Below are 112,479 nucleotides of genomic sequence, written 5' to 3'. Positions count from 1 at the left end.
GCCCATCTCGGCCAGCTGCGCCCACACGCGCCGCACGCGCGCGGCGTCGGCCTCCTCCGCGCCGGGCCAGCCGGCGCGCACGACGGCCGGCGGGCATTCCGCTCTCAACAGGTCGCGCACCGCCTCGCGCAGCGCGGCCTGGTCGCTCGTCAACGCAAAGCGCATGCGAGGCTCCTCACTTCCGGGGCAGGCCGAGCACGCGCTCGGCGACGATGTTGCGCTGGATCTCGTTGGTGCCGGCGTAGATCGGCCCGGCGAGCGCGAACAGGAAGCCGCGCGACCAGGCGTCGTCCAGCTCCGCCTCCGGCCCGAGCAGGTCGAGCGCCGCCTCGTGCAGGCGCACGTCCAGCTCCGACCAGAACAGCTTGTTGAGGCTGGAGCGGGCGCCGGTCGCCGCGCCGGCGGCGATCTCGGTCACCTGCTGCAACGTGAACAGCTGGTAGGCCTCGGCGTCGATCCAGGCGCGCACGACGCGGTCGCGCGCGAGCGCGTCGTCGCCGACCCCTTGCGAGCGCGCCAGCTCGACGAGCCGCTGCGCGGCCGACAGGAAGCGGCCCGGCGAGCGCAGCGTCAGGCCGCGCTCGGAGCCGGTCGTGGCCATCGCGACGCTCCAGCCTCTGTCGACGCCGCCGAGGACGGCGTCGTCGGGCACAAAGGCGTCCTCGAGGAAGACCTCGGCGAAGCCCTCGTCGCCGTCGAGGCGGCCGAAGCCGCGGACGGTCACGCCGGGCGTGTCGAGCGGGACCATGAAGTACGTCAGGCCGCGGTGGCGCTCGCTCTCGGGGTCGGTGCGGAAGAGGCCGAACATGTGCGTGCAGAAGGCGCCGCGCGTCGTCCACGTCTTCTGGCCGGTCAGCCGCCAGCCGCCGCGCTGCTCGTCGCGCACGGCGCGCGCCTTCGTCGCGGCGAGGTCGCTGCCGGCGCCCGGCTCCGACCAGCCCTGGCACCAGAGGTCCTGCGCCGCCGCCATCCGCGGCAGCACGCGCGCCTGCTGCTCGGGCGTGCCGAACTCGAAGATCGTCGGCGCCAGCAGGAAGATGCCGTTCTGCGTCACGCGCATCGGCGCGCCGGCGCGGTAGTACTCCTCCTCGAAGATCAGCCACTCCCACAGCGACGCGTCGCGGCCGCCGTAGTCGCGCGGCCACGAGACGACCGCCCACCCGGCCTCGAACAGCAGCCGCTCCCACTCCAGGTGCTGGGCGAAGCCGACTGCCGTGTCGCCCGACTCGAGGCCGCGCGGCACGTTCGCCTCCAGCCATGCGCGCGCCTCGGCGCGGAAGGCCTCTTCGCCTGCGCTGTAGGTCAGGTCCATCGCTCAGCCGTCCTTGCGCCCGAAGCTGTCGCGCACCTCGTCGGCGACGCCGTCGAGGTTCAGCTCGAAGGTGAAGCCCTGCTCGAAGCGGTAGCTGCGCTTGACATCGACCGGGTCGATCCCGTTCAGCGCCTCCTTCGCGGCACGGATCACGAGCGGGTTCTTCGCCGCGATCTGTGCGGCGACGGCGCGCGCCGCGGCGCGCAGGCCGGCTCTCGGCACGACCTCCAGGACGGAGCCGAAGGCGTGCAGCTCGGCGGCCGTGGCGGTCGCCGACGTGTACATCATCGCCCGCATCTTGTGCTGCGGCACGAGCCGCGCGAGGTGCGTCGCGGCGCCGAGCGCGCCGCGGTCGACCTCCGGCAGGCCGAAGGTCGCGTCGTCGGCGGCGACGATCACGTCGGCGTTGCCGACGAGGCCGATCCCGCCGCCGAGGCAGAAGCCGTGGACGGCCGCGATCACCGGCACCGCGCACTCGTAGACGGCGGCGAACGCGGCGAAGCAGCCGCGGTTGGCGCCGATCAGCGCGCGGTGGCCGCCGCCCTCGGCCTGGATCTCCTTGATGTCGACGCCGGCGTTGAAGCCGCGCCCCTCGGCGCGCAGCACGACGACGCGGACGGCCGCGTCCTCGCCCAGCTCGCGCAGCACGCGCGCCAGCTCGAACCAGCCGGCGACGGGCAGCGCGTTGACGGGCGGGGCGTCGACGACGACCTCGGCGATCCCGTCGTCGTCGACGGTCGCGGTGACGAGCGGTGGCGACATGAGGCAGGCCCTCCTACGGGTGCTGGCTGCTGACGGAGACGACCTCGCCGGTCATGTACGACGCGTAGTCGCTGGCGAGGAAGACGATCACGTTGGCGACCTCCCACGGCTCGGCCGCGCGGCCGAACGCCTCGCGCTCGGCCAGCTCGGCGAGCAGCTGCTCGGAGGAGACCTTCGCGAGGTGGGGATGGATCGCGATGCTGGGGGCGACGGCGTTGACGCGCACGCCGCTGTCGGCGACGTCGAGCGCGGCGCTGCGCGTCAGCGCCATCACACCGGCCTTCGCGGCGGCGTAGTGGGCCTGGCCGGCCTGCGCGCGCCAGCCGATCACGGAGGCGTTGTTGACGATCGCGCCGCTGCCGCGCGCGACCATGTGGCGCAGCGCGGCGCGGGTGCAGCGGAAGGTGCCGTTGAGCGTCACGTCGAGCACCGCCGACCACTGCGCGTCGGTCATCTCGACGATCGACGCCTCGCCGCCGAGCCCGGCGTTGTTGACGAGCACGTCGAGCGCGCCGTAGTCGGCGACGACGGTGTCGACCATCCGCTGCACGTCGGCCTCGACGGTGACGTCGCAGGGAATCGCCAGAGGCCGCTCACCGGCAAGCTCGGCGAGCCGGTCGGCCGCCTCCTGCAGCCGCCGCTCGTGGCGGTCGGAGAGCGCGACGCGCGCGCCTTCGAGCACGCAGCGCTCGGCCGCGGCGTAGCCGATCCCGGTGCCCGCGGCGGCGGTGACGAGCACCGTTCTGCCGGCCAGCAGCGAACGGCCGGCGGGCGGTTGTGGCGTGGTTGCGGTCAAGCGACCCATCTCCTTGTGCGACGCGGCGGCGCCGGCAGGCGCGCCTCTCGGCGGGCATCGTCCCACCGCTGTCGCACCCTAGCGTACCGACCAAGCGCTTGCTAGTTTCGGCCGATGAGAGAGACGGAGAGAACCCCTGCGCGGGACGGCGCGGACGCGGGCGCGTCGCTCGCCGGCCGCACCGCCCTCGTCACCGGCGCCGCCAGCGACATCGGGCGCGCGGTCTGCCGCGAGCTGCACGGCGCCGGTGCGCGCGTCGTCGCGACCGACCTGCGCGCCGAGCCGCTCGACGCGCTCGCCGCCGAGCTGCCCGGCCTCGTCGCGGAGCCGCTCGACCTGCTCGACGCCGCCGCGCCCGCGCGGCTGGCGCGCCACCCCGTCGACGTGCTCGCCGCGGTCGCCGGGCTGCCGGTCGTGGCGCGCTTCGCCGAGCACGACGCCGGCGAGTGGGATCAGCTGTGGGCCGTCAACCTGCGCGCGCCGATGGCGGTCACGCAGGCGCTGATCGCGGGGATGGCGGAGCGCGGCTGGGGGCGGCTCGTCTACGTCTCCTCCGACAGCGCGCGCGCCGGCGCCGGCGGCGAGGCCGTCTACGCCGCGACGAAGGCCGGGCTGCTCGGCTTCGCGAAGTCGGTTGCGCGCGAGCTGGCGCGCGCCGGCGTGACGGCGAACGTCGTCTGCCCCGGGCCGGTCGACACCGCCACCTCGCGCGCGATCCTCGACGAGCGCCCGCGCCTGCTGGAAGGGCTGCTGCGCGCGACGCCGGCCGGCCGCCTCGGCACGCCGGAGGAGGTCGCCGCGGCGATCGGCTACCTCGCCTCGCCCGCGGCCGGCTTCGTCACCGGCCAGGTGCTGAGCGTCAACGGCGGGATCGCGATGGCGTGACGGCGCCGGGCGACGGCCCTCGCGAGGACGCCCACCGTGCCTCGCTTGACGCCACCGCCTCGCCGTGCGTACGCTACCAAGCAAGCATTTGGTCTAGTCGGAGGAGGAGAGACGGTGCGCATGAGAGGAACGGCACGCCTGATCGCGGCACTGATCGCCGCGCTGGCGATCGTGCTGACGGTCGCCGCGTGCGGCAGCAGCGACGACGACGGCGGTGGCAGCACCACCAGCAGCGACGGCGGGGCGGCGACCGCCGCGGCCGACTCGTCGCTGCCGGCGGAGGTCACCGACGCCGTCAGAGAGTTCACGACGCGGCCGACGAGCATCGGCATCGACGCGCCGGTCGAGAGAGAGATCCCGGCCGGCAAGGAGATCTACTACATCCAGTGCGGCTCGCCGGTCTGCGCGACCAACGGCGAGTACCTGAAGGAAGCCGCCGAGGCGGTCGGCTGGACGATAAGACCGGTCAACGCCGGCGTCACGCCCGAGTCGGTCAAGGCGGCGTGGGCGCAGGCGGTCCGCGCGAAGCCCGACGGCGTCGTCGCCTCCGGCTTCCCGCGCACGATGATGAACCCGGAGCTGGAGGAGCTGGAGGCCGCGAGAGTGCCGGTCGTCGACATCTCCGTCACCGACCCGCCCGGCAGAGGCATCTCGGCCGTCTTCGCCGGCACGCCCGACTACGTCGCCGCGGGCGAGCGGCTCGCGAAGTACGCGCTCGTCGAGGCCGGCGGCAAGGACATCAACGCGATGATCGTCGGCGTCGCCGCCTACCCGACGGTGCAGCTGATCGGCAGATCGTTCGGCGAGACGCTGGAGAGATACTGCGACTCCTGCTCGGTCGACGAGCTCGACGTCCCCGCCACGTCGATCGGCAACGACCTGCCGACCCGCATCTCGACCTACCTGCAGGGCCATCCGGACGTCAACTGGGTCGTCAACGGCTTCGCCGACATGTCGGTCGGCGTCCCGGCGGCGCTGCAGTCGGCCGGCGTCGGCGAGGACGTCAAGTTCGTCGGCATCAACAACAACCCGACGACCGCCGGCTACCTGAAGGCCGGGCAGTCGCTCGTCGCCGAGCACATCTACGGCTACCCCGAGCTGATGTGGCGCTCGATCGACTTCCTGATCCGCTCGGTCAACGGCGAGTCGACCGACCCCTCGACGGCGCAGACCTACCCCCACTGGGTCGTCACGAAGGACACGATCCCGAGCACGACCGACGAGTTCCCGACGGTCGTCGACTACAGAGAGCAGTACGAGAGACTGTGGGGCGTCGGCTAGCCCCGGGTCCTACCGCCAGCCGGTCGCCTCGACCGGCTCGTGGCCGCCGATCGCGCCGGTGACGCGGCGCGCGGCGGCCACCAGCGCGGCCGCGTAGCGCGGCACCTCGCGCGGGCCGAAGCGGCTCGGCCGTCCGAACAGCGTCAAGCTCAAGACGACCCGGCCGCCCGGTCCGAAGACCGGCGCCAGCAGCAGCTGCGCGCCGCGCCCGGCGGCGTCGTCGACGACGTGCGCCGGATCCTCGTGCTCGCGCCGCACCAGCTCGGCCAGCTCCATCGCGATGGCGACCCGCTGCGCCGGCTCCTCGGCCTGCGCGAGCCGGTCGAGCACCGCGTCGAGCGGCAGTTGCAGCTCGACGCGGCTGCCGAGTGACCAGCCGCGCAGGCGCACGGCGTGCAGCGCCCGCCGCAGCCGCTCGCGCTCCGCGGCCGGCTCGTCGCCCTGCGCCAGCCATCGCTCGACCGCGTCGTCGGGCGCCCAGGCGAAGAAGATCGTCCCCAGCGGCGGCCGCAGCGGCGCGCGCAGGCCGATCGGGATCGTCGCCGCGAGGTCGGCGAGCGCCGGCTCGGCGCTGCGGTCGAGCACGACCATCTCCTCGCCCAGCGGCGCCGTCACGAAGCAGCCCAGCTTCAGCTCGCGCGCAAGCGCCTGCATCTCGTGGCGCGCCTCGGCGAAGCCGCGGTGCTGGCCGGCGCTGGCGGCGCCGAGCGCGACCAGGCGCGGGCCGAGCGACCAGCTCGGCCCGTCGGCGTGGCGGCTGACCAGCTCGGCCGCGGCCAGCTCGGCGAGGATCGCCGCGCACGTCGCCTTGTGGATCTCGAGCCGCTGGGCGATCGCCGACAGGCGGTGACGCGCGGCCGGCTCAGCGGCGAGCAGGTCGAGGATGCGGCTGGCGCGCTCGACAGCGGGGACGGGGGTGGCCATCGCGGCGAGTGTAGTCGCGCACGGGGTCGGCGCGAGCGACTTGACCAAGCGGGCGCTTGGTTCTATCGTCGTCTCTCAAGCCGAACGCTCGTCTTGTGGACAAGACGAGATCGGCCCGACAGAGGAGAGATGTCGTGTTCAAGTTCGACCTGCTGTTCGAGCTGGAGGTCCCGCGGCCGTGGACGCCCGGGAAGGAGCGGGACCGCTTCCACGAGGCGCTGGAGCAGGCCGTCTTCGCCGAGCAGATGGGCTTCTCGACGATCTGGCTCGTCGAGCACCACTTCCTGACCGAGGTCGCGCACTCGTCGGCGCCCGACGCGATGCTGGGGGCGCTGACGCAGCGCACCTCCGACATCCGCCTCGGCTTCGGCGTCGCGCTGATGCCGGGCCGCGTCAACCACCCGATCCGCGTCGCCGAGCGCGCCGCGACGCTCGACATCCTCAGCGACGGCCGCGTCGAGATGGGTACCGGCCGCTCCTCCAGCCCTTACCAGCTGAGAGCGTTCGGCGTGAACGTCGCCGACACGCGCGAGGAGTGGGAGGAGGCGACGAAGCTGCTGCCGGAGCTGTGGACGCGCGAGCAGTTCTCCTACCACGGCAGATTCTTCGACTGGGACGACGAGATCACCGTCGTGCCGCGCGTCGTGCAGCAGCCGCACCCGCCGCTGTGGGTCGCCTCGACCCAGCCTGACACCTGTCAGATGGCCGGCGAGAAGGGGCTCGGGCTGCTGATGCCGTCGCTGACGGCGCCGGAGAACCTCGCGCCGCGGATCGCCGCCTACAAGGAGGCCGTCGCCGCCCCGACCGACCAGATCGGCCACTTCGCCAACGACCAGTGCGCGCTCTTCACCGTCGCCTTCGCGCATGACGACGACGATCGCGCGCGCGTGCTCGGCGGCCAGGCGGGCAAGTGGTACATCGACGTGCTCGGCGAGATCTACGCCAACGACTGGAAGGGCACGCCGCTGGACCAGGTGCCGGACTCCTACCGCTACCACGCCGAGCTGCGGCGCAGACACGGCGCCTCGGGCAACTGGGCGGCCGGGCTCGACATCGGCGGCGGCGGCGACGACGGCTACTCCAACCTGATCGACAGCGGCGCCTTCTGCATCGGCGACCCGGCCAGCGTGACGCGCAAGGTCGAGGCCTTCCGCGCCGTCGGCGGCGACCGCCTCGTCTGCTGCATGCAGCTCGCCGACCTCAAGCACGACGACCTGATGCGCTCGCTCGAGCTGTTCGGCAGAGAGGTGATCCCGGCGGTGCGCGCGGCCGAGGCGGCGGCGGGCGCGCCGGCCGCGAGCTGAGCGATGGCGCCCCGGCCTGAGGTCGCCGCCTTCCTCGACGGGCCGGGGCGGGCGCTCGCGTTCCCGGATCCCCCTCCGGAGATCGGAACCGCCGAGTGCGCGGAGCTGCTGACGCGCCTCCGCGCGCCGCGGCCGGCGCTCCCGCCGACGCGGTCGTTGTGGCAGGTCCGCGACAAGGCGATCGAGGGGCCCGGCGGGGCGCTGACGCTGCGGATCTACGCGTCGGGGCCGCCCGGCGGCGTGGGCGCGGCGCCGGGTCACGGCGGCGGCCGCCCGCTGCTCGTCTACCTGCACGGCGGCGGCTGGGTGATGGGCGACCTCGCGATGCACGACGCGACCTGCCGCGCGCTCGCCGCGCTTGCCGACTGCGTCGTGCTGTCGGTCGACTACCGGCTGGCGCCGGAGCATCCGCACCCGGCGGCGCTCGACGACACCCTCGCCGCGCTCGCCTGGGCGCGTGCCAATGCAGCCGCGCTCGGCGTCGACGCGACGCGGATCGCGGTCGGCGGCAGCAGCGCCGGCGGCAACCTCGCGGCGGCGGTCGCATTGCGGATGCGGGACGAGGCGGCGCGCGCGCCCGCGCGGGCGACCGCCGCGCCGGCGCCGCCCCCGCTCGCCGCCCAGCTGCTGCTCTACCCCGTGCTCGACAGCCGCATGGCGACCGCCTCGATCACCGAGTTCGGCGCCGGCCACCTGCTCGACCGCGCCCAGCTCGCCTTCTACTGGGACGCCTACGCGCCGCTCGCGACCGTCGACCGCACAGCGCCGCAGCTCTCCCCGGCGCACGCCGCGACGCTCGCCGGGCTGCCGCCGGCGGTCGTGCTCAGCGCCGAGCACGACCCGCTGCGCGACGAGGCCGAGCAGTACGCCGCGCGGCTGCGCGGCGACGGCGTGCGCGTCGAGCTGCGCCGCGCGCGCGGCCAGATCCACGGCTTCCTCGCGCTCTTCCAAGGCGACCCGGAGGTCGAGCGGCTGCTCGCTCGTGTCGCGGCCGACCTGGTGCGGCTCCTGGGCTGAGTGATAGGCTTACCAAGCAAGTGCTTGGTCAGTGGTGAGGAGGGCCGATGAGTCAGGGCTTCGACATGGCCTACAAGGTCGTGCTGGTGACCGGTGGGACGAAGGGGATCGGGCGCGCGATCGCCGAGCGGTTCCTCGACGCGGGCGCGACGGTCGTCGTCTGCGGTCGCAGGGCGCCGGAGCGGCTGCCGCGCGGTGAGCGCGGCGAGGCCGTCTTCCTCGCCGCGGACGTGCGCGATCCCGAGCAGGCGGCGGGCGTCGTCGAGCGGACGCTGGAGCGCTTCGGGCAGCTCGACCTGCTCGTCAACAACGCCGGCGGCACGGCCGCCGTCTCGGCGGCGGAGACCTCGCCGGGGCTGGCGCAGTCGATCGTCGCGCTCAACCTGCTGGCGCCGCTGTGGGTCGCCCAGCGCGCCAACGCGGCGATGCAGCAGCAGCCGGGCGGCGGCGCGATCGTCAACATCGGCTCCGTCGCCGGCGAGCGCCCTGCCCACGGCACCGTCCTCTACGCCGCCGCGAAGGCCGGGCTCGCCAACCTCACGCGCGGCCTCGCGCTCGAGTGGGGGCCGAAGGTGCGCGTCAACCAGATCACCGTCGGGCTCGTCGAGACCGACGGTTCGGCCGCCCACTACGGCGGCGAGGCCGGCCTGGCGGCGGTGCGCGGGACGATCCCGCTCGGCCGCATGGCGGTCGCCGACGACGTCGCGGCGGTCTGCATGCTGCTCGCCTCGCCGCTGGCCGCCTACGTCAGCGGCGCCGAGCTGCGCGCCGACGGCGGCGGTGAGAAGCCCGGCTGGCTGGTCGCCGTCGAGGCGGCGACGCGATGATCCACGCGCTCGGCGAGCACGTCCCGCGGATCGACCCGACCGCGTGGGTCCATCCCGACGCGACCGTGATCGGCGACGTCGAGATCGGGCCGCAGAGCAGCGTCTGGCCCGGTGCGGTGCTGCGCGGCGACTTCGGCGCGATCCGCATCGGGGCGCGCACGAGCGTGCAGGACAACGCCGTCCTGCACAGCGGTCCGGCGACCGCGACCGTTGTCGGGGACGACTGCATCGTCGCCCACCTCGCCTTCATCGAGATGGCAGTCGTAGAGGACGCCTGCCTCGTCGGGGTCGGCGCGCACGTGCTGCCCGGCGCCTGCCTGCGCGCGGGCTCGGTCGCCGCCGCGGGCGCGGTGCTGGCGCGCAGCCTGGAGGTCCCAGCCGGCCACCGCGCGCAGGGCGTCCCCGCGGTCGCCGTGCCCTCCGACCACCCCGACCGCGCCTACGTGATGCGCGGCGCGCAGAACTACGTCCTGATGATGCGGCGCTACGTCGAGGCCGGGATCGGCTCGACCGGCGTAGACATTCGACCAAGCGCTTGCTAGGTTCACTCGCGCATCGCATCGAAGGGGAGGAGCAGGGAAGGTGTCCAACAAGCTGATGAGCGAGGAGCAGGTCGTCGCCGAGCTGCGCTCAGGCATGACGATCGGGATCGGTGGCTGGGGCTCGCGCCGCAAGCCGATGTCGCTCGTGCGCGCGATCGCGCGCAGCGAGCTGCGCGACCTGACGGTCGTCGCCTACGGCGGCCCCGACGTCGGTCTGCTGTGCGCGGCCGGCAAGGTCAGACGGCTCGTCTACGGCTTCGTCTCGCTCGACACGATCGCGCTGGAGCCGCATTTCCGCGCCGCCCGCCAGTCGGGCGCGATCGAGTCGGTCGAGTACGACGAGGGCATGCTCTACTGGGGCCTCTACGCGGCCGCCAACCGGCTGCCGTTCCTGCCGACCCGCGCGGGGCTCGGCTCCGGCGTGATGAGCACAAACCCCGATCTCAGAACGGTCGTCTCGCCCTACGGCGACGGCGAGGAGCTGATCGCGATGCCGGCGCTGCGGCTCGACGCCGCGCTCGTGCACCTCAACCGCGCCGACGCCGCCGGCAACGGGCAGTTCCTCGGCCCCGACCCCTACTTCGACGACCTCTTCTGCATGGCGGCCGAGCGTGCCTACCTCTCCTGCGAGCGGGTCGTGCCGACCGAGGAGCTGGCCGCCGCGGCGCCGCTCTCGACGCTGCGGGTCGCGCGCTGGATGGTCCACGGCGTCGTCGAGGCGCCGGGCGGCGCCCACTTCACCTCGTGCGTGCCCGACTACGAGCGCGACGAGGCATTCCAGCGCGCCTACGTCGAGGCGGCCGGCGACCCAGAGCGCTGGCAGCGCTTCGCCGCCCGCTTCCTCGCCGGCGACGAGGCCGGCTACCAGCGCGCGGTCGCTGAGTGGCAGCGAGACGAGGTGGCGGCATGAGCATCGTGACGGCGACCCGCGCGGAGATCTGCGCCGCCGCCTGCGCCGACGCCTGGCGCGGCGACGGCGAGTTGCTCGCCAGCCCCTTCGGCACGATCCCGACGATCGGCGCGCGACTGGCGCGCGCGACCTTCGAGCCCGAGCTGCTGCTGACCGACGGCGAGGCCGCCTTCGCCGCAGGCACGTGGCCGGTCGGCGAGCAGCCGCGCTGGCGCGAGGGCTACGTCCCCTTCCGCACGATCTTCGAGCTGGTCTGGAGCGGCCGGCGGCACGTGATGATGATCCCGTCGCAGCTCGACCGCGCCGGGAACGCGAACATCTCCTGCATCGGCGAGGACTACGACAGACCGACGGTGCAGCTGCTCGGCGTGCGCGGCGCGCCCGGCAACACCGTCAGCCACCCGACCAGCTACTGGATCCCGCGCCACAGCCCGCGCGCGCTCGTCGAGCGGGTCGACATGGTCGCCGGCGTCGGTCCGGCCGCAGCGGCCGCCGCCGGTCCCGCGGCCGCGCGCTTCCTCGACCTGCGCCGCGTCGTCACCGACCTCGCGGTGCTCGACTTCGGCGGTCCCGACGGCACGCTGCAGGTGCGCTCGCTGCATCCCGGCGTGACGCTGGAGCAGGTGCAGGCGGCGACCGGCTTCGAGCTGGCGGCCGACGGCGAGCCGGCGACGACGCGGCTGCCGAGCGACGAGGAGCTGCGGCTGATCCGCGATGTGATCGACCCGCGCGGGCTGCGCGAGCGCGAGGTGCCCAGCCCGTGAGCACCACGCCGCACCCCGCGCTGCACACGCGCCTCTGCGAGCTGACCGGGATCCGCGTCCCGATCGTTCAGACCGGGATGGGCTACGTCTCCGATCCGCGCCTGACGGCCGCGACCGCCAACGCCGGCGGCCTCGGGATCCTCGCCGGCGGCACGATGAGCAGCGCCGAGCTGGCGAGCGCGATCGCGCAGACGAAGGCGCTGACGAGCGCGCCGTTCGGCGTCAACCTGCGCGCCGACCGCCCCGACGCCGCCGCCCAGGTCGACCTGCTGATCCGCGAGCGCGTCAAGGTCGCCTCCTTCGCGCTGGCGCCGAAGCCCGAGCTGATCGCCCGCTGCAAGGAGGCGGGCCTTGTCGTGATCCCGTCGATCGGCGCCCGCCGCCATGCCGAGAAGGTCGCCGCGTGGGGCGCCGACGCGGTCGTCGTGCAGGGCGGCGAGGGCGGCGGCCACACCGGCCCGGTGCCGACGAGCGTGCTGCTGCCGCAGGTCTGCGAGGCGGTCGACATCCCCGTGATCGCCGCCGGCGGCTTCTGCGACGGCCGCGGCCTCGTCGCCGCGCTCGCCTACGGCGCCGCCGGGGTCGCGATGGGCACGCGCTTCCTGCTGACGCAGGAGAGCCCGGTCGCGCAGGCGGTGAAGGAGTCGTACCTCGGCCGCGCCGTCACCGACACGGTCGTCACGAGCGAGGTCGACGGCGTCCCCAACCGCGTGCTGCGGACCGAGGTCGTCGAGCGGATCGAGCAGACGAAGCCGTGGCAGCGGATGACGCGCGCGGCCCGCAACGCGATCGCGTTCCAGCGGCTCTCGGGCACGTCGTGGCCCGACCTCGTGCGCGAGGCGGTCGCGACGAAGCGCGCGCGCGAGCTGAGCTGGAGCCAGGTCGTGATGTCGGCGAACGCGCCGATGCTCTACCGCGCCGGCCTGCACGACGGCCGCGAGGACGTCGGCGTGCTGGCGAGCGGGCAGGTCGTCGGCCGCATCGACGACCTGCCGACCTGCGCCGAGCTGATCGAGCGGATCGTCGCGGAGGCCGGCGCGGTGCTGAGCGCCTTCGAGCAGCAGAAGCAGTGAGCGAGGAGAGGCAGTTGAGCGGATTCGTGGAGGGCCGTGTCGCGATCGTGACCGGCGCAGGCCAGGGACTGGGGCGCGCGCACGCGCACGCCTACGCGCAGGCGGGCGCGCACGTCGTCGTCAACGACGTCGGCGAGGCGGCCGAGCGGGTCGCGGCCGAGATCGCGGCGGTCGGCGGCTCGGCGCTGGCGCATCCCGCCGACGTCGCCGACTGGGAGGCGGCGGCGGGGCTCGTGAACGCCGCCGTCGAGACCTTCGGCAGACTGGACGTGCTCGTCAACAACGCCGGGATCGTGCGCGACCGCATGCTCGTCTCGATGAGCGAGGCCGAGTGGGACGCCGTCCTGCGCGTCAACCTCAAGGGCCACTTCCTGCCGCTGCGCCATGCCGCCGCGCACTGGCGCGAGCTGGCGAAGGCCGGCGGCGATCCGCAGGCGCGCGTGATCAACACCTCCTCCGGCGCCGGCCTGCTCGGCGCCGTCGGCCAGGGCAACTACGCCGCCGCGAAGGCCGGCGTCGCGGCGCTGACGCAGGTCGCGGCGGCCGAGCTGGGCCGCTACGGGATCGCCGTCAACGCGATCGCGCCGAGCGCGCGCACGCCGATGACCGAGGTCGTCTTCGCGGCGTCGATGAGAAGACCGGACGAGGGCTTCGACGCGATGGACCCCGCCAACGTCTCGGCGCTCGTCGTCTGGCTCGGCTCGCTCGAGGCCGGCGCGGTCAGCGGCCGCGTCTTCGAGGTCGAGGGCTCGAAGGTCAGCGTCGCCGACGGCTGGCGCTACACCGAGCCGGCCGACAAGGGCGCGCGCTGGGAGCCGGCCGAGCTGGGCCCCGTGATCGCCGGCCTGATCGAGCGGGCGCCGGTGCCGCCGCCGGTCTACGGAGCGGCCTGATGGACCTTCGCCACCGACCCGAGGACGAGGCCTTCCGCGCCGAGGTGCGCGCGTGGCTGCACGACCACCTCGTCGGCGACTACGCCGCGCTCGACGGCGCCGGCGGCCCCGGCCGCGAGCACGAGGGGATCGAGGTCCGCCGCGCGTGGGAGCGCGAGCTGGGCGCCGCCGGCTGGATCGGCCTCGGCTGGCCGGCCGAGCACGGCGGCCGCGGCGCGACGCTGCTGCAGCAGGTGATCTTCCACGAGGAGTACGCCGCCGCCGGCGCGCCCGGCCGCGTCAACCACATGGGCGAGCAGCTCTTGGCGCCGACGCTGCTGGCCTTCGGCACCGACGCGCAGAAGGCCCGCTTCCTGCCGGGGATCCTCAGCGGTGAGGAGCTGTGGTGCCAGGGCTACTCCGAGCCCGACGCCGGCTCCGACCTCGCCGCCGTGCGCACCCACGCGCGGCTGCGCGACGGGCAGTGGCGGATCGACGGGCAGAAGGTCTGGACCTCGCTGGCCGAGCACGCCGACTGGTCGTTCGTCGTGACCCGCTGCGAGCCCGGCTCCGAGCGCCACAAGGGGCTCGCCTACCTGCTCGTGCCGATGCGCCAGCCGGGCATCGAGATCCGTCCGATCGTGCAGATCACCGGCACCGCCGAGTTCAGCGAGGTCTTCTTCCAGGACGCCGTCACCGACGGCGACCTCTGCGTCGGCGCGCCCGGCGAGGGCTGGAAGGTCGCGCTCGGGACGCTCGCTTTCGAGCGCGGCGTCGCGACGCTCGGCCAGCAGATCGGCTTCGAGCGCGAGCTGCGGCGCGTGATCGCGACCGCGCATGAGACCGGCGCGATCGAGGAGCCGGCCCTGCGCGACCGGCTCGCCGACGCCTGGGTCGAGCTGCGCGTGCTGCGCTACAACGCGCTGCGCACGCTCGCCGGCGACCCGACCGCGGCGGCCGGCTCGGCCTCGGTCGCGAAGCTGCTGTGGGGTCCGTGGCACCGCCGCCTCGGCGAGCTGGCCGTCGACGTGCGCGGCGTCGCCGCGACGGTCGCGGCGGGCGCGCCGTACGACCTGTCCGAGGATCAGGCGCTGTTCCTCTACACGCGCGCCGACACGATCTACGCCGGGTCCGACGAGATCCAGCGCAACATCATCGCCGAGCGGATGCTCGGCCTGCCGCGGGGGTGAGGGAATGGAGTTCGCGTTCACCGAGGAGCAGGAGGAGCTGCGAGCGGTCGTGCGCGCCTTCCTCGCGCAGCGGTCGAGATCGGAGCAGGTGCGGGCCGGCTTCGCGCCCGCGACCTGGGCGCAGCTGATCGAGCAGATGGAGCTGACGGCGGTCGCGCTCCCGGAGGCGGTCGGCGGCGCCGGCGCCTCGTTCGTCGAGGCCGGCGTGGCGCTGGAGGAGACCGGCCGCGCGCTGCTGCCGGCGCCGTACCTGCCGACGGTCGTCGGCGCGACCGCGCTGGCGAGCGCGCCGCTGTTGCAGGAGCGCGTCGTCGGCGGGGCGGTCGTCGCGCTCGCGCTCGACGCGCGCGAGCCGGCGCGGCCGGTGGCGGTCGCGCGGGCAGGCGCGGGTGACGCGCCCGCCGCCCCGACCCACCTGCTCGACGGCACCGTCCCGCACGTGCTCGACGGCGCGCTCGCGCAGCTGCTCGTCGTCTCTGCGACCGTCGACGGCGAGCCGGCGCTCTTCGCCGTCGAGGCCGACGCGGCCGGCGTAACGATCGCCGCGCAGCCGACGCTCGACGGGACGCGCGGGCAGGCGACCGTCACGCTCGACGGCGCCCCCGCGCTGCGGTTGAGCGCGCCCGGCGAAGGCGCCGCGGCGCTGGAGCGGCTCGCCGGCGTGCTGTGGGTCGCGCTCGCGATCGAGGCGGTCGGCAGCGCCGACCGCTGCCTCGCGATGACGGTCGACTACCTCAGAGAGCGGGTCCAGTTCGGGCGCGTGCTCGGCACCTTCCAGGCGCTGCGTCACCGCTGCGCCGACCTCGCCGCCGAGCTGGAGGGCGCCCGCGCGACCGCCCACTACGCCGCCTGGGCGGTCGACGGCGCACCGGCGGAGCTGGCCGTCGTCGCGCCGCTGGCGAACGCCGTCTGCACGCGGATGCTGCTGCACGTCGCGGGCGAGACGATCCAGCTGCACGGCGGGATCGGCTTCACCTGGGAGCACGACGCCCACCTCTACTTCAAGCGCGCGAAGGCGAGCGAGCTGCTCTACGGCACGCCGCTGGAGCTGCGCCGGCTGGCGGCGCGGCGCTCAGGGATCCTGGAGCCGGCGGTGCAGGCGGCCGCTTAGACGGCCGCCTGCACCGGCACCGCGAGCGCCTGACGGAAGAAGGCGAAGCAGTCCTCCGCCAGGTCGTCGGTGTCGTAGGCGGCGCTGGCGCGGAACCACTCGACGGTGCGCCAGAGGCCGTCGCGGATGATCGGGTAGAGGATCTTCGGTCTGATGTCGCTGCGGAAGGCGCCCTCGGCGACGCCGTCCTCGATCACCGTCAGCCAGGTGCGCCGCATCGAGGCGACCGCCTCTCTGACGTAGTCGAAGCGCGCCGTCTCGCGCAGGTGGTTGCGGTCGCGCTGGTACAGCTCCGAGGCGTGCGGATGGTTCTCGGCGCAGTGCAGCGAGGTGCGGATCAGGCCGTGCAGCCGCTCGGTCGCGTCGGCGTCGGAGCGCAGCACCTCGTCGTAGCCGGCGAGCATCTCGTCGAAGTAGCTCGACACGATCGCGTCGATGATCGTGTCCTTGGAGTCGAAGTGGTGGTAGATCGAGCCGGAGAGGATCCCCGCGGCGTCGCCGATCTCGCGCACGGTCGTGGCGGAGATCCCCTTGCGCGCGAACAGCTCGGCAGCCTTGTCGAGGATGATCGCGCGGCGGTCTGGTGCTGTGGCCACTCCCGTTCCCTTCCGATTGGACGGGAGGATCATAGACCAAGCAAGCGATTGGTTGTATCGTCTGGCGCGAGCGGCACGCAAGGCCGCATCCCGGAGGAAGAGGAGCAGGCAGATGCCAGAGGCGTACATCGTCGACGCAGTCCGCACCCCGGTCGGCCGCCGCGGCGGCGGGCTCGCGCAGGTCCACCCGGCCGACCTCGGCGCCCACGCGCTGCAGGCGCTGATGGCTCGCGTGGACGTCGACCCCGCCGCGATCGACGACGTCGTCTTCGGCTGCGTCGACACGATCGGCCCGCAGGCCGGCGACATTGCCCGCACCGCGTGGCTCGCCGCCGGGTTCGACGAGGCCGTCCCCGGCACCACGATCGACCGCCAGTGCGGCTCCTCGCAGCAGGCGCTCCACTTCGCCGCCCAGGGCGTGATGAGCGGCACGCAGGATCTCGTCGTCGCCGGCGGCGTGCAGAACATGAGCGCGATCCCGATCTCCGCCGCGATGACCGTCGCCGAGCAGTTCGGCTTCAGCGACCCCTTCTCCGGCTCGAGCGGGTGGCGCGCCCGCTACGGCGATCAGGAGATCTCGCAGTTCCGCGCCGCCGAGCTGATCGCCGCCAGATGGGAGCTGGAGCGCGACGCGATGGAGGCGTTCGCGCTGGAGAGCCACCGCCGCGCGATCGAGGCGATCGACGGCGGCCGCTTCGCGCGTGAGATCGCGCCGCTCGCCGGCGTCGAGCACGACGAGGGCCCACGCCGCGACACGACCCTCGAGAAGATGGCGGGGCTGAGAACGCTCAGCGAGGGCGGCCGCGTCACCGCCGCGCTCGCCAGCCAGATCTCCGACGGCGCCGCCGCGCTGCTGGTCGCCTCCGAACACGCGGTGAAGGAGCACGGGCTGACGCCGCGCGCCCGCGTCCACCACCTCAGCGTCCGCGGCGACGACCCGATCTACATGCTGACCGCGCCGATCCCGGCGACCCGGCGCGCGCTCGCGAAGGCCGGCATGACGCTCGACGAGATCGACCTCGTCGAGATCAACGAGGCGTTCGCGCCGGTCGTGCTGGCGTGGGCGAAGGAGCTCGACGCCGACCTCTCGAAGGTCAACGTCAACGGCGGCGGGATCGCGCTCGGTCACCCGCTCGGCGCGACCGGCGCGCGGCTGATGACCTCGCTGCTGCACGAGCTGGAGCGCAGCGGCGGCCGCTACGGCCTGCAGACGATGTGCGAGGGCGGCGGCCAGGCGAACGTGACGATCGTCGAGCGGCTCGGATGAGCGGCGCGCCGGCGGCCGGCGCCGAGCCGGCGCCGACCGGCGACACGGCCGCCCCCGCGCCAGCGCGCGAGCCGCTCGACTTCGCCGGCCGCGCCGGCGTCGCGCTCGTCAGCGGCGGCAGCGGCGGGCTCGGCGCCGAGATCTGCCGCCTGCTGGCCGCGCGCGGCAGCGACGTCGTGCTGACCTACCGCGGCAACGCCGACCGCGCCGAGCAGGTCGCCGGCCAGGTGCGCGCCGCCGGCCGCCGCGCCGAGGCGATCCAGCTCGACCTGACCGACGCCGACGCGGCCGCGGCCGCCGTCGCGGGCGTGCGCGAACGCCACGGCGCGCTGCACACGCTCGTCCACGCCGCCGGGCCGCACATCCCGCAGCTGCACCTCAGCCGGATCGCGCCGGCGCAGTTCGCCGCGGCGGTCGACGGCGAGGTCAACGCCTGCTTCAACCTGGTCGCCGCGGCATTGCCGGCGCTGCGCGAATCCGGCGGCTCGATCGTTGCCGTGACGACCGCCGCGACTCGCCGCTACCCCGCCCGCGACGGCCTCAGCGCGGCGCCCAAGGCCGCCGTCGAGATGCTCGTCAGAGCGGTCGCGGCGGAGGAGGGGCGCTACGGCGTGCGCGCGAACTGCGTCGGTCCCGGGATGCTGACCGACGGGATGGCGGAGCGGTTGATCGCCAGCGGCGACCTCGACGAGCAGGCGCTCGCGATCACCCGCCGCAACATCGCGCTGCGCCGCTTCGGCAGTGCGCGCGACATCGCCGAGGCGGCCTGCTTCCTCGCCTCCGACCGCGCCGGCTTCGTCTCCGGGCAGCTGCTCGACGTCGACGGCGGCTATGGGATCTGACGGCGGCGGCCGGCTCGCCGGCCGCGTCGCGCTGATCACCGGGGCCGCGCGCGGGCAGGGCGCCGCCGAGGCGCGCCTGTTCGCGCGTGAAGGCGCGCGCGTCGTGCTGTGCGACCTGCTGGAGGCGGAGGGCGCGGCGGTCGCGCGCGAGCTGGGCGCCGAGCGCGCCGAGTTCGTCGCGCTCGACGTCACCGACGAGCGCGGCTGGGAGCGCGCCGTCGCCCGCGCGGTCGCCCGCTTCGGCCGCCTCGACGTGCTCGTCAACAACGCCGCCGTGCACTGGAGATCCCCGCTGGAGCAGGAGACCAGCGACGGCTTCGAGCGGATGCTGAGCGTCAACGTGCGCGGCGCCTTCCTCGGCATCCGCAGCGCGACGCCGGCACTGCGCGAGGCCGGAGGCGGCGCGATCGTCAACGTCTCCTCGACCGCCGGCATGACCGGCTACCCGGAGCTGGGCGCCTACGCCGCCTCGAAGTGGGCGCTGCGCGGGCTGACGCGCGTCGCCGCGCTGGAGCTGGCCGCCGACGGGATCCGCGTCAACGCGCTGCTGCCCGGCGGCATCCGCACCGCGATGGTCCCCGACCCCGACGCGCCCGGCCGCTGGGACGGACTGCCCGCCGGCCGCGTCGGCGAGGTCGAGGAGATCGCGGAGGCGGCTCTGTTCCTCGCCTCGCCGGCCTCCTCCTACATGACCGGCAGCGACCTCGTCATCGACGGCGGTGCGCTCGCCGGCTGACGTATCTGCTTCGATTCCGAGATGCACGACGACGGCCACGCGATCGCGTACAAGGCGCTCAAGCGCGGGACGCTGGTGCGCGACAGCGCCGGCGCGGAGATCGGCAGAGTCGCGCGCGTGCAGGACAACGTGCGCGAGAACATCTTCGACGGGATCGTCGTAGAGACGCGCGACGGCAAGCGCTTCGTCGACGCGCCCGAGGTCGGCCACATCGCCGAGCGGGCGGTGACGCTGACGATCACCGCCGCCGAGGTCGCCGCGCTGCCGGTCCCGAGACCGGGCTTCGTGCAGCGGCTGGAGCACGCGCGCGTGGTGCGCCGCGCCAGACGCGCCGCGCGCGACCTGCGCGACCGCTAGGAGCGGCCGCGCACGGCAGCGGGCGCCGCGGGCGTCAGGCCGTCGCCGGCCGCGGTCTGCCGCCGCTCGGTCTTCTGCGGCCGCCCGGCTCCTCCGCCGCCTCCTGCTCGGCATCCTGCGCCGTCAGCGGCTTGGCGATGTTCTCGAGGCTCTGCCGCTCCGCTCTGACGGCGAGGAAGGCGGCGACGAGGCCGGCCGCGATCATCAGCACCGCGCCGATCACGAACGCGAGCGCGACGTCGTTGACCTCGCCGGTCTCGGTCAGGCGCGAGAAGACCTGCGGGCCGGTGATGCCGCCGACCGCGGTGCCGACCGCATAGAAGAAGGCGATCGCCATCGCGCGCGTCTCCATCGGGAAGATCTCGCTGACGGTCAGGTAGGCCGAGCTGGCGCCGGTCGAGGCGAAGAACAGCACGACGCACCAGCAGAGCGTCATCGTCGTCGCGGTCAGCGCCTCCTGCTGGAAGAGGAAGGCGGTCACCAGCAGCAGCACGCCGGAGACGATGTACGTGCCCGAGATCATCACCTTGCGCCCGACCGAGTCGAACAGCGGCCCCAGCAGCAGCGGGCCGACGAAGTTGCCGACGGCGATCGCGGCGAAGTAGTAGCCGGTGTGGCCGGAGGGGACGTCGAAGAAGGTGATCAGGATCGTCGCGTAGCCGAACGTGATCGCGTTGTAGAGGAAGGCCTGGCCGATGAACAGCGAGAGGCCGAGCGTCGTGCGCTTCGGGTAGAGCTTGAAGACGGTCTTCGCGATCGTGCCGAAGCCGATCGAGTGACGCTGGCGGATCGTGATCGAGTCGTCGGGCTCCGGCAGCTCTCTGCCGGTCTCCTCACGGGCGATCCGCTCGGCCTCGGCGACGATCTCCTCCGCCTCCTCCTCGCGGCCGTGGATCATCAGCCAGCGTGGGCTCTCCGGCACGTGCCGGCGGACCAGCAGGATCACGACGGCGAGGACCGCGCCGAGCGCGAACGTCAGGCGCCAGCCGACGTCGGCGGCGAATATCGCCTCGTCGAGGAAGAAGACCGACAGGAACGAGCCGATGAAGGCGCCGATCCAGAAGCTGCCGTTGATGACGAGGTCGACGCGGCCGCGGACGCGGCTGGGGATCAGCTCGTCGATCGCGGAGTTGATCGCCGCGTACTCGCCGCCGATGCCGAAGCCGGTCAGGAAGCGGCAGGCGAAGAACCACCACGAGTCGAACGACAGCGCCGTCAGCGCGGTCGCGACGAGGTAGACGGCGAGCGAGACGAGGAACAGCTTCTTGCGGCCCATCCGATCGGTCAGCCAACCGAAGAAGAGGGCGCCGAGACAGGCGCCGGCGACGTACAGCGAGGCGGCAAGACCGCTGATCTGCGCGGCGCTGATGTCGAGGCCGGAGCCGGGCTCGGCGATGCGGCCGGCGACGTTGCCGACGACCGTCACCTCGAGCCCATCGAGGATCCAGACGGTCCCCAGTCCGATCACGATCATCCAGTGCCAACGGCACCATGGCAGGCGATCGAGCCGTGCCGGGATCTCGCTTCTGATCGTGCCTGTCTGCACGCTGCTGCTCATTGCGGCCTCCTCTGACTTCTGGCCGAGAAAGGTGTCCGCAATCGCGGAGCGGAAAACGGTGGGCGCGCCAGGCTGACCGTCGCGGCCTTGACCGCGGCGCTCCACTCTGGGCGCAATCGCGGTTCCACATTTCCGAGTATCGGGGGCGGGCAGATGGCCGCGGACGAGCTGGACCTCACGACGCACGGCGGCATCACGCCGCGCGGCCTCGAAGCGGTGCCGAAGTCGCCGCTGTTCGAGGGCCGCTTCGGACGCATGTTCCGCGCGCTCCCGATCCCGTCGCACGCGGACGCGGCACTGAGAGCGCTCGGCGAGGCGCTGCCAGAGGAGAGCAACGTCGGCGCCGCCGCCGACAACCCGGCGATCCCGTCGGCCTACACCTACTTCGGCCAGTTCGTCGACCACGACATCACGTTCGACCCGGTCTCCCAGCTGCAGCGGGTCAACGACCCCGACGCGCTCGTCGACTTCCGCACGCCGCGCTTCGACCTCGACTCGGTCTACGGTGCCGGGCCGTCCGCGAGCCCGTTTCTGTACGAGTCGCGCGACCCCGTCTTCGGCGGGGTCAAGCTGCTCGTCGGCAGAAACCCGCCGAACGACCCGCTGCAGGGCGGCGATCCGCTCGACCCGCAGGACCTGCCACGCAACGAGCAGGGCCGGGCGCTGATCGGCGACCCGCGCAACGACGAGAACATCATCGTCTCGCAGCTCCAACTCGCCTTCCTGAAGTTCCACGATCGCGCCGCCGACCGCGTTCGCAGAGCGACGAGACTGAACGGCGCGGCGCTGTTCCAGGAGACGCGCCGGCTCGTCACCTGGCACTACCAGTGGGTCGTGATCCACGACTTCCTCGAACGGGTCGTAGGGCCGGAGCTGGTCAGAGACGTGCTCGTGAGAGGGCGCAGATTCTTCGACTGGGAGAACACGCCGTTCATGCCCGTCGAGTTCTCCGCCGCCGCCTACCGCTTCGGCCACTCGATGGTGCGGCCCGACTACGACCTCAACGAGACCGTCACCGGTGTGCAGATCTTCGCCAGAGCGGCGAGACCGGGGACGTTCGAGAGCCTGCACGGCTTCCGCCGCCTGCCGTCGCTGTGGACGATCGACTGGTCGCACTTCGCGCCGCTGACCAGACGCAGACCGCAGCCGTCGCGCAAGATCAACATCCGCCTCGCGCCGCCGCTGATGAGACTGCCGACGAGCGTCGACGCCGGTCGCAACCCGCTCGCGGTGCTGAACCTGCTGCGCGGCAGAGCGCTGCAGCTGCCGTCGGGCCAGGCGGTCGCCGGCGCGATGAGACTCAGACCGCTGACGACGGCGCAGCTCGCGTTCGGCAGATTGAGACTGGCGGCCGCCCACCGCAGAGCGTTCGAGTTGGAGACGCCGCTGTGGTTCTACGTGCTGCGCGAGGCGGAGGTCTTCGGCAGATCGCAGCGCCTCGGGCCGGTCGGAGGGCGGATCGTCGCGGAGGTCCTGATCGGCCTGCTGGAGGGCGACCCGAGCGGCTTCCTGAAGGCCGAGCCCGACTGGCGTCCGGGCAGAGGCGCGGTCGCCTTCCCCGCCGCCAGAAGAGGCGACTTCACGCTCTCGGACCTGCTCAGATTCGCGACGACCTAGGGGAGGGGCGGCGGCGCGCCGTCGGCCCGCCGCCGCTCGATCAGCAGCTCGATCCCGTCGAGCACGATCGCGAGGCCGTGCTCGAAGCGGTCGCTCCAGCCGGCTGAGACGTCGGCCCAGGCGGCGCGGCGGTCGCCGTCGCCGAGCAGGCGGCGCATCGCGGGGAAGTCGCCGCCGTCGATCATCCCCTCGAGGTAGTCGAACGCCGCCTCCTCGTCCCACTCCGTGCCCTCAGCGGTCGTGCGCTCCGATCTCTCGCCGACCTCGCGCGTGACGAAGCCGAAGACGTAGTCGTCGAGGATCGCCACCAGCGCGAGCCGCTCGCGCGGCGGCAGGCCGGTCGCCTCGATCGCGACGAGCGACTGCTCGAAGTGGCGCATGCCGTTCGGCCCGAAGCGGGCGCCGCGCAGCCCCTCCAGCGCCCACGGGTGGCGGAAGAAGGCGTCGCGCGAGCTGCGCGCGATCAGGCTCGTCGCGGCGCGCCAGTCGTCGCGCGGCAGCGCCTCGTCGGGCAGCAGCACCTCGGCCATGATCGCGTCGTCCATCAGCGCCAGCAGGTCGTCCTTGGTGCTGACGTAGTGGTAGAGCGTCATCGTGCCGGCGCCCAGCTCGGCCGCGACGCGCCGCATCGAGACGGCCTCGAAGCCGTCGGCGTCGGCGATCGCGAGCGCGGTCGCCGCGATCTGGTCGCGCGTGAAGCGCGGTCTGCGCGTGCCCGGCTCGGGCCGCATCCAGATCGGCAGTCTTGCCTCCGTTGCCATTCGTACAGCGTACTGCTAACGTTGATCGTACGATGTACGAAATTCATGTACGCAGTACTACCAACACCGCCGCGCCGCCCGCTCCGGGCCGCGCCGGCGCCGCGCCGCCGGCTTCCGCAGGCGCCGCCGCGGCATCCGAGATCGCCGCCAGGCGATCTCGCAAGGCGACGGAGTCGCCCGGTGTCGTCGCCGAAGGGCTCGGCAAGCGCTACGGCGACCTGTGGGCGCTGCGCGAGCTCGACCTGCACGTCCCCGCCGGCAGCGTCCTCGGACTGCTCGGCCACAACGGCGCCGGCAAGACGACGGCGATCCGGATCCTCACGACGCTCGCCGCGCCGACGACCGGGACGGCGCGCGTCGGCGGCCACGACGTCGTCGCCGCGCCGGCCGCGGTGCGCGCGAGCATCGGGGTCGCCGCGCAGGACGCGACCGTCGACGGGCTGCTGTCGGCGCGCGCCAACCTCGAGCTGATCGGCCGCCTCTACCACCTGCCGCGCGCCCACGTCCGCCGCCGCGCCGACGAGCTGCTGGAGCGGGTCGGGCTGGCGGCCGAGGCCGACCGCCTCGTCAGAACCTTCTCCGGCGGGATGCGCCGCCGCATCGACCTCGCCGCGACGCTCGTCGCCGCGCCGCCGGTGCTGTTCCTCGACGAGCCGACGACCGGTCTCGACCCCGCCAGCCGCAACGACCTGTGGGAGCTGCTGCGCGAGCTGGTGCGCGACGGCACGACGCTGCTGCTGACGACGCAGTACCTGGAGGAGGCCGACCGGCTCGCCGACCAGATCGTCGTGCTCGACCACGGGCGCGCCGTCGCCGGCGGCTCGCCGGCCGAGCTGAAGGCGCGCGTCGGCGGCGAGCGGATCGCCGTCTCGCTGCCGAACGCCGCCGACCTCGGTCGCGCCGCGCAGGCGCTGGCGCCGTTCGCCGACGGGCCGATCGCGCAGAGCGGCGGCGAGACGACCGCCGCGCCCGTCGCGACGGACGCGCCCGGTGACGGCGACGAGGACCAAGGCCCCCTCGTGACCGCCCCCGTGCTCGCCGGCACGCGCCTGATCGAGGTCGTGCGCGCGCTCGACGCGGCCGGCGTCGACGCGACCGACGTCCACCGTCGCGCCGCGACGCTCGACGACGTCTTCCTGACCCTGACCGGAACCGGAGCGGCAGCATGAGCACCACCGCACTCCCGACCGCGCCGAGCGCCGCGCAGCGCGCCCGCTGGCTGGTCGCCGACAGCGCCGCGCTCGCGCGCCGCAACCTCTCGCACGTCCGCCAGATCCCCGAGAAGCTGCTCGACGTCACGCTGCAGCCGATCATGTTCGTGCTGCTGTTCGCGTTCGTCTTCGGCGGCGTGATCGCGATCCCCGACGGCAACTACCGCGAATACCTGATCGGCGGCATCCTCGTGCAGTCGCTGGCGTTCGGGATGATGGGCCCCGGCGTCGCGATCGCGACCGATCTCGGCGAGGGCTTCGTCGACCGCGTCCGCTCGCTGCCGACCTCCCGCAGCGCCTACCTCGGCGGCCACATGATCGCCGAGCTGGCCGCGATGACGCTCGCGATCACGATCCTCTCGCTGACGGGACTCGTCGTCGGCTGGCGGATCCACGCGGACGTCGCGCATGCCGTCGCGGGATACGGCCTGCTGCTGCTGTTCGCGCTCACGATGCTGTGGTTCGGGACGCTGATCGGCGTGCTCGTGCGCTCCCCGGACGCGGTCGCCGGCTTCGCCTTCATGGCGATCTTCCCGCTGACCTTCGTCTCGAACGCCTTCATCCCGGTGGCCGGCCTCCCCGACGGCCTGCAGCAGGTCGCCGAGTGGAACCCGATCTCGGCGCTCGTCGCCGCCGTGCGGACGCTGTTCGGCAATCCGACCGGGCTGCCGGCCGACCCGCCCTGGCCGCTCGCGCATCCGGTGGTCGCCGCCTTGCTGTGGTGCGTGCTGCTGCTGGTCGTGATGGTCCCGCTGACGGTGCGGCGATTCCGCGTCCGCGCGACGGGGTAGTCAGAGGGCCGAGCGCCCCACCGGAAACCGGACCCGCGGGCAGGAATCGCGTCCGCGGGTCTGGTCTTCCCTCAGTAGCGGCCGCTGATCCAGTCCCAGGCGCGTCTCAGGCGGTCCGACAGCTCCGGCTTGTCGACGTCGTCGGGATCCGCGTCGAGCGCCGCCGGGCCGGGCTCGGGATCGTGCAGCTCGTCGGAGGTGACGTTCAGCACGACGCCGCGTTCGAACAGCTCCTCGATCTGCTCGGCGTCGGCGAAGCGGTGGCCGCCGGGACCGAGGCGGGTGTCGATGACGATCCCGTCGAAGATGTCGATGTTCGCGTCGGCGAGCACGTGGTCGACGGTGCCGACGCGCTCGCCGGCGGCGTCGTAGACCTCCGTGCCCGGCTCCAGCACGAGGTAGGAGATCGCTGCTCCGAGATCGGGCATGGCGCGAGCATACCCACGACGGGAAGGTTCGCTCGTGGCTGTCAGCCGGCGTGCGCCAGCACGGCCTGCGCGAGCGCCAGCGCGACCTCGGCGCGTGGTCGCAGCGACGCCTCCAGCACGAACTCGCCGGGGGCGTGCGCGCGGCCGCCGCGCGGGCCGAGGCCGTCGACGGTGAAGGGGATCGCGGGCGCCATGTGGCTGGCGTCGCTGGCGCCGCCGCGCCCGGCCGCCGCCAGCGGCCGGCCCAGCAGCGCGCTTGCCGCCTCCAGCAGCGGCGCGGTCGCGGCGCGGCTGTCCATCGCCGGCCAGACGCGCGCGAGCTGCGCGTCGAGCGTGACGCCGCCGACCACGGCCGGCACCGCGGCGCGCACCTCCTCGAACGCCGCCGTGCGGTCGGAGCGGAGGTCGCAGATCAGCTCGCCGGCGTCGGGCACGACGTTGAAGGCGTCGCCGCTGTGCAGCGTCGTCGGCACGGCCGTGAGGCGATCGTCGCCGGTCGGTGTGTGCTGCGCGGCGACCGCCTGCGCGGCGACGCCGAGCGCCAGCAGCGCGTTGCGGCCCCTGTCGGGCGCGGCGCCCGCGTGCGCGGCGACGCCGCGGGCGCGGACCCGCAGCGTCCCAGCGGCCTTGCGTCTGACGATCACCGCGTCGCTGCCGTCGGGCGCCAGCTCGCCGGCCTCGAAGCAGAGGCAGCCGTCCCAGCCGGCGAAGCGCTCGACGTGGACCATCGGGCCGGTGCGCCACTCCTCGTCGACGACGAGCAGCAGCGCCACCTCGGCGAACCCCGGTGCGTCCGGGCCGCCATCGGCGAGCGCCCGCAGCAGCCCGAGCGCGAGCACGTCGCCGCCCTTCATGTCGATCGAGCCGGAGCCAGTCAGCTGCTCGCCGGCGCGGCGCAGCGGCGCGTGACGCTCGTGCGGGACGACGGTGTCGAGGTGGCCGAGCAGCAGCAGCCGGCCGCTGCCGTCGCCGCGCAGCCGCACGACGACGTCGTCGGCGTGGTCCGGCGAGGAGCAGGGGATGCGCTCGACCGTCGCGGCGGCCGGCGCGAGCGCGCGCACGACCGCGACGCAGTCCTCCGCGCCGTGCCTGTCACCCGACGGCGAGGAGACGGCGACGAGCGCCTCGAGGTCCCGCTCGGCCCGTTCGGCGATCTGCTCGGCAGCCCGCTGCACCCACGCATCCATGGCGACTCACCCTACCCGTCGCAGGATGCGGCGGGCGGGCGCCGAAGACCGCGCGGTGAGCTTCGCCGCGGTCTACACCGTCGACCTGATCCAGACGCACGCCGAGCCGGGCCGCGAATCGGCCTTCCTCGTGCTGCTGTCGTTCCTGCTGTCGTTCGGCTTCATCCGCACGAGCGCGCGCCTGACGCGCAGCGTCTCGTGGTGGCCGGGCGGCGTCGAGACCGAGGGCGGCGTCCACCTCCATCACCTCGTGTGGGGGATCGTGCTGCTGCTCGTCTCCGGCTTCGCCGCCTTCGCGACGGAGCTCGACGCGCCGTGGTGGCAGATCCTCTCGGTCAGCTTCGGCGTCGGCGCCGGCTTCACGCTCGACGAGTTCGCGCTGTGGGTCCGCCTGCAGGACGTCTACTGGTCCGAGGAGGGGCGGGCGTCGCTCGACGCGGTCGTGCTCGCGACCGTCTTCGCCGGTCTCGTCGTGCTCGGCGTCAACCCTTACGGCCTCGACGAGGCCGGCTCGATCCTCGGCACCGCGGCATGGTTCGCCTTCACGCTCGCGTTCGCGGGGATCGCCTTCTTCAAGGGCCGGATCCTGCTCGGGATGGTCGCGATCTTCATCCCCTTCATCGCCGGCGCATGGGCCGCGATACGGCTGGCGAAGCCGAACTCGCCGTGGGCGCGCAGCAGATACGACGAGGCGAAGCTGGCTCGCGCCCGCGCCCGCTACGGCCCCGACACGCGCGGGGCGCGCTTCAGCCGCGCCTTCCTCAACGCGATAGGCGGCAAGCCGAGCGAGCCCGACCCGCCGCCCCCGGGAGCGTCCTAGAGCCCGGCGGGGTGAACGGCGACGTAGCCGGCGCTGGAGCGGTCGTTCGGCTGCCAGCGGGTGCCGGCGGCGCTCGCGCCGCTGGTGTCGAACCGTCTGCCGTCGATCACCATGTAGGCGTGGCCGGCGTTGGCGTAGATCGTCACGCGCTTGCCGGGACCGGGCTCGCCCCAGCTTGTGAAGCCGCCCGATGCCAGCGGCGAGTCGAGCAGGCCGGCGCCGTGCAGCACGTAGGAGACCGAGCCGGAGCAGTCGTAGCCGCTGTCCTCGAAGGAGCCGTGGCCGCCGCCGTAGATGTAGGGCGTCGACTGTATGCGGTTGCCGGCCGCGATCATCGCGGAGATCTTCTGGTCGGCCCATGAGCCGCCGCGGTCGCCGCCGCCGTCGTCGCCGCCGCGCTTGAGCACGGGGCCGTCGCCGAGGCCGAGCGCCGAGCGCGTCGCCGGACCGGCGACCCCGTCGGCCTCGAGGCCGCGGCTCGCCTGCCAGCGCTTGAGCGCCTTCTCGGTGCCGGGGCCGAAGTCGCCGTCCGCGCTGATGCCGAGCGCGCGCTGCAGCGCCTGCACGCCGGACCCTTCGCCCTGGACCGCGGAGCGCGCGGTCTGCTTGTGGCTGCGGGTCGAACCGCCGCCGCCGTCGTTGGCGAGCGCGCGCCAGGTCGCGGGGCCGACGACGCCGTCGGCGGCGAGACCGTGGTCGCGCTGGAAGCGCTTGAGCGCCTTCAGCGACTGCGGGCCGAAGATGCCGTCGGCGGGGATCCCCAGCTCGTGCTGGACCGCGCGCACGCTGTGGCCGATGATGCGCGCCTTGCCGTTGACCTTGACGGTCTTGCCGGTCGAGCGCGACTGCGAGGTGTTCGCCTGCGAGCGCTTCAGCGCCGACCAGGTCGCCGGGCCGGCGACGCCGTCGACGTGCAGGTGGTGGCGCGCCTGGAACTTGCGCAGCGCCTTCTTCGTGCCGGGGCCGAAGATGCCGTCGGCGTGCAGACCGAGCGCGCGCTGAAGCTTCTTCACGTCGCCGCCCTCGTCGCCCTTCTCGACGACGGTGGCGGCGGAGGCGGTGCCGGTGAAGGCGGCGGTCGCGCCGACGGCGGGGCCTGCGGTGACGGCGAGCAACGCGGTCAGCGAGAGCCCGCGGGCGGCGGGCGCCGGCAGCTTCGTCTGCGACGCGGCCGCCTCGCGACGACGCTGCGCGACCGAGAGCGAATCGAGGAAGTGCTCGGCGTCGGAGAGGTCACGCGGGCGCAGACGCGCCAGCTCCACCGACGTGCGCGTGCGCGCGCCGCGACGCGCGAGCGACCGCTCGAGCGAATCCGCCCACAGATCATCGAGCGCGAGATCGCGCTGCTCCTGGTTCACAGCTGGGTGCTCCTGTCTCAGTGAGCCTGCGAGGTAAGCTGACGGGCTCGCAGGGCCGCTTGCGCAGCCGCGCTACGTCGCTGACGCGACGATTCGCCCCCGGTCATGTCAGACCAATGGGTCCCCCGCTCGCAGACCGCAGTGGGTCCGCAATTCGGCTCGTATGTAACGGCGTCGGAACCTACCAGGCGAATTCCTGCACGTTGCAAGCGACGTTGCAAGCGTCATGTTGCTGGCATCACGGCCATCGCGCTGAGAAGATGAGTGACATGACCGATGCGCGGCAGGTGTGGGCGCTCGGGGACTTCCCCCGGATCGCTCGTGAGACGATCTCCGGAACCGGCGATCTGCTCGTCGCGGAGTGCGGTGTGCAGGCCGGTCAGCGCGTGCTCGACGTCGCCGCCGGATCGGGCAACGTGGCGCTGCCGGCGGCGCGCGCCGGCGCCCGCGTGATCGCCAGCGACATCACCCCGGAGCTGCTCGCCGCCGGGCGCGCCGACGCCGAGGCGGAGGGGCTGAGACTGCACTGGGTCGAAGCGGACGCGCAGGCGCTGCCGTTCGACGACGACGCCTTCGACGTCGTGCTGTCGTCGTTCGGCGCGATGTTCGCGCCCGACCACGTGCGCACCGCCGGTGAGCTGACGCGCGTCTGCCGGCCAGGCGGCACGATCGGGATGGTCAACTGGACGCCGCAGGGCTGGGCCGGCCGCTTCTTCGCGACGGTCAGCGCGTTCGCGGCGCCGCCTCCTCCGGGTGCGCAGCCGCCGGTGCTGTGGGGCGACGAGGCGCACGTGCGCGGGCTGTTCGGCGCGCGCGTCTCCACGCTGAGAGCCGAGCCGCGCACGCTCGCGATCGAGCACTTCGAGGCGCCGATCGACCTGGTCACCTACTACAGAGCGAACTTCGGCCCGGTGATCGCGACCTACGCCGCGCTCGGCGACGACCCCGAGCGGGTCGCCGCGCTCGACGCGGCGCTGCTCGACTTCGCGACGCAGACCAACCTCGACCCCGACGGCGCGCGCTGGGAGCTGGAGTTCCTGCTCGTCGTCGCTCAGGCGGCGCCGTCGGCGTAGCGGCGGACGGCATCGGCCGTCGCCGCGTCGGCGGGGAAGAACGACTCGATCGACAGCTCCGCGACGGTGATGTCGACGGCCGTCCCGAAGGTCGCGACGATCGAGATGAAGGCCAGCTCCCCGGCGCCGTGGCGCAGCCGCAGCGGCACCGCGATCTGTCCGGCGAGGTCGTGGGCGGGAGCGGGTGCGATCGTAGCGGCCTCTTCTGCCGCCGCCGGCGCGGGGTAGGCGGCGACCTCGTCGCGCAGCGCGCTCAGCTCACGATCGCCGGTGACCGCGACTTGCCGCTCCAGCCGCTCCAGCAGGTGCGCGCGCCACTGCGCGAGGTTGACGATCCGCGGCGCGAGGCCGTCGGGGTGGAGCGCGAGGCGCATCGCGTTGGTCGGCGGCCGCAGCAGCTCCGGCGCGGCGCCGACGGTCAGCAGCGAGAGGCTGTGGTTGGCCGCGACGACGTTCCAGCGGCGGTCGACGACGAGCGCCGGATAGGGATCGTGGCCATCGAGCACGCGCTGGATCGCGTCGTGCACCGGCGCCATCTCGGGCGCGTCCAGCTCGTGCTCGGGGAAGGCCGGGGCGTAGCCGCCGGCGAGCAGCAGCTGGTTGCGCGCGCGCAGCGGGACGTCGAGCTGCTCGGCCAGCCGCAACAGCATCTCCGCGCTCGGCTTCGAACGGCCGGTCTCCACGAAGCTGAGGTGGCGCGCCGAGATGCCGGCCTCCAGCGCCAGGTCGAGCTGACTGAGGCGCCGCCGTCGGCGCCAGTCGCGCAGCAGCGGGCCGGCGCCCGCCGGGGTGGCCGTGGTCGTCGTTGTCGTCGCGGTCGTTGCCATGCGGCGAGGCTAGCTCGCCGCGTGCGCGGCGTCGCCTACCTCGCAGGTAATGGCTGCGCCGCGCGGCCGAGCACCATGTCGCAGAAGCCGGTCGCGATCTGCGCGGTCGAGAGGCGGCCGCGCGGCCGGTACCACTGCGGCAGGTGGTTGACCATCCCCAGCAGCGCGAACGTCGTCAGGCGACGGTCGGCGATCGGCGTCTCGCCCTCCTCCTGGACGCGCTCGAGCGTGCGCTCCAGCAGCCGTTCGAAGCGCTTGCGGCTGCCCGCGACGTGTCTCCACTGCGGTTCGCGCTCGATCACATGCCGCTCCTGCAGGAAGACGACCATGTGCTGCCGGTGCGTCGCGACCTGCTCGACCCACGCGCCGACCAGCGCCCGCAGCGCCGGCTCGGGCTCCAGCGCCTCGATCCCGAGCGCCTGCGCCTTCTCCAGCAGCGGCTCCATCAGCGCGTCGCAGATCGCGATCAGCAGCTGCTCCTTGGAGCCGATGTAGTGGTACAGCCCGCCGGCGGTCAGCCCCGTCGCCTCGGTCAGGTCCTGCATCGTCGTGGCGTGGTAGCCGCGCTCGGCGAACAGCGCCGCCGCCGCCTCCACGACCCCCTCGCGCTTGGCGTCGTAGCGCTGGCGCAGCGCGGGACGTGTCGGAGGAGTCGCCATCGGAGCCGGCCACGATAGCGCGCCGCCCGCAGAAAACCGAATGGCTCCTCGGTGGAAGTGGAGGACTCTGGAACCGAGGGCACGCTCGAAATCCGAGCGGTCATTCGGTATCGTGCCGGCCATGGACTTCGACCTCTCAGACGACCATCGGCTGCTGCGCAGCACGGTGCGCGAGTTCGCCGAGCAGGAGATCGCGCCCGTCGCGGAGGAGCTGGACCGCACGAAGGCGTTCCCGTACGAGCTGGTGAAGCGGCTCGGCGAGCTGAACCTGATGGGGATCCCGTTCCCGGAGGAGGTCGGCGGCGCCGGCGCCGACACGCTCGCGTACGCGATCGCGGTCGAGGAGCTGGCGCGGATCGACTCATCGGTCGCGATCACGCTGTGCGCGCACACGTCGCTCGGCACGCAGCCGATCTACCTCTTCGGCACCGACGAGCAGAAGCGCGACTGGCTGCCGAGACTGACCGCGGGCGAGCGGCTCGGCGCCTTCGGGCTGACCGAGCCCGAGGCCGGCTCCGACGCCGGCAACGTGCAGACGCGCGCGACGCTCGACGGCGGCGACTGGGTCATCAACGGCGCCAAGCAGTTCATCACAAACGCCGGCACCGACATCTCCGGCTGCGTCGTGATCACCGCCGTCACCGACGTCGACGCGCGCGGGCGCAAGGAGATCTCGAACATCCTCGTCCCGAACGGCACGCCCGGCTACGAGCAGGGCACGCCGTACCGCAAGATGGGCTGGAACGCGTCGGACACCCGGCCGCTCACGTTCACCGACTGCCGCGTCCCCGGCGACCACCTCGTCGGCCCGCGCGGCGCCGGTTTCAAGCAGTTCCTGCGCGTGCTCGACATCGGCCGCATCGGCGTCGCCGCGATGGGCGTCGGCCTCGCCCAGGGCGCGCTCGACGAGGCGCTCAAGTACGCGAAGGAGCGCAAGGCGTTCGGCCAGCCGATCTCCAGATACCAGGCGATCCAGGCGAAGCTCGCCGACGTCGCGACCGAGATCGCCGCCGCGCGGCTGCTGACCTACAACGCCGCCTACCTGAAGGACCAGGGCCGCGACTTCTCGCTGACCGCCGCGCAGGCGAAGCTGAAGACCGGCCGCCTCGCCGTGCGCGCCTCCGAGGAGGCGGTCCAGATCCACGGCGGCTACGGCTACATCGAGGAGTACCCCGTCTGCCGCTTCTACCGCGACGCGAAGATCCTCACGATCGGCGAGGGCACCGACGAGGTGCAGCAGATGGTGATCGCCCGCGCGCTCGGGGCGTAGGGCTCGGCGATGACGGCGAGCGGTGCGACGAGCGGCCTCCCCGACCGCGTGCATGTCCGCGAGGTCGGTCCTCGCGACGGCTTCCAGAACGAGCCGGAGACGATCCCGACCGCGGTCAAGGTCGAGCTTGTGCAGCGCCTGGTGAAGGCCGGCGTCACGCGCCTGGAGCTGACCTCGTTCGTGCGCGCCGACGTGATCCCGCAGCTCGCCGACGCCGCCGAGCTGCTGCGCGCGGTCGAGCTGCCCGACGCCGTCTCGGTCTCGGTCCTGATCCCGAACGAGCGCGGACTCGATGTGGCGCTGGAGCTGCGCGACCGCTTCGACGAGGTCAACGTCTTCCTCTCCGCCAGCGAGACGCACAACCGCAAGAACGTCAACCGCTCGGTCGCCGACTCGCTCGCCGGCGTCGAACGCGTGATCGGCCGGGCGCGCGCTGCGGGGCTGCGCTGCCAGGGGACGATCGCGACCGCCTTCGGCTGCCCCTACGAGGGGCGCGTCGAGCCCGCGCGCGTGGCCGAGATCGCCCGCGCGCTGCAGGCCGCGGGCTGCGAGGAGGTCGCCTTCGGCGACACTACCGGCATGGCCAACCCGGCGCAGGTGCGCTCGCTCTTCCCGCGCTGGGCCGAGGCCCTGCCCGGCGCCGAGCTGACCGCCCACTTCCACAACACGCGCGGACAGGGGCTGGCGAACGTGCTCGCCGCGCTCGACGCCGGCGTCAGCTCGTTCGAGTCGAGCTTCGGCGAGCTGGGCGGCTGTCCCGTTCCTGTCGGCGCGACCGGCAACGTCGCGAGCGAGGACATGGTCTCGATGCTGCACGAGATGGGCGTCGAGACGGGGATCGACCTCGACGGGCTGCTCGACGCGGCGCGCGCCGCGCAGGCCCACCTCGGGCGGCCGCTCAGCTCGCACGTGCTGACGTCTGGACCGATCGAGTGGAGCACCGCGCATGCCTGAGCTGGACGTCCTGAGCCCCGTCCTCGTCGCCAACCGCGGCGAGATCGCGGTGCGCCTCTGCGCGACGCTGAAGCGCCTCGGGCTGCGCTCGGTCGCCGTCTACAGCGACGCCGATGCGGAGGCGCCGCACGTGCGCGCCGCCGACACGGCCGTGCGGATCGGCCCCGCCGACGCGCGCCGCTCCTACCTCTCGATCGAGGCGCTGCTGGACGCCGCGCGCGCGAGCGCGGCGCGCTCGGTCCACCCCGGCTACGGCTTCCTCGCCGAGAGCGCGGCCTTCGCGCAGGCGGTCGCCGACGCCGGGCTGACGTGGATCGGTCCGCCGCCGTCGGCGATCGAGCTGATGGGCGACAAGGCGCGCGCCAAGCAGCTCGCGCGCGAGGCCGGCGTACCGGTCGTGCCGGGGCTCGACGGAGCCGACCTCACCCCTGGTCAGATCGAGGCGTTCGCCGCCGAGCACGGCTTTCCGATCGTCGTGAAGGCGGTCGCGGGCGGCGGCGGCAAGGGGATGCGCGTCGTGCGCGCCGCCGGCGAGCTGAGCGGCGCCGTCGACGCCGCGCGGCGCGAGGCGAAAGCCGCCTTCGGCGACGATCGCGTGCTGGTCGAGCGCTACCTCGAACGGCCGCGCCACATCGAGGTGCAGGTGCTCGCCGACGCCCACGGCGCCGTCGTCCACCTCGGCGAGCGCGAGTGCTCGCTGCAGCGCCGTCACCAGAAGGTCGTCGAGGAGGCGCCATCCCCGGTCGTCGACCCCGACTGGCGCGAGGAGATGGGTGCCGCCGCGGTCAGACTGGCACGCGCCTGCGGCTACGTCGGCGCCGGCACCGTCGAGCTGATCGTCCCCGGCGCGAGAAACGGCGTGCTGCCAGACGACTTCTTCTTCCTGGAGATGAACACGCGCCTCCAGGTCGAGCATCCGGTCACCGAGCTGGTCTACGGGATCGACCTCGTCGAGCAGCAGCTGCGCGTCGCGGCCGGCGCGTCGCTGGGGCTGCGCCAGTCCGACCTGACGCCCAGCGGCCACGCCGTCGAGGCGCGCCTCTACGCCGAGGACCCGGCCGCCGGCTTCCTGCCCTCGACCGGCGTCGTGCGGCGCTGGCGCCCGCCGACCGGCGAGGGGATCCGCGTCGACGGCGCGCTCGTCGACGGGCTCGCGGTCGAGACCCACTACGACCCGATGGTCGCGAAGGTGATCGCCCACGGGCCCGACCGCGCGACCGCGCTCGGCCGCCTGGAGCGGGCGCTCGGCGAGCTGGAGCTGCTCGGCGTCACGACCAACGCCGCCTTCACGCGCAGCCTGCTCGGCCGCTCCGACGTGCGCGCCGGGGAGCTCGACACCGGGCTGCTGGAGCGGCTGCTGGCCGCCGGGGACGGCGCCGCGGTCGCGCCACCGGCCGAGCTGCTGCCGGCTGCGGCGCTGACGCTCGCGCTGCTCGACGCCGAGGCGCTGGCGCAGCGCACGAGCGTTCCGCTCGGCTGGCGCTCAGACGGCTCGCCGGGAACCTGGCGGCGACGCGTCACGGTCGGCGACGACGTCGTCGAGCTGGTCGTCCGCGGCGCAACGGTGAGCGTGCGCAGATGGAGCTGGCAGGGGCGCGCGCGGCGGCTCGGCGAGGGCTCGGTCGAGGTCGAGCTGGACGGCGTCGCGAGCCGCTGCAGCTTCGCCGTCGACCCGCTCGACGGCCGCCTCTGGATCGGCCGCGACGGCCATCAGCTCGAGCTGACGCCGGCGCGCGCCGGCGGCGGCGACCTCAGCGCGACCGGCGACTCGCTCGCCGCGCCGATGCCGGGAACGGTCCTGTTCGTGCACGTCAGCGACGGCGATCAGGTCAGCGCGGGCGACGTGCTGGTCGTGTTGGAGTCGATGAAGATGGAGCTGTCGGTGAGCGCGCCGCACGACGGCACGGTCGGCGGGCTGAGCGTCAAGCCGGGCGACAAGGTGCGCCTGAGAGAGATCCTCCTGGAGGTCCACGCATGAGCTTCCGCGACGGTCATCTCGCGCTGATCGCCGACCTCGAGGCGCGGCTGGAGCGCGTCCGCCAGGGCGGCGGCGAGCAGGCGATGGAGCGCCATGTCGCGCGCGGCAAGCTGCCGGCGCGCGAGCGGATCGAGCGGCTCTGCGACCCCGGCGCGCCGTTCCTGGAGCTGGCGCCGCTGGCCGCCGAGGAGCTGTACGACGGCGCGGCGCCGAGCGCCGGCGTCGTCGCCGGGGTCGGGATCGTCCACGGCCGCCACTGCATGATCGTCGCCAACGACGCGACGGTGAAGGGCGGGACCTACTTCCCGCTGACGGTCAAGAAGCACCTGCGCGCGCAGGAGGTGGCGGCCGAGAACGCGCTGCCGTGCGTCTATCTCGTCGACTCGGGCGGCGCCTTCCTGCCGATGCAGGACGAGGTCTTCCCCGACCGCGAGCACTTCGGCCGCATCTTCTTCAACCAGGCGAACATGTCCAAGCGGGGGATCGCGCAGATCTCCGCCGTGATGGGCTCGTGCACCGCCGGCGGCGCCTACGTGCCGGCGATGAGCGACGAGACGGTGATCGTGCGCGAGCAGGGGACGATCTTCCTCGGCGGCCCGCCGCTGGTGAAGGCCGCGACCGGCGAAGAGGTGACGGCCGAGGAGCTGGGCGGCGGCGACGTGCACGCGCGCACCTCCGGCGTCGTCGACCACCTCGCCCACGACGACGCGGACGCGCTCGAGCGGCTGCGCGAGATCGTGCGCACGCTGCCGGCGTCGCCGCAGCTCCCGTGGGAGCGGATCGCGCCGCGCCCGCCAGCGCACGCCGACGACCCCGACGGCCTGCTCGACGTCGTCCCGCTCGACACGCGCACCCCCTACGACGTGCGCGAGCTGCTGCGCCGCGTCGTCGACGGCGGCGAGCTGCAGGAGTTCAAGGCGCTCTACGGCGAGACGCTCGTCTGCGCCTTCGCGCATGTCGACGGCCACCCTGTCGGGATCGTCGCCAACAACGGCGTGCTGTTCAGCGAGTCGTCGCTGAAGGGCGCGCACTTCGTCGAGCTGTGCGACCGCCGCGGGATCCCGCTGCTGTTCGTGCAGAACGTCGCCGGCTTCATGGTCGGCCGCGACTACGAGGCCGGCGGGATCGCGAAGGACGGGGCCAAGCTCGTCACCGCCGTCTCCTGCGCGCGCGTGCCGAAGCTGACCGTGATCGTCGGCGGCTCCTACGGCGCCGGCAACTACGGCATGTGCGGCCGCGCCTACTCGCCCCGCTTCCTGTGGATGTGGCCGAACGCGCGCATCTCGGTGATGGGCGGCGAGCAGGCCGGCGCGGTGATGACCGAGGTCGGCCAGCCGGAGGTCGGCGCCCAGCTGCGCGAGCAGTACGAGCGCCAGGGCAACCCGATCTACGCGACGGCCCGCCTCTGGGACGACGGCGTGATCGACCCGCGACAGACGCGCAACGTGCTCGCGGCCGCGCTCGCCGCCTGTGCCAACGCGCCGCTGGAGCCGGTCGGCTACGGCGTCTTCCGGATGTAGGGCGATCCGTCCAGGCGTGCCGCCTCGGCTGCGTCGGCCGCCTACGATCGCCTGCCGTGCAGCACGTCCGCCGTCTTTCACTCCTGCTCGCCGTCGTCGTCGCCGGGCTGCTCTGCCCGACAGCGCCGGTGGGCGCGCGGCAGGACCCGGGAGCCGTCCTGCACCAGTTCGTCGCGGCGATGAACGCGCCCAGCTCCGGCGCGCCGAAATGCGCGCTGCTCGCCGCCGACGTGCTGGAGCTGGCGGCGGCGCCGGAGTGGGCGGGACTCGACGCGCGGCTGCCGACGTCGCACACGCGTGACGCGGCGATTCGCGGCTGCGATGCGGTCGCGAAGATGTGGAAGACGATCCGTCTCGGGGGCGCCGACTGGCGGCGGGCGAAGGTCGGCGTGACCGTGCTCCGCGCACCGGGTGGCGATGCCGCTCATCTGTCGGCGCGCGTCCGCTTCGCACGGGGGCCGCGGCCGCGCCTGCGCGGGATCGACGTGCTGCTCGTGCGCGAGCAGGGGAGCTGGCGGATCATCAGCGCGCCCGACCTGCTCGACCTGTGGGCAGGCCCGGCGGGTGCTCCCCGGACGTTGGCGCAGCTGCCGCGCCACCGCCGCTGGCTCGCGCGCGCGGCGAGGGAGCACCGGGAGCGTGCGCAGCGGCGAGTGCGCCGCTACCTCGCCACCCGTGCGCCGGCGCTCGCCGTTCCGTTGCCGTGGAGCGGCACTGCGAGTCGGGTCGCCGACGCCGTCGGCGACCCGCGGACCGAGCTGGGCGACGGCATGGAGCGTGCGCCGGGGGCGGTCGCAGACCTCGTCGAGGCGGCGCTCGCGACCGACGGCGGGACGACGACGCTCGATCTGCGCTTCGCCGCGCCATTGCTGCCCAACCTTGCTTTCGAGCTGCGTCTGGGACAGCAATCGGGCCGGCAGCGCGCGGAGGAGCGGCTGGTCGGCGACCTCAGCGACGGCTGGGTCAGCGTCGCCCGCCGTGATGGCGCCGGCCGCGAGACGATGCTCGGCGGGGTGACCGCGTCGGCAGCCGGCGACCTGCTGCGCGTCGCGTTCGCGCCCGGCGTGGTGCGGCGCGGGTTCGCCGACGGCGAGGAGCTGCGCTGGTCGGTCGTCGTAACGACGCCGCCCACTCCGCCGAGGCTGCTCGCCGAGGTGTGGAGCGACTGGGCGCCGGAGCCGTCACCGAACGGCGCCCCGGACGGCGTTTCGCACCGACCCTGACACATCCGCATGCCGCGGTCGACGAACGGGACCCGCGCGCACGCGTCTGTCCCCTGCTCAGTCGCCGGCTGCGAGACCTGCTCGACTCGCCGCTCTATGCCGGCACCGACCCGCGCTTTCCCGACTCGTACACCGCGATGAAGCAGCGGCGCGCGTGCAACGCCGCCGTCGCGATCTTCGCCGCCTTCATGGCGTTGGACGAGGACGGCTGGCGCGGGACGGACGTGCGACGTGTGCGCTTCGTCGCGCGACGCGGTGATCGGGTTCACCTGCGTGCCGACGTAGCGCGGCGGTTCCGCACAGCGCCGCGGACGCGCGCCGGAGTCGCCGACGTCTTCCTGCTGCGCGAGCGCGGCGCATGGCGGATCGTCTCGCCAGATCTGCTGTGGGAGCTGGACCTCGACGACGGTGTGCCGCGGACGCTCGTGCAGCTGCCGTTCACCTGCGCTGGCTCGACCGGATCGCGCAACGCCTGCGGCTGTACGAACGGCGGGCGATCGACGGCTACCTGCGCACGCGCGCGCCGATCGGGCCGGAGCCGCTGCCGTTCGACGGCGGCGTCGTCAGCGGCGCCGGCGATGCGCTGCTCGACGTGCGTGGCTGGAGGGATCCGGGCGCGGTCGACCAGGAGCGCCTGCCCATCGACCTGCGCGGTGCCGCGTTGCGCACGCAAGCGGGATCGCTCACGTTCGAGCTGCGCTTCCGTGAGCGGTGCCGGCCGAGGCCAACATCCGAGTTCACCGTCCGTCAGGGGCGGATCGTCCCCGGAACATTGCGCGACCGCGTCTAGGCCGAGATGGCGTGGCGAGCTTCCCTGCACGATGGCTGGGCGAGCGCGTGGCGCGGCGAGCTCGAGCAGCCGACGCCGCTGCGCGACCTGCGCGCCTCCGCGGCCGGCGACACGCTGCGGCTCTCGCTGCCGGTGGCGCAGGTGCGCGGAAGCGTGCGGCTCGCGCGGCCGTTTCGCTGGGGCGTGCGGGTCACCGCGCCGATTCCCGGTGACCGTCTGCCGTTCGATGTGTGGAGCGACGAGCTGACGGAGAGACAGAGCCTCGACGCGCGTCTCGGCGTGCTCCACCGCCCCTGAATCGCCTTCCTGAGCGAGTCGAACAGCAAAAACTTCGACTCGATCATCAAAAGATCACCTTGCTTTCATGGTGAATGTGGTCATTACAGCGCGAAAACGGGCGATTTTCCCTTGACTCGCGCGATGTTTTGCTGTGTAATCTCCCGAACTCGATCACGAATCGCACAGGTCGCGCGGGTCGAGTCGCTCATCAAGAGGAGAGACGGAGGAGAGCATGCGCTGGATGCTGCGCGCGATCGTCGCGATCGCGTTGCTGGTCGCTGCCGCGTTCACGGTGACGGCCTGCGGAAGTAGTGACGACTCGTCTGACACCAATTCGACCGCCGGTTCGGTGGCGACGGTGGATACGGAGCCGACGGGCGCCAAGCCGGGCACGAAGATCACGCTGTGGCACAACAGCGCCGATCCGCCCGCGCTGAGACAGCTCTACAGAGACTTCGAGGCCGACACCGGCATCGAGCTGGAAACGGTCGCCAACCCCTCGGCCGGCTTCGAGGACACGACGCTGACGAGATGGGCCTCGGGCTCGCGTCCGGACGTGCTCGAGTACCACCCGACGGTCACCAACCTGCTCGCGCTCAACCCGAGAGCGAACTTGCGCGACCTCTCTGGCGAGGCGTACATCGCCAAGTCCGGCGACCTCTACAGAAGCGCCGCGACGGTCGACGGCGCGACCTACGGCGCCGTGATCGGCTTCCCGCAGGTCTTCGGGATGTTCTACAACAAGACCGTCTTCGAGAGAGCGGGCGTCGAGCCGCCGCAGAACGCGGCCGAGCTGGTCGCCGCCTGCGAGGCGATCCTCGCGAGAGCGCCCGGCGTCACGCCGATCGCCGAGTCCGGCGGCTCGCAGTGGCCCGTCCAGGTGCTGCCGACGCTGCTGATGGGCGACGCCAACCCCGACAACACGTGGGGCCAGGAGCTGCGCGCCAACAGAGCGCACCTCGACGACGACGGCTCGCCGTTCACGAGAGCGATGGAGACGTACAAGCAGCTCAAGGACGACGGCTGCTTCAACAGAGACGCCGCCAGCGCGACGGTCGAGAACTCCGTCAGAGGGCTCGTCGAGGGCAAGGTCGCGATGGTCGCCCTGCACTCCGACATGATCCCCGCGATGGTCGCGGCGGCCGGCGGCGACGCGGCCAGAGTCGACAGAGAGATCGGCTTCTTCGCGATCGGCGGCGAGGCCGCGGCGGCGACCTACATCCCCAGCCCGATCGGCTCCTACTACCTGCCGAGAACGGGCGACGGCGATCGTGAGGCGGCGGCGCTGGAGTTCATCCGCTACGTCACCGACAGAGGCTATGGCAGATACATCGAGGCCGCCAGAGCGTTCCCCGTGATCGAGGGCACGCCCGAGCCGGCCGGCATCTCCGCGCTCGCGAGAGAGGTCAAGGCCGCCTACGACAGAGGCCCGGCGAACATCGCCTACGCGGCCGACGTGCCCGGTGTCGGCGGCGTGATGGTCCTGATCAACAAGCTCCTGATCGGCGAGGTCGAACCGGCCGAGATCTCGGAGCAGACGCAGAAGTCGATCGAGCAGGCGGCCAAGGCCGCGAAGCTCGAAGGCTGGTAGGCGAGAGGCTCGACGGTCGTGGCGAGCAGCACGCTGACACCAGCGGCGGGCGCACCGGAGCAGACCGCGGTGCGCGCGTCGGAGCCCAACCCGCGGCGACGCAAGTCGCCGCGGGAGGGCGGCCACTGGAAGTGGTTCGCGCTTCCGGCCGTCCTGCTCGTGGCGATCTTCTTCGCGCTCCCCTTCGTGCTGAACGCGGGCTTCGCGTTCTCCGACTGGAGCGGCTACTCGGAGGAGATCGGCTTCAACGGGATCGACAACTTCCGCACGCTGATCGACCAGGAGATCTTCTGGCCGGCCGTCCGCACGACGCTGCTCTACGCCGTCCTCGTGCTCGTCTTCCAGATGGCCGTCAGCCTGCCGCTGGCGCTGGCGCTGGAGGACACCAACCGCCTCAACACCGTCTACCGCTCGCTGTTCTTCGTGCCGGTGCTGATCTCGCCGCTGGCGGCCGGCTACATCTGGAAGGGGATGCTGGCCGGCAACGGCCCGATCAACGGGCTGCTGTCATTCTTCCTCCCCGGCACGGTCGACACCGCCTGGCTCGGCGACCCGACGACCGCGCTGCCGGCCGTCGCGCTGATCGAGGCGTGGAAGTGGAGCGGGCTGATCACGCTCGTCTACATCGCCGGCCTCAAGTCGATCCCGAAGGAGCTGCTGGAAGCCGCGACGATCGACGGCGCCAACGCCTGGACGCGCTTCTGGAAGATCAAGCTGCGGATGCTGGCGCCGGCGCTGACCTTCAACGTCGCCGTCACGCTCGCGGTCGCGCTGATGGCCTACGACGTCGTCGCCGCGACGACCGCCGGCGGCCCGGGCGACACGACGACCGTGCTGAACGTCGCGATGCGCCTGCAGTGGGGCCAGTCGTTCTTCGGCCCGGCCAGCGCGCTCAGCCTCACCGTCGCCACGCTCGTGGTGATCACGGCCGTGCCGCTGGTGATGTGGCTGCGCAAGAAGGAAGTGAATTGATGGCCATCTCGGTCCCCACCATCCGCAGCCCGCGCCGCATGCCGCCGCGCGGCCGCCTGATCAAGTACGCCGCGCTGACCCTCTTCGCGATCCCGTGGGTCGTGCTGCCGCTGTGGATGGTGCTCGTCAACGCGATGAAGCCGCTCGGCGAGGCGCAGGCGCTGTCGCTGAAGCTGCCCGAGCAGTGGGCGATCGGCGACAACCTCAGCACCGTCGTCGACGATGGCCACTACTTCACCGGCCTGCTCAACTCGCTGTTGGTGACCGTGCCGGCGATCGCCGTCGTGCTGCTGCTCGGCGCGATGGCGGCGTGGGCCTTCGCGCGCACCAGAAAGCGCTGGCTGAGAGCGGCCTACTACCTGACGACGCTCTCGGTCCTGCTGCCGCCGGCGATCATCCCGTCGATCTACCTGCTGAGAGAGCTGTCGCTCGACGGCACGCGCCTCGGTTACGCGCTCGTGACGATCTCGGCGCGCCTCGGCCTCGTGATCTTCCTGACGACCGGCTTCGTGCGGGCGCTGCCGGAGGAGCTGGAGGACGCCGCGCAGGTCGACGGCGCCAGCCCCGTGCAGACCTTCCGCCACGTGCTGCTGCCGCTGCTGCGGCCGATCCTGCTCGTCGGCGGCGTGATCCTGATGATCACCGTCTGGAACGACTTCTTCTTCGCCCTCTTCCTGATCCAGGGCGAGGGCAGCGCGACCCTGCCGCTGACGCTCTTCCAGTTCGCGTCGAGCACCGTCGACACGTTGAGCTGGAACCTCGTCTTCGCGCACGTCGTGCTCACCAGCCTGCCGCTGGTGATCGTCTACCTGTTCGTCCAACGCCGCGTGCTCAGCGGCCTCACCGAAGGAGCGGTCAAGGGATGACCCAGGCCCCCGGCAACTTCGACCTCGTGCTCGACCTGATCCGCCGCGAGGTCGACAGCGGGCGCCTGCCGACGGCCGTCTTCGGCGTCGCCACCTCGCAGGGGATCCAGGTCCTGGAGGCGTTCGGCTCGACCGGCAGGCGGCCGATCGTCACCGACGACACCTTCCTGCTCTTCTCGGCCTCCAAGCCGCTCGTCGCGCTGACCGCGCTGCGGCTGGTCGAGCAGGGCAAGCTGGCGCTGCGCACGGCGCTCTCAGAGGCGCTGCCGCAGTTCGGCGTCGCGCGGATCGGCGACGAGGTCTCGCTCTGGCACCTGCTGACGCACACCGCCGGGATCGTCGAGGCGACCGTGACGCCCGAGACGAGCGTGCGCGAGCAGCTGCTGACCGCGCCGCAGATGTTCCGCGCGGGCGAGTACGCGCTCTACTGCAACGTCGCGTTCGAGGGGATCGCGGCGCTCGTCGAGTTCGCCGCCGGCGGCTCCTTCCACGACCACCTCGTCAACGACCTCAACGCGCTGACGGGCGTCGGCGGGCTGACGTACGACCCGACCGTCGAGGTCGTGCCGGTCGCCGGCCTCGACCGCGTCCTCTTCGACGTGCAGCGCTTCCGCGATCTCAAGCACCCGGCCGGCGCGCTCAACGCACGCGCCGAGGACCTGCTGTCGCTCGGCTCGATGCTGCTGCGCGGCGACCGCTCGCTGGTCCATCCGACGACGCTCGCCGCGATGCTGACGCCGCAGACGGCGGGGATCCCGCGGCTGCTGCCCGACCCGCTCCACATCGGCCCCGGCACCGGCCAGGAGTGGGGCATGGTCTGGAACATGCGGATGGGCTCGCCGACGCTGCTGGAACAGCGGTTGTACGGACATGGCGGCCTCTCCGGATGTCAATGGTGGATGTATCCGGACCACGACGCCTGCTTCGTCCTGTTGACTGGGCTGATGAACCCGCTCGACGTCGGCGTCGACCTCGACAACGTCCACAACGCCTTCACGACGTGCCTGTCGCCGGCGGGAGCCCTCGACGCACCCCCGGAGGAGGTACCTGCATGAGCGCCCCGTCATACGCCAGCGGCGTCTCCGACGTGCCGCTGATCGGCGAGACGATCGGCGAGAACCTGCGCGGCACCGCGCGCCGCTGCGGCGACCGCGACGCGCTCGTCGCCTGCGAGCAGGGTCTGCGCTGGACCTACGCCGAGCTCGACGCCGCCGTCGACCGGCTCGCCAGCGGTCTGCTCGCGCTCGGCGTCGCGAAGGGCGACCGCGTCGGCCTGTGGTCGCCCAACCGCTGGGAGTGGGTGCTGGTCCAGTACGCGACCGCGCGGATCGGCGCCGTGCTCGTCAACGTCAACCCCGCCTACCGCACGCACGAGCTGTCCTACGCCTTGAGACAGTCGGGCACGAGCGTGCTGTTCGCCGCACGCGCCTTCAAGAGCAGCGACTACGCCGCGATGGTCGCGCAGGTCCGCGACGGGCTGAGCGAGCTGCGCGAGGTCGTCCTCTTCGACGACGACCCGGCCTGGGAGCGCCTCGTCGCGACGCCGGCCGACGACGCCGCGCTGGCCGAGCGGGCGGCGACGCTGAGCTTCGACGACCCGATCGACATCCAGTACACGAGCGGGACGACCGGCGCGCCGAAGGGCGCGACGCTCAGCCACCACAACCTGCTCAACAACGGCTTCTTCGTCGGCGAGCTGATCGACTACACCGAGCAGGACCGCGTCTGCATCCCGGTCCCCTTCTACCACTGCTTCGGCATGGTGATGGGCAACCTCGCGGCCACGTCGCACGGCGCCTGCATGGTGATCCCGGCCGCCGGCTTCGATCCGGCAGCGACCTTGCGCGCCGTCGCGCAGGAGCGCTGCACCTCGCTCTACGGCGTGCCGACGATGTTCATCGCGATGCTCGCCGACCCGACCTTCGCCGAGCACGACCTCAGCTCGCTGCGGACCGGCATCATGGCCGGCTCCCCGTGCCCGATCGAGGTGATGAAGCAGGTGATCGACAGGATGCACATGGGCGAGGTGTCGATCTGTTACGGCATGACCGAGACCTCTCCCGTCTCGACGCAGACGCGCACCGACGACCCGCTCGAGCTGCGCGTCGGCTCGGTCGGCCGCGTCGGCCCGCACGTCGAGGTGAAGGTCGTCGACCCCGAGACCGGCCTCGTCGTCGAGCGCGGTCAGACCGGCGAGCTGTGCACGCGCGGCTACAGCGTGATGCTCGGATACTGGGGCGAGCCGGAGAAGACGTCGGAGGCGATCGACGCCGCCGGCTGGATGCACACCGGCGACCTCGCGACGATGGACGACGGCGGCTACCTCGCGATCGTCGGGCGGATCAAGGACATGGTCATCCGCGGCGGCGAGAACGTCTACCCGCGTGAGGTCGAGGAGCTGCTCTACCTGCACGAGGACGTGATCGACGTCCAGGTCGTCGGCGTCCCCGACGAGAAGTACGGCGAGGAGCTGTGCGCGTGGGTGCGGCTGCGCGAGGGCGCCAGCCTGGAGGCCGACGACGTGCGCGCCTTCTGCCGCGAGCGCGTCGCGCACTTCAAGGTCCCCAGGCACGTGCTGTTCGTCGAGGAGTTCCCGATGACGGTCACCGGGAAGGTGCAGAAGTACAAGATGCGCGAGACGACGATCGAGCAGCTCGGCCTCGTCGCCGAGGAGGCGACGCGATGACGAGCGGGATGTACCGCCGCTTCGTCCCGGCCGAGCGCCGCAGACGGATGGCCGCGCTGCTGCAGAGACGCGGCTCGGTCTCGATCGCGGAGCTTGAGGAGGCGTTCGGGATCTCCGCGATGACGGCGCGGCGCGACCTCGCGGCGCTGGAGGAGCGCGGGCTGGTGACGCGCACCTGGGGCGGCGCGAGCACGCTCGCGCCGGTCGCCCACGAGGCGTCGTTCGCCGATCGTCTCCAGCGCGACGTCGAGCGCAAGCGCAGGCTCGCGGACGAGGCCTACAAGCTCGTCAAGCCGAACGAGACGCTGCTCGTCGACTCGTCGAGCACCGCCTGGTACTTCGTCGAGCGGCTGCTGGAGGAGCCGCTGCCGTGCACGGTCATCACCAACTCGCTGGCGGTGATGGACCTCGCCGAGCAGACGCCGCCCGGGATGCAGTTCGTCGTCGTCGGCGGGATCCTGCGCTCGCTGTCGCGCTCGACCGTCGGGCCGGCGGCGACGAAGGCGATCCGCGGCTACTACGCCGACCGCGCGGTCGTCTCCGTCTACGGCGTCGGCACCGACGGCTCGCTGACCGACCCCGACGCCTACGAGTCGGAGGTGAAGGCGGCGATCGTCTCGCGAGCGCGCGAGCCGATGCTGCTGGTCGACGCGTCGAAGTTCGGCACCTTGGCGCAGAACCGCATCGGCGACGTGGAGGAGTTCGGCCACGCGATCACCGCCGACGTCGGCCAGGACGCGATCGACATGCTCGCCGCGGCCGGCGTGGAGCTCCACGAAGCCTGAGCCATGGGCACATACGGGGATGGAAATTGCGTGGGCGAGCTGCGAGGGGAGCGGCTGCGCTGCGAGCGGCTCGTCGACCCGCTCGCGATCGCCGCGGCGGCGCCGCGGCTGAGCTGGATCGCGGCGCCCGCGGGCGAGGGCGGCGGCGCCGGCCGTGGCGCGCGGCAGACGTCCTACCGCGTCCGCGCGGCGGCGACGCGCGCTGCGCTGCTCGCCGGCGAGCAGCTGATCTGGGACTCGGGGCGGGTGGTCTCCGGCGACGCGCTCGCCGTGGCGTGGGGCGGGCGACCGCTGGCGCCCGGCGAGCGTGTCGTCTGGGACGTGACGCTGTGGGACCAGCATGGCGAGGCCGGGCCGCGCAGCGTGCCGGCCAGCTTCGCCGCCGCGCCTGAGGAGTGGGGCGGCGCGCAGTGGATCGGCCACGGCCACCCCTGGGCCGAGCACACGCCGGCGTCGGGGGCCGAGCTGGACCCGCTGCACAACATGGGGATGACCTCGGCGCTGCTGCGCACGCGCTTCGCGCTGAGCGGCGCGCCGGTCGTGCGCGCGACCGCCTACGCGACCGCGCGCGGCCTCTACCGCCTGCGGCTCAACGGCGCGCGCGTCGGCGACCACGAGCTGGCGCCCGGCTGGACCGACTACCGCAGACGGATCCACTACCAGGCATTCGACGTCACCGACCATTTGCGCGACGGCGACAACGCGCTCGGCGTCGAGCTGGGCGAGGGCTGGTACGCCGGCTACGTCGGCTGGATGATGAAGAAGGCCGGCGGCCACTACGGGCAGCGGCCGAGCGCGCTCGTGCAGCTCGTGATCGAGCACGCCGACGGCACGCTCACGCGGATCGTCTCCGACGCGAGCTGGCGCGGCACGCGCGGGCCGCGGCTCTACTCCGACCTGCAGCACGGCGAGCGCTACGACGCGCGCGACGCCGAGCGCGGCTGGGACGACAGCGGCTTCGACCACTCGCGCTGGCAGGCGGTCGTCGTGCACGCGCCACCGGAGCGCGCGCTGTTGCAGCCGCAGCCGTGCGAGCCGGCGCGCGTCACGCGCGAGCTGCCGGCCGTCGCGCTGAGCGAGCCGCAGCCCGGCCGCTGGATCTTCGACCTCGGGCAGAACATGGTCGGCTGGGCGCGGCTGCGCGCCGCCGGGCCGCGCGGCACGACGATCACGCTGCGCTTCGGGGAGATGCTCGCCGCCGACGGCACGCTCTACGCGGAGAACCTGCGCACCGCCGCGCAGCGCGACACCTTCGTGCTCAGCGGCGACCCGAGCGGCGGCGCCGAGAGCTTCGAGCCGGCCTTCACCGTCCACGGCTTCCGCTTCGTCGAGGTCAGCGGCCTCGCCGAGCGGCCGCGGCTGGAGGACCTGACCGGCCGCGTCGTGCACAGCGACGCGCCGTGGGCCGGCGCGTTCGCCTGCTCCGACGAGCTGCTGAACGCGCTCGCGCGCAACGCCGAGTGGGGCCAGCGCGGCAACTTCCTCTCGATCCCGACCGACTGCCCGCAGCGCGACGAGCGGCTCGGCTGGCTCGCCGACACGCAGGTCTTCGCCGCCACCGCGCTGCGCAACATGGACTGCACCGCCTTCCTCGCGAAGTGGCTGCAGGACGTGCGCGACGCGCAGGCCGACGACGGCGCCTTCCCCGACGTCGCGCCGCTGCCGCCCGACTACGACGTGCTCTCGCACGGCGCGCCCGGCTGGGGCGACGCCGGCGTGATCGTGCCGTGGCTGGTGTGGCAGGCGTCGGGCGACCGCCGCGTGCTCGAGCAGGCCTACCCGTCGATGGAGCGGTGGATGGCGCACATCGCGGAGGGCAACCGTGACTACGTTCGCCGCAACGCGCTCTACAACAGCTACGGCGACTGGCTGAACGTCGACGCCGTCACCGACAAGGCGCTGCTGGCGACCGCCTACTGGGCGCTCGACGCGCGGCTGCTGGCGGAGATCGCGCGCGACCTCGGGCGGATGGAGCGCGAGGTCGCGCGCTGGCAGGCGCTGCACGCGCGCGTCGCCGCCGCCTTCCGCGCCACCTGGCTCGACGGCGACGGGCGCCTGCGCAGCGAGGTCGCGACGCAGACCGCCTGCCTGCTGGCGCTGCACGCCGAGCTGCTCGACGGCGAGGCGCAGCGGGCCGCGGTCGCGGCGCAGCTCGCCGACGACGTGCTCGCGCGCGGCCGCCACCTCTCGACCGGCTTCCTCGGCACCGGCCTGCTCTGCCCCGTGCTGACCGAGCACGGCTACGCCGAGCTGGCCTACGACCTCGCGCTCGCCGACACGGCGCCGTCGTGGGGCGCGCAGGTGCGCGCTGGCGCGACGACGACGTGGGAGCGCTGGGACGGCTGGAGCGAGGCCGACGGCTTCGCCTCGCCGAACATGAACTCCTTCAACCACTACGCCTTCGGCGCGATCGGCGAGTGGCTGCACCGCCACGTCGCCGGGCTCGACCAGGAGCCGGGCAGCGCCGGCTGGGCGCACGTGCGGATCCGTCCGTTCCCCGACCCGCGCCTGAGCTGGGCGCGCGCCGAGCACGCCTCGCCGCGCGGGCCCGTGCGCAGCGGCTGGGAGCTGGTCGACGACGAGCTGGCGCTCGACGTCGAGATCCCGCCCGGCGCGCGCGCGACCGTGCACGTCCCCGCCGCCGATCCCGCGCAGGTGCGCGAGGGCGGCCGCCCGCTGGCCGACGCGCCCGGCGTCGTGCTCGCCGGCGCGGCCGACGGGCGCGTGCTCGTCGAGGTGCCGGCCGGCCGCTACGTCTTCACCGCGCCGCTGCTCGGCGCGCTGCAGCACACGACTTCGCCTCATCGATAACCCGATCACGGAGGGGCGCGGCACGCGCCCCTCCCGAGGAGAGAGGAAGGACCCGATGGGACGCATGCGTCGCATGGGCTTGCCCCTGCTCGCAGTCGCGGCCGGTCTCGCGCTGCCCGCCACCGCGCTGGCAGACGAGTGCTCGCTGCTCACTGACGGTGGCAGCTTCGCCACCAACGCGCAGCTGCTCGACTACGCCGAGCAGCTGGAGGAGTTCGGACCGCGCCCGACCGGCTCGGCCGCGCACACCGAGTACATCGACTGGCTCGAGGACGAGATCTCGGCGGTGCCCGGGATCACGACCTCCGAGCTGTCCTACGAGATCGACCGCTGGGACTCCGGCACGACGTCGCTGACGGTCGGCTCGACGAGCCTTCCGGTCGCCGGCGCGGTGCCGTTCACCGCCGCCACGCCGAGCGGCGGGGCGAGAGCGGAGTACGTCTACCTGCCGTCGGGCACGAACATCACCGCCGCCAACTCGGCCGGCAAGATCGTCGTGCGCGACCTGCCGTGGAACAACGCGCCGTACCTGCTGTTCTACCCGCCGCTGCTCGGCTGGTCGGTCTACGACCCGGGCCTGACGATCAACATGCTCGGCTCCGACTCGACCGAGATCCTGGCGCAGGCCGGCGTCGACGCGGCCGCCGCCAGAACGGCCGGCGCCGCCGCCGTGCTGATGGTCAGCCAGCTGCCGCACAGCCAGATCGCGGGCACGTACGCGCCGTACGAGGGGCTGCCGATCGGCGTTCCCGCCGCCTTCCTCGGCGTCGACGAGGGCACGGCGCTGAAGGCCGCGATCGCCAGAGGCGGCGCGACCGGCACGTTCGTCTCCGAGGTCAGATGGACGCCGGCCAGAACGCGCACCGTGCTGGCGACGCTGAGAGGCGGCAGCGATCGCAAGATCGTCGTCACCTCGCACACCGACGGCATGAACCCCGTCTGGGACAACGGCCCGCTGTCGATCCTCGCGCAGGCGAGATACCTCGCATCGCTGCCGATCGAGTGCCGTCCGAAGACGATCCAGTTCGCCTTCACGACCGCCCACCTCTACCAGCACCTGACCGGGCCCGACAGACGCGAGGGCGGTGCCGGCCAGTACGCCGCGCAGCTCGACAGAGAGTACGACGAGGGCAGAGTCGCGGCCGTGATCGTGCTGGAGCACCTCGGCGCGCGCCGCTACGACGCCGTCGGGCGCGGTGGCAGCCTGCCGGGCAAGCAGCTCGTCGCGGACAGATCGCTCAACGAGCTGCTGCTGCTGCCGGTGACCGATTCCAACGCGATGCGCAGCCTGGTGAGAGCGCGGATCGAGGCGCGCGACGTGCGCCGCACCGCGATGGTGAAGGGGCTCAGCGCCGCCGACCTGGCGACAGTCCCGCACCATTGCTCGTTCGGCGGCGAGGGCACGCCGTACGTCCAGCACCTGCTGCCGACGATCTCGCCGATCGCCGCGCCGAAGATGCTGTTCACGCCGCAGTTCGGCGTCGAGGCGCTCGACATCGACCTGATGCGGCGGGCGACGCTCGCCTTCACCGACGTCGTGCTCGGGCTCGGCCCGATGTCGCAGTCCGACATCGCCGGCGACTTCACGTTCATGCGCGACCAGCGCGCGAGAGGAGCGAGAACATGCGTCTGAGGACGCGCAGCGCCGTGATCGCGGGGGTCGCCGCGGCGGCCCTCGCGGCGGGGGCGGCGAGCGCCGCGGCAGCTCCGCCGCCGTTCATTCCCATCGAACTCCAGACGATCCCGCTGCCGGCCGGCTACGCCGCCTCGACGCCGATCTGGACGCAGGACGGCAGACACCTGATCTTCTCCTCCGGAGGTCAGCTGCACGTGGTCAACGAGGACGGCACCGGGCTGAGATGCATCAGCTGCGGGCTCTCCAACGACCCCAGAATCGTGCCGGCTGCGCAGGAGGCGTTCAAGGACGTCTTCCCCGACGGCAGACGCGTGATGTGGGGTGACTTCGAGCGCGCCTTCGTGCTCGAATGCGCGCCGAGCGTGCTGCAGTGCGACTCCAAGACGCTGCTGCCGGTCGACGTCAGCGGCGAGAGAGGGACCGGCATCCCGGGCCTGCTCGACCCGCTGATCCTCGGCTCCGGCGTCTGGCATCTGTCGCCCGACGGCGAGCACATCGGCTGGACCGCCAGCCGCCTCGACACACGCCCGATGCTCGTCGCGAGACTGGAGCGCAGAACCGACAGATACGTCGCCACCAACATCAAGACGGTCAACCCGCCCGGGCCGAGAAACGGCCTCGACAGCAACCCGGTCGGCTGGACCAACGGCGGCGCGCTCTACGAGCTGAAGGGCTTCACCGACGGCGGCGCCTCGGTCACGTACGTGACGAGCCAGTTCGAGGGCAACCCCGACCTCTACAAGACGAACCTCGCGACCGGCCAGGTGACGCGCCTGACCGGCCATCCCGACTGGGACGAGGACGGCGGCGACTCGCCCGACGGCGAGCTGATGCTGCTGCACTCCGACCGCGGCATGCACCGCGTCGACGCGGCCGGCCTGCTGCCGCGGCGCTCGTTCGTCGACTACCCGATCTCGGTCAACGCCGCGATCTACTACGTCGGCCACGACGAGGGCTTCCAGTGCGACCTGCAGCCGTGGCTGCTGCCGGCCAGCGGCGACGGCTCCGGCAGACTGCTCGGCCAGCCGCTGGCGCCGTACGAGGGCGGCGACCTGCATCCGCAGAACAACGTCCCCGGCCGCGGCGCGTGGAACCCGACCAGCACGAAGGTCGCGCTGACGGAGATGTCGTACACGACCAACCTCGGCTCCAACCGCCTGCTGGTCGCGGCGCTCAAGCGCAGAGCGACGACGCCGCTGCCGGTCGTCTCCTCGGCGGTCGGGTCGTGGGCGAGAGCGCCCGGCGACTACAAGGGCACGATCGACTCAAACGCCCTGCTGGTGACCGTCAACGGCCTCCACTCCGGCCGCGCCTTCCTGACGCACTTCGGCACGATCGCCGCGGGCAACTGGTCGGTCACCTACGACAGATACTCCGACGACGGCCTCTCGTTCGTCAGCGGCACCGAGAGCATCGTCTCGCCGCTGCTGGCGCAGACGCCGGCGACCAACAGAGCCGATCTCGTCATCACCGGTGCGAGAACCGGCTACATGAGAGCCGATTACACGATCGGCCGCCTCGGTGGCAGACCGGTCGCCAGCGGCCATGTCGAGGCCGAGCTGGACGGCTACAGACTGTCGGGCGACATCCCGAGACTGGGCGCCTGTCCCGACAAGCTGCCGAGAACGGCGCCGCTGGAGCTGGAGGCGAGCGTCGCCGCCGGCAGCGGCGGCACGCGCGTCGTGACCGCCCACGTCGAGGCCGACAGCGACCCCGACGGCTACGCCGCCGGCAGCTTCGGCGACCGCCGTCCGGTCCAGGGCGCGGTCGTGACCGTCGGCGGCGTCAGCGCCGAGACCGACGCCAGAGGGGACGCCACCGTCGTCGTCCCGGCCGGCTCCAGCGGCCCGCTGGAGGTCGTCGCGACCGCCGGTGACACGTTCACCGCCGACAGAACCGAGGTGCAGTGATGAAGGCGATGCGGATGCTGGCGACGGCGCTCGTGGCGCTGGTCGCGCTCGCGTGCGGGCTCTTCGGCGGTGCCGCCGTCGCGGCGCCGGTCGAGGCGAGATACCAGGCGACCGGCCCGTGGGCCGTCTCGACCGCGACCGTCAACGACGGCAGCGGCAGAGCGATCTTCCAGCTCTACTACCCGACGGCGCTCGGCTCCGGCGGCGTCAGACACCCGATCGTGACGTGGGGCAACGGCTCGCTGGCGACGCCGGCCGACTACCCGGGGCTGCTCAACCACCTCGCCTCGTGGGGGTACGCCGTCGTCGCCTCGACCAGCTCGACGACCGGCAAGGGGACCGAGGTGCTCGCCGGCGCGCAGTACCTGGTCGCCGCGGCCTCCGATCCCGCGAGCGTCTTCAACGGCAAGCTCGACACCGCGCACGTCGCGGCGGTCGGGCACTCGCAGGGCGCCGGCGGGGCGATCAACGCGACGACGAGATCGAGCGGGCTGATCACCTCGACCGCCGTCTGGGCGCTGCCCGCCGCGCTGTGGGTCAGCAGAGGCGACGAGTTCGACGTCTCGCAGCTGAGAGGTCCCGCCTTCTTCATGGGCGGGCAGTGGGACGTGCTGATCGCCGGCCCCTCGGTCGTCACCGGCTACTACAGAGCGGCCGGCGGCCCGGCCGCCGCGGCCGTGCTGAAGGGCGGCGACCACAACACGATCCAGAGAACGGGTGGCGGCACGCTCGGCTACCTGACGGCGTGGCTGAAGTACACGCTCGACGGCGACGCGACGGCGCGCACGGCGTTCGCCGGCAGCGCGCCGGAGCTGCTCACCAACACGCTCTGGCAGAACCAGGCGGTGCGCTCGCTGCCGTAGGGGGCGGGCGAGGTGACCCGCGGCCGCCGCTCCGGGGGGAGCGGCGGCCGCGACGCGCTCAGCGCGTCAGGGCTGCGGGATCACCCACAGCTTGCGGTTGGCGAAGCCGGCGGTCGAGCCGGGGCAGCCGCACGCGAACGCGTAACGCAGCTCGTAGGTGTGGGGCCCGGGCGTCGTCTGGAAGAGGACGGTGCTCGGGGCGCCGAACGAGAAGCAGATGAAGCCGTTGCCGGGCGTGCCGAACGTGCTCACGGTCGCGCCGTCGTTGTCGACGCCGAAGAGGAAGCCGTCGGGACCGCAGGTCGTGCCGATCGCCTGACCGTCGATCGGTTCGTCGTCCTCGAACAGCGAGACGGCGCCCGCGCCGTCGACGGTGGCGATCGAGTTGGCCGCGGCGGCGACCGCGATCGTGCCCGACTCCGGCACCGTGACCGTCACCTGCGGACCGCCGAGTCTGACCCAGGTCGTCGAGTCGGTCGTGATCTCGCCGGCGACGGAGGCGTATCTCGTCAGCGCCGGGCTGCTGCCGACCGGGCCGGCGGGGCCCTGTGGGCCGGTCGCGCCCTGCGACCCGGCGGGTCCCTGCGCGCCCTGCTGTCCGGCGGCGCCCTGCGAACCGTTCGCGCCGTTTCTGCCGGCCGGCCCGCGCGGCCCCGTCTTGCCGCGCGTGACCGCCGCTCTTCTGCAGACCTTCTTCTTCTTGCCTCTGACCTTCTTGACGACGCAGCGCTGCGTCGTCGATCTTCTCTTCGTTGCGGCGGCTGCCGGGCTCGTCGCGGAGCACGCGACGAGCACGGCGGCCAGCACGGCTGCGGCAGCTCGTTTCATGCCCCCTTCATCGGAGGCACGTGCAGCGAGCTTGAGCGCCTAACCGAACAGCGTGCGGTTTCGGCGTCAGCGCGACAGGCTGTAGTCCTTGCCGGCGAAGCAGTAGTCGAACTCGAAGCGGCCGGTGCCGAGCAGTGGCGAGGTGTCCTCGACGTTGAACTTGCCGGTGACGACGTCGCCGTTGATGCGGCCGTCGAACTTCAACTTGATGAAGCCGTAGCCTCTCGTCGCCTCGTAGGCGAAGCTGCCGTCGGCGGCGACCGTCGGGTCGGGGTCGTCGCCGAACATCCCGTACGAGACGTTCTTCTGCTTGCTCGACTTCGTGCAGTACGTCGTGATCGTGCCGCTGAAGCTGAGCACGCGGCCGTTCTCGACGACCATCACCTGTCCGTCGGGCGCTCTGTAGGTGCCGTCGAAGCCGGCGCCGCTTCTGCCGCCGCCCGTTCTGCCGCCGTCGTTGCCAGGTCTCGTCGGCGTGCCTCTTCTCGGTGCCGGGCCGAGCTTCGCGGTCACGGTCGCTCTCGTCGTGCGCGCCTTGCCGCTCGGTCCTCTCAGCGTCAGCGTCGCCGACAGCTTCAGCGACCGCTTCTTCGCCAGCGTGCGCGCCGCCGGCTTCGACAGCTTCACCGTCAGCGAGCGGTTGCCGCGCGCGGTCAGCGAGACCTTCGCGGAGCCGGCCTTCCTGCTTCCCTGCTTGAGCGTCAGGCTGCCCTTCAGCGCGACGTCGTAGGGGTTGGCGAGCGCGATCGTGACGACGCCCTTCTTCGTCGCCGCGGCGCTGCCGGCGAGCTTCAGCGTCGGGCCCGCTCTCGGCGGCTCGACGCGCGGCGCCTGCGTTCTCTCCTCGCCCTGGCCCGGGGGCGTCACCGGCGGGCCGGGCGGCGCCGGCGGCGGCGGGGGCGGCGGGGGCGGCGTCACCACGCCGCCGTCGGGGTCCTGCGTCTCGTCGCCGAGACCGTCGCCGTCGCGATCGGGCTCGATGTCGGCCTGGTAGAGCCAGTAGGCCTCCGAGCTCTCCGACGGCGCGCGCGTCTCGCCGTCGGCCAGCGGCGGCGTCCAGGTGAGCGCGATGTCGGAGCCGAGGCCGATCGGGTTCAGCTCACGCGACAGCCCCGCGCCGCCGAGCAGGTCGACGGCGAGCACGTCGCCGGCCTGGACCGGCAGCTGGGCGAGGTACTCGGCGCTGCCGGCGGTCGTCGGCAGCGACTCCGTCGCGGTCGTGCCGCCGCCGACGCGGCGCAGCCGCGCCTGGCCGCCCTCGCCGTGGACGCGCCAGCGCACGACGACGCCGCGCTCGCTCACGCGCTGGTCGATGTTCGAGAGGCGGTCCTGCGCGATCGTGCAGGCGGCCGCGGGCGCGCAGCCGATCAGCGGCGTGGTGGGGATCGCGATGGCGGGGCTTGCCCCGATCGTCGTCGCGGCGGACGCGGAGGCGGGAAGCAGGAGCGGTGCGGCGAGCACGGCCCCGAGCAGTCTGAGACGGGACATCGGCCGACGGTACGGCGCGCTCCGCCATCCGGCATGGGGGAACTCCCTCCTCCTCTTCCTGTAACCCCAGGGTTGCGCCTCGTCCTGGTGATGTGTAACCTGCGGGTGACACTACGACGGTGGAGGTTCACCATGACGGCAGATCGGATCGAACGCGACGTGCTGATCGACGCACCCGTCGAGCGCGTCTGGGAGCTGCTGACCGAGGCCGAGCACGTCGGCCGCTGGTTCGGCGACGCCGGCGCCGAGATCGACCTGCGCCCCGGCGGCGAGATCCTCTTCCGCTGGAGCGAGCACGGTGACGCGCGCGGACGGGTCGAGGTCGTCGAGCGGCCCCACCGCTTCGCCTACACGTGGGCGCCGTTCGGGCCGAGAGGAGCGGGGATCGAGCCCGAGGCTCCCGCGCCGGGCAACTCGACGCTCGTCGAGTTCACGCTCGCCGCCGAGGGCGGCAGCACGCGACTGAGCGTGGTCGAGAGCGGTTTCGCCGCGCTCGACGGCGACGCCGAGACGGTCGCCGGGCACCTCGCCGGCAACACGCGCGGCTGGCCGCTGGAGCTGGCCGACCTGGTCGCCTACGCGGCGGGAACGCCGGCGTCGCGATGAGCGCCGCCGCCGTCGCCCCCGATCCGGCGCCGGAGGTCTTCGCCGCGCTCGCCGACCCGACCCGCTGGCGGCTGCTCGGCACGCTCGCCGAGCAGGGGGAGGGCACGGCGACGACGCTCGCGGCGCAGCTGCCGGTCAGCCGCCCCGCGGTCATCAAGCACCTCGTCGTGCTCGACAGAGCGGGGCTGGTGCAGCGGCGGCGAGCGGGCCGCGAGGTGCGCTACCGCGTCGAGCCGCAGCGGCTCGACGCGACGGCGCGGCGGATGGCCGACCTCGCCGCCGCCTGGGACCGTCGCCTCGACGCGATCAAGCGGCTGGCCGAGGAGGTCTGAGCCGCTGCAAGTCCGCGTGCGGCGGTCGCGCGCGCGGGGGCGGCTGGGTACGCTCCCGCGCGCTCCGCCCGCCGAATCGCTCACCGAAGGGACCTGATGACTCGCGCTTCCGCACGCCCAGCTCGTGCGACGCTCGCCGCTGCGCTGACGCTGCTCGCCGGCCCCGCCGCCGCGACCGCCGTCGCCGCGCCGGTCGTCAACCCGAGCTTCGAGCGCACGTCGGCGACGAGCAGCGAGTTCACCAGCCAGAACGATCCGCTGCCGATCAAGGGCTGGGAGTTCTGGGATCCCGAGCGGCTGATCGCGCCGGTCGGCGACCCCGCCAGCGGGCTGGCGACCGTGCTCGGCGCCTGGCGGCCGACCGCCACCGCCTACCCGGGCGGCCTGCCGGCCGGCGGCGCGGTCGCCTTCCTCTACGCCGCGGCCGGTGCCGGCAACGGCGAGCTGGGCCTGCGCCAGCAGACGCGCACCCGGCTGACCGCCGGCGTCCGCTACCTGCTGCGCGTGCAGATCGGCAACCCGCGCGCCGGCGCCCATCGCGGCTTCGCCGTCAGCGGCTTCCCCGGCTATCGCGTCGAGCTGCGCGCCGGCGGCCGGCTGCTCGCGCACGAGCAGGATCGCATCCAGCCGGCCGAGGGCCTGTTCGTCGAGACCGGCGTCGCCTACAGCGCGACCGCCGACGATCGCGCGCTCGGCCAGCCGATCGAGATCCGCCTCGTCAACCGCAACGCGCGCGCCGGCGCCGAGGTCGACTTCGACGACGTGCGCCTGCAGACCGCGCGCGCCAACGGCGGCGGTGCGTCGCTCGGCTCCAGCGGCGTCGCGGGCGTCGTGCAGAGCGGCGGCGGCAGCGGCGGCGCCTCCAGCGGCGGTGCCGGCGGTGCGCCGACGAGCGCCGCTCCGACGACCGGCAACGGCGGGGCGGCTCCGGCCGAAGACGTCGATCCGGCGACCGAGCAACTCGCCGGCGGCGGCTCGGGCGGCGGCGCCGCAGCGCCGCCGCAGTAGCGCGACCTAGTGCGCGAGCACCGGCTCCGCGTGCGGGTCGAGCTCCTTCACGCCGCTGGTCATCAGCAGCGCGGAGAGGATCGTGCCGAGCGCGAAGATGCCGGCCGACCACCAGAACGCGGTCGTGTAGCCGTGCACGGCGGCGGCCTCGGCCGCCTGCGGGCCGTTGTCGGCGATGTAGCCGCTGACGGCGCTGGCGAACAGCGTCGAGAGCAGCGCGGTGCCGATCGAGCCGCCGACCTGCTGCGTCGTGTTGACCATCGCCGAGGCGATCCCGGCCTCGGTCTTGGCGACGCCGACGGTCGCGATGCTCATCCCCGGCGCGAAGACGAGGCCGAGGCCGAGACCCATCAGCACCAGCGGCGGCAGCACGTGCGTGGCGTAGCTGGAGTCGACGCCGACCTGCGCCAGCCACGCCATCGCGATCGCCGACATCGCCATGCCGGGCACGACGAGCGCCTTGTGGCCGAAGCGCGGCATCAGCTTGGCCGTCGCCATCGTCGCGGTCAGCATGATCGCGAAGCTCAACGGCAGGAAGGCGAGGCCGGTCTCGACCGGTGAGAAGCCGAGCGTCTGCTGCAGGTAGTACGTCAGGAACAGGAAGACGCCGAACATGCCGGCACCGGTGATGCCCATCGCGATGTAGGCGCCGCCGCGGTCGCGGTCCTTGACGACGTGCAGCGGCAGCAGCGGGTTGGCGACGCGCGTCTGCAGCGCGACGAAGGCGCCGAGCAGCACGACGGCGGCGACGAGGAAGCCGATCGTGATCCCCGCGCCCCAGCCGTCGCTCTCGGCCTTCGCGAAACCGAAGACGAGCGCGAACAGACCGAGGCCGGAGGTCAGCGTGCCGGGTATGTCGATCCGCGGCTTGTCGGGGTGGGCCTGCTCGTGCAGCAGCGCGAGGCCGCCGAGCGCGGCCGGGATCGCGAACAGCAGGTTGACGTAGAGGCACCAGCGCCACGACAGGTACTCGGTCAGGACGCCGCCGAGCAGCAGGCCGATCGCGGCGCCGGAGCCGGCGATCGCGCCGAAGACGCCGAACGCTCTGCCGCGCTCGGCCGGATCGGTGAAGGTGGTGGTCAGCAGCGACAGCGCGGCCGGCGCCAGCAGCGCGCCGAAGGCGCCCTGGAGCGCGCGGGCGAAGACGAGCATGCCGAAGCTCTGCGCGGCGCCGCCGAGGGCGGAGGCGACGGCGAAGCCGATCAGGCCGACGACGAAGACGCGCTTGCGGCCGATCAGGTCGCCGATGCGGCCGCCGAGCAGCAGGAGAGAACCGAACGCGAGCGCGTAGGCGGTCACGACCCACTGGCGGTTGGCGTCGCTGAAGCCGAGCGCCTCCTGGGCGGAGGGCAGCGCGATGTTCACGATCGTCGCGTCGAGCACGACCATCAGCTGCGCGATCCCGATCACGGCGAGGATCAGCCAGCGGCGCGCGTGGTGCGGGTCGGAGGTGGTGGTGTGAGAGGAGGACATCGGGCCTTTCAAAGAAGCGGAGGAACTATCTCGACTTCTCAACGGTAGCAGCTAAGCGGAGAAGCTTCCTCCGCATTCGCTACAGTCCGACCATGAGCAGAGCCCGCGACGCTTCCGCCGAGCCGCAGCCGAAGCCGCTGCGCAAGGACGCCGAGCGCAACCTGCGGCGGATCCTCGACGCCGCCAGAGAGGTCTTCGCCACGCGCGGCCTCGGCGCCACGATGGACGATGTCGCCCATCACGCCGGCGTCGGCGTCGGCACTGTCTACCGCCGCTTCGCCAACAAGGAGGAGCTGATCGACGCGCTGTTCGAGGACCGCATCGCGGCGCTCGCGCAGCTGGCGCGCGACGGCCTCGCCCACGACGACCCGTGGCTGGGGCTCGTCTCCTTCATGGAGCGGGCGCTCGTCGCGCAGGCCGACGACAGGGGCCTCAAAGAGCTGCTGTTCGACACCGCCCACGGTCAGCAGCGCGTCTCGCACGCTCGTGAGCAGATGGCGCCGGTCGTCACCGAGCTGTTCGAGCGGGCGCGCGCCGCCGGCTGCCTGCGCGACGACGTCGAGGGGCCGGACATGCCGCTGCTGCAGCTGATGCTCGGCACCGTCGTCGACTTCTCGCGCGAGGTCTCGCCGCAGCTGTGGCGGCGCTACCTGACGATCGTGCTCGACGGCCTGCGCGCCCGCCGCGACGACGCCGCGCCGCTGCCGGTGCCGGCGCTCGACGAGCCGCAACTCGACGCCGCGATGGGCGCCTGGAAGACCTCGTTGCGCTGAGCGCGCCTCTTCCGAAGGTCAGAGGCCGGCCGGACCTCTTGGCGTGGTGGATTCGCCGCGTCGTGCCTACCGTCGGCCGATGCCCACGCTCCGTCAGTCGCTCGGCAGCGGCGTGGCCGGCCTCGCCGCCGCCCTGCTGCTCGCCGCCCCCGCCCACGCCGCGATCGAACACTCGACCGTCCACGGCTCGCCGGGCCCCGACCGCTTCTCTGTCAGAGCGAGCTTCGACGCGGCGATCGCGATTGCCGACCTCGTCGAGGGCGGCCCCTTCTCCGCCTCCGGCGGCTGCGTGCAGGACTCGTTCACGCGCGCCTACTGCGCGACGGGCCCGAACGGACTGCGGCTCGAGCTGGGGGCAGGCGACGACCGCTTCGAGGTCGCCGCTGCGGCCGCGGGCGCTCCCAGCCCCTCCTACGCGATCACGGTCGACGGCGGCGCCGGCGTCGACCGGATCGCCGGCGGTCTCGGCGACGATCTGATCGAGGCGCGCGACGGCGAGGTCGACACGGTCGACTGTGGGCCGGGCGCCGACCGCGTCGTCGCCGACACGGCGGATGTCGTCGCAGCAGACTGCGAGACGGTCGAGCGGCCGGTCGTGGTGAGAGAGCCCGAGCCGCAGCCACCGGTCGGCGGCGAAACGCCGACGCCGCCGGCACTGGTGCCGCCGGGGCCGCCGACGCAGAGCACGCCGCCGCCGGCGCCGGCCGCGAAGGTCGTCCTGAGCCTCGCCGGCAGAGCGCCGAAGCTCGCCGTCGCGCTCAGACGCGGCCTGCCGGTGACCGTCCGCGGCGCCAGCGGCACGGTGCGCCTGCGCGCGACGATCACGGCGAAGACCGCGCGCGGCGCCGGCCTCGGCCGCAAGCCGCTCGTCGTCGCCAGCGCCCGCCTGACCGCCCGCGGCGGCAGAGCGGCGACCGTGCGGCTGCGCTTCACGAAGGCGGCACGCACCCGGCTCGCGAAGCTGCGCACGCTGCCGCTGACGCTCACCGCCGGCGGCGGGGTGAGCGCGAAGGTCGTGTTGAAGCGCTGACCTACGCGTCCCCGGTCACGCCCGCCAGCAGGTCGGGCGCGGCCGTGCGGACCTCGTCGGCGGCCTTGTCGTCGGGCTGCTCCTGCGAGCGCCGCTCGGCCTCGACGCGCGCGACGTAGGCGTCGACCTCGCGTCTGACCTCCGCTCTGTCCCAGCCGAGCACGTCGCCCATCAGCTCGGCTGCCTTCAACGCCGTCTCAGTGCCGCGGTGGAAGGTCTCGATCGAGATCCGCGTGCGCCGCGCGAGCACGTCGTCGAGGTGGCGCGCGCCCTCGTGCGAGGCGGAGTGGACGACCTCGACCGCGAGGTAGTCGTCGGCGCCGGGCAGCGGCTCGGCCAGCTCCGGCTGCGCTCTGACGAGGTCGAGCAGCTCCTCGATGCGCGCGCCGTAGCGGTTGAGCAGGTGCTCGATCCGCGCGATGTGCAGGCCGCTCTCCTGCGCCAGCCGGTGGCGGCCGTTCCACAGCGCCCAGTAGCCCTCGGCGCCGAGCAGTTCGGTGCGGTGGGTCGCCGACGGCGGGACGGAGCGCTCGATCCCGCGCGCGGCGGCGTCGATCGCGTCCTTCGCCATCACGCGGTAGGTCGTGTACTTGCCGCCCGCGACCGCGACCAGCCCCGGCACCGGCACCGCGACGCTGTGCTCGCGGCTGAGCTTCGAGGTCGACTCCGACTCGCCCGAGAGGAGCGGCCGCAGGCCGGCGTAGACGCCCTCCACGTCGGCGTGCGTGAGCGGCTGCGAGAGCACCTTGTTGGCGTGCTCCAGCACGTAGTCGATGTCGGTGCGGCTGGCGGCCGGGTGCGCCTTGCTCAGCTCCCAGTCGGTGTCGGTCGTGCCGACGATCCAGTGGCGGCCCCACGGGATCACGAACAGGACCGACTTCTCCGTTCTGAGGATCAGGCCGGTGTCGAGCTGGATGCGGTCTCTCGGGACGACGAGGTGGATCCCCTTCGAGGCGCGCACTCTGAACTTGCCGCGCTCGCCGACGAGGTGCTGGAGGTCGTCGGTCCAGACGCCGGTCGAGTTGACGACCTGCTGGGCGCGCACCTCGATCTCGCGGCCGCTGACGACGTCGCGCACGCGCACGCCGGTGACGCGCTCGCCCTCGCGCAGGAAGCCGACGACCGGCGCGTTGTTGGCGACGGCGGCGCCGTAGTGGGCGGCGGTGCGCGCGACCGTCAGCGTGTGGCGCGCGTCGTCGACTCTGCCGTCGTAGTACTGGATCCCGCCGATCAGCACGTCGGGCTTCAGCCCCGGCGCGATTCGCAGCGCCTGGCGCTTGGTCAGGTGGCGGTGTCTCGGCACGCCGTCGTGGCCGGCCAGCTCGTCGTAGAGGACCATGCCGGCGCCGACGTAGCCGCGCTCCCACACGTGATGCTCGAGCGGGTAGAGGAACGGCACCGGCTTGACGAGGTGCGGCGCCAGCGTGTTGAGCAGCAGGCTGCGCTCTCTGAGCGCCTCGCGCACCAGTCTGAAGTCGAGCTGCTCGAGGTAGCGCAGGCCGCCGTGGATCAGCTTGCTGGAACGGCTGGAGGTGCCCGAGGCGAAGTCGCGCGCCTCAACGAGCGCGACCGACAGCCCGCGCGAGGCGGCGTCGAGCGCCGAGCCGGTGCCGACGACGCCGCCGCCGATCACGACCACCTCGAAGGTCTCGTTCGCCATCCGCTGCAGGGCGGCGTCGCGCTGCTGGGGGTTGAGGATGCTGAGGTCGATCACGGTCGCTCGTCTCGGAGGGGGTCTCTGTCCAAGGTACCCATGCCGGATGCCGCGATCACGTCTCGGCGGCGAGCGCTATGGCCCGTGTGCACAGACTCACAGAGGCCGCTTCCGACCGCCGGTCCGAACTTGTGATGGAGGTTTTGCGCAAAAGCTGAACGCGGGCTAAACACACGGTCCCTCCGTCCGAAAGGCAACCCTTGCGCAGGATCTCCCTCACGCCGTCGCGCTGGCTCGCGGCCGCGACCGGCGCGCTCGCGGCGCTGGCGCTGTCCGCCTCCGCGGCCTCCGCCGGCGGCACCGCGGCCGACCCGCTGGCGGCCGGTCCCCACCCGACGAAGAAGATCGACTACGAGGCCGGCAACCTGCTGCTGACGCTGGCCGACGGCATCAGCACGACGCAGGTGCCGATGCGCGGCTCGATCACGTACGCCGACGACGTCGACTTCGCGAAGATCGTCGTCTTCGTGCACGGCCGCCATGCGGCCTGCATCGGCACGCCGACGCCGGGCAGACTGATCTGCGACGACGTGACCGATCCCGACGGGACGCCGACGCAGACCGACGTGCGCTCCTACGGCGGCTACGACTACATGGCGCGCAACCTCGCCAGCCACGGCTACACCGTCCTCTCGGTCGAGGCCAACACGACCAACTTCGACAACAACTGGAGAGACGGCGGCGCCGGCGCGCGCTCGCAGATCATCCAGGCGAACCTCGAGCTGCTGTGGCGCTGGAACAACGGCGCCGGTCCGTACGTCCCGGGCGAGCCCGACCACACCGTCGGCACCAAGCTCGTCGGCAGACTGAACTTCGCCGAGGGCATCGGCCTGATGGGCCACTCGCGCGGCGGCGACGCCGTCACCGACTTCATCGGCTACACGCGCAACATCAGACAGCCGAGAAGCGGCTTCCAGCGCTTCTCGCTGGCGGGCGTGCTCGCGCTCGCGCCGGTCAACTACAGCGCGTACAAGATGCCGTACGGGACCAACTACGGCGTGCTGCTGCCGGCCTGCGACGGCGACGTCTCGACGCTCCAGGGCGCGCGCTTCTTCGAGAACGCGAAGTACCCGACCGACAACGCCGGCCAGTCGACGGACACGTTCGCGAAGGTGCAGTGGTACGTGCAGGGCACCAACCACAACTTCTTCAACACCGTCTGGACGCAGGACGACTTCTCGCGCACCGACGACCCGGCCTGCTCGCGTGGCGTCGACACGTCGGCGCGCCTGACGCCGGCCGACCAGCGCCGCGTCGGCGCGGCGCTGATGAACGCCTTCATGCGCCGCTACGTCGGCAACGAGAAGGCGTTCGACCCGATCATGACGGGCGAGGTCACGCTGCCCGAGACCGCTGCCCCGCAGGAGAGCGGCAAGGGTCTCGGCGAGACGGTCAAGACCTCCTACGTCGCTCCGCTGGGCAAGCGCCTCGACGTGCTGAGACCGAAGTCGATCCCGGATCCGCAGCCCGATCCGCTCGTCGCCCCGCCGACGCCGTTCGACAGTTCGCTGACGACGACGACCGCCGGTGGCGGCTGGATCGACGCGAGAGGGCTGACGACCTTCCAGGTCTGCAACCCGAACGACATCGCATGGCGCCAGGGCCCGACGTACCCGACCAGCTACCCGCTCTGCCCCGAGGGCGCGCTCAACCGCTCCAAGGGCAACCAGTTCACGATCGCCTGGAACGGCCCGGCGACGCTCGAGGCGTCGCTGGCGCGCTTCGCGGCGCCGACCGACGTGTCGAGATTCGGCGTGCTCGACCTGCGCGCCGGCGTCAACCGCAACGATCCGCGCAACCCCGGCGGCGACGGCTACACGCCGGACAAGGTCACGCAGGACTTCACGATCACGCTGAAGGACGCCGCCGGCAACAGAGCGACGACGAGAGCGGCGCGCTGGAGCACGGCGCTGGAGCCGTCGATCGGGACCGCCTTCCAGCACGTCGTGCTGAACGGCATCCGCATCCCGCTGACGGTCTTCGCCGGCGTCGACCTGACGAAGGTGACGACGGTCGAGCTCGGCTTCGGCCGCCGCACGCCGACGGGCTCGATCCAGCTCGCCGACGTGATGTTCCAGGAGGCGCCGACCGGCCGCGCCGTCTCGCCCGACGGCGAGGACTACGGCAGCGACGTCGAAGAGGTCGTCCCCGCGCCCGACGGCCCGCCGTCGACGCCGCCCGGCCCGATCGTCGACCCGCCGAAGGTGGCGGTGTCGGCGACGGCGAAGGAGGTCTGCCTCGACACCAGCAAGCCGCTCGTGAGCGTCAAGAAGGTCGCGACCTCGCGCAAGCAGCTCGTGATCGCGGGCAGCGCCTCCGACAGCGGCTGCGCGGAGGCCAAGGGCGCCGCCGCGGGCGGCGTCGAGCGCACGCTCGTGCAGGTGTTCAGACTGGCCAGCGCCAGAAAGGCCCGCTTCGTGACGGCGCGCGGCAAGCTCAGCAAGCCGCTCCCGCTCGCCGAGGGCATCGCGATCTCGGCGAAGGGCACCGGCGCCTGGAGCGTCGCCGTCCCGAAGGCGAAGCTGCCGAAGGGCGCCTACCGCGTCCGCGTCTCGACGATCGACCGCTCCGGCAACCTGAAGCAGCTGCCGGTCCGGCTCGTGAAGGTGAAGTAGCAGCGCGTTCGCACCGCCGGCCCGCCGCGCGCGGGCCGGCGGGGCGCTGCTCTCCTCAGCCCTCGCGCTCCAGCACGACGATCGGGATCGGCCGGTCGGTCTTCTTCTGGTACTCGTCGTAGTCGGGCCACGCGGCCGTCATGACCGGCCACAGCTCGGCTCTCTCGGCGTCGGTCGCGTCGCGCGCGCGGGCGTTGAATCTGTCGCCCTCGATCTGCACGCCGACGAGCGGATCGGCCTCGAGGTTGAGGTACCAGGCCGGCGGCTTGGGATCGCCACCTCTGGAGGCGACGATCAGCACGTCGTCGCCGTTGCGCTGGTAGATCAGCGGCGTTCTGCGCGACTCGCCCGATCTGCGCCCTCTCGTCGTCAGGATCAGCGCCGTCGTGCCCTGCCACTCGTGGCCCTCGGCGCCATCGGTCTGCTCGTAGCGCTCGACGTGCTCCTTGCCAAACAACATGTCCGTTCCTCCTCGTCTGTGTCGTCAGCCTCCGTTGTACCCGGTCGCGGGATCTCTCGGGGGTGTCCCTGATGCATCCGCGCCCCGCGCCCCCGACAGTGGGCTCATGGACCGCAACCGCTTCCGCGCGCGCCGGCTGCCGGCGCGCCGCGCACTCGCCCTGACCGCCGCGCTCGCGGCCGGTGCCGGCGCTGGCGTCTCCTCGACCGCCGCCGCCGCTCCTGTCCCCGCCGCCGTCGCGCCGCCAGGCGCGCGCGCCGCCGCCGCCTGTCTCACCGGCGACTTCGCCAGATTCGCCGTCGTCAGAGCCGGCGCTGTGCGGTTGCTGCACGCCAGAGGCGATGCGGCCGGCGCGCGGACCGCGAGAGCGCTCGCGCCCGAGGTCGGCACGAAGATCTACCCGAGATTCCTCAGACTGCTCGGCCGCAGACCGCCGTCGGACGCGCGCGAGCGCTGCTTCCACGGACCGGACGGAGCGCTCGACGTCTACGTCACCGAGGCCGACAGAGTCGGGCCGATGAGAGTGCCGGCGCGCGCGGCCGCCTTCGTGCATCCGTATGACCCCGAGCGCAACTGCGCGCCCGGCGAGCCGGTCTTCGCCGTCGTGCGGCCCGGGGTGCGCCCGGCCGTGCTCGCGCACGAGATCTTCCACGCCTTCCAGGCCGCCTTCAGAACGAAGGAGCGCTGCATCAACTACTCCGAGTGGTCGGAGGCGTCGGCGACGTGGGCCGGCGACTGGATCTACCCGCGCGACGACGTCGAGCACGACCACAGAGGCGCGCTCGAGCAACCCGAGCTGCCCGTGCACTTCTGGGGCTACGCGACGTGGGTCTTCCCGCGCTACCTGACGGAGAAGTTCGGCACCGGCGTGATCCGCAGAATCGAGCAGGCGAAGGCGCGCTGGGGCGACAGCGTCCACATCGACAAGGCGATTCCGGGCGGGCTGCGCGCGCGCTTCCCGGAGTTCGGCCTCTACGCCTGGAACAGCGACCCGCTGCCGAGAGGCCTCGGCCCCTCCTTCCGCGCCTGGGACCGGATCGACCATGCGCCGAGAGCGAGAACCACCGCGCTGAAGCTCGCCGGCGCCAGACGCGCGAGCGCGCCGGTCCCGGTCAGATCGTTGCGGATCCTCTCGCGCGAGTACCGCCGCATCACGATCCCCGACGCCGCTGTCAGACGCGTCACCTTCGTCAACCCGGCGGCGGCGACGCCGAACTTCCACGTGCGCGCGCTCGTGCGGCGCGGCGACGGCACGTGGAGAGCGGAGAACTGGGACGGCCGCGCGACCGTCGAGTTCTGCCGCGAGGACCCGGCCGAGGACGTGCGCGAGATCGTGCTCGAATACGCCAACTCGACGCTCGACAACAAGCGCCGCGTCACCGCCGCGACCCGCTTCGACGTCGAGGACTCGTGCGCGCTGCGCTACAGAGTGCTGGCGGTCAGAATCGCCACCTCGACGACGGCGAGCGCGAGCGACACGCTCTGCGGCACGCAGGCCGGCTCGATCCAGTTCGACGGCGTCGGCGGCCCGCTCCCGTTCGACGGCAGAAGCGTGCTGGCGCCGGTCCGCGGCAGCGTCGAGGGCGAGATCGAGGGACGCGCGCCGGCGACCTGGCACGGCCACCACGTCGAGGGCTGCAGATCGGAGGACAGCGGGCGCGTGCGCTGCGTGCTCGACCTGCCCGACCGCAAGGTCGGCGGCGACGGCCTGTGGCCGGTCTCCTTCGCCGTCAGCGGCGGCTGGAACGACCCCGAGTGGGAGCTGCGCTGGGCGCTCCCGGACCCGGCCGTCGGCTACGTCGACGCCAGCGACGACGCGTGCAACGTCTACGTCTGGGGCGGCTTCATGAACGGCGAGAACGTGCGCAGAGAGGCGCGGGCGACCTTCCTGCGCACCGACCCGGTCACGCTCACCTTCACGGGCAGCGGCAGACCGGGCTTCGTCGTCAACAACCCCGACGCGACGATCGGCTACACGTGGTCGCTGTCGCTGACCTTCCAGCGGGTCGACGGGAACGGGCAGCCGCTGGCGTGAGCGCGGTGGGCGGCCGGTCAGCCGGCCGCCCACGCCTCCGCGAGCGTTCTGCGGATCCGCTTGGAGGAGATCTGGCCGTGCACCCCGACCGCCTGCGCGAAATGGCTCATGCGCAGCTCCTCCAGCTGCCACTGGACCTCGAACAGCGCCGGCGGGAAGGGGCGGCCGGGCGGCCATGACTCGCGCCGCTGGCGGACGGCCTCCTCCAGCTCGTGGACGGCCTTCATGCGGTCGGCGTCGGCGGCGCGGTGGTCGGGCACACGCTCCAGGCGGTAGACGGCGCCGCGCAGGTAGCGCTCGACGTCGGGCAGCCGCTGCACGCCGGTGGCGGCGACGAAGCCGGAGTAGACGAGGCGGCCGAGCTGACGCGCGACGTCGAGCCGAACCGCCTCGAACTGTGGCGCCGACAGCGCGACGATGCGGTCCATCACCTGGCGCTGGAGGTCGAGGATCCGCGCGACCTGCTCGATCAGCGCGAGCGTGCGGTCGACGAGGTTGCCGGCGACGTGGTCGCGCAGCCGCGCGAAGGCGGCCGCGTCCCACGCCGGCCCGCCGGCCTCGGCGACGAGCGCGTCGCTGGCCGCGCTCAGCGCGTCGTCGAGCACCGCCGCGGCGCCGCCGGGCGCGGCCGCGAGCGTCAGCGCCGCCGATGCCGGCAGGCGCTGCTGGACGTGCTTCAGCGTCGCCGTCGGGATCGACAGCAGCAGCAGCCGGCGGGTGCCGGCGCGCATCGCGACCCACTGCTCGCCGACCGTGTCGAAGACCCTGACGCCGACGCTTCTCGGCCCTTCGTCGACGAGCGCCGGATAGGCCTTCGCCATCCCGCCGCTGCCGGGCAGCTCGACCGCTCTCGGCAGCGTCCCGAGTGTCCAGCTCGTCAGGCCCCTTCTCTCCAGCGACGAGCCGGCCGTTCTCGTCAGCTGCGCCTGCAGCCGCGGCCGCACACGCGCGCGCAGCGCCTCGAGGTCGTCGCCCTCGGCGACCAGGCCGCCCTTCTCATCCTCGATCCGGAAGCGCATTCTCAGCCACGCCGGCAGCCGTGCGCGGTCGAAGTCGGCCGCCGCGACCCGCACGCCGCGCAGCCGCCCGATCAGCGCCGCGATCGTGTCGAGCAGCGGCGCTCTCGCGACATCCTCGGGCGTGACCGATCTGAGCACCTGCGCGGCCACGTCGGGGACCGGCACGAGCGGCCGCCGCAGCTCCTTCGGCAGCGAGCGGATCAGCGTCGTGATCAGCTCCAGCCGGAAGGCCGGCACGAGCCACTCGAAGCCCTGCTCGCGGAGGCCGGAGAGCGCGGCGAGCGGCACGTGCGCGGTGACGCCGTCGTGGTCGGCGCCGGGCTCGAAGTGGTAGGTCAACGGGAGCGCGAGCGAGCCCTGCGTCCAGCGCTCGGGCCGCGCCCGCTCGTCGAGGGCGCCCGCCGCCGCCTCGCTGTCGATCAGCAGCTCTCGCGTGAAGGTCAGCAGTCTCGGATCGCGCTGGCGGGTCTTCTTCCACCATCTGTCGAAGTGCGCGCCGGAGACGACCTCGGCCGGGATGCGGTTGTCGTAGAAGGCGAACAGGACCTCGTCGCCGGCGAGGATGTCGCGGCGGCGTGCTCTGTGCTCCAGCTCCTCCAGCTCGTCGATCAGCTGGCGGTTGTCGTGGAAGAAGTGGTGGCGCGTCTGCCAGTCCTCCTCGACCAGCGCGCGGCGGATGAACAGCTCGCGCGCGAGCGCGGGATCGAACTTCGCGTAGGAGACCGTCCGCCCGGCGACGATCGGCAGGCCGTAGAGCGTGACGCGCTCGGTCGCGACGACCTCAGAGCGCTTCTTCTCCCAGCGCGGCTCGGAGTGCGTCCGTCTGACGAGGTGCTCGGCAAGCGACTCGACCCACTCCGGCTCGATTCTCGCGACGACGCGCCCCCACAACCGCGAGGTCTCGACCAGCTCGGCCGCCATCACCCAGTTGGGCTGTCTGCGCGCTTGGCCGGAGCCGGGGAAGATCATGAATCTGGCGCCGCGCGCACCGAGGTACTCGCCGCGTCTTCTCGCGCTCCCCTCCTTCACGCCGACGTGCGAGAGCAAACCGGCCAAGAGCGCTCTGTGAATTTCGGTTGTCTCGGCCGGCTGCTGGTTGAGCGTCACGCCGACGCCTCTGGAGGCCTCGCGCAGCTGGCTGGCGAGGTCCTGCCACTCGCGCACACGCAGGTAGTGCAGGAACTCTCTCTTCAGCCGCTTGCGGAACTGCGAGTTCGACAGCTCTCTCTGCTGCTCCCTCAGATAGGTCCAGAGGTTGAGGAAGGCGCTGAAGTCGGAGTGGTCGTCTCTGAAGCGGGCGTGCTGCTGGTCGGCCTGTGCCTGCAGCTCGCTGGGGCGCTCGCGCGGGTCCTGGATCGACAGCGCGGCGGCGATCACGATCGCCTCGCTGGCGCAGCCGAGCCTGTCGGCCTCCAGCACCATGCGGCCGAGGCGCGGGTCGACCGGCAGCTGCGCGAGTTTGCGCCCGAGCGGCGTCAGCTCGCCCTCCTCCAGCGCCCCCAGCTCCTGCAGCAGCAGCACGCCGTCGCGCACCTGGCGTCTGTCGGGCGGCTCCAGGAACGGGAACTCCTCGATGCTGCCGAGCCCGAGCGCGGCCATCTGCAGGATCACGCTCGCGAGGTTGGTGCGCAGGATCTCCGGGTCGGTGAAGCGCGGCCGCGCGTCGAACTCGTCCTCGGAGTAGAGGCGGATGCAGATGCCGTCGGACTGGCGGCCGCAGCGGCCCTTGCGCTGGTCGGCCGAGGCCTGCGAGACCGGCTCGATCGGCAGCCGCTGGACCTTCAGCCGTGAGCTGTAGCGCGAGATGCGCGCGCTGCCGGGATCGACGACGTATCTGATCCCCGGCACCGTCAGCGAGGTCTCGGCGACGTTGGTCGCGAGCACGACGCGCTGCTTGGAGTGCGCTCTGAAGACGCGTTGCTGCTCGGCGGTCGCCAGCCGCGCGTACAGCGGCAGCACGTCGAGTCTGTCGCCGAAGCGGCCGCTGAGCGCGTCGGCGGTGTCGCGGATCTCGCGCTCGCCGGAGAGGAAGACGAGCACGTCGCCCTTGCTCTCGCGTCGCAGCTCCTGGACGGCGTCGCCGATCGCGTCGACCTGGTCGCGCTCGTCGGGCGCCGACGATCTGTCGCCGGCCTCGTCGGTGTCGTCGGCCGCGCTCGGCAGCGCCAACGGGCGGTAGCGCACCTCGACCGGATAGGTGCGGCCGGAGACCTCGACGATCGGCGCGCCGCCGAAGTGGTTGGAGAAGCGCTGCGGGTCGATCGTCGCCGAGGTGACGATCAGCTTCAGCTCCGGCCGCTTCGGCAGGATCCGCGTGATGCAGCCGAGCAGGAAGTCGATGTTGAGGCTGCGCTCGTGCGCCTCGTCGACGATGATCGTGTCGTAGCGGCGCAGCAGCGGATCGCGCTGGATCTGCGCCAGCAGCAGGCCGTCGGTGACGAGCCGCACGAGCGTGTTCTCGCTCGTGCGGTCGTTGAAGCGGACGGCGTAGCCGACGGCGTCGCCGAGCGGCACGTTCAGCTCCTCCGCGATCCGCTCCGCGACCGTGCGCGCGGCCAGCCGGCGCGGCTGCGTGTGCGCGATCGCGCCGCGCACGCCGCGGCCCAGCTCGAGGCAGATCTTCGGCAGCTGCGTCGTCTTGCCGGAGCCGGTCTCGCCCGCGACGACGACGACCTGGTTGTCGCGGATCGCCTCCAGCAGCTCCTCCTTGCGCGCGCTGACCGGCAGCTGCGGCGGGTAGGAGACCTGTGGCACGGCGGCGCGGCGCCGCTCGATCCGCGCCTCCGACTCCTCGACGTCAGCGGCGATCTTCAGCAGCTCGTCGCCGCGCGCCTCGTCGCCGTGGATTCCGCGCAGGCGATCGAAGCGCCGCCGGATGCGGTGCTCGTCGCGAAGCGTGAGGTCGGAGAGGCGCGCACGCAGCTCGGCGAGCGGCGCGTCGGGCGGGGACTGCGAGGCCACCTGCTCAGGATAGGGCTACCCCATTCGGCTCGGCCGTTCGTCCAGTGGGGGGGGCGAATCTCCACCACTTTGGTTGACAAGGCGGAGTCGCTTGCTATCTTCGGTCGCGGTCACGAGTGCCAGCGACAAGCCCCGGCTAGCTGGCCGGCAACCCTTCTCCATGTAGGGGTGCCCCGGGTGAGGACCAGGCCGCGCAGGCCGTCGTCTCAGGCGGATCTGCGGCAAGACGTGGACCTGATCTGTCGGGTCCCATCGAACCCCGAGAGGTCCAAGATGTCGATCACCCCGCTTCCGTCGCTGTCGCTGTCCCCCATTGCCACTCGTCGCCGCGAGCGCGACGGCGACTGCCCGCCCGCGGCGCCGCGCCGCGCGAACGCCGGCTCGCTGCTGCCGGTCGTCGGCCAGGAGCTGCGGGTCCCGCTGGTCGGCGGCGGAGAGGCGCGCTACGCCAACCTCGACTACGGCGCGACCGCGCCGGCGCTGGCGACCGTCGCCGAGCGCGTCACGCGCGTGCTGCCGTACTACGGCTCGGTCCACCGCGGCTCGGGTCTGCCGGCGCGCGTCTCGACCGCGCTCTACGAGCAGTCGCGCCAGGCGCTCGCGCGCTTCCTCGGCGCCCGCGCCGACGACGAGGTGATCTTCACCCGCAACACGACCGACGCGCTCAACCTGCTCGCGGGCGCCGTGCCGGAGGGCGCCGGCGACGTGCTCTTCCTCGACAGCGAGCACCACGCCAACCTGCTGCCGTGGCGCCGTCGCGCCCACCGCGCCGTGGCATTCGCGCCGACGCTGGAGCTGACGCTCGGCCGCCTGCGCGACGCGCTCGCCGCCGGCCCGGTCGCGCTCGTCGCGATCACCGGCGCCTCGAACGTGACCGGGGAGCTGCTGCCGCTGGAGCGGATCGTCGCGCTCGCGCACGGCGCCGGCGCGCGCGTCGTCGTCGACGCAGCCCAGCTCGCGCCGCACGTGCGCGTCGACCTGGAGGCGCTCGGCGCCGACTACATCGCGCTGTCGGGGCACAAGCTGTACGCGCCCTACGGCGCCGGCGCGCTCGTCGGCCGCCGCGACTGGCTCGACGCGGCCGCGCCGCACCTCGCCGGCGGCGGCGCCGTGCGCGAGGTGACGTGGGAGGGGACCGAGTGGCACGACGGTCCCGCCCGCCACGAGGGCGGCACGCCGAACCTGCTCGGCGCGGTCGCGATCGCGGAGGCGTGCAACACGCTCGACGCGCTGCCGGCGGGCGCGCTGGAGGCGCACGACCACTCGCTGCGCGAGCTGCTGCTGGCGCGCCTGGAGCGGCTCGACGCGGTCCGCGTCGCGCGCATCTGGGCCGACAGCTCCGCCGCGATCGGCACGGTCGCCTTCGCCGTCGAGGGGTACGCGCCGGCTCACGTCGGCGCCTACCTGTCGGCCGAGCACGGCGTCGGCGTGCGCGACGGCCGCTTCTGCGCCCACCAGCTGCTGGGGCGGCTCGGCTTGCCCGGCGGCGCGCTGCGCGCCAGCTTCGGTGTCGGCACCAGCGCCGACGACGTCGAGCGGCTGGCCGAGGCGGTCGAGCGGCTCGTGCGCGAGGGCGCCCGCCGCGACTACGCGCCGGGCCCGGACGGCTGGGCGCCGGTCGGCGACGACCGCCCGCTGCCTGACCTGCTGGCGTAGGCGCCGCGGCGCTGCGCCGACGGCGCGCGCAGCGCGACCGCGACGGCGCCGAGCAGCAGCACGCCGGCGCCGGTCAGCAGCGCGGCGGTGACGCCGTCGGCGCGGGTCGCGCCCTCAGTCAGCACGCTGCCGAGGACGGCGATGCCGAGCGCGCCGCCGACCTCGCGGGAGGCGTCGTTGACGGCCGAGGCGACGCCCTGCTTCTCCGCCGGCAGCGCGTCGACGATCGCGCTGGTCGCCGGCGTCGTCGCCAGCGCCATCCCGATCGCGAGCACGAGGAGGCCGACCAGCAGCCGCCAGTAGCTGGCCTCGGCACCGGCGGTCGCCAGCAGCGCGAAGCCGGCCGCCATCGTCGCCAGCCCGGTCGGCGCGACGGCGCGCGCGCCGAAGCGGTGGACGAGCGCTGGGACGCGCTGCGAGAGGCCGATCATCACGACGGCGACCGGCGCCAGCGCGAAGCCGGCCTCCAGCGGCGTGTAGCCGAGCACGAACTGCAGGTACTGCATCACGACGAACATGAAGCCGAAGAGCGCGAAGAACTGGACGAAGATCGACAGCGAGCCGGCGGCGAAGCCGCGCAGCGCGAACAGGCGCGGGTCGAGCATCGGCTGCTCGCGCCGCAGCTCCCAGCTGACGAAGGCGCTCAGCAGCAGCGCGCCGCCGGCGAAGCCGCCGAGCACGAGCCCGTCGGTCCAGCCGCGCTGCGGCCCCTCGATCACGCCCCACACGAGCGCCGACAGCCCGAGCGCGCTGAGCGCCGCGCCGACGGGATCGAGCGCCGGCCGCTCATGCGTCTCGGCGTCACGCACGTTGATCAGCGTCGCGGTGGCGGCGAGCACGGCCAGCACGACGTTGGTCGCGAAGACGCTGCTCCAGTCGAACCACTCCAGCAGCACGCCCGAGACGAGCAGCCCCAGCAGACCGCTGCCGCCGGCGACGCCGGCCCACGCGGCGACGGCGCGCTCGCGCTCGTCGGTGGGGAAGACGCTCGTGATGATCGACAGCGTCGTCGGCATGATCAGCGCGGCGCCGAGGCCCATCGCGACGCGCGCGGCGATCAGCTGACCGGGGTCGGTGACGAAGATCGCGACGAGCGCGGCGCCGCCGAAGACGGCGAGCCCGGCGAGCAGCACGCGTCTGCGGCCGAGCCGGTCGCCGAGCGCGCCGGCCGGCAGCAGCAGGCCGGCGAAGACGAGCGCGTAGCCGTCGACGATCCACTGCAGCTGCGTCGGCGTCGCGCCGGTCGCGCGGGCGAGGTCGGGGAGGGCGACGTTGAGCGATGCGACGGCGCTGACGACGGTCGCGAGCGCGAGGCACATCGAGATCAGGATCCGGCGGCGATGGGCTGGCATGGAGGGCCTCCTCCGTGGTCGAGCGGCGGGCGGGCGGCGGCTGGCGAGCCGACCGGCTGGAAGGTTTTTCAACACCTGATGAAAAACACCATCCCACCACGTGCGCTAGATTTCAACCCCTGATGAATAAAGGACGGCGCAGAGGCTCGCCCGACACGCGCGACGCGGTCCTGCAAGCGGCGCGCGCGCAGTTCGCGCAGCACGGCTACAGCGGCACGACGCTGCGCGGCGTCGCGGCCGAGGCCGGCGTCGACGTCGCGCTCGTCTCCTACTTCTTCGGGCGCAAGGCGCAGCTGTTCGCGGCCGCGCTGGCGCTGCCGGTCAGTCCCGCCGACGCGATCGACGGCGTTCTCGCCGAGGGTCTCGACGGACTCGGCGAGCGGCTGCTGCGGCGGCTGCTGGCCGTCTGGGACGACCCCGTCAGCGGCGGGCCGCTGCTGAGCGTCCTGCGCTCGGCGCCGAGCCACGAGGAGTCGGCCGCGCTGCTGCGCGAGTTCGTCGAGCAGGAGCTGATCGCGCGTCTCGCGAGAGCGATCGACGCGCCGCCGGCACAGGCGCGGCTGCGCGCCGCGGCCGTCGCCAGCCAGGTGCTCGGGCTCGTCTTCTCCCGCTACGTGCTGCGGATCGAGCCGCTCGCCTCAGCTGACCACGACGCGCTCGTCGCGCTGATCGGGCCGGTGCTGGAGGGCCATCTCAGCGTCGCGCGCTGAGGCAGGCGCGTCGCGCTCGCGCGACGCCGGCTTCAGTCGCCCGCGATCTGGCGCTCAGGCCAGAACGGCCACTCCTCGAAGGCGCTGACGCGGCCGTCGGGGGCGAACCGCAGCACCCACAGGTTGCGGTAGTGGCGCCGCTCGGGGATGTCGTAGCCGACCTCGGTGCGCACGACCGCGACCATGCCGTCGACGGCGACCTGCTCGCTGGAGAAGGTGAAGACCTCGTCGGCGCTCTCGCGGCCGGCGTCCCAGAACTCGCCGATCGCCGCGAGGCCGCGCACGGTCGGCTCGTACGGGCCGGGGCTGTAGGTCGCCTCGGGTGTGAACAGCGCCGCCAGCATCGCCGTGCCGGCGGTGCGCCAGGCGCGCTCGTAGCCGCCGACCCACTCGCCGACGGCGGCCCGTGTGACGCCGCCGTGGGCGTCGACCTGCAGCCGCCGCACGACCAGCTCGTCGATCTCCAGCCGCTTGACCGCCCCGCGCTTGACGGCAAGGCTCCCGATCGCCACGGCGCCGGCGGCGGCCGCGCCAGCCGCGACTCCGCCGGCTGTCATCGCGACGGCCGTCGAGGCGACGCGCGCCTCGGCGATCGCGGCGCGGGCCGAGTTGACCTGCGGGCGCAGCAGCGAGATCAGATCCTTGCGGGCCATCGCTGCCGAGCACCCTACCCGGCGCGCCGGCCGGCGACGCGGCGTGCGGACCGGCGCGGCGTGCGGACCGACGCGGCGTGCGGACCGAGCCCGCGCGCCGCGCGTCCCGTCGGTCCTCGCCTACAGCGGCTGGCAGCTGACGCTGCGGCTGTTGACGCCGACCCAGCAGCGCTTGTTCTCGCTCGCCATCGTGATGATGTAGTACGGCTCGTTGACGCCGAGCCCGAGCGGGTAGCGCAGCGTCAGGTTGCTGATCTTGCCTATGCAGCCGCCTTGCTGGCACATCCGCTCGGCCTCGGCCAGGTCGAGCGTGATCGGCAGCTGGATCGGACGGTCCTCGACCCATATCGATCTGACGTGCTCCGGGGTCCCGAAACGACCTTCGAACTGCTTCAGGAAGATCGTGCTGTTGGGCACCGTGGAGGGGTCGTTGAAGACGAACCGCCAGCCGCTGCCGATCAGCGCCAGATTGATCGACGCCTCGTAGAGCTGCGCTTGCGGGTACTGCCGTCGCACGATCGCCTGCGCCTCGTTGAGCGCGTCGATGAAGGTCCCCGTCGCTGCTTCCGCCATGTGATCCGCTCCCTGGTAGATGGCACGAGCGGCACGAGACTAGTCAGCAAAAACTGATTTATGGAACTTCGATGCTCCGGTTGGCGCGCAGAAGCGTGAGCGCCTCGATCGTCGCGATCCCGCGCCACTCGATCGCCCCGGCCGGCGAGGAGGATGGGAAGTCGACCGTCCAGCCGCCGTCCTCCTGCTGCTCCTGCGCCAGCGCGGCGAGGTCGCGCGCGATCGCGTCGGCCGGCATCAGCGCGCGCAGCGGCCGGCCGGGCTCGGGCGAGATTCTCAGCGGTCGCAGCTGCTCGTCGTCGACACCGCCGGAGACCGGCAGCGCGCCGGAGGGCGGGACGAACGCCGCCATCCGCTCCAGCTCCGCGGTCGCGGACGGGCGCACGTCGACGACGGCGTCGAGCAGGCCGAGCACGAACGCGAGCGTGTAGCCGCCGCCCGCGGGCCGCTCGCCGGCGGCGACCTGCTCCAGGCACCAGTCGGTCGCGCGCGTCAGCCACGAATGGCCGGCGAGCGCCGGCGCGTGCGCGCGGACGCGCTGGGCATAGGCGACGATGCCGGCGGTGATGTGCAGCGACGGCTCGGTCGGGTCGCCGCCGGCCCACCACGGCGCGGTGCCGGGCCCCTCGGCGCCGGCGAGCGCGAACGGCAGCGCGCCGCCGTCGAGCGCGATCGTGCCGAGCCAGTCGCACAGCGCGCCGGCCAGCTCGCCGGCGGCCGGCGCGGCGGCGGAATCGAGCTCGGCCAGCTCAGCGAGCACGGTCAGCGCCTGGAAGGCACCGGCCGGCTGGCTGCCCGCGGCGCGCAGGTCGGGCTCCAGCCCCCAGCCGTAGCCGCCGTCGGGGTTGCGGTAGCCGGCGAGCGCCGCGATCACACCCTCGGCCGCGTCGGCGCGGCCGAGCAGCAGCTCCAGGCGCCGCCGTTCGAGCAGCCGGGCGTGGGTGACGAGGAAGGTCTCTGCGGTGGCGAGATCGGTCATGGGCTCGATTCTCCTGCGGCCGCCGTCGGCCGTCTTGAACGTTTCGGACCTCTGCGGCCGGCGCTGCCGCTGCCGCCGCCGTCGCGCGCCCGCTGCGCCGCCGCGCCGAACGCGCCCGCGAGCCGCTCGACCTCGGCGGTGAACTCGGGCGGCCCGAGCACGTCGAACTCGCATCTCATCGAGGCGACGTAGATTGCGAGGTCGCCGAACCAGTCGGCACTCATCGTCAGCAGGCAGGAGCGCTCGTCGACCTCGCTCAGCGACCCGACCAGTTGCGGCACGCGCTGCCTCGCCTCCGCCAGCGGGATCCGCAGGACGACGCGCGCCTCCTTGCGCCCGCGCGCTCGCACGACGTTGTCCTGCACGTACGCGGCTATGTCCTCCGCCGGCGGCTCGCGCGGCGGGAAGCGGCGGTCGCGCATCGGCGTGCCGTCGATCCGGTCGACGCGGAACGTGCGCCAGTCATCGCGCTCGACGTCCCACGCGACGAGGTACCAGCGGCCGCTGGCGTGCACCAGCCGGCAGGGCTCGACCAGCCGTCGCGTGCTGTCGCCCTCATAGGTGGAGTAGGCGAAGCGCAGCCGCTCGCTGTCGCGCGCGGCGGCGGCGAGCGCGCTGAGCAGCTCGTGGTCGACCGTCGGCCCGCTGCGCGGCAGCGCGACGGTGTACGTCTGCAGGGCGCTGACGCGGCGGCGCAGGTGTCTGGGCAGCACCTGCTCCAGCTTCGCGAGCGCGCGCAGCGACGACTCCTCGATTCCCTCGACGGCGCCGCTGGTCGCCGTCCGCAGCCCGACCGCGACGGCGACCGCCTCCTCGTCGTCGAGCAGCAGCGGCGGCAGCTCGGCGCCCGCGCCAAGTCGGTAGCCGCCCGCGACGCCGCGCGTCGCGTCGACCGGATAGCCCAGCTCGCGCAGCTTGTCGACGTCGCGGCGGACCGTGCGCACGGTCACGTCGAGACGGTCGGCCAGCTCACCGCCGCCCCACTCGCGTCGCATCTGCAACAGCGACAGCAGTCTCAGCAGTCGTCCGGAGGTGTCGCGCATCGTGGCAGGGATGATCGCCGAGATTGAGGACAGCGAACGACCTGATGCCGCCATACGATCGTCGCGATGACGAGACCACGGACCCTGACCGACCGCGAGCTGACGCTCTCGCTGCTGGCGCGGCAGCTGCTGCTGGAGCGGCGGCCGCTGTCGACGGCCGATGCCGTCCGCCGCCTCGTCGCGCTGCAGGCGCAGTACTCACCCTCCCCGTACATCGCGCTGCACGCTCGCCTCGACGGCTTTGCCGTCGCCGACCTCGAACGGGCGCTGCGCCGCGGGACGGTCGTCAAGTCGTCGCTGATGCGCGGCACGCTTCACCTCGTCCACGCCGACGCCTATCCCGCCTACGCCGCGGCGTGGCGCTTCCAGGCGCTGCGGGCCCTCGCCGGGCGCGAGCCGGAGCTGACGGACGAGCACGACGCGATTGTCACCGCGCTCGCCGACTTCATGCGCGAGCCGCGCACGACCGACGCGATCCGCGAGCGCACGCGCGAGCTGACCGGCGACCGCCTGCGCCAGGAGAGCGACCTGCTCGACTACGCGCGCATGTCGCTGCCGCTCGTGCACGTCCCGCCGTCAGGGCTGTGGCGCCGCCACGGCAAGTTCTCGCTCGCCTCGTGGGAGGGCGCGCCGCTGCCCGCTCCCGCCGCCGGCACGGTCGCGCTGGTGCGCGACTACCTCGCCGCGTTCGGGCCGGCGACGCGCGAGGACCTCGCCGCCTTCACCTTCCTGCGCTTCCACCAGCTCGACCCGGCGCTGAGCGCGCTGGAGCCGCTGCGGCGGCTGACCGACGCGCGCGGCCGCGAGCTGTACGACCTGCCGCGCGCGCCGCTGCCGCGCGAGGACGTCGCGCCGCCGGTCCGCTTCCTGCCGAAGTGGGATGCGGCGCTGATCTCGCATCGCGACAGAACGCGGATCCTGCCGGCCGGCTTCCTCGACGTCGTCAAGGGCGGCAAGAACGGGGAGGTCGAGCCGACCTACCTGATCGACGGCCTGGTCGCCGGCACCTGGCGCGACGAGCTGCGTGACGGGACCGCGACGCTGACGCTGCGGCCGCTGACCGACGAGCGCGACGCGGACGGCCTGGAAGCGGAGGCGCTGCGGCTGCTGGAGCTGCTGCACCCTGACGCCGAGCGGCGCGAGGTCGTGGTCGGCTGAGCGCCCCGCTCAGCCGCTCGCGAGCGCGCCGGACAGCTCGCGCCGGGAGCGGATGTCGAGCTTGCGGTAGGCGCTGGAGAGGTGGACCTCGACCGTCTTCGGCGTCACGAACAGCGTCTGCGCGATCTCGCGGTTGGTGCGTCCCTCCGCGGCCAGCTCGGCGACGCGCCCCTCGCGCGCCGTCAGCGCCGCGGCGCCCGCGAGCGCGGCGCTGCGCGGCCGCGCGCCGGCGGCGTACAGATCGGAGCGGACCTGCTCGACCAACGGTGCCGCGCCGCACGCCTCCGCCAGCTCCAGCGCCGCCCGCAGCGGCTCGCGCGCGTCGCCGGGGTGGCCGGCGCGCCGCAGCGCGCCGCCGAGCGACGCCAGCGCGAACGCTCGCTCCAGCCGCGCGGGTGTGGCGGCGAGCAGCTCGGCGGCCGCCCGCAGCCGCTCGATCCCGTCGGCGCCCTCCAGCTCGCCGCGCAGCCGTTGCGTGCGGCCGATCAGCGCGGGCGCCCCGATCCGCTCGGCCAGCGCCAGCTCACCGTCGATCGCGGCCAACGCCTCCTCGCGGCGGCCGAGCCGCGCCAGCGCGCTCGCGGCGAGCGACTGCCACGGCCGCCACGCGGGGTGGTCGAGGTGGCGCGACGTGCGGCCCATCAGCTCGGCCAGCGCGAGCGCCCCGGCCGCGTCGCCCTCGCGCAGCAGCAGTCTCGCCTGCGCCGTGCGCCAGTGAACGGCGCCGTCGCTCTCGTCGTCGTCGGCCGGCGGTTCGCCGAGCTCGGCGCGCACCGTCGCGGCGTCGTGGCCGCTGAGCAGCCCGTGCTGGCCGATCAGCCCGCGCGACCAGGAGGTCCCTCTGGCGTCGGCGCCCCACGGATCCTGCAGCCGGAGCGCCTCGCGCAGCGCGTCGCCGGCGTCGGCGAGGTCGCCGGTGCCGAGCAGCCAGGCGCCCTCCCAGATCTCGACCGAGGCGGTCGCGAAGACACCACCGCGGCGGTAGGTCTCGGCGCGCGCCGCCTCCAGGAAGGCGCGCGTCCGCGGGCTCTCGCTGAGCGTCAGCGCGACCATCGCTGCCGACCACATCATCCCGTTGCGACTGTGCAGCAGCACGTCGCCCTCGAGCGCCGTTTCGAGCACTGGCAGCACCTCGGCGACCGGCCGCGCCGCCGCGCTGCGCACGAACGCGATCGCCGCCAGCAGCAGCTTCGTGCCCAGCTCCCCGCCGGCCGGCGGCGGCTCGGCGAGCGCGCGCGCCCACAGGTTGTCCGGGTCTGCGGCGCCGAAGGAGACCGCGAGCAGCTGCATCGACTCCAGCATCCGCCGCTCTTCGAGCTGGTCGCCGCTCAGCTCGGCGGCGGTGCGGCGCGCCAGCTCCGCGCCCTCTGAGGCGCCGCCGGTGAACAGCAGCGACTGCACCAGCGCGAAGCAGGCGCTCGCCCGCGCTGCCGGATCGCTGAGGCCGTCGTACGCCTCGCGCAGGTGGAGCGCCGACAGCGGTGCGCTCATCTCCGACTCGGCCAGCGCCAGCTCCAGCAGCACCGGTGTCCGCTCGGCCGCCGCCGGCGGCTCGTCGAGCGCCCGCGCGAGGTAGGTGACGGCGCTCTCGGGTCCGCCGCGTCGGCTCGCCTCGCGCGCGGCGTCGCGCAGCAGCGCGACGGTCGCCGCGTCGCCGCGGCACGGCGCGTGCACGAGCTGGGCGGCGACCTGCTGGTCAGCGGCGCCGGCTGCCGCGAGCGCAGCTGCAGCGCGGCCGTGGGCCAGCTCGCGCTCGGCGGTCGAGAGGTCGCGGTAGACGGCGTCGCGCACGAGCGGATGGACGAAGCCGAGCGGCGGATCGGCCTGCAGGATGTCGGCCCGCGCCAGCTCGCCGGCGGCGCGCGCGACCTGCGGCTCCTCCAGCTCGGCGAGCCGGCCGACGGCGGCGAGGCTGGCGCTGTCGCCGAGCACCGCGACGGCGCGCGCGACCGCGAGCGTTTCGGGTGACAGCCGCGTCAGCCGCCGCAGGACGCTGCGCGCGACCGCCCTCGGCCCGATCTCGCGCACCGTCGCGGCTTCGCCGGCGAGCGGTCTGACGCCGTCGTCGGCGAGCGCGCGCAGCAGCTGGTGCAGCAGCAGCGGGTTGCCGCCGGTCGCCTCCTCGCAGGCGTCGCAAAAACGCGCGTCGGCCGGCGCGCCGAGCCGCGCACGCACGAGCGCCGCGACCGCCGCGTCGGTCAGCGGGCCCGGCCGCACCGGCACGCAGAGCGGGTCGGCGGCGATCTCCGCGAGCAGGTTGGGATCGCTGCCGGGGTCGGTCGAGCGGACCGTCATCGCGACCAGCACCGGGGTCGACTCCAGCCGCCGCGCGAGATAGGCGAGGAAGCGCAGCGACGGCCGGTCGCTCCACTGCAGGTCGTCGAAGGCGAGCAGCAGCGGCCGCTCCTCGGCCAGCTCGAGCGTCGCCCAGTAGAGGCCGTGCAGGACCGCGAAGGAGCCCTCCGCGGCTGCGGTCGCGTCGTCGGCGGCGGGGCCGCCGAGCACGCCGGCGGCCGGCGCGGCGGCGCCGACGAGCAGGTTCGGCCGCTCGCAGCCGCCGGCGTCGGCGCGCAGCAGCGGCTCGAACAGCTGCCGCACGGCGCCGAAGGAGAAGTCGCGCTCCAGCTCGCCGCAGCGGGCGCCGAGCACCAGCATGCGGTCGGCCGCGCGCTCGCGCAGGGCGGCCAGCAGGCGGCTCTTGCCGATCCCCGCCGGGCCTTCGATCAACGCCAGCCCGCCGCGGCCCGCGACCGCCTCGTCGACGAGCGCGTCGAGCTGCGCCAGCTCGCGCTCGCGTTCGAGCAGATCGTCGGTCGGGGCGCTCATCGCGCCGGGAGGTTAGGCGTGCGCCGCGCAGGAATGCAAGCGATCACGCCGGCAGGTACGCGTCGAGCCACTGTCCCAGCTCGGCGTAGACCTGCGCGCGCACCGGCGGCGCCGACAGCACGAGGTCGTGCATGCCGTCGTCGATTCGCACGCAGGTGACGTGCCGGCCCAAGCGGGTCGCGCGGCGCGCGATCTGCTCGGCGTCGAGCACGCTGTCGCTGCGCAGCAGGATCTCGTCCCACGCCTTCGGCCGGCTGCTGGCGGCCGAGCAGAGGACGAGGATCGGACCGCGCACGTCGAGCCCGCGCGCGACGCGGCGGTGCGCGGCGTGGACGGCGCGCAGCCAGCCGGCGCGGACCGGCACGCCCTCGACCGGCTTCAGCTCGAGGTCGAAGCTCCACTCGCCGCGATGGTCGCTGTGGATGCTCTGGACGTACAGCTCCGACAGACCGGCCGGCATCACCGCGTAGGGGTCGGTCCGCGCGCGCAGGGCGGCCAGCGTCGCGCCGGCCGCGCGCACGAGCGGCGCGGCGTTGAGCGACAGGAAGGGGCTGTTGAGGAAGAGCGCGTCGGGCCGGCGGGCGGCGTCGTCGCGGCGGGCGTGGGCCCACAGCGCGGCCGCCAGCCCGCCGGTCGAGTGGCCGTTGACGAGCAGCTGCGTCGCGCCGTCGGCGCGGATCGCGTCGGCCGCCGCGTCCAGCTCCTCGTACCACTCGCTGACGGAGCGGACGAAGTACGGCGTCTGGTGCGGGCGCAGCGAGCGGCCCGACTTGCGCAGGTCGAGCGCGTAGAAGGCGAAGCCGCGGTCGCGGTAGTAGGCGGCCAGCTCGCGCTGGAAGAAGTAGTCGACGAAGCCGTGGACGTAGAGGACGGCGCGGGTCGGCTTCGCGACCGTGTCCCCGTCGGAGCCGGCGTCGGCGGGGCGCAGGCGGATCAGCGTCGCGTGCTGCTCGCCCTCGGCGTCGGGCGCCAGCGGCAGCAGGCGCGTCTCGAAGTCGTCGCCGAGCAGCGCGTCGGTCGTCATGCAGGGGAGCTTCTCACGGCGTGATCGCGAGCGCGCCGAACGCCGCGCCGCTGGCACGCGGACCGCGGCAGGTGAGCCCGACGCGGATCGCGCGCTGGTTGTCGGAGGTCGTCGCGGTGATCGGCAGCGGCGTTCCGTTGACGGCGAAGCGAATCGTGTGGGAGTCGGCGATCAGGACGGCCAGTTCGGGCGGGTCGGCGGCCTTCGCCACTTCGGCGGTCGCCAGCGTGCGGCCCGCTCCGCCGCCGGTCGGTCCCTGCCAGACGCGCACGCCGCGCCCGCCGGGCAGCAGCTCGATCCCGTGCGCGACGCCGCTGTCCTGCCCGCCCTCGACGCCCGCGATCCCGGCTGCGCAGTCGTTGCGCTGCACCGTCACCTGCGCGCGCTGGTCGGCGGCCGGCAGGACCTGCCGCGCCAGCACCGCGCCGGCCGGCTCGCCGCGCAGCTCGATCCGCCCGTCGCGCTGGACGGCGCGCGCCGGTCTGTCCCACGGCCACTCCCACGCGGGGTCGAGCCGCGGCGTCGTCAAGTCGGGCGTCGCCGGCGCCGGCGGCCCCTGCGCGACGCCGAGCGGTGCGGCGGCCCGCTGCACCGCTCGGCCGTCCTCACCGGCGACCGGCCAACCGCCGGCGTCCCACCGCAGCGGCTCCAGCAGCGTGCTGCGGCGGACGTTGACGGGATCGTCGGCGAGCACGCCGTGATGGACGAGCCAGCGACGCCCGCGGCCGTCGCCGACGGTCGTGCCGTGGCCGTTGCAGCGCAGCGCCGGGCCGTCGCGCAGCACCAGTCGCGGCGCGCGCTCGTACGGTCCCAGCAGCCGGTCAGCGCGCGCCGCCGCCTCGCGGTAGTCGCACGGCGGCCGGCAGCAGCCGCCCGCGGCGAACAGCAGCACGAAGCGCCCGTCGCGGCGCAGCAGCTCAGGCCCCTCGACGACGCCCTCGTCGGCGGGGGTCACCGGCAGCAGCAGGTGCTCGCGGCCGCGCACCGCGAGCCCGTCGGCGCGCAGCGCGCGCGCCCAGATGCCGCCGCCGTCGCGGTAGCGGCGATAGATCAGGTAGGGATTACCGTGCTCGTCGTCGATGACGAACGGGTCGATCGCGCCGCTCGGCGGGCAGGTCAGCGGCCGGCCGAGGTCGCGGTAGGGGCCGGCGGCGCGGCGCGCGGTCGCGACGCCGATGCACGCGCGCGAGCGGTCGCGCCGCAGCCGCGCGGTGTAGTAGGCGCGCGGCTCGCCGCGGAAGCGCGTCAGCTCTGGCGCCCAGTACGGCGCCGCCGACCAGGCCGGCGCGCGTGGCAGCAGCGCGCCGATCCGCTCCCAGTTGACGAGGTCGCGCGAATGGAAGAGCGGGAAGATCGGCGCCCACGCGCGGCTCGTGGTGGAGAGCAGGAAGTCGCGCCCCTCGCGCACGATCGTCGGGTCGGGCTGCTGGCCGGCGATGATCGGGTTGGCGTAGGTGGCGCCGCTTGTCCCTGTGCCGCCGCCAGCCTCGTCGTCCGCTCCGCCACCGCACGCCGCGAGCCCGAGGCTCAGCGATGCCAGCGCGATCGCGAGCGCGGCGAGCGATCTCCATCGTCGAGCCATCCGCACGAGGATCGCGCGTTCGCGTCCGGCGCGCTATCCGACCTCCCGCCAGCGGACCGCCAGCTCCGTCCGCGAGCGGACGCCGAGCTTGCGGTAGGCCTGGCGCAGGTGGTGCTCGACCGTGCGCGGCGAGAGGAACAGCGCCGTCGCCGCCTCGCGGTTGGTTGCGCCGCCGGCGACCAGCTCGCAGACCGCTCGCTCGCGCGCGGTCAGCGCGTCGGCGGTGGTCGGCTCGGCAGTCGCGTCGCCGTCGCGCGGCAGGCCGGTCGCCGCCAGCTCGGCGGCGGCCCGCTGCGCCCACCCTGTCGTGCCGAAGGCGGTGAAGCTGGCGTGCGCGGCCTCCAGCAGCGTGCGCGCGTCGGCGCGGCGGCGGGCGCGGCGCAGGCGCTCGCCGAAGCAGAGCTGCGTCCGCGCCAGCTCGAACGGCGAGTCGATCCGCGCGTGCGCGGCGAGCGCGACCGCGAGGTGGGCGTCGATCCGCTCGTCGCCGTCGAGCAGGCCGCGGCTGCGCGCGGTCGCGGCGGCCGCCCAGGCGCCGCCGGTCAGCTCGGCGCCAGCCGCCAGCTCGGCCGCGATCACGCGCGCGTCGTCGTCGCGGCCGGTGCGCACGTAGACGTCGACGAGGTCGCCGGAGGTGTAGAGGAAGGAGGGATCGCGGGAGCCGAACCGTTCGGTGTGGGCGCGGGCGCGTTCGAGGTGAACGATCGCCGTCTCGGTCTCGCCGAGTCCCAGCGCGAGCATCCCCAGCGCCTGCTCGCCGGTCGCGGCGGTCGAGGTCATCCCCAGCCCGGCGCTCAGCTCGAGCACGGTCGCGGCATGCGCGCGGCAGGCATCGGCCTCGCCGCGGTGGGCCTCGACGAAGGCCGCGGCGGTCAGCGCGAGCGCGCGGGTCCATCCTTCGAGGCCGGCATCGGAGAGCGCGACCGCCTCGCCGGCCAGGTCGCCCGCGACGTCGAACTCGGCGCGCCGTATGTGGACCGTCGCGAGCACCGAGAGCGGCAGCGCGAGCGCGGCGACGGCGCCCTTCGCGCGGGCGGTCTCGACCAGCCGCACGAGCAGCCGCTGGGCATCGTCGTACTGCTCCATCCAGATCATGCTCAGCGCCGCGATCGACACCACCTCGTGGCCGGGACCGACCGGATCGGCGTCGTGCAGCGCCCGCGCCTGCTCGGCCAGCAGCGCCTTCGCGCGGCGGTGGTCGCCGAGCCCTGACAGCGCCTCGGCGCGCAGCACGGCCGGCGCGTGCGCGACCCATTCCGGCGCGAGCGTCTGCGCCTGCGCGGCCAGCTCGGCGAGCCGCTGCACCGGCCCCGACGACATCACCGCGACGCTCGCCTGCGTCAGCAGCAGCGCCGCCCGCGTCGGGTCTCGCACCGCGATCCGCGCGGCCTCGTCCTCCAGCAGCGCGTACGCGTCCTGCGGATGGCCGCTCTGCAGCATCGCCGCGCCGCGCACGAACTGCGCGTCGGCGCGCGTGAGCGGATCGTCGAGCGTCGGCAGCAGCGCCTCGATCAGCGCTCTGGCGCGCGCCGGCTGGCTCGCGACGTTCGCCGTGCCGGCCGCGGCGATCGTGCGCGCGGCGGCCTGGGCCGGCTCGGGGCTGAGTTGCGCGGCGCGCTCGAGCACGGCGATCGCGGTCGCGGTCGCGCCGCGCTCACGCGCCTCGTGGCCGAGCGTCTCCAGCGCCGCCGCGAGCTGCTCGTCGGGCGCGGTCGCGGCGGCGGCGAGGTGCCAGGCGCGCGTCTGCGGGGTGCCGGCGGCGGCGAGCGCGCGGTGGGCGGCGCGCCGTCTGCCGGGCGTGGCGGCGTGGTAGACGGCGGCGCGCACGAGCGGATGGGAGAAGCGCACCCGCGTCGCCGCGAGCGCGATCAGACCGGCGTCCTCGGCGGGCTCGAAGATCGTCACCGCACCCGCGCCGCGATCTGCGTCGTCCGCGCCGCGATCCACCGCACCCGCGCCGCGATCCACCGCACCCGCGCCGCGATCCACCGCACCCGCGCCGCGATCCGCGTCGTCGGCGCCGCGATCCACCGCACCCGCGCCGCGATCCGCGTCGTCCGCGCCACGACCTGCGTCAGCCGCGCCCCCGAGCGCTCGCAGCAGCGTCGCCGTGTCACCGTCGGAGCTGGCGGCCGCGAGCAGCAGCGCGGCCTGCGTCGGCGCGGGCAGCGCCGCGACGCGCGCGGCGTAGGCGCGCCGCAGCCGCTCGCCGGTCGGGAGCGGATCGGGCAGCGCGGCGATCCCGTCGCGCTGCGCCGCCGACAGCTCGGCCGGCGCCTCGACGAGCGCCAGCGGGTTGCCGCCGACGGCGTCGACCAGCGCCTCGGCGACGGCCGGCGCCAGCCCGCCGGCGCGCGCCAGCGCGAGCGCGTCCTCGCGCGCGAGATCGGACAGCCGCAGCCGCGGCACCTCCGGCCATGGCGCGTACGGCTCACCGCGCAGCGAGCGGACCGCGACGAGCGCCAGCGGCAGCCGCTCGGCGCGGCGGGCGAGGAAGGCGATCGCCTCCTGCGAGGAGGCGTCGAGCCATTGCACGTCGTCGACGAGCAGCAGCAGCGCGCGGCCGCTCGCCGCCGTCTCCAGCAGCGCGACGAGCGCCTGCAGCACCAGCACGCGCTCGGCACCGGCCGGCGCGTCGAGCGCGAGCGCGGCCCGCAGCGCCGCCCGCTGCGCCTCCGGCAGCCCGTCGCCGTGCGCGATCACCGGCGCCACCAGCTCCGCCAAGCCGGCGAACGGCAGCCCGACCTCGCTCTCGACGCCGGTCGTGCTGAGCACCAGCAGGTCCGGCGCCCCCAGCGCCCGCAGCAGCGCGCTCTTGCCGACCCCCGGTGTCCCTTCGACGACGAGCGACCCGCCGCGTCCGCCGCGCGCGCGATCGAGCAGCACGCCGAGCCGTTCCAGCTCCGCCGCGCGACCGACCAGCCGACCTGCCTCCGTGCCTGGTCTCAGCATCTGCGCCGAAGCGTACGCCGCCGCGCGGGCTCCGGGGCGCGACGAGTCCGTACGCGGGACAGTCGATGTCGTTTTCCGCAGAGTTCGCAGACAAACGTTGCATTACGCCATCTAACTGGGGTTGTGCCTTCACACGCGGTTTGGGAACGTCTGTTCGTGCTCGATCTCGCGCCTCAAACCACGCCCCTCAGCGCCCCTGACGGCGCCGCCAGCCCCGGTGACCTCGCCCGCCGCGACTGGCTGCTGCTGTTGATCGCCCACGACGCCGACCCGGGTGGGCTCGACGGCAACTACGTCCACACGGCGATGTGCGTCTTCTCGGAGGAGGCGCCGATCTCCGCGGCTGAGAGATATCCCTTCAGGCCCGGTCTCAGCGGGCCGACCAGCGAGCAGATCTACGAGGACATGGACTGGCTTGAGGAGATCGGCCACGTCGAGCGAATCCGTGTTCGCGGCTGGGCGGGACCACGCATCTGTGTGACGCCCGCTGGACGGGAACGCGCTGCGGAGCTGCTGGCGCTCGCCACGTCGCGACAACCATCTGCGGCGGGTCTGTTGCTGAATGTGAAACAGGAGATGCTGTCGATGGGGATGACCGTGTGGATGGCGCTGGTGTGTCGCCGGCATCCGCAGTACGCGGGAAGAGCGATCTTCAACTGGCGCGGCTACGAACGCCCGCCGGGAAGGGAGTGGGATGACGATTCTGCTCGGCCTGCGAAGCGGTGAAGGCGTCGTACTGGCAGCGGACAGCCAGCGCACGGAGGGGGCATTTCGGCAGCGGATGCAGAAGCTGTTCGTGACGCGTCACGGGATCGGATGGGGCTGCGCTGGCAACGTCGCAATCCAGCAGGATCTCGCCGAGCTGTTGGAAGGGATCGAACGGAACAGGAGCCCAGCTGTCGTCAAGCAGGAGATCGTCGCCGCGATGCGGGAATCGACCCGGCGCGCAACGTCGGCGATCGAGACGCCGTCACGGGTCGCGCTCGGCGCGGTCGGGCTCTTCGCCTGGTATGGCGCGTTCGACGGCGCGTCTCGTCTGCTGCGCGTTTCGAGTGAAGGTCACGCAGAGTTCGCACAGACGTTCACTGCGGGTGGCGGCCCGACGCGGCTCGCGCTCTTCGGCCTCGGTCGCTTCGAACATGTTGGCTTCGCAGAACTGTCGCTGGACGCGGGCAAGGTCGTCGTGGCAACAGTGACCGATGACGTCATTGCGGCGAGCGCGCATGGCGTGGCTGCTCCGATCCAGTTGGTGACCGTTACGGAGCGAGAGCAATTCCTGCTTCAGGACGTGGACGTGGAGGAGGTCGAATCCGCTGTCGACGCCTTCCGCGCCCACCAGCGGCAGTTCCTCTCCGAGTTGACGCCCGCGTTCGCGCCGCCCGTCATCGGCGCCGCCGCCAGCGCCGCCGCCGCCCCTACTTCTCCGTGCTGAGATAGTCGCCGCTCGCCTGCCGCGCGAGCCCGGTGCAGTCGCGCAGTCTGCGCCAGTCGCGGATCGCGGCGGTGCGATCGGTGCCCGTGAGCGGGATCGGGGCGCCGTCGGAGATCAGCGCGGGACGCCAGGCGGCTCTGTCGATCCGACGGCCGGTGACGGTCACGTGGAGCACGCCGCTGGAGGTGCGCGGCGGCTCCTTCGCGTAGAAGGCGAGGTTGCCGAGGCCGTAGGCGACGTAGGTGCGGCCGAGGTATCCGGCGCCCAGCAGCACGTGCGCGTGCGAGCCGACGAGCAGGTCGGCGCCGGCCGTCGCGAGCAGCCTCGCGAGCTGCGGCTGCTGCGTGTTGGGGCACTGCTGCAGCTCGGTTCCCCAGTGCAGGTAGACGACGACGGTGTCGGCCTCGGCGCGCGCCTCGCGGACTGCTCTGACGAGCCCGCCGAGGTCGCGGGCGGTCGCCATCCCGGGCTGGTCGTCGGTTGCCATCCACTCGCCCTTGAGGTTGTCGTCGAGCACCTGCGAGGCGGCGACGATCGCGATCCGCTGGCCGTTCTTCTCGACCGTGTAGGGCGTGAAGGCGGCGTCGCGGTCGGCGCCGACGCCGATCAGCGGCAGCCCCGCTCTCGCATCCGCGGCGAGTGTCTGCTCCAGCCCCGCGCGGCCGCAGTCGAGACCATGGTTGTTCGCCATCGTCGTGACCGTCACGCCCGCCGCTCTCAGCGCCGTGAACGCGCTCGGCGTCGTCGCGAAGGTGAACTGCTTCGCCTGTCTCACCGGGCAGGCGCCGTCGGCGGTGACCGCCGTCTCGAGGTTGACCATCGCGACGTCGGCGCCCTTCAACAGCTCCTTCAGCGGCTCCAGCGCGGTCTTCGGATCGCTCGCCAGTCGCGCCTTCAGCCCCTCCTCGAAGTGCACGTCGCCGCCGAAGGCGAGCGTCACCGCTCTGCCGCTGCCGAGCGGATCGCGCTCCGCGGCGGCCGCCGTCTCGCCGCCGCCACCGCTCGAGCCGCCGCAGCCGGCCAGCGCGAACAGGAGCGCGACCAGCGCGAGTACGGCCGCCGGCAACCCTGCGCCCCGGCGAGCGCCCAGCACGATGCGATCGGCGATCCGGACGGGTGACACAGCTTGTTGGTTCGACGCCGCGCGACTGACTCCGCTCGGCGCGGCGGATGCGAGCGGGGGCGCCACCCCCTGGTCCTCGGCAGCGGCTGCGAGAACTGGAGCCCGGCGGGGCGCGGGCTACGACGCGTCGTCGGCGCTGTCGGCCTCGATGCAGGCCGCCGCGTCGCTGTGCAGACCGGCGGCGCCGGCGCAGTCGAGCATGTGGCCGGCGGTCGCGCGCTGCAGCAGCTCGTACAGCGTCCCGCGCTCCTGCTCGCTGAGGCCCTGCAGCAGCTCAGCCTCGGCCGCTTCGATCGCGCGCTCGGCTCTGTCGAGCGTGCGCTCGCCGGCCGGCGTCAACTCGACGAAGTGACGGCGGCGGTCGGCCTCGGAGCGGCGGCGCGCGAGCAGCCCCGCCGACTCCAGCTCGTTGAGCAGGCCGACGAGGTTGGTGCGGTCGATCGCCAGCTGCTGCGCGAGCGCCTGCTGCGTCGCCGGCGCGTGCTGACGCAGGACGGTCAGCGTCACGAGGTGGCGCGGCCGCAGCCCGAGCGCGCTGAGCGTCGCCTCGGTGTGGGCGCGCGAGATCCGCGCGAGGTGGTCGAGCAGGGCGGTGGAGGAGTGCAGGGGGGCGACGGCCACGGGTCAAGTCTACGAAGGCCGCCAATGTGTCCTACACTGCAACTAGTTTGTCTTACACAAATCATTTGCGAGGTTCACGCATGCCGCACCTGCTCCACATCGACGCCAGCATCCAAGGCGACCGCTCCGTCAGTCGTTCGCTGACCGCGCGCGCCGCCGAGCGCTGGAAGGCCGCGCACCCCGACGGCACCGTCACCTACCGCGATCTCTCCGCGGATCCGCTGCCGCATCTCGGCCCCGACCATCTCCTGGCGCGCGTGGTTCCGGCCGAGCAGCAGACACCGGCGCAGGCGGAGGCCTTCGCGCTGTCGACGCGGCTGATCGACGAGGTCAAGGCGGCCGACACCGTCCTGCTCGGCCTGCCGATCTACAACTTCGGCGCCCCCTCGACCGTCAAGGCGTGGGTCGACCATGTCGTCTTCCCCGGACTGTCGACCGACCCGGCCGGCGGCGACGGTCTGCTCGCCGACAGTGAGCTGATCGTGCTGGAGTCACGCGGCGGCGGCTATGCCCCCGGTACGCCGCGCGAGGGTTGGGACCACGGCGAGGCGTGGCTGCCGCACGGCCTCGCGCTGACCGGCATCGAGCCGCGCTTCATCATCGCCGAGCTGACGCTCGCCGATGTCAACCCGGCGATGGAGCAGCTGCGCGGGCTGGCGGCCGAGAGTCTCGCGGCCGCGCGCGAGCAGGTCGACGCGCTGTGGAGCGAGGCGCGCGTCTGACGCAGCGTCGTCGCGACAGCGCTCTGACGCGCGCCGCGGCCGCGGGTCGCTACTGCTGCGTGTCCTTGCGGCCGTAGCGGTCGTCGAGCCGCACGACGTCGTCGAGCTGCGGCGTCGAGACCTCCAGCACGGTCGCGTCCTCGATCGCCTCGATCGTGTGGACGACGCCGGGCGTGTTGCGCCAGCGCACGCCCGGCTCGAGCACGACCTCCTCCAGCTCGTCGGCGCTCGGGCCCTGCACGAGCAGCAGCTTGCCGCTCAGCAGGTAGCAGCTCTCGTCCTTCTCGCGGTGGTACTGGAGCGAGAGGCGGTGGCCGGCGTGGACGACCAGGAGCTTGCCGGCGTAGTGCTCGGTGTGGGCGAACCACAGCTCGTGGCCCCACGGCTTGTCGACTCTCCGCGGTTCGGCGGGGGCGGCGGCTTCGATCATCCCGCCACGCTACCGGGCCGCGCGGCGCGGCGACGGCGCGCGGACGGCCCGTTGACCGCGTGTGCGCCAGCTCCGTTCAATGTGCTGAACACGATCGACTGAAAAAGTTAGGATCGCTCCCAATGGGAACGGGGACGATCGACGCGGGCAGAGTGAGAACGGCGCTGCGCTTCCGCCGCAACGCCGACCGGCTGACGGCGGGGCAGCTGGCGGCGCTGAGCGACGCCTTCACGCGCGCGCAGGCGCTCAGCGACGACCGCGGCTACGGCTTCTACGCCGGCATCCACGGGCTGCCGCTGCCGATCGGCTGCGACAACGCCCACGGCACGCCGTACTTCCTTCCCTGGCACCGCGCCTACCTGTACTTCTTCGAGCGCGCGCTGCGCGACCGCAACCGCGACGCGATGTTGACCTGGTGGGACTGGCGCACGCCGCCCGGCACCGCCGGCGCGCTGCCGAGACCGTTCGCCGCCAGAGGCAGCAGAAGAGCGCCCAACCCGCTGCTGAGCGCGGCCGTCGACCCGCTCGCGCGCAGACAGGGCAGAGGCTTCGGCGACCCGAGAGTCGCCGCCGCGACGCGCACCTTCCGCAGGCCGGGCACGCTCGGTGTGCCGCTGCCGAGCGCCGCGCAGGTCACCGCGGCGCTGAGCGCCGGCGACTTCCTCGACTTCAGCGAGGCGGTCGAGGGGCTGCACAACGACGTCCACGTGTGGGTCGGCGGGCACATGAGCGAGGTCCCGTTCGCCGCCTTCGACCCGATCTTCTGGGCCCACCACACGATGATCGACCGCCTCTGGCGGCTGTGGCAGCTGCGCAACCCGGGCGGCCGCCCGCCGGCGAGCATCCTCGACGAGGCGCTGCCGCCGTTCCGCATGACGGTCCGGCAGACGCTCGACGTGACCGCGCTCGGCTACGACTACGCCGTCAGCACGGCGTCCGCGGTGGTGGTCAGATGACGCGTTTCACGACCGCGCCGCTGGAGCTGCCGACCTTCGCCGACCGCGACGACGTCAGACGGGCCGACCTCGTCTTCCACGGCGTCGACCACGCCGGCCCCTCCTACGTCGTCCACGTCTTCCTCGGCCGCGAGAACGCGACGCTCAGAACGGTGCGCGACAACGCCCACGGCTACGCCGGCTTCTACTCGGTCTTCGGCCACGGCGGCTGCTACGGCGACGACGACGGCCACTGCGACCCGCGCGCCCGCTACTCCGACGACTTCGACCGCCGCCTGCGCCATCCGCTCGCGCCGCAGACGCGCACGCTGACGGCGACCGAGGCGCTGCACCCGCTGCTGCTGGACCCGAACGTGACCGAGGTGCCGGTGACGGTTGTGATCGAGCCGGAGGGCGCCGCGCCGGCGGCGCCGTTCGAGCTGGTGCGGCTGCTGACCTACGTCGACTGACGGCCGCTCAAGCCGCGGCGCCCGGGGCCGATGACCGGGGGAGCGTATGAGCCTTGACGCCGCGATCGCCCGCATCAGCCAGATCCAGTCGATGATCGAGCCCCTCAACGGGGCCGCATCGGCGAACGCCGCTCGGCCGGTCCAGCAGACGACGGCGACCAACGCCCCCGTCGCGACCGCCTCGGCGTACGCGCCCAACGCCGCCTACCCGGTGACCGCGACGACCGGCATGACCAGCCCGACCGGCGTCGCGCCGACCAGCTTCTCCAACGTGCTCGCGGGCACGACCGGGCAGCTGTCGGCGAGAGCGTCCGGCTACCTGACGCCGGGCCAGCGCACCTTCGCGACCCAGCTCGCGGCCGAGACCGGCATGAACCCGCAGGTCGTCGCCGCGTGGATGCTCGCCGAGCAGTCCGGCGGCGCCGCCACCTCGCGCGAGTCGGCCGGCAACCACAACTGGCTCAACATCGGCTACACCGACTCGGCCACCTACGGCGCCTCCGCGTCGGTCTGGTCCGATCCGGCCAGTGCCGCGCACGCGACCGCCGGCTGGCTCAAGGGCGAGGACACGGTCGACGGCTACGGCAAGGCAAGCGCCGGCGTGCAGTCGATCCTGAACAGCGCCGGGCAGTCGCCCGAGGCGCAGGTGCAGGCGCTGCAGCGCTCCGGCTGGGCCTCGTCCGGCTACCCGGACCTGCCCGGCGTGCTGCGCATGGTCGGCAGCTGAGCGACGCGCTCGGCGCAGGCTTCACGCGCGGCCGCTGAGGGCCGCGGAGTCGGCTACTCCAGCACCAGCAGCGCGGCGCGCGGCGGTCCGCAGACGCCGACGCGCATCGCCATCCGCACGCCGAAGACGTTGACGGGGCGCACCGTCAGGCGGCGCAGCTCGTCGTCGCCCGCGGCGGCGTGCATGATCGCGGCCGCGAAGGCGTCGGCACTGGCGGCCTCGGCATCGGCCGGCGTCAGCAGCTCGGTGACCGGCCGCTCGACCGCGTCGCCCTCGCCGACGGCGAGGAAGCGCTGCGCCTCGGCGGAGAGCGCGCGCACCGACAGCGACTTGTCGACGATCAGGAACGGCTCGCGCGGCTGCGGGACCAGATCGGCGCTCGCCTCCATCAGCAGCCCCAGCTCGCAGTCGCCGCAGACGCGGGCGACCGGCGCCGGGATCTCGTTCGTGACGGAACCGCAGTGGCCGCAGAACCACTGGGAGGGACGGGCCTCCTCGGCGGTCGAGGGAACGAGGCGGAGGAATGGGCGGGCCGAAGCCATGGGAGCAGTATCGGGAACTTCGTTCAAGCAGGTGTATGTGTTCGGTGTGGAACTGGACGGAATGGCCGTGCGATAGCCAGCTATCCGGCGAAATGGTGAGCTTTTGGAGACTGTGAGGTCGCTCACACTCGCCGATTTCGAGCCCGTTCGCGACTCGAACTCAGGGCCCGACGGCTCTGCTGCGTCTCGACGGCGTCACCTTGCGGCGCTGCTCCGCCTCCTCGCGCGCGGCCTCGTCCTCGGGCGCGAACTCCTCGACCAGTTCGGTGAAGAGCTTGTCGGGGTCCTCGACACCCTCCTCCTCCAGCAGCGCGGCGGAACGCGGGTCGACGTGCTCGACCTCGGTCGTGAGGCCCAGCAGCAGCGTCGCGACGACGACGGTGCCGAGCAGGTCGACGCCGACCGCCAGCGGCAGCAGCCACCAGGATCCAGTCGTGATCGCCAGCACCGCGCCGATCACGAGCGCGGCGAAGAAGAGGCTGCCGAACAGGACGCGGTTGTCGCTGACGCCGACGAACAGCCGCGAGCGCCCGCCGTGGCTGGCGGCCGCGACGCGCGCCCGGTTGGCCGGCACCTCGGCCGTGTCGCTGCCGACCACCTCGCGCAGCTCGTCGGTGAGGATCCGGTTGGCCGCAGGCGAAAGCGACGGGTCGGCCGATCTCACGTCGCGACGCTCGCGCTGCTGCCGATCGCTCATGTCCTCCAGCTACCCGCTCGCTCGTTCGCGACACGGTGGGAAATCGGTGTGACACGAGTGCGGACGCGCCTCGGCGATCAAGTCAGCATGCTGACGAGCCGACAACGGGGGCACGATGAGCACCATGGAGATCGGCCAGTCCGTCGGCGCGTCGGACGAGCAGCGCCGTCTCGCCGCGGTCAGCGCCGCCGTCGCGGCCGCGGAGGAGGCGTCGAGCGGGCTGCAGCGGCTCGTGACGCTCGTCGCGCACCTGCTCGGCTACCCGGAGGTGCGGCTCAACCTCGTGCGCGACACGATCCAGGTGACGGTCGCCGCCGCGGGCCTGGAGGCGGGCGAGATCACCCCGCGCGAGCTCTCCTTCTGCGCACAGGCGATCCTCGCGCCCGACCGCGTGCTGGTCGCCGGCGACACCGCGACCGATCCGCGCTTCCGCGACAACCCGCTCGTCGCGCAGGGGCTGCGCGCCTACGTCGGCGCGCCGCTCGTCTCCAGCGACGGCTGCGCGCTCGGCGCCCTCTGCGTCACCGACTCCGTCCCGCACGAGCCGAGCGCCGAGGCGGTCGAGACGCTGCGGCTGCTCGCCGACGCCGTCACCGCCGAGCTGGAGCACAGCCGCGCGCTGATGGCGATCGCCGAGGTGACCGCCGCGCTCGCCTGCGCCAACGACCTGGACGAGGTGCACACGCTGATCTGCGGCGGCGCGCGCACCGCAGGCGGCGCCGACGGCGGCATGCTCGTCGTCCGCGACGGCCGGCGGCTGGAGGTCGCCGCGACGAGCGAGCCGCTGCCCGAGCAGCTGACGCTGCCGGTCGGCCCCGGCTCGCTGACCGGACGCGTCTGCGCCGGCGGGCGCGCTGAGTTCCACGGTGACGGCGACGGCGCCGCGGTGCCGGCGATGACGCGCGCGCTGATGGAGCGTATGGGCGCGAGCGCCGTCGCCGCCTTCCCGGTCGGCGCGGCCGGTCCCGACGGCGCGGCCGGCGTCCTGGTGGTGTGGTGGAGACGGCCGCTCACGGCGCTGCCCGCGACGGTGCGGCGGACGCTGGCGACGCTCGCCGACCAGGCTGCCGTCGCGCTCGAGCGGGCGACGCTGCTGGACAGACTGGAGCAGCTCAGCCGCACCGACCCGCTGACCGGTCTCTCCAACCGCCGCATGCTCGACGAGGTGCTCGCGCGCGAGATCGCGCGGGCCGCGCGCACCAGCGAGCCGCTGACGCTCGCGATGCTGGACCTCGACCACTTCAAGCTGTACAACGACCGCCTCGGCCACCAGGCCGGCGACCGGCTGCTGCGCCATGCCGCGGACGCGTGGGAGAACGCCGTGCGCCGCAGCGACCTCGTCGCGCGCTACGGCGGGGAGGAGTTCACGCTCGTGCTGCCGCAGTGCGACGCGGGCTCGGCGCGCGCGCTGATCGAGCGCGTGCGGGCGGCGACCCCCGACGGCGAGACCTGCTCGATCGGCTGTGCGACATGGGACGGGATCGAGACGCCGGCGGCGCTGCTCGACCGCGCCGACCGCGCGCTCTACGCCGCCAAGCGCGCGGGCCGCGACCGCGTCGTCTTCGACGGCGACGCCTGAGCCGGCGTCGGCACCTGCGCGACCGGCGCGCGCTGCAGCGGGAACGACGCCGCCGACTCGCTCTCGAGCCCGAGCCCGCGGTCGCCGCGACAGGCGAAGGCGCGCAGCTCGATCCGCACGCGCGGCGGCAGCGGTTGCCGCGCGGCGATCGCCACGCGCAGCCGCCCGCGGTCTCTGACCGCCACCGTGCGCGTCGCAGCGTCATGCCGACGGCGCGGCGCGCGAAGCGCAGCGCGGTGATGTCGAAGAGCGGCAGCTCGACCCGCTCGCAGTCGCTCACGACGACGCCGCGCCCGAAGGAGGTGCTCTCGTTCGCGACGCGGTCGCGACCGGGGCCGCAGGTGAGCAGACCGGCGAGGTCGACGAGCAGGTCGGCGCCCGCGCCCCCGAGCACGGTCATGCGGCCGCTGCCGAAGTAGCCGTCCAGCTCGTTCGGGCCGTCGTCGCCGCGCAGCTCGTCGGCGCCGTAGCCGCCGATCGCGTTCTCGACCGCGGTCAGCGTGTCGCGCTCGCCGGCGCTGCCGCCGCCGCCGGCCGCGAGGTCGACGGCGATCGGCTGCCGCCGCTGCGAGGAGTCGGCCTCGTCGCCGCCGGGGCCGCCGTCGAGCAGGTCGTCGGCGAACGGTCCGCGCCGGCACCGCCGGAGAGCACCAGCGGGTGGCCGTCGGCGCCCTTGGCGAGCAGCGTGTCGTCGCCGTCGCCGAGGTCGACGCGGATGGTCGTGTTACGCGGGCCGGCGCCGAGCGAGCAGGTGACCCAGCCGTCGGCGGTGGCCGCGCAGCCGCTGCCGGGGGCGATCGGGGCGCCGGTGCCGCGCACGGCGACCACGCCGGCGCTGGAGTCCAGCTCGCCGGCGTTCACCTCGCCCGGCGCCGCCTGCCACAGGACCGTCGCGACCTTCACCGGCGGCCCCTTCGGCACCTCCTCCTCGCCGAGCGTGAGCGAGATCGTCGAACCGCTCGCCACGGCCGGCGGCAGCAGCGGCACGGCGAGCGCGAGCAGGAGCGGGATCAGCCGAAAGGGGCGCATGCAGCTGAGAACGGGGCTGCCACGGAGAAGTCGCGCGTCGAGCCGCCTTCCTCCGTTTGGACATACGCCCTGCCAGGCCCGGACGCTAGCGTTCGTCGCGTGGAATTCGAGGTCGCCACCGCCGAGCCCGCCGCGCAGGAGATCCCGCTCGGCGGCAGCCAGTTCCCGCCGATCGCCGACTACGGCTTCCTGTCGGACTGCGAGGTCTGCGCGCTCGTCGCCAAGAGCGGCAACGTCGAGTGGATGTGCCTGCCGCGGATGGACGGCCCGAGCGTCTTCGCCGGGATCCTCGACCGCCACGCCGGCCGTTTCCGCGTCGGCCCGCGCGACGAGGTCGTGCCGGCCGACCGCCGCTACCTGCCCGGCACGATGATCCTGGAGACGACGTGGGGCACGCCGACCGGCTGGCTGGTCGTGCGCGACGTGCTGGTGATCGGGCCGTGGCACCACGGCAGCGAGCGCTCGCGCCGCTACGCGCGCTCGCCGCGCGACCACGAGGCCGGCCACGTGCTGCTGCGCACGATGCGCTGCCTCAACGGCTTCGTCGACGTCGAGCTCGACTGCGAGCCGGCGTTCGACTACGCGCGCAAGCGCGGCTCGTGGAGCTACGCGGGCGACGGCTACGGCGACGGCGCCTGCACGGCGGAGGGGAGCGACCTCCAGCTGCGCCTGCGGACCGACATGCGGCTCGGCTTCGAGGGTCCGCGCGCCCGCGCCGAGACGCGCATGAGAGCGGGCGACACGCTCTTCTGCGCGCTCGGCTGGTCGACCCATCTGCCGCCCGACAGCTACGAGGAGGCGCGCGCGCAGCTCTCCTACACCGGCAACTTCTGGCACGAGTGGATCAGCCGCGGGCGCTTCCCCGACCATCCCTGGCGCGTCCACCTGCAGCGCTCGGCGCTGACGCTGAAGGGCCTCACCTACGCCCCGACCGGCGCGATGATGGCGGCCGCGACGACCTCGCTGCCGGAGACGCCCGGCGGCGAGCGCAACTGGGACTACCGCTACACCTGGCTGCGCGACTCGACCTTCATGTTGTGGGGCCTCTCGACGCTCGGCTTCGACCGCGAGGCGCACGACTTCCTCTACTTCATCACCGACCGCCTGGAGGCCGGCGGGCGGCTCTCGATCATGTACGGGATCGACGGGCGCGAACGGCTCGAGGAGGAGATCCTCGACCACCTCAGCGGCTACGAGGGCGCCAAGCCGGTGCGGATCGGCAACGGCGCGTGGGATCAGCGCCAGCACGACGTCTGGGGCGTGCTGCTCGACTCGATCCGGCTCCACATCCGCTCCGGCGACCGCCTCGACGACCGCCTCTGGCCGCTCGTCGTCAAGCAGGTCGACACGGCCGTCGCGGAGTGGCGCGAGCCCGACCGCGGCATCTGGGAGGTGCGCGGCGAGCCGCGGCACTTCACCTCCTCGAAGATCTTCTGCTGGGTCGCGGCCGACCGCGGCGCGCGCCTGGCGCGGCTGCGCGGCGACCGTGAGGCGGCGAAGCGCTGGCGCGCCGCCGCCGACGAGATGCACGCGGAGATCTGCGAGCGCGGCGTCGACGAGCGCGGCGTCTTCGTGCAGCACTACGACACCGTCGCGCTCGACGCCTCGCTGCTGCTGATCCCGATGCTCGGCTTCCTGCCGTCGAGCGACCCGCGCGTGCGCACCACGGTGCTGGCGATCGCCGACGAGCTGACGGTCAACGACATGGTGCTGCGCTACAAGGTGACCGAGACCGACGACGGCCTCACCGGCGAGGAGGGCTCGTTCGCGATCTGCTCCTTCTGGCTCGTCTCGGCGCTGGTCGAGATCGGCGAGGTCCAGCGCGCCCGCGACCTCTGCGACAAGCTGCTCTCCTACGCCAGCCCGCTGGCGCTCTACGCCGAGGAGATCGACCCCCATTCGGGCCGCCACCTCGGCAACTTCCCGCAGGCGTTCACGCACCTGGCGCTGATCAACGCGGTGATGCACATCATCCGCGCCGACGAGGCGCTCGTCGACGACGTGCACTGAGGGGCGGCGCGTACGCCGAAAGGCTGCATTTCGCGTCGGTGCGGCCGATCACCCGATCGACCGCCGCGCACCGGGCGCGGCTCTCCCCGGAATGGACGCCATGTTCAAGGCCCGCACGACGACCGCATTGCTGTTGACGCTTCCCGCCCTTGCCCTCGGCGCCTGCGGCGGCAGCGACTCCGACTCGAACTCCGACGAGGATCAGATCACCGCGGTGATCGAGGCGATCGGCGCCGATCCGCTCGCCGTCTGCGATCACGTCGACGCCGCCACGCTGGAGCAGATGGGCGGCAAGGACGGCTGCGTCAGATCCGGCGAGGAGTCGGGCGACAGAGGCAGCGAGGTGACGATCGAGGACATCACGATCGACGGCGACGGCGCGGTCGCGAGAATCAGCGACGACGACGGCCCGACGACCGTCAGATTCGCCAAGGAGGACGGCGAGTGGAAGGTGACCCCGGGCGGGTCAGCCGGCTGAGCTGGGCTCGCCGCGGCCGGTCTTCGCGTCTGCGCTCGCGCGCAGCGCGGTCAGGCCGGCCGTCCACAGCTGGTCCGCGTCGCTGCCCTCGGCGAAGCGGTCGTTCAGCTCCAGCATGATCATCCCGTGGGCGAAGGCCCACAGCACGCGCGCCAGCGTCAGGTCGCCGCCGACCGCCTGGCGCAGCGCCTCGCCCGCGAACTGCTCCGAGCCCTCGACGAGCGCGGCGCGGTCGAGCCCGTGGTCGGTCATCAGTCGGTAGACGTGCGGATGCTCCAGCGCGTAGCCGCGGTAGGCGACGCCGATCGCGTTTATCGGGTCCTCGCCGCTGACCCTCGCATGGGCTGCCGCCGCGGCGGTCATCTCGCCCTGTTCGAAGAAGGCCTGCGAGATGATCGCGTTCTCGAGCGCGCGCTTGTCGGCGACGTGCTCGTACAGCGACGGCGCGCGGATCCCGAGCTGGGCGGCGATCCGGCGCATCGAAAGGCCCTCGGGACCCTCGCGCTCCAACAGCTCGCGAGCGACCTCGACGATCTCGCGGGCGCGGGGGGACAGCTCCTGCATCGCTCCGGAAACTACCAGCGTCAGAAAAACGCCGGTGTGCCTGTGCTGATTGATCAGTCCTCTGCGAGGACGACGACCTGGTCCCCGGCGGCCGGCACGTACAGCGCCGACTTGGCCGGGTTGAGCCGCATCCCGTAGCGGCTGGCGGGGTCGCTCGCCAGCTCGGCGAGGCGCAGGCCGAGCGCGCTCTCGCCGCGCTCGCGCGCGGCCGCGACGACGGTCGCGAAGGTCGTCTCGCGGCCGGTCTCGACGTAGTCGGACATCTCGCGCAGGTAGATCTCGGAGCCGTCGGCGTCGAACAGGATGCGGAAGACCTCGGCGAGGTGGCGGTTCTCGGAGATCTGCGCCAGCAGCAGGCTCAGCACCTTGTCGGAGACGATCACGTCGTCGACCTCGGTCACCTGCGCCAGCTCGTGGTTGCGGTCGTCGAGCATCTCGCTGACGATCGAGACCGCTCTGTCGAGCCTCGCCGCGATGTCGCGCAGGTGCAGCAGCGTCACGAGCGTGCGCGCGTCGGCCCGCTGCGGGTCGAGGTGCTCGGCGTAACACATCACGATCACGTGGGCGTAGGAGCCGACGTCGAGCGCTTCGAGCGTCGCGCGGTCGGTCGTGTTGCCGTGGCGCACCTCGACGGCGAGGTTGGCGAGGCCCGCGCACTCCAGCGCGATCGCGTCGGCGGCGTCGGTCGTGTCGGCCATCAGCGTCACGACCGAGCCGGGCGCGACGTAGTGGTCGAGCTCGTTGACGACCGTGCTCGTGCGCGAGTTCCAGCCGATGATCAGGACCCGCTGGGCGGCGTCGGGGACGCGCTCGCCGTTGACGATCGTGCTGAGGTCGGGCGTGCCGGCGTAGCGCTGGACCTGCTCCAGCACCGAGTCGTCCTCGGCGACCGCGATCACGCGGTCGCCCTCCTCCAGCAGCGTCTCGGCCGGCGGGTTGACGAGGATCTCGCCGTCGGCGCGCTGGATCCCGATCACGGTCGCGTGCTCGTAGGCGAGCAGCGCCTCGCCGTAGCTGACGCCGGTCAGGACCGGGTCGTCGCGGAAGTAGATCTCCTCGCCGTCGAAGTCGAGCAGCTCGACGTAGGCGGCCGAGACGCCCGACTGGCGCGACGCCTGCACGATCAGCTTCGCGATCGTCTCGCGCTTGTCGACGAAGGCGGCCTGGTCGCCGCCGACGAGGTGGGCGGCCTCGAGGTTGGCGGGGTCGTGGATCTCGGCGACGATCTCGTAGCCGTCCTCGCGCCGGTGCGGACCGCGCGTCAGCGCCAGCACCGTCTTGATCACCTCGGAGTCGGGATCGTCGGACTCGGGCGAGAGCACGATCACCGAGCGCGCGGCGCGCGGGTTGGCGATCGCGACGTCGGCGAGGTCGATCGGCGAGCCGGTGCGGCAGATCACGCGCGTGCCCTTCATGTCGGGCACCTTCGCGCGGATCGCGTCCTCCATCTCGACCTTGTCGCGGTCGGCGAGGATCACGATCGTCGGGTCGGACTCGCTCTCGTTCGCGATCGCCAGCTCCGGCAGGATCGTGAAGACGGCGTCCGACCAGCCGAGCACGAGCGTGTGGTCGTGCTCGACGACGAACGAGCGGCCCTTGCGCAGCTCCAGCAGCTTCTCGTCGAGCGCCGTCGCGATCACGCCGATCAGCGCCGAGACGATGAAGAGGCCGCCGAGCGTGACGACCAGCATCGCGACGAGGAACTGCCAGCTGCCGCCGTCGCCGGCGACGGTGCCGGGGTCCATCGCGTGCATCAGCGTGCTGAACAGCTGGCCGATGAAGCTCTTTCTGCCCTCGTCGGGGACGAGGCCGAAGACGAGCACGACGACCGCGCCGGCGCCGATCAGCGCCAGCGTCAGCAGCGCCAGCCAGCCGACGAGCGCGACCGGCCCGCGCGACATCGTCGCGTCGAAGCGATAGCGCAGCCGCTGGCGGCGGGTCGGCACGGGCGCCGCGGTGAAGCGGCGCTCGCCTCTGGGCGCGCGCAGGTTCGTCGCCGTCCCGGCGGCGAATCTCGACTTGGTGCGCTCGCGCGCGAGCCGTCCGGTGCTCGACATCGTCGTCGTCCTCTGCTGCCAAGGGGGCCTGGAAGATGTTGCGACTTGGTGAATCGGCCGCGCGGGCGCGCTTCTTGAGCAGGTGGCGGGCGGGGCGGGGCCCGGCCGGCGCGCTTGGCGCGGCTCAGCTCACCGCGCCGGCCGCGACGACGGCCGCGGCCGCCAGCAGCAGCGCGCCGACCGCGGAGCCGATCGGCAGCCGCGGCGGCGCGAAGCGCTCGGCCGTCATCGTCGCCGCGAGCGCGAGCATCAGCGCGAGGTTGGCGCTGCCGAGCCCGAACATCACCAGCATCAGCGCCCAGCAGCAGCCGACGCAGGAGCGGCCGTAGGCGATCCCGATCCGCAGCGCGTCGGCGCCCGGGCGCGCGCCGCTCCAGCCGGTCGCGAGGAAGGCGCGCGGCGAGCGGCAGGCCGTCAGGCAGCGCTGCTTCAGCGGCGAGAACTGGTAGGCGCCGGCGAGCGCCAGCGTCGCGGCGCCGACGAGACCGGGCCGCGCAGCGAGCCAGCCGACCGCGTCGACGCCGGCGTGCACGAGCAGGTCGGCGGCGCGGAAGAGGTAGCCGACGAGCAGCCAGACGGCGAGGAAGCCGGCGACCAGCAGCAGCCGCAGCCGCAGGCGCTCGCGCGCGTCGCGGCTGCGCGTGAGGCGGTCGAAGGCGCGCACCAGCCCGGTCGCGCTCGGCAGCATCATCGCGGTGCTCATCAGCAGCCAGCCGCCGAGGAAGAAAACGATCGCGGCTGCCTGCCCGGCGGCGCTCGCCGGCTCGTAGGCGTGGCTGAGGTAGCGCGCGTAGGGCGAGGCGCCCCACGCCAGCAGCGCGACGAGCGCCAGCAGCGCGAGCGCGGCCGCGAAGGCGTGCGCGCCGAGCAGCCGCGGCGCCGCGCGGCCCACGCGTCAGACCTCGTGCGCGTAGCCGAAGCGGCCGCTCGTCGTCGAGCGCGCGACCGCGTCGATCTTCGGCGTCGCCGGCAGCTCCAGCTCGAAGGTGCGGGCGCGGCCGGCCTCGCCGATCGGTCCCAGCAGGTTGGCGAGCACGCCGTCGTTGATCGTGATCGTGCGGCCGTTGGCACCGACGAGCAGCTCCGACTCGACCAGCACGCGCGGTCCGACGCGCAGCTGCGTCGCGCGGCCGTCGGTCGTGAAGGAGACCGGCGCCCGCTCGATCAGCTGCGGCCCCTCCTCCTCCATTCTCGCCAGCTCGCCGAGCGGCCCGCCGAGCTGCCCGGTGAAGGCGTCGCTGAGCGCTTGGAACTGGCCGTCATCGGCGCGCTCGTCGACCACGAGCGCCATGTGCAGGTGCTGCGGCCGCTCACGGTGGCCGCCGTGCTGCGAGAGGCTGACGACCGTCAGCCCCGCGACGTCGAAGCCGTTGATCGTGCCGCGCTCGATCTGCCACGCGATCAGGCCGGTGCACTCGTCCTCGTCGGGCTCCTGCTCGAACCAGCACGGGCAGGGCACCGAGCAGTCGCACGCCTCGAAGAACCGCCCCCTCAGCTCATACCCCATGGCTGGTTTCTACTCGCCCCGCTCACCGTCGGTCAAATAATTGGCGCGCAGAAGTCCAGAAACCGGTTGACAGCCGCGGCGAACCCGCCGTAGCGTCCTCGCCGTCAACCGCGGAGATCGGGATCCGCGGACTTCACGCGATTCGGGGGCCGGCGCCGTGAGCAGCGGCAGGGGCACGCGCAGGATGACGATCGACGGGCATCGCGTCCGCATCCTCGGCGACGAGCGGCCGAGACCGTTTCGCGGCTTCTTCGCCGGCGACGAGCTGCCGGGCGATCACCACGCCGGCGAGGCGGTCGCGTCGGTCGACGCCGGCGACCAGCCGCCGCCCGGCGTCGTCGTGATCGAGGTCGACGGCGCTCGCTTCGAGGCGCACGCCGTGCCCGCCGGCTGGTTCCACCTGCACGCGCTGCCGTTCCAGCGCTTCGCGTCGGTCGAGCAGGCCGCGCGCGAGATCGTGCAGCTGATCGACCAGGGGGTCCTCCGTGGCAGATCGTAGAAACCAGAACAAGATGACGCCCGCCGAGCGGGAGCGGTTCGTCAGAGCGCTGCTGCGGATGAAGAGAGACAGAGCGGCCGCGTACAGATACGACCAGTACCCGGAGATGCACGCGCTCGCGGCGCCGGACGTCCCGCCCCCCGACATCGTCGACGAGAACCCCGCCCATCGCGGCCCCGCCTTCGGTCCGTGGCACCGCTACTTTCTCGCGCGCTTCGAGCAGGACCTGCAGGAGGCCGACCGCAGAGAGGGCGGCGACGGCAGACTGATGCTGCCGTACTGGGACTGGGTCAACGACAACGCCACGACCCCCAACCGCCAGCGCGGCCAGATCTGGGACGACGCCTTCATGGGCGGCGACGGCGCGCCCGTCAGCTCTGGCCCGTTCGCCGCCGCCAGCGGCAGATGGAGAACGGTCGGCGGCGCCGGCAACCTCGTGCGCGCCTTCGGCGGCTCGATCGCGTCGCTGCCGACGAAGGCCACCGTCGCCGACGCAATGCTCGCCGAGGGCTACGACACGAGACCGTTCGACGACAGCATGGGGTACGCGACCGGCGTCTCGCAGCCGCCCGCGCCGAGCGCGACCGGCGCCGCCGGCGGCACGCTCGCGCCGGGGATCTATCAGGTCGTCACGACCTACATGAACGGCGCCGGCGAGACGCGCCCGTCACCGCCGACCGCCGTCTGCGTCGGCGGCGGCTGTGCGCCCGCCAACGCCTTCAACGCGATCGTCGTCAGTTCGCCGCCGGCCGCGGCGAGAGGCACCGCGACCGGCTACCGCACCTACGTCAGCCCCGTCAACGGCAGCGCCGACGACGCGCGGCTGGAGGGCGCCTTCACCGCGATCGGGACGCCGGTCACGATCAGATCGCTGAGAAGCGGCGACAGACGGCCGGGCATCAACACGACCAGCAGCTTCCGCAACATCCTCGAAGGGTGGGCGAGCAGAAGCGGCGACATCGATGTGCACAACCGCGTCCACGTCTGGGTCGGCGGCTCGATGCTGCCGGGCACCTCGCCCGACGACCCCGTCTTCTTCATGCACCACTGCAACATCGACCGCCTGTGGGCGCAGTGGCAGGCGCAGCACCCCGGCCAGAACTATCCGGTCGACGTGCTGAGAATCGGCAGCGCCGGCAGACGCCCGCACGGCCTCAACGAGCCGATGCCGCCGTGGATCGGCGCAGAGCTGGTGACGCCGGCGCAGGTGCTCGACCACACCAGACTCGTCGTCCGCGGCAGACCGGCCGGCTACACCTACGACACCGACCCGCTCCCGTTCGGGTTGAACGTCAGCCCCTGAGCGATGGCCGGGATCGCCGACATCGCCGCCGGAGTCCGCTGCGCGCTGGAGCCGATCGACAACGCGCTCACCAACGAGACGATGCTGGCCGAGTTCTTCGCCGACCTCGGCTGGGAGGTGAGAGCGTCGCCCGGCGCGATGGGAGCGATCCGCACCGCCTTCGCGATCGGTCCCGCCTTCGACGCCGCGCTCGCCGTCGCGCAGCAGCTGGAGACCGGCGGCTCGACGCCGAGCCCGGCGCTGGCGAACTCGCTGCGGGAGGCGCTCGTCGGGCTGATCGACGCCTTCAAGGCGCTCTCGCAGGCACCGCCGACCGGCGGCCTGCCGGCGCCGCTCAACAGCGCCGCCTTCTGGCAGGAGATAGGGGTCGCGCTCGCCGACAGCCTGCTGCTCAAGCACGTCGAGCGGGCGCAGCCGATCGCCTTCGCGCTGCTGCGGATGAGCGGCCTCGCGGAGATCACCGTCGAGACGCCCAGAGGCGCCGGGCGGATGCCGTACGAGCGCTGGAACATCCGCTGGGACCGGCTGCCGCGCGTGATCGGCGAGCCCGACAGACTGATCCGCGAGGTGTGGGGCTGGGGCGGCGCGAGCTTCAACCACGCGCTGCTCGACGAGATCCTCGGGCAGACGCTGCGCGCGCTGCGGATCCCCGCGCGCACGACGCCGCCCACCGCGCCCCAGCGCGCGCGCTGGTACGCCGACGACAACCCGGCGCTGAGAGATGTGCGGACGCTCGCGGTGCCGCTGATCGCGCAATCGAGCGTCGACCGCTCCGTCTACGCCGAGCTGGGGCTCGCGCTGACGCCGATCCCCCCGAGAGGGCAGCCGAGAGCGGCGCCGGCCGGCTTCGCGCTGATGCCGCTGGCGAACGGCAGACTGACCGGCGGCAGCGGCTCCTCCGACGCGCTCGTGCGGCTGCTGGTGCGCGGCGGCTTCGACCTCGACGCGGTGCTCGGCGCCGAGATACGGCCCAGCGGCGTCGAGCTGTTCGCCGACGTCGGCAGAGCGTCGCTCGATGCCGAGGTGCGCGTCGCGGCGAGACCGCCGAGACCGTTCATCCTCGTCGGCGACCCCGGCGGCTTCCGCCTCGAGGCCGGCGGCGCCGAGATCGGCGTCGGCGTCAGAGGCCAGCTCGCCGACCCCGAGCTGACGGTCCGGCTCGGCACCGGCACGCCCGAGGGCGGGCAGACGCCGAAGCTCGCGATCGTGATCCAGACCTCGGAGGCCGACGGCTTCCTCGGCAAGCTGATCGGCACCAACCCGCTGCGCTTCGAATTGGGCGGCGCGGTCGTGTGGTCGTCGAGATCGGGCCTGCACTTCGAGGGCTCGGGCGGCTTCGAGTGGACGATCCCGCTCAACCTCAACCTCGGCCCGGCGGAGATCAGCACGCTGACGCTCGCGCTCGGTGCCGGCAGCGGCGGCGTCGAGATCGGCGCCGGCGTGACCGGCAGAGCGATGCTCGGCCCGCTGACCGCCGTCGTCGAGCAGTTCGGGCTCGCCGTCACGCTCAGATTCGGCGATGCCAGAGGCGACCTCGGCCCGCTCAACGTCGCGCTCGGCTTCAAGCCGCCGAAGGGGATCGGCCTCGCCATCGACGCCGGCGTCGTGAAGGGCGGCGGCTACCTCTTCTTCGACAACGAGAGAGGCGAGTACGCGGGCGCCCTGGAGCTGACCTTCGCGAGCTTCCTGTCGCTGAAGGCGATAGGGCTGCTGAACACGAGAATGCCGGACGGCTCCAGAGGCTTCTCGCTGCTGATCATCATCACGGCCGAGTTCGGCAGCGGCATACAGCTCGGCTTCGGCTTCACGCTGATCGGCGTCGGCGGCCTGCTCGGGCTCAACCGCACGATGCGGCTGCAGCCGCTGATGGAGGGCGTCCGCACCGGCGCGATCAACTCGGTGATGTTCCCGAGAGACGTCATCGCGAACGCGCCGAAGATCATCAGCGACCTGCGCACGCTGTTCCCGCCGGAGAACGGCAAGTTCCTGATCGGGCCGATGGCGAAGCTCGGCTGGGGGACGCCGACGCTCGTCTCGCTGGCGCTCGGGATCATCATCGAGATCCCCGGCAACCTCGCGATAATCGGGGTGCTGCGGATCGCGCTGCCGGCCGACCAGGTCGCGGTCGTCGTGATCCAGGTCAACTTCGCCGGCGCGATCGAGTTCGACAAGAAGCGCGTCTACTTCTTCGCCTCGCTGTTCGACTCACGCGTCCTCTTCCTGACGATAGAAGGGGAGATAGCGGTCGTCGCGCAGTTCGGCGACGACGCCACCTTCGTGCTCAGCGTCGGCGGCTTCCACCCGCGCTTCGACCCGCCGCCGCTGCCGGTCCCGATCCCGAGACGGATCGCGGTCAACATCATCAACACCGCCGTCGCGCGCGTCCGCGTCGAGGGCTACTTCGCCGTCACCTCCAACACGGTCCAGTTCGGCGCCCGCGCGGAGCTGTTCTTCGGCTTCTCCGCGCTCAACGTGCAGGGCTCGATCGGCTTCGACGCGCTGTTCCAGTTCTCGCCCTTCCACTTCGTGATCGAGGTCTCGGCGTCGTTCTCGGTGAAGGTCTTCGGGATAGGGCTGTTCAGCATCAGCGTGCGGATGTCGCTGGAGGGGCCGACGCCGTGGCGAGCACGCGGCACCGGCTCGATATCGATCCTCTTCTTCGACATAGACGTCGACTTCGACGTCACCTGGGGCGAGGCGCGCGACACCCAGCTGGAGCCGGTCGACGTGCTGCCGCTGCTGGCGGCCGAGCTGCAGAAGGCGGAGGGCTGGAAGGCGCTGCCGCCGGCGCCCAGCAACCTGCTCGTCTCACTGCGCAGACTCGACCCCGGCAGAGCGGCCGAGGACCTGCTCGTGCTGCACCCGCTCGGCGCGCTGCAGGTGACGCAGCGGGCCGTGCCGCTCGACCTCACGATCGACAAGGTCGGCAACCGCAAGGCGGCCGACGCGAAGCGCTTCTCGGTCGCGGCCGGCAGAGGGCTCGCCAAGCGCGCCGACGTCAGCGAGCAGTTCGCACCCGCGCAGTACCGCGACATGGCCGACGCCGAGAAGCTCGGCAAGCCGGCGTTCGAGCGCGAGCACGGCGGGATCGAGCTGACGCCGGCCGGCCAGGAGATCGCCTCCGGCGCGCTCGTCAAGCGCGTCAATCGCTACGAGCTGTCGACGATCGACACCGCCTTCCAGCGGCGGCGGATCCGCTTCCACGCCTTCCCCTCGACGCTGTTCGTGCACTTCCTCGCCGGCTGCGCGATCGCCCGCTCGCCGCTGTCGCAGGCGATCAAGGACCAGCACGACCCGTTCGCCCCGGCCGACAAGATCGCCGTCGGCGACGAGGGCTGGACCGTCGCCTCCCAGCAGGACAACAGCGCCGTCGGCACGGCCTTCGCGAGCGAGGCGCAGGCGCAGGACGCGCTCGCCGCGCACCTCGCCGCCAACCCCGGCGCCGCCGTCCACGTGATCCCGGCCTTCGAGGTGGCGGCATGACCGATCTCGGCACCTACTCGTTCCTGCCGTGGCTGCGCCACGGGATCGCGAACACCGTCACCGCCGCTGACTTCGACAGAAGCGTCAGAGCGCGCGCGACCGTCGGCGTCGAGCTGCAGCTGACCGGCGAGCCGGTCAGAGGCTCGACGACGCTGAGACAGACGGTCAGACGCGACGTGCAGATCTTCGGTCCCGGCGACGTCGTCGGCCTCGACGCGCGCGCGATCGTGCGCGTCGAGCCGCGCAACCTCGTGACGGCGTACGAGCCCAACTACATGCCGCACGTCGAGTTCTACGACGAGGACCTGCCGTGGCGCTACACCCCGGCCGCGCCCGACGGCAGCAGAATGAGACTTCGGCCGTGGATCGCGCTCGTCGTGCTGGCCGACGGCGAGTTCCAGGAGCGCGCCGTGCAGGGCGCGCCGCTGTCCGCGATCGCGGTGCTCGACCCGAGCGCGCTGCCGCCGGCCGGCGACCTGTGGGCGTGGGCGCACGTGCACGTCAACAGAGACCTCGCCAGAAGCGCGAGAGAGATGCGCTCGACCGACATGGCCGCGGTGCTGCCGCGGCTGAGATCGGCGCTCGCGAGCAACCCCGACCTCGCCTGCTCGCGGATCGTCTGCCCGCGGCGGCTGAGCGCCAACGTCGGCTACGAGGCGTTCGTCGTGCCGGTCTTCGAGAGCGGCCGGCTCGCCGGGCTCGGGCTCGACCCGGCGCTCGCGCCGTACGCGACCGCCTCCGCGTGGGAGGAGTACAGAGGCCGGCCCGTGCCGGAGCTGCTGCCCGTCTACCACCGCTGGCGCTTCCGCACCGGCGAGCTGCAGGACTTCGAGTCGCTCGTGCGGCTGCTGCAGCCGAAGCCGATCGACCCGCGCGTCGGCGTGCGGCCGCTCGACGTGCAGAGACCCGGTTCCGGCCTGCCGGGGATCCTCAGCCCGAGACTGGGCGGGATCCTCCAGCTCGGCGGCGCGCTGCGGATCCCCGACGAGTCGCTCAGCGCGGACGAGGTCGCCAGACGCAGAGCGTTCGACGTGTGGGCGACCAGCGAGGGCAGACCGCCGCACCCGTTCCAGCAGGCGATGGCCGACGCGATCAACCTCGCCGACGACTACGCACACGTGCCGGTGCCGGACGCGAACGCCGCCGCCGGCATCGGCGAGCAGCCTGACGACCCGGTCGTGACGATGCCGCTCTACGGCCGCTGGCACGCGCTCCAGCAGCGGCTGCTGCGCGAGCGCGACGGCACGCCGGTGAGACCGGACGACAACTGGGTCGCCGACCTCAACCTCGATCCGCGCCATCGCGTCGCCGCCGGCTTCGGCACGCGGATCGTGCAGGAGAACCAGGAGTCGTACATGGACGCCGCCTGGAGACAGGTCGGCGACGTGCTCGCGGCCAACGCCGCGATCCGCCGCGCGCAGCTCGCGAAGCTCGCGGCCGGCGGCCTCTACCGACGCCATCTCGTCACGCTCGGCGCCGCCGACCCCGGCCGCGCCTTCGCGCTGACGGCGCCGCTGCACGCGCGCGTGCTCGACAGCGGCGCGACCGTCCGCCACCGCCGCGGCGCGAGCTTCCTGCCGCCCGTGATGACCGCGGCTCCGCTGCGGCGGGCGCTGCGTCCGCGCGGGC

General features: G+C 73.2%; 99 protein-coding genes, 1 pseudogene and 2 riboswitches (1 of these 102 only partly in view). Of the genes and pseudogenes, 61 read left to right on the top strand and 39 right to left on the bottom strand.

Annotation, left to right across the window (positions count from 1 at the left end; translation table 11 throughout):
• The 4 genes in view from R7226_RS00500 to R7226_RS00485 are tightly spaced (at most 13 nt apart) and all read right to left on the bottom strand, a layout consistent with a single transcriptional unit that may run on beyond the window.
• Positions 1-165, bottom strand: the 5' end (the start) of a protein-coding gene (locus R7226_RS00500; RefSeq protein ID WP_318595053.1) for an acyl-CoA dehydrogenase family protein. The gene continues 894 nt to the left of window position 1, outside the view; 165 of the gene's 1,059 nt are visible here — the first part of the coding sequence; the start codon lies at positions 163-165; the stop codon falls past the left edge of the window.
• A 10-nt stretch (positions 166-175) separates the two neighbouring features.
• Positions 176-1,312, bottom strand: coding sequence for an acyl-CoA dehydrogenase family protein (locus R7226_RS00495; protein WP_318595052.1), 1,137 nt, complete (start codon positions 1,310-1,312; stop codon positions 176-178).
• A 3-nt stretch (positions 1,313-1,315) separates the two neighbouring features.
• Entirely contained in the window at positions 1,316-2,074 is a 759-nt protein-coding gene (locus R7226_RS00490) for an enoyl-CoA hydratase family protein (RefSeq protein WP_318595051.1), read from the bottom strand.
• A gap of 13 nt (positions 2,075-2,087) precedes the next feature.
• Positions 2,088-2,879, bottom strand: coding sequence for an SDR family oxidoreductase (locus R7226_RS00485; protein WP_318595204.1), 792 nt, complete (start codon positions 2,877-2,879; stop codon positions 2,088-2,090).
• A gap of 105 nt (positions 2,880-2,984) precedes the next feature.
• Between R7226_RS00485 and R7226_RS00480 the strand changes: the two genes are divergently transcribed.
• The gene (locus R7226_RS00480) at positions 2,985-3,755 is read left to right on the top strand and encodes an SDR family NAD(P)-dependent oxidoreductase (protein WP_318595050.1); all 771 of its coding nucleotides are present in this window, start codon (positions 2,985-2,987) and stop codon (positions 3,753-3,755) included.
• Between the two features lie 120 nt (positions 3,756-3,875).
• Positions 3,876-5,036, top strand: a complete 1,161-nt coding sequence (locus R7226_RS00475) for a sugar ABC transporter substrate-binding protein (protein WP_318595049.1) — start codon at positions 3,876-3,878, stop codon at positions 5,034-5,036.
• Between the two features lie 9 nt (positions 5,037-5,045).
• Here R7226_RS00475 and R7226_RS00470 read toward each other — a convergent pair whose 3' ends face one another.
• Entirely contained in the window at positions 5,046-5,960 is a 915-nt protein-coding gene (locus tag R7226_RS00470; protein WP_318595048.1) for a helix-turn-helix domain-containing protein, read from the bottom strand.
• 134 nt (positions 5,961-6,094) lie between these two features.
• On the opposite strand from R7226_RS00470, the gene R7226_RS00465 reads away from it, so the two are divergent.
• Genes R7226_RS00465 through R7226_RS00420 form a run of 10 tightly spaced genes read left to right on the top strand, consistent with a single transcriptional unit; the run spans position 6,095 to position 15,570 of the window.
• The gene (locus R7226_RS00465) at positions 6,095-7,264 is read left to right on the top strand and encodes an LLM class flavin-dependent oxidoreductase (protein ID WP_318595047.1); all 1,170 of its coding nucleotides are present in this window, start codon (positions 6,095-6,097) and stop codon (positions 7,262-7,264) included.
• 3 nt (positions 7,265-7,267) lie between these two features.
• Positions 7,268-8,281, top strand: a complete 1,014-nt coding sequence (locus tag R7226_RS00460; protein WP_318595046.1) for an alpha/beta hydrolase — start codon at positions 7,268-7,270, stop codon at positions 8,279-8,281.
• A gap of 47 nt (positions 8,282-8,328) precedes the next feature.
• Positions 8,329-9,108 carry an SDR family oxidoreductase gene (locus tag R7226_RS00455; RefSeq protein ID WP_318595045.1) on the top strand — a complete coding sequence of 260 codons (780 nt, stop codon included), beginning with the start codon at positions 8,329-8,331 and terminating at the stop codon, positions 9,106-9,108.
• A complete protein-coding gene (locus R7226_RS00450) occupies positions 9,105-9,650 on the top strand; it encodes a gamma carbonic anhydrase family protein (protein ID WP_318595044.1) in 546 nt (181 codons plus the stop codon). The genes R7226_RS00455 and R7226_RS00450 overlap by 4 nt, the downstream gene beginning before the upstream one ends.
• Before the next feature lie 40 nt (positions 9,651-9,690).
• Complete coding sequence (locus R7226_RS00445; protein ID WP_318595043.1) at positions 9,691-10,560, top strand: CoA transferase subunit A; 870 nt, start codon at positions 9,691-9,693, stop codon at positions 10,558-10,560.
• Positions 10,557-11,324 carry a CoA-transferase subunit beta gene (locus R7226_RS00440; RefSeq protein ID WP_318595042.1) on the top strand — a complete coding sequence of 256 codons (768 nt, stop codon included), beginning with the start codon at positions 10,557-10,559 and terminating at the stop codon, positions 11,322-11,324. Before R7226_RS00445 ends, R7226_RS00440 begins: the two co-directional genes overlap by 4 nt.
• Positions 11,321-12,397 carry an NAD(P)H-dependent flavin oxidoreductase gene (locus R7226_RS00435; protein ID WP_318595041.1) on the top strand — a complete coding sequence of 359 codons (1,077 nt, stop codon included), beginning with the start codon at positions 11,321-11,323 and terminating at the stop codon, positions 12,395-12,397. The genes R7226_RS00440 and R7226_RS00435 overlap by 4 nt, the downstream gene beginning before the upstream one ends.
• 14 nt (positions 12,398-12,411) lie before the next feature.
• Positions 12,412-13,290, top strand: coding sequence for an SDR family oxidoreductase (locus R7226_RS00430; RefSeq protein ID WP_318595040.1), 879 nt, complete (start codon positions 12,412-12,414; stop codon positions 13,288-13,290).
• Positions 13,290-14,459: an acyl-CoA dehydrogenase family protein gene (locus R7226_RS00425; RefSeq protein WP_318595039.1), complete on the top strand. Its 1,170-nt coding sequence runs from the start codon at positions 13,290-13,292 to the stop codon at positions 14,457-14,459. Before R7226_RS00430 ends, R7226_RS00425 begins: the two co-directional genes overlap by 1 nt.
• Positions 14,460-14,463: 4 nt before the next feature.
• The gene (locus R7226_RS00420) at positions 14,464-15,570 is read left to right on the top strand and encodes an acyl-CoA dehydrogenase family protein (protein WP_318595038.1); all 1,107 of its coding nucleotides are present in this window, start codon (positions 14,464-14,466) and stop codon (positions 15,568-15,570) included.
• Here the strand turns inward: R7226_RS00420 and R7226_RS00415 are convergent.
• Complete coding sequence (locus R7226_RS00415) at positions 15,567-16,166, bottom strand: TetR/AcrR family transcriptional regulator (protein ID WP_318595037.1); 600 nt, start codon at positions 16,164-16,166, stop codon at positions 15,567-15,569. The two genes, R7226_RS00420 and R7226_RS00415, sit on opposite strands and share 4 nt — an antisense overlap.
• 112 nt (positions 16,167-16,278) lie before the next feature.
• On the opposite strand from R7226_RS00415, the gene R7226_RS00410 reads away from it, so the two are divergent.
• The 4 genes from R7226_RS00410 to R7226_RS00395 are packed head-to-tail and all read left to right on the top strand — an operon-like array spanning position 16,279 to position 19,368.
• Positions 16,279-17,433 carry an acetyl-CoA C-acetyltransferase gene (locus R7226_RS00410; protein WP_318595036.1) on the top strand — a complete coding sequence of 385 codons (1,155 nt, stop codon included), beginning with the start codon at positions 16,279-16,281 and terminating at the stop codon, positions 17,431-17,433.
• On the top strand, positions 17,430-18,275 hold the full coding sequence (locus R7226_RS00405; protein WP_318595035.1) for an SDR family NAD(P)-dependent oxidoreductase: 846 nt from the start codon (positions 17,430-17,432) through the stop codon (positions 18,273-18,275). The genes R7226_RS00410 and R7226_RS00405 overlap by 4 nt, the downstream gene beginning before the upstream one ends.
• Positions 18,265-19,011 (top strand): SDR family NAD(P)-dependent oxidoreductase, encoded by a 747-nt coding sequence (locus R7226_RS00400; RefSeq protein WP_318595034.1) that lies wholly within the window; start codon positions 18,265-18,267, stop codon positions 19,009-19,011. The genes R7226_RS00405 and R7226_RS00400 overlap by 11 nt, the downstream gene beginning before the upstream one ends.
• Positions 19,012-19,032: 21 nt before the next feature.
• Complete coding sequence (locus tag R7226_RS00395) at positions 19,033-19,368, top strand: hypothetical protein (RefSeq protein WP_318595033.1); 336 nt, start codon at positions 19,033-19,035, stop codon at positions 19,366-19,368.
• A gap of 34 nt (positions 19,369-19,402) precedes the next feature.
• Here the strand turns inward: R7226_RS00395 and R7226_RS00390 are convergent, their stop codons facing one another.
• A complete protein-coding gene (locus R7226_RS00390; protein ID WP_318595032.1) occupies positions 19,403-20,926 on the bottom strand; it encodes an MFS transporter in 1,524 nt (507 codons plus the stop codon).
• Between the two features lie 153 nt (positions 20,927-21,079).
• On the opposite strand from R7226_RS00390, the gene R7226_RS00385 reads away from it, so the two are divergent.
• Complete coding sequence (locus R7226_RS00385) at positions 21,080-22,543, top strand: peroxidase family protein (RefSeq protein ID WP_318595031.1); 1,464 nt, start codon at positions 21,080-21,082, stop codon at positions 22,541-22,543.
• Here the strand turns inward: R7226_RS00385 and R7226_RS00380 are convergent.
• Entirely contained in the window at positions 22,540-23,304 is a 765-nt protein-coding gene (locus R7226_RS00380; protein ID WP_318595030.1) for a TetR/AcrR family transcriptional regulator, read from the bottom strand. The two genes, R7226_RS00385 and R7226_RS00380, sit on opposite strands and share 4 nt — an antisense overlap.
• A gap of 32 nt (positions 23,305-23,336) precedes the next feature.
• On the opposite strand from R7226_RS00380, the gene R7226_RS00375 reads away from it, so the two are divergent.
• Positions 23,337-24,473: an ATP-binding cassette domain-containing protein gene (locus tag R7226_RS00375; protein ID WP_318595029.1), complete on the top strand. Its 1,137-nt coding sequence runs from the start codon at positions 23,337-23,339 to the stop codon at positions 24,471-24,473.
• Positions 24,470-25,306, top strand: coding sequence for an ABC transporter permease (locus R7226_RS00370; RefSeq protein ID WP_318595028.1), 837 nt, complete (start codon positions 24,470-24,472; stop codon positions 25,304-25,306). The genes R7226_RS00375 and R7226_RS00370 overlap by 4 nt, the downstream gene beginning before the upstream one ends.
• Before the next feature lie 71 nt (positions 25,307-25,377).
• Here the strand turns inward: R7226_RS00370 and R7226_RS00365 are convergent, their stop codons facing one another.
• Both R7226_RS00365 and R7226_RS00360 read right to left on the bottom strand, forming a co-directional pair.
• Positions 25,378-25,734 (bottom strand): DUF2171 domain-containing protein, encoded by a 357-nt coding sequence (locus R7226_RS00365; RefSeq protein WP_318595027.1) that lies wholly within the window; start codon positions 25,732-25,734, stop codon positions 25,378-25,380.
• 41 nt (positions 25,735-25,775) lie between these two features.
• Positions 25,776-26,921, bottom strand: a complete 1,146-nt coding sequence (locus tag R7226_RS00360) for a M20/M25/M40 family metallo-hydrolase (protein ID WP_318595026.1) — start codon at positions 26,919-26,921, stop codon at positions 25,776-25,778.
• 55 nt (positions 26,922-26,976) lie between these two features.
• On the opposite strand from R7226_RS00360, the gene R7226_RS00355 reads away from it, so the two are divergent.
• Positions 26,977-27,741: a hypothetical protein gene (locus R7226_RS00355; RefSeq protein WP_318595025.1), complete on the top strand. Its 765-nt coding sequence runs from the start codon at positions 26,977-26,979 to the stop codon at positions 27,739-27,741.
• Here the strand turns inward: R7226_RS00355 and R7226_RS00350 are convergent.
• Positions 27,738-29,099 (bottom strand): peptidoglycan-binding protein, encoded by a 1,362-nt coding sequence (locus R7226_RS00350; RefSeq protein WP_318595024.1) that lies wholly within the window; start codon positions 29,097-29,099, stop codon positions 27,738-27,740. The two genes, R7226_RS00355 and R7226_RS00350, sit on opposite strands and share 4 nt — an antisense overlap.
• 7 nt (positions 29,100-29,106) lie before the next feature.
• A riboswitch (cyclic di-AMP (ydaO/yuaA leader) is annotated at positions 29,107-29,269 on the bottom strand.
• Positions 29,270-29,368: 99 nt separating this feature from the next.
• On the opposite strand from R7226_RS00350, the gene R7226_RS00345 reads away from it, so the two are divergent.
• On the top strand, positions 29,369-30,172 hold the full coding sequence (locus R7226_RS00345) for a class I SAM-dependent methyltransferase (RefSeq protein WP_318595023.1): 804 nt from the start codon (positions 29,369-29,371) through the stop codon (positions 30,170-30,172).
• Here the strand turns inward: R7226_RS00345 and R7226_RS00340 are convergent.
• Together R7226_RS00340 and R7226_RS00335 are read right to left on the bottom strand one after the other, a co-directional pair.
• Positions 30,151-30,999, bottom strand: a complete 849-nt coding sequence (locus R7226_RS00340; protein WP_318595022.1) for a helix-turn-helix transcriptional regulator — start codon at positions 30,997-30,999, stop codon at positions 30,151-30,153. The genes R7226_RS00345 and R7226_RS00340 overlap by 22 nt on opposite strands.
• Positions 31,000-31,034: 35 nt before the next feature.
• Positions 31,035-31,658, bottom strand: coding sequence for a TetR/AcrR family transcriptional regulator (locus R7226_RS00335; RefSeq protein ID WP_318595021.1), 624 nt, complete (start codon positions 31,656-31,658; stop codon positions 31,035-31,037).
• A 121-nt stretch (positions 31,659-31,779) separates the two neighbouring features.
• On the opposite strand from R7226_RS00335, the gene R7226_RS00330 reads away from it, so the two are divergent.
• The 17 genes from R7226_RS00330 to R7226_RS00250 all read left to right on the top strand — a co-directional run bounded on the left by R7226_RS00330 (position 31,780) and on the right by R7226_RS00250 (position 53,792).
• Positions 31,780-32,928: an acyl-CoA dehydrogenase family protein gene (locus tag R7226_RS00330; protein ID WP_318595020.1), complete on the top strand. Its 1,149-nt coding sequence runs from the start codon at positions 31,780-31,782 to the stop codon at positions 32,926-32,928.
• 9 nt (positions 32,929-32,937) lie between these two features.
• A complete protein-coding gene (locus tag R7226_RS00325; protein ID WP_318595019.1) occupies positions 32,938-33,882 on the top strand; it encodes a hydroxymethylglutaryl-CoA lyase in 945 nt (314 codons plus the stop codon).
• Positions 33,875-35,860: an acetyl/propionyl/methylcrotonyl-CoA carboxylase subunit alpha gene (locus R7226_RS00320; RefSeq protein ID WP_318595018.1), complete on the top strand. Its 1,986-nt coding sequence runs from the start codon at positions 33,875-33,877 to the stop codon at positions 35,858-35,860. Before R7226_RS00325 ends, R7226_RS00320 begins: the two co-directional genes overlap by 8 nt.
• Positions 35,857-37,380, top strand: a complete 1,524-nt coding sequence (locus tag R7226_RS00315) for a carboxyl transferase domain-containing protein (protein WP_318595017.1) — start codon at positions 35,857-35,859, stop codon at positions 37,378-37,380. Before R7226_RS00320 ends, R7226_RS00315 begins: the two co-directional genes overlap by 4 nt.
• A 56-nt stretch (positions 37,381-37,436) precedes the next feature.
• Positions 37,437-38,603, top strand: coding sequence for a hypothetical protein (locus R7226_RS00310; protein ID WP_318595016.1), 1,167 nt, complete (start codon positions 37,437-37,439; stop codon positions 38,601-38,603).
• Positions 38,604-38,961: 358 nt separating this feature from the next.
• Positions 38,962-39,393, top strand: a complete 432-nt coding sequence (locus R7226_RS00305; protein ID WP_318595015.1) for a hypothetical protein — start codon at positions 38,962-38,964, stop codon at positions 39,391-39,393.
• Positions 39,394-39,399: 6 nt separating this feature from the next.
• Entirely contained in the window at positions 39,400-39,690 is a 291-nt protein-coding gene (locus R7226_RS00300; protein WP_318595014.1) for a hypothetical protein, read from the top strand.
• A 214-nt stretch (positions 39,691-39,904) separates the two neighbouring features.
• Positions 39,905-41,263, top strand: a complete 1,359-nt coding sequence (locus tag R7226_RS00295) for an ABC transporter substrate-binding protein (RefSeq protein WP_318595013.1) — start codon at positions 39,905-39,907, stop codon at positions 41,261-41,263.
• Between the two features lie 18 nt (positions 41,264-41,281).
• Positions 41,282-42,235, top strand: a complete 954-nt coding sequence (locus tag R7226_RS00290; protein WP_318595012.1) for a carbohydrate ABC transporter permease — start codon at positions 41,282-41,284, stop codon at positions 42,233-42,235.
• Positions 42,235-43,101, top strand: coding sequence for a carbohydrate ABC transporter permease (locus tag R7226_RS00285; protein WP_318595011.1), 867 nt, complete (start codon positions 42,235-42,237; stop codon positions 43,099-43,101). The genes R7226_RS00290 and R7226_RS00285 overlap by 1 nt, the downstream gene beginning before the upstream one ends.
• Entirely contained in the window at positions 43,098-44,156 is a 1,059-nt protein-coding gene (locus R7226_RS00280; RefSeq protein ID WP_318595010.1) for a serine hydrolase domain-containing protein, read from the top strand. Before R7226_RS00285 ends, R7226_RS00280 begins: the two co-directional genes overlap by 4 nt.
• The gene (locus R7226_RS00275; RefSeq protein WP_318595009.1) at positions 44,153-45,787 is read left to right on the top strand and encodes an AMP-binding protein; all 1,635 of its coding nucleotides are present in this window, start codon (positions 44,153-44,155) and stop codon (positions 45,785-45,787) included. The genes R7226_RS00280 and R7226_RS00275 overlap by 4 nt, the downstream gene beginning before the upstream one ends.
• Positions 45,784-46,572 (top strand): DeoR/GlpR family DNA-binding transcription regulator, encoded by a 789-nt coding sequence (locus tag R7226_RS00270; RefSeq protein ID WP_318595008.1) that lies wholly within the window; start codon positions 45,784-45,786, stop codon positions 46,570-46,572. The genes R7226_RS00275 and R7226_RS00270 overlap by 4 nt, the downstream gene beginning before the upstream one ends.
• A gap of 30 nt (positions 46,573-46,602) precedes the next feature.
• Positions 46,603-49,383: a glycoside hydrolase family 78 protein gene (locus tag R7226_RS00265; protein WP_318595007.1), complete on the top strand. Its 2,781-nt coding sequence runs from the start codon at positions 46,603-46,605 to the stop codon at positions 49,381-49,383.
• 73 nt (positions 49,384-49,456) lie between these two features.
• Positions 49,457-51,016, top strand: coding sequence for a zinc-binding metallopeptidase family protein (locus tag R7226_RS00260; protein WP_318595006.1), 1,560 nt, complete (start codon positions 49,457-49,459; stop codon positions 51,014-51,016).
• Positions 51,007-52,929 (top strand): TolB-like translocation protein, encoded by a 1,923-nt coding sequence (locus R7226_RS00255; RefSeq protein ID WP_318595005.1) that lies wholly within the window; start codon positions 51,007-51,009, stop codon positions 52,927-52,929. The genes R7226_RS00260 and R7226_RS00255 overlap by 10 nt, the downstream gene beginning before the upstream one ends.
• Positions 52,929-53,792, top strand: coding sequence for a poly(ethylene terephthalate) hydrolase family protein (locus R7226_RS00250; RefSeq protein WP_318595004.1), 864 nt, complete (start codon positions 52,929-52,931; stop codon positions 53,790-53,792). Before R7226_RS00255 ends, R7226_RS00250 begins: the two co-directional genes overlap by 1 nt.
• 66 nt (positions 53,793-53,858) lie before the next feature.
• Here the strand turns inward: R7226_RS00250 and R7226_RS00245 are convergent, their stop codons facing one another.
• Both R7226_RS00245 and R7226_RS00240 read right to left on the bottom strand, forming a co-directional pair.
• On the bottom strand, positions 53,859-54,620 hold the full coding sequence (locus tag R7226_RS00245) for a hypothetical protein (RefSeq protein ID WP_318595003.1): 762 nt from the start codon (positions 54,618-54,620) through the stop codon (positions 53,859-53,861).
• Positions 54,621-54,686: 66 nt separating this feature from the next.
• Positions 54,687-56,108 carry a hypothetical protein gene (locus R7226_RS00240; protein WP_318595002.1) on the bottom strand — a complete coding sequence of 474 codons (1,422 nt, stop codon included), beginning with the start codon at positions 56,106-56,108 and terminating at the stop codon, positions 54,687-54,689.
• Positions 56,109-56,240: 132 nt separating this feature from the next.
• On the opposite strand from R7226_RS00240, the gene R7226_RS00235 reads away from it, so the two are divergent.
• The 3 genes from R7226_RS00235 (at position 56,241) to R7226_RS00225 (ending at position 58,054) form a co-directional block, all read left to right on the top strand.
• Positions 56,241-56,714, top strand: coding sequence for an SRPBCC family protein (locus tag R7226_RS00235; RefSeq protein WP_318595001.1), 474 nt, complete (start codon positions 56,241-56,243; stop codon positions 56,712-56,714).
• Positions 56,711-57,046: an ArsR/SmtB family transcription factor gene (locus R7226_RS00230; protein ID WP_318595000.1), complete on the top strand. Its 336-nt coding sequence runs from the start codon at positions 56,711-56,713 to the stop codon at positions 57,044-57,046. Before R7226_RS00235 ends, R7226_RS00230 begins: the two co-directional genes overlap by 4 nt.
• Positions 57,047-57,142: 96 nt before the next feature.
• Positions 57,143-58,054: a hypothetical protein gene (locus R7226_RS00225; RefSeq protein ID WP_318594999.1), complete on the top strand. Its 912-nt coding sequence runs from the start codon at positions 57,143-57,145 to the stop codon at positions 58,052-58,054.
• A gap of 6 nt (positions 58,055-58,060) precedes the next feature.
• Here the strand turns inward: R7226_RS00225 and R7226_RS00220 are convergent, their stop codons facing one another.
• The gene (locus tag R7226_RS00220) at positions 58,061-59,527 is read right to left on the bottom strand and encodes an MFS transporter (protein ID WP_318594998.1); all 1,467 of its coding nucleotides are present in this window, start codon (positions 59,525-59,527) and stop codon (positions 58,061-58,063) included.
• Positions 59,528-59,619: 92 nt separating this feature from the next.
• Here R7226_RS00220 and R7226_RS00215 point away from each other — a divergent pair, with 92 nt between their 5' ends.
• Entirely contained in the window at positions 59,620-60,300 is a 681-nt protein-coding gene (locus tag R7226_RS00215; protein WP_318594997.1) for a TetR/AcrR family transcriptional regulator, read from the top strand.
• 79 nt (positions 60,301-60,379) lie between these two features.
• A complete protein-coding gene (locus tag R7226_RS00210; RefSeq protein WP_318594996.1) occupies positions 60,380-61,330 on the top strand; it encodes a hypothetical protein in 951 nt (316 codons plus the stop codon).
• Position 61,331: 1 nt separating this feature from the next.
• Here the strand turns inward: R7226_RS00210 and R7226_RS00205 are convergent, their stop codons facing one another.
• Positions 61,332-62,990, bottom strand: a complete 1,659-nt coding sequence (locus R7226_RS00205; protein WP_404827734.1) for a glycerol-3-phosphate dehydrogenase/oxidase — start codon at positions 62,988-62,990, stop codon at positions 61,332-61,334.
• A gap of 254 nt (positions 62,991-63,244) precedes the next feature.
• On the opposite strand from R7226_RS00205, the gene R7226_RS00200 reads away from it, so the two are divergent.
• Positions 63,245-65,659, top strand: coding sequence for an alpha/beta hydrolase (locus tag R7226_RS00200; protein ID WP_318594994.1), 2,415 nt, complete (start codon positions 63,245-63,247; stop codon positions 65,657-65,659).
• 55 nt (positions 65,660-65,714) lie between these two features.
• Here the strand turns inward: R7226_RS00200 and R7226_RS00195 are convergent, their stop codons facing one another.
• On the bottom strand, positions 65,715-66,119 hold the full coding sequence (locus R7226_RS00195; protein WP_318594993.1) for a nitroreductase family deazaflavin-dependent oxidoreductase: 405 nt from the start codon (positions 66,117-66,119) through the stop codon (positions 65,715-65,717).
• Between the two features lie 106 nt (positions 66,120-66,225).
• Here R7226_RS00195 and R7226_RS00190 point away from each other — a divergent pair, with 106 nt between their 5' ends.
• On the top strand, positions 66,226-68,154 hold the full coding sequence (locus R7226_RS00190; RefSeq protein ID WP_318594992.1) for a hypothetical protein: 1,929 nt from the start codon (positions 66,226-66,228) through the stop codon (positions 68,152-68,154).
• A 17-nt stretch (positions 68,155-68,171) separates the two neighbouring features.
• Here R7226_RS00190 and hrpA read toward each other — a convergent pair whose 3' ends face one another.
• Complete coding sequence (gene hrpA / locus R7226_RS00185; protein WP_318594991.1) at positions 68,172-72,134, bottom strand: ATP-dependent RNA helicase HrpA; 3,963 nt, start codon at positions 72,132-72,134, stop codon at positions 68,172-68,174.
• 108 nt (positions 72,135-72,242) lie between these two features.
• Positions 72,243-72,368: riboswitch (SAM riboswitch) on the top strand.
• Positions 72,369-72,407: 39 nt separating this feature from the next.
• Here hrpA and R7226_RS00180 point away from each other — a divergent pair.
• The gene (locus tag R7226_RS00180) at positions 72,408-73,790 is read left to right on the top strand and encodes an aminotransferase class V-fold PLP-dependent enzyme (protein ID WP_318594990.1); all 1,383 of its coding nucleotides are present in this window, start codon (positions 72,408-72,410) and stop codon (positions 73,788-73,790) included.
• Here the strand turns inward: R7226_RS00180 and R7226_RS00175 are convergent.
• The gene (locus tag R7226_RS00175; protein WP_318594989.1) at positions 73,721-75,142 is read right to left on the bottom strand and encodes an MFS transporter; all 1,422 of its coding nucleotides are present in this window, start codon (positions 75,140-75,142) and stop codon (positions 73,721-73,723) included. The genes R7226_RS00180 and R7226_RS00175 overlap by 70 nt on opposite strands.
• Before the next feature lie 122 nt (positions 75,143-75,264).
• Here R7226_RS00175 and R7226_RS00170 point away from each other — a divergent pair, with 122 nt between their 5' ends.
• Positions 75,265-75,852 carry a TetR/AcrR family transcriptional regulator gene (locus R7226_RS00170; protein WP_318594988.1) on the top strand — a complete coding sequence of 196 codons (588 nt, stop codon included), beginning with the start codon at positions 75,265-75,267 and terminating at the stop codon, positions 75,850-75,852.
• Positions 75,853-75,884: 32 nt separating this feature from the next.
• On the opposite strand, the gene R7226_RS00165 is transcribed toward R7226_RS00170, so the two are convergent.
• From R7226_RS00165 to R7226_RS00150, 4 genes are all read right to left on the bottom strand, one after another.
• Complete coding sequence (locus tag R7226_RS00165) at positions 75,885-76,505, bottom strand: YybH family protein (protein WP_318594987.1); 621 nt, start codon at positions 76,503-76,505, stop codon at positions 75,885-75,887.
• Between the two features lie 120 nt (positions 76,506-76,625).
• Positions 76,626-77,078, bottom strand: a complete 453-nt coding sequence (locus tag R7226_RS00160; RefSeq protein WP_318594986.1) for a hypothetical protein — start codon at positions 77,076-77,078, stop codon at positions 76,626-76,628.
• Between the two features lie 58 nt (positions 77,079-77,136).
• Positions 77,137-78,057 carry a hypothetical protein gene (locus tag R7226_RS00155; RefSeq protein ID WP_318594985.1) on the bottom strand — a complete coding sequence of 307 codons (921 nt, stop codon included), beginning with the start codon at positions 78,055-78,057 and terminating at the stop codon, positions 77,137-77,139.
• Complete coding sequence (locus tag R7226_RS00150; protein ID WP_318594984.1) at positions 78,054-79,100, bottom strand: helix-turn-helix transcriptional regulator; 1,047 nt, start codon at positions 79,098-79,100, stop codon at positions 78,054-78,056. Before R7226_RS00150 ends, R7226_RS00155 begins: the two co-directional genes overlap by 4 nt.
• A 66-nt stretch (positions 79,101-79,166) precedes the next feature.
• On the opposite strand from R7226_RS00150, the gene R7226_RS00145 reads away from it, so the two are divergent.
• Entirely contained in the window at positions 79,167-80,258 is a 1,092-nt protein-coding gene (locus R7226_RS00145) for a winged helix DNA-binding domain-containing protein (protein WP_318594983.1), read from the top strand.
• A gap of 9 nt (positions 80,259-80,267) precedes the next feature.
• On the opposite strand, the gene R7226_RS00140 is transcribed toward R7226_RS00145, so the two are convergent.
• From R7226_RS00140 to R7226_RS00125, 4 genes are read right to left on the bottom strand one after another with little or no spacing between them, the layout of a single operon-like run.
• Positions 80,268-83,084: a helix-turn-helix transcriptional regulator gene (locus R7226_RS00140; RefSeq protein WP_318594982.1), complete on the bottom strand. Its 2,817-nt coding sequence runs from the start codon at positions 83,082-83,084 to the stop codon at positions 80,268-80,270.
• Positions 83,085-83,127: 43 nt separating this feature from the next.
• The gene (locus R7226_RS00135) at positions 83,128-84,108 is read right to left on the bottom strand and encodes an alpha/beta hydrolase (protein WP_318594981.1); all 981 of its coding nucleotides are present in this window, start codon (positions 84,106-84,108) and stop codon (positions 83,128-83,130) included.
• A 13-nt stretch (positions 84,109-84,121) separates the two neighbouring features.
• Entirely contained in the window at positions 84,122-85,690 is a 1,569-nt protein-coding gene (locus R7226_RS00130; protein ID WP_318594980.1) for a glycoside hydrolase family 43 protein, read from the bottom strand.
• 33 nt (positions 85,691-85,723) lie between these two features.
• Positions 85,724-88,642: a helix-turn-helix transcriptional regulator gene (locus tag R7226_RS00125; RefSeq protein WP_318594979.1), complete on the bottom strand. Its 2,919-nt coding sequence runs from the start codon at positions 88,640-88,642 to the stop codon at positions 85,724-85,726.
• Between the two features lie 156 nt (positions 88,643-88,798).
• Between R7226_RS00125 and R7226_RS00120 the strand changes: the two genes are divergently transcribed.
• Positions 88,799-89,368, top strand: a complete 570-nt coding sequence (locus R7226_RS00120) for a hypothetical protein (RefSeq protein ID WP_318594978.1) — start codon at positions 88,799-88,801, stop codon at positions 89,366-89,368.
• A complete protein-coding gene (locus tag R7226_RS00115; protein WP_318594977.1) occupies positions 89,337-90,074 on the top strand; it encodes an Ntn hydrolase family protein in 738 nt (245 codons plus the stop codon). Before R7226_RS00120 ends, R7226_RS00115 begins: the two co-directional genes overlap by 32 nt.
• Here R7226_RS00115 and R7226_RS00110 read toward each other — a convergent pair.
• Positions 90,058-91,197, bottom strand: coding sequence for a CapA family protein (locus tag R7226_RS00110; RefSeq protein WP_318594976.1), 1,140 nt, complete (start codon positions 91,195-91,197; stop codon positions 90,058-90,060). The two genes, R7226_RS00115 and R7226_RS00110, sit on opposite strands and share 17 nt — an antisense overlap.
• Before the next feature lie 117 nt (positions 91,198-91,314).
• Positions 91,315-91,818, bottom strand: coding sequence for a MarR family winged helix-turn-helix transcriptional regulator (locus R7226_RS00105; protein ID WP_318594975.1), 504 nt, complete (start codon positions 91,816-91,818; stop codon positions 91,315-91,317).
• A gap of 80 nt (positions 91,819-91,898) precedes the next feature.
• On the opposite strand from R7226_RS00105, the gene R7226_RS00100 reads away from it, so the two are divergent.
• A complete protein-coding gene (locus R7226_RS00100) occupies positions 91,899-92,540 on the top strand; it encodes an FMN-dependent NADH-azoreductase (RefSeq protein ID WP_318594974.1) in 642 nt (213 codons plus the stop codon).
• Positions 92,541-92,589: 49 nt separating this feature from the next.
• On the opposite strand, the gene R7226_RS00095 is transcribed toward R7226_RS00100, so the two are convergent.
• Complete coding sequence (locus tag R7226_RS00095) at positions 92,590-92,970, bottom strand: cupin domain-containing protein (protein ID WP_318594973.1); 381 nt, start codon at positions 92,968-92,970, stop codon at positions 92,590-92,592.
• A gap of 122 nt (positions 92,971-93,092) precedes the next feature.
• Here R7226_RS00095 and R7226_RS00090 point away from each other — a divergent pair, with 122 nt between their 5' ends.
• Genes R7226_RS00090 through R7226_RS00080 form a run of 3 tightly spaced genes read left to right on the top strand, consistent with a single transcriptional unit; the run spans position 93,093 to position 95,102 of the window.
• Complete coding sequence (locus R7226_RS00090) at positions 93,093-93,926, top strand: tyrosinase family protein (RefSeq protein ID WP_318594972.1); 834 nt, start codon at positions 93,093-93,095, stop codon at positions 93,924-93,926.
• Positions 93,923-94,375 (top strand): hypothetical protein, encoded by a 453-nt coding sequence (locus tag R7226_RS00085; protein WP_318594971.1) that lies wholly within the window; start codon positions 93,923-93,925, stop codon positions 94,373-94,375. The genes R7226_RS00090 and R7226_RS00085 overlap by 4 nt, the downstream gene beginning before the upstream one ends.
• Before the next feature lie 46 nt (positions 94,376-94,421).
• Complete coding sequence (locus R7226_RS00080; protein ID WP_318594970.1) at positions 94,422-95,102, top strand: hypothetical protein; 681 nt, start codon at positions 94,422-94,424, stop codon at positions 95,100-95,102.
• Positions 95,103-95,155: 53 nt separating this feature from the next.
• On the opposite strand, the gene R7226_RS00075 is transcribed toward R7226_RS00080, so the two are convergent.
• Positions 95,156-95,644 (bottom strand): hypothetical protein, encoded by a 489-nt coding sequence (locus R7226_RS00075; protein ID WP_318594969.1) that lies wholly within the window; start codon positions 95,642-95,644, stop codon positions 95,156-95,158.
• A gap of 160 nt (positions 95,645-95,804) precedes the next feature.
• Positions 95,805-96,341, bottom strand: coding sequence for a hypothetical protein (locus tag R7226_RS00070; RefSeq protein ID WP_318594968.1), 537 nt, complete (start codon positions 96,339-96,341; stop codon positions 95,805-95,807).
• 115 nt (positions 96,342-96,456) lie between these two features.
• Between R7226_RS00070 and R7226_RS00065 the strand changes: the two genes are divergently transcribed.
• Positions 96,457-97,920, top strand: a complete 1,464-nt coding sequence (locus tag R7226_RS00065) for a GGDEF domain-containing protein (protein WP_318594967.1) — start codon at positions 96,457-96,459, stop codon at positions 97,918-97,920.
• Here the strand turns inward: R7226_RS00065 and R7226_RS00060 are convergent.
• Together R7226_RS00060 and R7226_RS00055 are read right to left on the bottom strand one after the other, a co-directional pair.
• A complete protein-coding gene (locus R7226_RS00060) occupies positions 97,866-98,105 on the bottom strand; it encodes a hypothetical protein (RefSeq protein WP_318594966.1) in 240 nt (79 codons plus the stop codon). The two genes, R7226_RS00065 and R7226_RS00060, sit on opposite strands and share 55 nt — an antisense overlap.
• 310 nt (positions 98,106-98,415) lie before the next feature.
• Positions 98,416-98,949, bottom strand: a complete 534-nt coding sequence (locus tag R7226_RS00055; protein ID WP_318594965.1) for a hypothetical protein — start codon at positions 98,947-98,949, stop codon at positions 98,416-98,418.
• A gap of 99 nt (positions 98,950-99,048) precedes the next feature.
• Between R7226_RS00055 and R7226_RS00050 the strand changes: the two genes are divergently transcribed.
• Both R7226_RS00050 and R7226_RS00045 read left to right on the top strand, forming a co-directional pair.
• Positions 99,049-100,959, top strand: coding sequence for a glycoside hydrolase family 15 protein (locus R7226_RS00050; RefSeq protein ID WP_318594964.1), 1,911 nt, complete (start codon positions 99,049-99,051; stop codon positions 100,957-100,959).
• Positions 100,960-101,050: 91 nt separating this feature from the next.
• Entirely contained in the window at positions 101,051-101,437 is a 387-nt protein-coding gene (locus R7226_RS00045; protein WP_318594963.1) for a hypothetical protein, read from the top strand.
• Here R7226_RS00045 and R7226_RS00040 read toward each other — a convergent pair.
• The 4 genes from R7226_RS00040 to R7226_RS00025 form a co-directional block, all read right to left on the bottom strand.
• On the bottom strand, positions 101,426-102,001 hold the full coding sequence (locus R7226_RS00040; RefSeq protein ID WP_318594962.1) for a TetR/AcrR family transcriptional regulator: 576 nt from the start codon (positions 101,999-102,001) through the stop codon (positions 101,426-101,428). The two genes, R7226_RS00045 and R7226_RS00040, sit on opposite strands and share 12 nt — an antisense overlap.
• A gap of 53 nt (positions 102,002-102,054) precedes the next feature.
• Positions 102,055-104,058: a CASTOR/POLLUX-related putative ion channel gene (locus R7226_RS00035; RefSeq protein ID WP_318594961.1), complete on the bottom strand. Its 2,004-nt coding sequence runs from the start codon at positions 104,056-104,058 to the stop codon at positions 102,055-102,057.
• Between the two features lie 124 nt (positions 104,059-104,182).
• Positions 104,183-104,950 (bottom strand): DUF2182 domain-containing protein, encoded by a 768-nt coding sequence (locus R7226_RS00030; protein WP_318594960.1) that lies wholly within the window; start codon positions 104,948-104,950, stop codon positions 104,183-104,185.
• 3 nt (positions 104,951-104,953) lie between these two features.
• Positions 104,954-105,565 carry a DUF1326 domain-containing protein gene (locus R7226_RS00025; RefSeq protein WP_318594959.1) on the bottom strand — a complete coding sequence of 204 codons (612 nt, stop codon included), beginning with the start codon at positions 105,563-105,565 and terminating at the stop codon, positions 104,954-104,956.
• A 184-nt stretch (positions 105,566-105,749) separates the two neighbouring features.
• Between R7226_RS00025 and R7226_RS00020 the strand changes: the two genes are divergently transcribed.
• The 4 genes and pseudogenes from R7226_RS00020 to R7226_RS00005 all read left to right on the top strand — a co-directional run.
• Entirely contained in the window at positions 105,750-106,064 is a 315-nt protein-coding gene (locus R7226_RS00020) for a hypothetical protein (RefSeq protein WP_318594958.1), read from the top strand.
• Positions 106,051-107,367 (top strand): tyrosinase family protein, encoded by a 1,317-nt coding sequence (locus R7226_RS00015; RefSeq protein WP_318594957.1) that lies wholly within the window; start codon positions 106,051-106,053, stop codon positions 107,365-107,367. The genes R7226_RS00020 and R7226_RS00015 overlap by 14 nt, the downstream gene beginning before the upstream one ends.
• A 3-nt stretch (positions 107,368-107,370) precedes the next feature.
• On the top strand, positions 107,371-110,850 hold the full coding sequence (locus tag R7226_RS00010) for a DUF6603 domain-containing protein (protein WP_318594956.1): 3,480 nt from the start codon (positions 107,371-107,373) through the stop codon (positions 110,848-110,850).
• Positions 110,847-112,479 (top strand): annotated as a pseudogene (locus tag R7226_RS00005) (hypothetical protein); the annotation flags it as partial. The gene R7226_RS00010 and the pseudogene R7226_RS00005, both read left to right, overlap by 4 nt.

This window comes from Conexibacter stalactiti, from assembly GCF_033542075.1.
GTDB lineage: Bacteria > Actinomycetota > Thermoleophilia > Solirubrobacterales > Solirubrobacteraceae > Conexibacter > Conexibacter stalactiti.
This window is presented reverse-complemented; position numbering and strand designations above follow the sequence as displayed.

Coding starts and splice junctions, on each gene's coding strand:
- R7226_RS00495 (WP_318595052.1), bottom strand. CDS start 1,312: ATGGACCTGACCTACAGCGCAGGCGAAGAGGCCTTCCGCGCCGAGGCG.
- R7226_RS00490 (WP_318595051.1), bottom strand. CDS start 2,074: ATGTCGCCACCGCTCGTCACCGCGACCGTCGACGACGACGGGATCGCC.
- R7226_RS00485 (WP_318595204.1), bottom strand. CDS start 2,879: ATGGGTCGCTTGACCGCAACCACGCCACAACCGCCCGCCGGCCGTTCG.
- R7226_RS00480 (WP_318595050.1), top strand. CDS start 2,985: ATGAGAGAGACGGAGAGAACCCCTGCGCGGGACGGCGCGGACGCGGGC.
- R7226_RS00475 (WP_318595049.1), top strand. CDS start 3,876: ATGAGAGGAACGGCACGCCTGATCGCGGCACTGATCGCCGCGCTGGCG.
- R7226_RS00470 (WP_318595048.1), bottom strand. CDS start 5,960: ATGGCCACCCCCGTCCCCGCTGTCGAGCGCGCCAGCCGCATCCTCGAC.
- R7226_RS00460 (WP_318595046.1), top strand. CDS start 7,268: ATGGCGCCCCGGCCTGAGGTCGCCGCCTTCCTCGACGGGCCGGGGCGG.
- R7226_RS00455 (WP_318595045.1), top strand. CDS start 8,329: ATGAGTCAGGGCTTCGACATGGCCTACAAGGTCGTGCTGGTGACCGGT.
- R7226_RS00450 (WP_318595044.1), top strand. CDS start 9,105: ATGATCCACGCGCTCGGCGAGCACGTCCCGCGGATCGACCCGACCGCG.
- R7226_RS00440 (WP_318595042.1), top strand. CDS start 10,557: ATGAGCATCGTGACGGCGACCCGCGCGGAGATCTGCGCCGCCGCCTGC.
- R7226_RS00425 (WP_318595039.1), top strand. CDS start 13,290: ATGGACCTTCGCCACCGACCCGAGGACGAGGCCTTCCGCGCCGAGGTG.
- R7226_RS00420 (WP_318595038.1), top strand. CDS start 14,464: ATGGAGTTCGCGTTCACCGAGGAGCAGGAGGAGCTGCGAGCGGTCGTG.
- R7226_RS00410 (WP_318595036.1), top strand. CDS start 16,279: ATGCCAGAGGCGTACATCGTCGACGCAGTCCGCACCCCGGTCGGCCGC.
- R7226_RS00405 (WP_318595035.1), top strand. CDS start 17,430: ATGAGCGGCGCGCCGGCGGCCGGCGCCGAGCCGGCGCCGACCGGCGAC.
- R7226_RS00400 (WP_318595034.1), top strand. CDS start 18,265: ATGGGATCTGACGGCGGCGGCCGGCTCGCCGGCCGCGTCGCGCTGATC.
- R7226_RS00395 (WP_318595033.1), top strand. CDS start 19,033: ATGCACGACGACGGCCACGCGATCGCGTACAAGGCGCTCAAGCGCGGG.
- R7226_RS00390 (WP_318595032.1), bottom strand. CDS start 20,926: ATGAGCAGCAGCGTGCAGACAGGCACGATCAGAAGCGAGATCCCGGCA.
- R7226_RS00385 (WP_318595031.1), top strand. CDS start 21,080: ATGGCCGCGGACGAGCTGGACCTCACGACGCACGGCGGCATCACGCCG.
- R7226_RS00380 (WP_318595030.1), bottom strand. CDS start 23,304: ATGGCAACGGAGGCAAGACTGCCGATCTGGATGCGGCCCGAGCCGGGC.
- R7226_RS00375 (WP_318595029.1), top strand. CDS start 23,337: ATGTACGAAATTCATGTACGCAGTACTACCAACACCGCCGCGCCGCCC.
- R7226_RS00370 (WP_318595028.1), top strand. CDS start 24,470: ATGAGCACCACCGCACTCCCGACCGCGCCGAGCGCCGCGCAGCGCGCC.
- R7226_RS00365 (WP_318595027.1), bottom strand. CDS start 25,734: ATGCCCGATCTCGGAGCAGCGATCTCCTACCTCGTGCTGGAGCCGGGC.
- R7226_RS00360 (WP_318595026.1), bottom strand. CDS start 26,921: ATGGATGCGTGGGTGCAGCGGGCTGCCGAGCAGATCGCCGAACGGGCC.
- R7226_RS00345 (WP_318595023.1), top strand. CDS start 29,369: ATGACCGATGCGCGGCAGGTGTGGGCGCTCGGGGACTTCCCCCGGATC.
- R7226_RS00340 (WP_318595022.1), bottom strand. CDS start 30,999: ATGGCAACGACCGCGACGACAACGACGACCACGGCCACCCCGGCGGGC.
- R7226_RS00335 (WP_318595021.1), bottom strand. CDS start 31,658: ATGGCGACTCCTCCGACACGTCCCGCGCTGCGCCAGCGCTACGACGCC.
- R7226_RS00330 (WP_318595020.1), top strand. CDS start 31,780: ATGGACTTCGACCTCTCAGACGACCATCGGCTGCTGCGCAGCACGGTG.
- R7226_RS00325 (WP_318595019.1), top strand. CDS start 32,938: ATGACGGCGAGCGGTGCGACGAGCGGCCTCCCCGACCGCGTGCATGTC.
- R7226_RS00320 (WP_318595018.1), top strand. CDS start 33,875: ATGCCTGAGCTGGACGTCCTGAGCCCCGTCCTCGTCGCCAACCGCGGC.
- R7226_RS00315 (WP_318595017.1), top strand. CDS start 35,857: ATGAGCTTCCGCGACGGTCATCTCGCGCTGATCGCCGACCTCGAGGCG.
- R7226_RS00305 (WP_318595015.1), top strand. CDS start 38,962: ATGGCGGATCGTCTCGCCAGATCTGCTGTGGGAGCTGGACCTCGACGA.
- R7226_RS00300 (WP_318595014.1), top strand. CDS start 39,400: ATGGCGTGGCGAGCTTCCCTGCACGATGGCTGGGCGAGCGCGTGGCGC.
- R7226_RS00295 (WP_318595013.1), top strand. CDS start 39,905: ATGCGCTGGATGCTGCGCGCGATCGTCGCGATCGCGTTGCTGGTCGCT.
- R7226_RS00285 (WP_318595011.1), top strand. CDS start 42,235: ATGGCCATCTCGGTCCCCACCATCCGCAGCCCGCGCCGCATGCCGCCG.
- R7226_RS00280 (WP_318595010.1), top strand. CDS start 43,098: ATGACCCAGGCCCCCGGCAACTTCGACCTCGTGCTCGACCTGATCCGC.
- R7226_RS00275 (WP_318595009.1), top strand. CDS start 44,153: ATGAGCGCCCCGTCATACGCCAGCGGCGTCTCCGACGTGCCGCTGATC.
- R7226_RS00270 (WP_318595008.1), top strand. CDS start 45,784: ATGACGAGCGGGATGTACCGCCGCTTCGTCCCGGCCGAGCGCCGCAGA.
- R7226_RS00260 (WP_318595006.1), top strand. CDS start 49,457: ATGGGCTTGCCCCTGCTCGCAGTCGCGGCCGGTCTCGCGCTGCCCGCC.
- R7226_RS00255 (WP_318595005.1), top strand. CDS start 51,007: ATGCGTCTGAGGACGCGCAGCGCCGTGATCGCGGGGGTCGCCGCGGCG.
- R7226_RS00250 (WP_318595004.1), top strand. CDS start 52,929: ATGAAGGCGATGCGGATGCTGGCGACGGCGCTCGTGGCGCTGGTCGCG.
- R7226_RS00245 (WP_318595003.1), bottom strand. CDS start 54,620: ATGAAACGAGCTGCCGCAGCCGTGCTGGCCGCCGTGCTCGTCGCGTGC.
- R7226_RS00240 (WP_318595002.1), bottom strand. CDS start 56,108: ATGTCCCGTCTCAGACTGCTCGGGGCCGTGCTCGCCGCACCGCTCCTG.
- R7226_RS00235 (WP_318595001.1), top strand. CDS start 56,241: ATGACGGCAGATCGGATCGAACGCGACGTGCTGATCGACGCACCCGTC.
- R7226_RS00230 (WP_318595000.1), top strand. CDS start 56,711: ATGAGCGCCGCCGCCGTCGCCCCCGATCCGGCGCCGGAGGTCTTCGCC.
- R7226_RS00225 (WP_318594999.1), top strand. CDS start 57,143: ATGACTCGCGCTTCCGCACGCCCAGCTCGTGCGACGCTCGCCGCTGCG.
- R7226_RS00220 (WP_318594998.1), bottom strand. CDS start 59,527: ATGTCCTCCTCTCACACCACCACCTCCGACCCGCACCACGCGCGCCGC.
- R7226_RS00215 (WP_318594997.1), top strand. CDS start 59,620: ATGAGCAGAGCCCGCGACGCTTCCGCCGAGCCGCAGCCGAAGCCGCTG.
- R7226_RS00210 (WP_318594996.1), top strand. CDS start 60,380: ATGCCCACGCTCCGTCAGTCGCTCGGCAGCGGCGTGGCCGGCCTCGCC.
- R7226_RS00205 (WP_404827734.1), bottom strand. CDS start 62,990: ATGGCGAACGAGACCTTCGAGGTGGTCGTGATCGGCGGCGGCGTCGTC.
- R7226_RS00195 (WP_318594993.1), bottom strand. CDS start 66,119: ATGTTGTTTGGCAAGGAGCACGTCGAGCGCTACGAGCAGACCGATGGC.
- R7226_RS00190 (WP_318594992.1), top strand. CDS start 66,226: ATGGACCGCAACCGCTTCCGCGCGCGCCGGCTGCCGGCGCGCCGCGCA.
- R7226_RS00180 (WP_318594990.1), top strand. CDS start 72,408: ATGTCGATCACCCCGCTTCCGTCGCTGTCGCTGTCCCCCATTGCCACT.
- R7226_RS00175 (WP_318594989.1), bottom strand. CDS start 75,142: ATGCCAGCCCATCGCCGCCGGATCCTGATCTCGATGTGCCTCGCGCTC.
- R7226_RS00170 (WP_318594988.1), top strand. CDS start 75,265: ATGAATAAAGGACGGCGCAGAGGCTCGCCCGACACGCGCGACGCGGTC.
- R7226_RS00165 (WP_318594987.1), bottom strand. CDS start 76,505: ATGGCCCGCAAGGATCTGATCTCGCTGCTGCGCCCGCAGGTCAACTCG.
- R7226_RS00160 (WP_318594986.1), bottom strand. CDS start 77,078: ATGGCGGAAGCAGCGACGGGGACCTTCATCGACGCGCTCAACGAGGCG.
- R7226_RS00155 (WP_318594985.1), bottom strand. CDS start 78,057: ATGACCGATCTCGCCACCGCAGAGACCTTCCTCGTCACCCACGCCCGG.
- R7226_RS00150 (WP_318594984.1), bottom strand. CDS start 79,100: ATGCGCGACACCTCCGGACGACTGCTGAGACTGCTGTCGCTGTTGCAG.
- R7226_RS00145 (WP_318594983.1), top strand. CDS start 79,167: ATGACGAGACCACGGACCCTGACCGACCGCGAGCTGACGCTCTCGCTG.
- R7226_RS00140 (WP_318594982.1), bottom strand. CDS start 83,084: ATGAGCGCCCCGACCGACGATCTGCTCGAACGCGAGCGCGAGCTGGCG.
- R7226_RS00135 (WP_318594981.1), bottom strand. CDS start 84,108: ATGACGACCGACGCGCTGCTCGGCGACGACTTCGAGACGCGCCTGCTG.
- R7226_RS00130 (WP_318594980.1), bottom strand. CDS start 85,690: ATGGCTCGACGATGGAGATCGCTCGCCGCGCTCGCGATCGCGCTGGCA.
- R7226_RS00125 (WP_318594979.1), bottom strand. CDS start 88,642: ATGCTGAGACCAGGCACGGAGGCAGGTCGGCTGGTCGGTCGCGCGGCG.
- R7226_RS00115 (WP_318594977.1), top strand. CDS start 89,337: ATGACGATTCTGCTCGGCCTGCGAAGCGGTGAAGGCGTCGTACTGGCA.
- R7226_RS00100 (WP_318594974.1), top strand. CDS start 91,899: ATGCCGCACCTGCTCCACATCGACGCCAGCATCCAAGGCGACCGCTCC.
- R7226_RS00095 (WP_318594973.1), bottom strand. CDS start 92,970: ATGATCGAAGCCGCCGCCCCCGCCGAACCGCGGAGAGTCGACAAGCCG.
- R7226_RS00090 (WP_318594972.1), top strand. CDS start 93,093: ATGGGAACGGGGACGATCGACGCGGGCAGAGTGAGAACGGCGCTGCGC.
- R7226_RS00085 (WP_318594971.1), top strand. CDS start 93,923: ATGACGCGTTTCACGACCGCGCCGCTGGAGCTGCCGACCTTCGCCGAC.
- R7226_RS00080 (WP_318594970.1), top strand. CDS start 94,422: ATGAGCCTTGACGCCGCGATCGCCCGCATCAGCCAGATCCAGTCGATG.
- R7226_RS00075 (WP_318594969.1), bottom strand. CDS start 95,644: ATGGCTTCGGCCCGCCCATTCCTCCGCCTCGTTCCCTCGACCGCCGAG.
- R7226_RS00070 (WP_318594968.1), bottom strand. CDS start 96,341: ATGAGCGATCGGCAGCAGCGCGAGCGTCGCGACGTGAGATCGGCCGAC.
- R7226_RS00065 (WP_318594967.1), top strand. CDS start 96,457: ATGAGCACCATGGAGATCGGCCAGTCCGTCGGCGCGTCGGACGAGCAG.
- R7226_RS00055 (WP_318594965.1), bottom strand. CDS start 98,949: ATGCGCCCCTTTCGGCTGATCCCGCTCCTGCTCGCGCTCGCCGTGCCG.
- R7226_RS00045 (WP_318594963.1), top strand. CDS start 101,051: ATGGACGCCATGTTCAAGGCCCGCACGACGACCGCATTGCTGTTGACG.
- R7226_RS00040 (WP_318594962.1), bottom strand. CDS start 102,001: ATGCAGGAGCTGTCCCCCCGCGCCCGCGAGATCGTCGAGGTCGCTCGC.
- R7226_RS00035 (WP_318594961.1), bottom strand. CDS start 104,058: ATGTCGAGCACCGGACGGCTCGCGCGCGAGCGCACCAAGTCGAGATTC.
- R7226_RS00025 (WP_318594959.1), bottom strand. CDS start 105,565: ATGGGGTATGAGCTGAGGGGGCGGTTCTTCGAGGCGTGCGACTGCTCG.
- R7226_RS00020 (WP_318594958.1), top strand. CDS start 105,750: ATGACGATCGACGGGCATCGCGTCCGCATCCTCGGCGACGAGCGGCCG.
- R7226_RS00010 (WP_318594956.1), top strand. CDS start 107,371: ATGGCCGGGATCGCCGACATCGCCGCCGGAGTCCGCTGCGCGCTGGAG.